Source organism: Leptolyngbya sp. FACHB-321 (genome assembly GCF_014695975.1).
Taxonomy (GTDB): Bacteria; Cyanobacteriota; Cyanobacteriia; order Leptolyngbyales; family Leptolyngbyaceae; genus Stenomitos.
Map to the genome: position 1 here is coordinate 56,923 of NZ_JACJPI010000083.1, position 115,343 is coordinate 172,265.

89 protein-coding genes and 3 pseudogenes (1 of these 92 running past the window's edge) are annotated in these 115,343 nt (G+C 49.8%); 35 read left to right on the forward strand and 57 right to left on the reverse strand.

The features are described 5' to 3' along the window. The 8 genes from H6F76_RS25735 to H6F76_RS25770 all read right to left on the reverse strand — a co-directional run. On the reverse strand, positions 1 to 116 hold the beginning of the coding sequence (locus tag H6F76_RS25735) for a GUN4 domain-containing protein (protein WP_190512588.1). The gene continues 1,342 nt to the left of window position 1, outside the view; only the first 116 of its 1,458 coding nucleotides appear in the window; the start codon lies at positions 114 to 116; its stop codon lies beyond the left edge, outside the window. 405 nt (positions 117 to 521) lie between these two features. After that, positions 522 to 2,015: an ATP-binding cassette domain-containing protein gene (locus H6F76_RS25740; protein ID WP_190512589.1), complete on the reverse strand. Its 1,494-nt coding sequence runs from the start codon at positions 2,013 to 2,015 to the stop codon at positions 522 to 524. 77 nt (positions 2,016 to 2,092) lie between these two features. Continuing rightward, positions 2,093 to 3,265 carry a BMP family ABC transporter substrate-binding protein gene (locus H6F76_RS25745; RefSeq protein ID WP_347276132.1) on the reverse strand — a complete coding sequence of 391 codons (1,173 nt, stop codon included), beginning with the start codon at positions 3,263 to 3,265 and terminating at the stop codon, positions 2,093 to 2,095. Between the two features lie 208 nt (positions 3,266 to 3,473). Next, positions 3,474 to 3,614, reverse strand: a complete 141-nt coding sequence (locus H6F76_RS25750) for a hypothetical protein (RefSeq protein WP_190512590.1) — start codon at positions 3,612 to 3,614, stop codon at positions 3,474 to 3,476. 5 nt (positions 3,615 to 3,619) lie between these two features. Further along, the gene (locus tag H6F76_RS25755; protein ID WP_190512592.1) at positions 3,620 to 4,066 is read right to left on the reverse strand and encodes a DUF3037 domain-containing protein; all 447 of its coding nucleotides are present in this window, start codon (positions 4,064 to 4,066) and stop codon (positions 3,620 to 3,622) included. Then, positions 4,044 to 4,817: a HipA family kinase gene (locus tag H6F76_RS25760; protein WP_190512947.1), complete on the reverse strand. Its 774-nt coding sequence runs from the start codon at positions 4,815 to 4,817 to the stop codon at positions 4,044 to 4,046. Before H6F76_RS25760 ends, H6F76_RS25755 begins: the two co-directional genes overlap by 23 nt. Before the next feature lie 331 nt (positions 4,818 to 5,148). Continuing rightward, positions 5,149 to 5,922, reverse strand: a complete 774-nt coding sequence (locus H6F76_RS25765) for an ABC transporter permease (RefSeq protein ID WP_190512594.1) — start codon at positions 5,920 to 5,922, stop codon at positions 5,149 to 5,151. Continuing rightward, positions 5,915 to 6,874 (reverse strand): ABC transporter ATP-binding protein, encoded by a 960-nt coding sequence (locus H6F76_RS25770; RefSeq protein WP_190512596.1) that lies wholly within the window; start codon positions 6,872 to 6,874, stop codon positions 5,915 to 5,917. Before H6F76_RS25770 ends, H6F76_RS25765 begins: the two co-directional genes overlap by 8 nt. A 152-nt stretch (positions 6,875 to 7,026) precedes the next feature. Between H6F76_RS25770 and H6F76_RS25775 the strand changes: the two genes are divergently transcribed. After that, complete coding sequence (locus H6F76_RS25775; RefSeq protein WP_190512949.1) at positions 7,027 to 7,515, forward strand: ABA4-like family protein; 489 nt, start codon at positions 7,027 to 7,029, stop codon at positions 7,513 to 7,515. Between the two features lie 287 nt (positions 7,516 to 7,802). Next, on the forward strand, positions 7,803 to 10,112 hold the full coding sequence (locus H6F76_RS25780; protein WP_190512598.1) for an MASE1 domain-containing protein: 2,310 nt from the start codon (positions 7,803 to 7,805) through the stop codon (positions 10,110 to 10,112). Positions 10,113 to 10,157: 45 nt separating this feature from the next. On the opposite strand, the gene H6F76_RS25785 is transcribed toward H6F76_RS25780, so the two are convergent. The 6 genes from H6F76_RS25785 to hetZ form a co-directional block, all read right to left on the reverse strand. Further along, a complete protein-coding gene (locus H6F76_RS25785) occupies positions 10,158 to 10,739 on the reverse strand; it encodes a zinc ribbon domain-containing protein (RefSeq protein WP_190512600.1) in 582 nt (193 codons plus the stop codon). 107 nt (positions 10,740 to 10,846) lie between these two features. Next, positions 10,847 to 11,533 (reverse strand): pentapeptide repeat-containing protein, encoded by a 687-nt coding sequence (locus tag H6F76_RS25790; RefSeq protein ID WP_190512602.1) that lies wholly within the window; start codon positions 11,531 to 11,533, stop codon positions 10,847 to 10,849. 348 nt (positions 11,534 to 11,881) lie between these two features. Continuing rightward, on the reverse strand, positions 11,882 to 12,106 hold the full coding sequence (locus tag H6F76_RS25795) for a hypothetical protein (protein ID WP_190453287.1): 225 nt from the start codon (positions 12,104 to 12,106) through the stop codon (positions 11,882 to 11,884). 727 nt (positions 12,107 to 12,833) lie between these two features. Next, entirely contained in the window at positions 12,834 to 15,155 is a 2,322-nt protein-coding gene (locus tag H6F76_RS25800; RefSeq protein ID WP_190512604.1) for a transglutaminaseTgpA domain-containing protein, read from the reverse strand. A gap of 261 nt (positions 15,156 to 15,416) precedes the next feature. Continuing rightward, positions 15,417 to 16,484, reverse strand: coding sequence for a hypothetical protein (locus H6F76_RS25805; protein WP_190512605.1), 1,068 nt, complete (start codon positions 16,482 to 16,484; stop codon positions 15,417 to 15,419). An 11-nt stretch (positions 16,485 to 16,495) separates the two neighbouring features. Continuing rightward, positions 16,496 to 17,659 (reverse strand): heterocyst differentiation protein HetZ, encoded by a 1,164-nt coding sequence (gene hetZ / locus H6F76_RS25810; RefSeq protein ID WP_190512608.1) that lies wholly within the window; start codon positions 17,657 to 17,659, stop codon positions 16,496 to 16,498. 137 nt (positions 17,660 to 17,796) lie between these two features. On the opposite strand from hetZ, the gene H6F76_RS25815 reads away from it, so the two are divergent. After that, complete coding sequence (locus H6F76_RS25815; RefSeq protein WP_190512610.1) at positions 17,797 to 18,276, forward strand: hypothetical protein; 480 nt, start codon at positions 17,797 to 17,799, stop codon at positions 18,274 to 18,276. 346 nt (positions 18,277 to 18,622) lie between these two features. Here the strand turns inward: H6F76_RS25815 and H6F76_RS25820 are convergent, their stop codons facing one another. Then, positions 18,623 to 20,476 (reverse strand): DUF3352 domain-containing protein, encoded by a 1,854-nt coding sequence (locus tag H6F76_RS25820; RefSeq protein ID WP_190512612.1) that lies wholly within the window; start codon positions 20,474 to 20,476, stop codon positions 18,623 to 18,625. Positions 20,477 to 20,930: 454 nt separating this feature from the next. On the opposite strand from H6F76_RS25820, the gene H6F76_RS25825 reads away from it, so the two are divergent. After that, positions 20,931 to 25,166: a DEAD/DEAH box helicase gene (locus tag H6F76_RS25825; protein WP_190512614.1), complete on the forward strand. Its 4,236-nt coding sequence runs from the start codon at positions 20,931 to 20,933 to the stop codon at positions 25,164 to 25,166. Positions 25,167 to 25,461: 295 nt separating this feature from the next. Here H6F76_RS25825 and H6F76_RS25830 read toward each other — a convergent pair whose 3' ends face one another. Together H6F76_RS25830 and H6F76_RS25835 are read right to left on the reverse strand one after the other, a co-directional pair. Then, positions 25,462 to 26,001 carry a hypothetical protein gene (locus tag H6F76_RS25830; RefSeq protein WP_190512616.1) on the reverse strand — a complete coding sequence of 180 codons (540 nt, stop codon included), beginning with the start codon at positions 25,999 to 26,001 and terminating at the stop codon, positions 25,462 to 25,464. Between the two features lie 239 nt (positions 26,002 to 26,240). Next, on the reverse strand, positions 26,241 to 26,657 hold the full coding sequence (locus tag H6F76_RS25835) for an NUDIX hydrolase (protein WP_199322477.1): 417 nt from the start codon (positions 26,655 to 26,657) through the stop codon (positions 26,241 to 26,243). 251 nt (positions 26,658 to 26,908) lie between these two features. Here H6F76_RS25835 and H6F76_RS25840 point away from each other — a divergent pair, with 251 nt between their 5' ends. The 6 genes from H6F76_RS25840 to H6F76_RS25865 all read left to right on the forward strand — a co-directional run bounded on the left by H6F76_RS25840 (position 26,909) and on the right by H6F76_RS25865 (position 33,827). Then, on the forward strand, positions 26,909 to 27,646 hold the full coding sequence (locus tag H6F76_RS25840; RefSeq protein WP_199322479.1) for a carbonic anhydrase: 738 nt from the start codon (positions 26,909 to 26,911) through the stop codon (positions 27,644 to 27,646). A 335-nt stretch (positions 27,647 to 27,981) separates the two neighbouring features. Next, positions 27,982 to 29,484, forward strand: coding sequence for a nicotinate phosphoribosyltransferase (locus tag H6F76_RS25845; protein WP_190512620.1), 1,503 nt, complete (start codon positions 27,982 to 27,984; stop codon positions 29,482 to 29,484). A gap of 130 nt (positions 29,485 to 29,614) precedes the next feature. Further along, the gene (locus tag H6F76_RS25850) at positions 29,615 to 30,226 is read left to right on the forward strand and encodes a nicotinate-nucleotide adenylyltransferase (RefSeq protein WP_190512622.1); all 612 of its coding nucleotides are present in this window, start codon (positions 29,615 to 29,617) and stop codon (positions 30,224 to 30,226) included. Next, positions 30,175 to 30,933 (forward strand): NUDIX domain-containing protein, encoded by a 759-nt coding sequence (locus H6F76_RS25855; RefSeq protein WP_190453260.1) that lies wholly within the window; start codon positions 30,175 to 30,177, stop codon positions 30,931 to 30,933. The genes H6F76_RS25850 and H6F76_RS25855 overlap by 52 nt, the downstream gene beginning before the upstream one ends. A gap of 241 nt (positions 30,934 to 31,174) precedes the next feature. Further along, complete coding sequence (locus H6F76_RS25860) at positions 31,175 to 31,969, forward strand: NYN domain-containing protein (RefSeq protein ID WP_190512624.1); 795 nt, start codon at positions 31,175 to 31,177, stop codon at positions 31,967 to 31,969. A gap of 46 nt (positions 31,970 to 32,015) precedes the next feature. Then, positions 32,016 to 33,827: an NAD+ synthase gene (locus H6F76_RS25865; protein WP_190512626.1), complete on the forward strand. Its 1,812-nt coding sequence runs from the start codon at positions 32,016 to 32,018 to the stop codon at positions 33,825 to 33,827. 20 nt (positions 33,828 to 33,847) lie between these two features. Here the strand turns inward: H6F76_RS25865 and H6F76_RS25870 are convergent, their stop codons facing one another. Then, positions 33,848 to 34,444: a hypothetical protein gene (locus tag H6F76_RS25870; RefSeq protein WP_190512628.1), complete on the reverse strand. Its 597-nt coding sequence runs from the start codon at positions 34,442 to 34,444 to the stop codon at positions 33,848 to 33,850. Between the two features lie 400 nt (positions 34,445 to 34,844). Here H6F76_RS25870 and H6F76_RS25875 point away from each other — a divergent pair, with 400 nt between their 5' ends. After that, positions 34,845 to 35,702, forward strand: a complete 858-nt coding sequence (locus H6F76_RS25875; protein ID WP_190512629.1) for a neutral zinc metallopeptidase — start codon at positions 34,845 to 34,847, stop codon at positions 35,700 to 35,702. Positions 35,703 to 35,748: 46 nt separating this feature from the next. Here the strand turns inward: H6F76_RS25875 and crtW are convergent, their stop codons facing one another. From crtW to H6F76_RS25900, 5 genes and pseudogenes are all read right to left on the reverse strand, one after another. Next, entirely contained in the window at positions 35,749 to 36,519 is a 771-nt protein-coding gene (gene crtW / locus H6F76_RS25880; RefSeq protein ID WP_190512631.1) for a beta-carotene ketolase CrtW, read from the reverse strand. A gap of 335 nt (positions 36,520 to 36,854) precedes the next feature. Continuing rightward, the gene (locus H6F76_RS25885; protein ID WP_190512633.1) at positions 36,855 to 37,637 is read right to left on the reverse strand and encodes a LapA family protein; all 783 of its coding nucleotides are present in this window, start codon (positions 37,635 to 37,637) and stop codon (positions 36,855 to 36,857) included. A 78-nt stretch (positions 37,638 to 37,715) separates the two neighbouring features. Then, positions 37,716 to 37,901, reverse strand: a pseudogene (locus H6F76_RS31625) (BrnT family toxin); the annotation flags it as partial. Between the two features lie 56 nt (positions 37,902 to 37,957). Further along, the gene (gene ureC / locus H6F76_RS25895) at positions 37,958 to 39,688 is read right to left on the reverse strand and encodes an urease subunit alpha (protein WP_190512634.1); all 1,731 of its coding nucleotides are present in this window, start codon (positions 39,686 to 39,688) and stop codon (positions 37,958 to 37,960) included. A gap of 202 nt (positions 39,689 to 39,890) precedes the next feature. Beyond that, positions 39,891 to 40,316 carry an ATP-binding protein gene (locus H6F76_RS25900; protein WP_190512635.1) on the reverse strand — a complete coding sequence of 142 codons (426 nt, stop codon included), beginning with the start codon at positions 40,314 to 40,316 and terminating at the stop codon, positions 39,891 to 39,893. Positions 40,317 to 40,721: 405 nt separating this feature from the next. Here H6F76_RS25900 and H6F76_RS25905 point away from each other — a divergent pair, with 405 nt between their 5' ends. Continuing rightward, positions 40,722 to 42,428 carry a PAS domain-containing protein gene (locus H6F76_RS25905; RefSeq protein WP_190512636.1) on the forward strand — a complete coding sequence of 569 codons (1,707 nt, stop codon included), beginning with the start codon at positions 40,722 to 40,724 and terminating at the stop codon, positions 42,426 to 42,428. Here H6F76_RS25905 and H6F76_RS25910 read toward each other — a convergent pair. Together H6F76_RS25910 and H6F76_RS25915 are read right to left on the reverse strand one after the other, a co-directional pair. Beyond that, the gene (locus H6F76_RS25910; RefSeq protein ID WP_190453236.1) at positions 42,425 to 42,850 is read right to left on the reverse strand and encodes a heme-binding protein; all 426 of its coding nucleotides are present in this window, start codon (positions 42,848 to 42,850) and stop codon (positions 42,425 to 42,427) included. The genes H6F76_RS25905 and H6F76_RS25910 overlap by 4 nt on opposite strands. Positions 42,851 to 42,961: 111 nt before the next feature. Next, on the reverse strand, positions 42,962 to 44,137 hold the full coding sequence (locus H6F76_RS25915) for a BMP family ABC transporter substrate-binding protein (RefSeq protein ID WP_190512637.1): 1,176 nt from the start codon (positions 44,135 to 44,137) through the stop codon (positions 42,962 to 42,964). 178 nt (positions 44,138 to 44,315) lie between these two features. Here H6F76_RS25915 and H6F76_RS25920 point away from each other — a divergent pair, with 178 nt between their 5' ends. The 3 genes from H6F76_RS25920 to H6F76_RS25930 all read left to right on the forward strand — a co-directional run bounded on the left by H6F76_RS25920 (position 44,316) and on the right by H6F76_RS25930 (position 47,891). Beyond that, a complete protein-coding gene (locus H6F76_RS25920; RefSeq protein WP_190512638.1) occupies positions 44,316 to 45,440 on the forward strand; it encodes a THUMP domain-containing protein in 1,125 nt (374 codons plus the stop codon). 142 nt (positions 45,441 to 45,582) lie between these two features. Further along, positions 45,583 to 47,193 carry an NAD(P)/FAD-dependent oxidoreductase gene (locus H6F76_RS25925; protein ID WP_190512639.1) on the forward strand — a complete coding sequence of 537 codons (1,611 nt, stop codon included), beginning with the start codon at positions 45,583 to 45,585 and terminating at the stop codon, positions 47,191 to 47,193. Between the two features lie 113 nt (positions 47,194 to 47,306). Continuing rightward, complete coding sequence (locus H6F76_RS25930) at positions 47,307 to 47,891, forward strand: hypothetical protein (protein ID WP_190512640.1); 585 nt, start codon at positions 47,307 to 47,309, stop codon at positions 47,889 to 47,891. A gap of 92 nt (positions 47,892 to 47,983) precedes the next feature. On the opposite strand, the gene H6F76_RS25935 is transcribed toward H6F76_RS25930, so the two are convergent. The 3 genes and pseudogenes from H6F76_RS25935 to H6F76_RS25945 form a co-directional block, all read right to left on the reverse strand. Then, positions 47,984 to 48,904 (reverse strand): lysylphosphatidylglycerol synthase domain-containing protein, encoded by a 921-nt coding sequence (locus tag H6F76_RS25935; RefSeq protein ID WP_190512642.1) that lies wholly within the window; start codon positions 48,902 to 48,904, stop codon positions 47,984 to 47,986. Between the two features lie 73 nt (positions 48,905 to 48,977). Continuing rightward, positions 48,978 to 49,574: pseudogene (recR, locus tag H6F76_RS25940) on the reverse strand (recombination mediator RecR); the annotation flags it as partial. A gap of 236 nt (positions 49,575 to 49,810) precedes the next feature. Further along, entirely contained in the window at positions 49,811 to 50,161 is a 351-nt protein-coding gene (locus H6F76_RS25945; RefSeq protein WP_190453214.1) for a histidine triad nucleotide-binding protein, read from the reverse strand. Between the two features lie 800 nt (positions 50,162 to 50,961). Here H6F76_RS25945 and H6F76_RS25950 point away from each other — a divergent pair. Then, complete coding sequence (locus H6F76_RS25950) at positions 50,962 to 52,581, forward strand: B12-binding domain-containing radical SAM protein (RefSeq protein ID WP_190512644.1); 1,620 nt, start codon at positions 50,962 to 50,964, stop codon at positions 52,579 to 52,581. Here H6F76_RS25950 and H6F76_RS31630 read toward each other — a convergent pair. Continuing rightward, on the reverse strand, positions 52,568 to 52,660 hold the full coding sequence (locus tag H6F76_RS31630) for a cytochrome b6-f complex subunit 6 (RefSeq protein WP_190453209.1): 93 nt from the start codon (positions 52,658 to 52,660) through the stop codon (positions 52,568 to 52,570). The genes H6F76_RS25950 and H6F76_RS31630 overlap by 14 nt on opposite strands. Positions 52,661 to 52,985: 325 nt before the next feature. Between H6F76_RS31630 and aroB the strand changes: the two genes are divergently transcribed. After that, the gene (gene aroB, locus H6F76_RS25960; RefSeq protein ID WP_190512646.1) at positions 52,986 to 54,101 is read left to right on the forward strand and encodes a 3-dehydroquinate synthase; all 1,116 of its coding nucleotides are present in this window, start codon (positions 52,986 to 52,988) and stop codon (positions 54,099 to 54,101) included. A gap of 89 nt (positions 54,102 to 54,190) precedes the next feature. Here the strand turns inward: aroB and era are convergent, their stop codons facing one another. Further along, the gene (gene era, locus H6F76_RS25965) at positions 54,191 to 55,300 is read right to left on the reverse strand and encodes a GTPase Era (protein WP_190512648.1); all 1,110 of its coding nucleotides are present in this window, start codon (positions 55,298 to 55,300) and stop codon (positions 54,191 to 54,193) included. A gap of 116 nt (positions 55,301 to 55,416) precedes the next feature. On the opposite strand from era, the gene surE reads away from it, so the two are divergent. Both surE and H6F76_RS29895 read left to right on the forward strand, forming a co-directional pair. Then, positions 55,417 to 56,103, forward strand: a complete 687-nt coding sequence (surE, locus tag H6F76_RS25970; RefSeq protein ID WP_190512650.1) for a 5'/3'-nucleotidase SurE — start codon at positions 55,417 to 55,419, stop codon at positions 56,101 to 56,103. A gap of 293 nt (positions 56,104 to 56,396) precedes the next feature. Next, positions 56,397 to 56,678, forward strand: coding sequence for a hypothetical protein (locus tag H6F76_RS29895; protein ID WP_199322481.1), 282 nt, complete (start codon positions 56,397 to 56,399; stop codon positions 56,676 to 56,678). Between the two features lie 86 nt (positions 56,679 to 56,764). Here H6F76_RS29895 and H6F76_RS25980 read toward each other — a convergent pair whose 3' ends face one another. The 3 genes from H6F76_RS25980 to H6F76_RS25990 form a co-directional block, all read right to left on the reverse strand. Continuing rightward, positions 56,765 to 58,531, reverse strand: a complete 1,767-nt coding sequence (locus tag H6F76_RS25980; RefSeq protein ID WP_190512652.1) for a ribonuclease J — start codon at positions 58,529 to 58,531, stop codon at positions 56,765 to 56,767. Between the two features lie 265 nt (positions 58,532 to 58,796). Continuing rightward, positions 58,797 to 59,681, reverse strand: a complete 885-nt coding sequence (dapA, locus tag H6F76_RS25985) for a 4-hydroxy-tetrahydrodipicolinate synthase (protein WP_190512653.1) — start codon at positions 59,679 to 59,681, stop codon at positions 58,797 to 58,799. A 103-nt stretch (positions 59,682 to 59,784) separates the two neighbouring features. Next, on the reverse strand, positions 59,785 to 60,825 hold the full coding sequence (locus H6F76_RS25990; RefSeq protein WP_190512662.1) for an aspartate-semialdehyde dehydrogenase: 1,041 nt from the start codon (positions 60,823 to 60,825) through the stop codon (positions 59,785 to 59,787). A 541-nt stretch (positions 60,826 to 61,366) separates the two neighbouring features. Between H6F76_RS25990 and tig the strand changes: the two genes are divergently transcribed. From tig to H6F76_RS26010, 4 genes are all read left to right on the forward strand, one after another. Then, positions 61,367 to 62,992, forward strand: coding sequence for a trigger factor (gene tig, locus H6F76_RS25995; RefSeq protein ID WP_190512664.1), 1,626 nt, complete (start codon positions 61,367 to 61,369; stop codon positions 62,990 to 62,992). Positions 62,993 to 63,205: 213 nt separating this feature from the next. Then, positions 63,206 to 63,898 carry an ATP-dependent Clp endopeptidase proteolytic subunit ClpP gene (gene clpP, locus H6F76_RS26000; RefSeq protein WP_190453188.1) on the forward strand — a complete coding sequence of 231 codons (693 nt, stop codon included), beginning with the start codon at positions 63,206 to 63,208 and terminating at the stop codon, positions 63,896 to 63,898. 9 nt (positions 63,899 to 63,907) lie between these two features. Beyond that, positions 63,908 to 65,257 carry an ATP-dependent protease ATP-binding subunit ClpX gene (clpX, locus tag H6F76_RS26005; RefSeq protein ID WP_190453186.1) on the forward strand — a complete coding sequence of 450 codons (1,350 nt, stop codon included), beginning with the start codon at positions 63,908 to 63,910 and terminating at the stop codon, positions 65,255 to 65,257. Between the two features lie 100 nt (positions 65,258 to 65,357). Continuing rightward, positions 65,358 to 66,266, forward strand: coding sequence for an alpha/beta hydrolase (locus H6F76_RS26010; protein WP_190512666.1), 909 nt, complete (start codon positions 65,358 to 65,360; stop codon positions 66,264 to 66,266). 62 nt (positions 66,267 to 66,328) lie between these two features. Here the strand turns inward: H6F76_RS26010 and pheA are convergent, their stop codons facing one another. Further along, positions 66,329 to 67,174, reverse strand: coding sequence for a prephenate dehydratase (gene pheA / locus H6F76_RS26015; RefSeq protein ID WP_190512668.1), 846 nt, complete (start codon positions 67,172 to 67,174; stop codon positions 66,329 to 66,331). Between the two features lie 606 nt (positions 67,175 to 67,780). Between pheA and H6F76_RS26020 the strand changes: the two genes are divergently transcribed. Next, positions 67,781 to 68,368, forward strand: coding sequence for a DUF1997 domain-containing protein (locus H6F76_RS26020; protein WP_190512670.1), 588 nt, complete (start codon positions 67,781 to 67,783; stop codon positions 68,366 to 68,368). 34 nt (positions 68,369 to 68,402) lie between these two features. Here the strand turns inward: H6F76_RS26020 and H6F76_RS26025 are convergent, their stop codons facing one another. The 13 genes from H6F76_RS26025 to H6F76_RS26085 all read right to left on the reverse strand — a co-directional run bounded on the left by H6F76_RS26025 (position 68,403) and on the right by H6F76_RS26085 (position 85,076). Next, positions 68,403 to 69,035, reverse strand: a complete 633-nt coding sequence (locus H6F76_RS26025; RefSeq protein WP_190512672.1) for a ribonuclease HII — start codon at positions 69,033 to 69,035, stop codon at positions 68,403 to 68,405. A gap of 140 nt (positions 69,036 to 69,175) precedes the next feature. After that, the gene (locus tag H6F76_RS26030) at positions 69,176 to 71,494 is read right to left on the reverse strand and encodes an Rne/Rng family ribonuclease (protein ID WP_190512675.1); all 2,319 of its coding nucleotides are present in this window, start codon (positions 71,492 to 71,494) and stop codon (positions 69,176 to 69,178) included. A 681-nt stretch (positions 71,495 to 72,175) separates the two neighbouring features. After that, positions 72,176 to 74,908, reverse strand: a complete 2,733-nt coding sequence (locus H6F76_RS26035) for a TIGR03936 family radical SAM-associated protein (protein WP_190512677.1) — start codon at positions 74,906 to 74,908, stop codon at positions 72,176 to 72,178. Between the two features lie 174 nt (positions 74,909 to 75,082). After that, positions 75,083 to 75,418, reverse strand: coding sequence for an STAS domain-containing protein (locus tag H6F76_RS26040; protein ID WP_190512679.1), 336 nt, complete (start codon positions 75,416 to 75,418; stop codon positions 75,083 to 75,085). A 293-nt stretch (positions 75,419 to 75,711) separates the two neighbouring features. Continuing rightward, complete coding sequence (locus tag H6F76_RS26045) at positions 75,712 to 76,365, reverse strand: LON peptidase substrate-binding domain-containing protein (protein WP_190512681.1); 654 nt, start codon at positions 76,363 to 76,365, stop codon at positions 75,712 to 75,714. Between the two features lie 193 nt (positions 76,366 to 76,558). Next, positions 76,559 to 76,876, reverse strand: a complete 318-nt coding sequence (rpsJ, locus tag H6F76_RS26050) for a 30S ribosomal protein S10 (protein ID WP_190453158.1) — start codon at positions 76,874 to 76,876, stop codon at positions 76,559 to 76,561. Between the two features lie 179 nt (positions 76,877 to 77,055). Further along, positions 77,056 to 78,285 carry an elongation factor Tu gene (tuf, locus tag H6F76_RS26055; protein ID WP_190453155.1) on the reverse strand — a complete coding sequence of 410 codons (1,230 nt, stop codon included), beginning with the start codon at positions 78,283 to 78,285 and terminating at the stop codon, positions 77,056 to 77,058. Positions 78,286 to 78,308: 23 nt separating this feature from the next. Next, entirely contained in the window at positions 78,309 to 80,384 is a 2,076-nt protein-coding gene (gene fusA, locus H6F76_RS26060; RefSeq protein WP_190512683.1) for an elongation factor G, read from the reverse strand. 106 nt (positions 80,385 to 80,490) lie between these two features. Continuing rightward, complete coding sequence (rpsG, locus tag H6F76_RS26065; protein WP_190453148.1) at positions 80,491 to 80,961, reverse strand: 30S ribosomal protein S7; 471 nt, start codon at positions 80,959 to 80,961, stop codon at positions 80,491 to 80,493. Between the two features lie 234 nt (positions 80,962 to 81,195). Beyond that, positions 81,196 to 81,570: a 30S ribosomal protein S12 gene (gene rpsL, locus H6F76_RS26070; protein WP_190453146.1), complete on the reverse strand. Its 375-nt coding sequence runs from the start codon at positions 81,568 to 81,570 to the stop codon at positions 81,196 to 81,198. A gap of 166 nt (positions 81,571 to 81,736) precedes the next feature. After that, complete coding sequence (locus tag H6F76_RS26075) at positions 81,737 to 82,063, reverse strand: iron-sulfur cluster assembly accessory protein (RefSeq protein WP_190512685.1); 327 nt, start codon at positions 82,061 to 82,063, stop codon at positions 81,737 to 81,739. Between the two features lie 244 nt (positions 82,064 to 82,307). After that, positions 82,308 to 82,724: a phosphomannose isomerase type II C-terminal cupin domain gene (locus H6F76_RS26080; protein ID WP_190512687.1), complete on the reverse strand. Its 417-nt coding sequence runs from the start codon at positions 82,722 to 82,724 to the stop codon at positions 82,308 to 82,310. 438 nt (positions 82,725 to 83,162) lie between these two features. Next, positions 83,163 to 85,076 (reverse strand): phosphodiester glycosidase family protein, encoded by a 1,914-nt coding sequence (locus H6F76_RS26085; RefSeq protein ID WP_199322485.1) that lies wholly within the window; start codon positions 85,074 to 85,076, stop codon positions 83,163 to 83,165. Between the two features lie 784 nt (positions 85,077 to 85,860). Here H6F76_RS26085 and H6F76_RS26090 point away from each other — a divergent pair. Then, entirely contained in the window at positions 85,861 to 90,519 is a 4,659-nt protein-coding gene (locus tag H6F76_RS26090; RefSeq protein WP_190512690.1) for a glutamate synthase-related protein, read from the forward strand. Positions 90,520 to 91,107: 588 nt separating this feature from the next. Here the strand turns inward: H6F76_RS26090 and H6F76_RS26095 are convergent. Continuing rightward, positions 91,108 to 92,874 (reverse strand): annotated as a pseudogene (locus H6F76_RS26095) (bifunctional pantoate--beta-alanine ligase/(d)CMP kinase); the annotation flags it as partial. 173 nt (positions 92,875 to 93,047) lie between these two features. Here H6F76_RS26095 and H6F76_RS26100 point away from each other — a divergent pair. Together H6F76_RS26100 and H6F76_RS26105 are read left to right on the forward strand one after the other, a co-directional pair. Then, entirely contained in the window at positions 93,048 to 93,800 is a 753-nt protein-coding gene (locus H6F76_RS26100) for a ferritin-like domain-containing protein (protein WP_190512693.1), read from the forward strand. 130 nt (positions 93,801 to 93,930) lie between these two features. Further along, positions 93,931 to 94,821 (forward strand): alpha/beta fold hydrolase, encoded by an 891-nt coding sequence (locus H6F76_RS26105; RefSeq protein WP_190512695.1) that lies wholly within the window; start codon positions 93,931 to 93,933, stop codon positions 94,819 to 94,821. An 85-nt stretch (positions 94,822 to 94,906) separates the two neighbouring features. Here the strand turns inward: H6F76_RS26105 and H6F76_RS26110 are convergent, their stop codons facing one another. Next, on the reverse strand, positions 94,907 to 95,743 hold the full coding sequence (locus tag H6F76_RS26110) for a carbohydrate ABC transporter permease (RefSeq protein WP_190453129.1): 837 nt from the start codon (positions 95,741 to 95,743) through the stop codon (positions 94,907 to 94,909). Between the two features lie 309 nt (positions 95,744 to 96,052). Here H6F76_RS26110 and H6F76_RS26115 point away from each other — a divergent pair, with 309 nt between their 5' ends. Both H6F76_RS26115 and H6F76_RS26120 read left to right on the forward strand, forming a co-directional pair. Next, complete coding sequence (locus H6F76_RS26115) at positions 96,053 to 96,748, forward strand: aldehyde oxygenase (deformylating) (RefSeq protein WP_190453126.1); 696 nt, start codon at positions 96,053 to 96,055, stop codon at positions 96,746 to 96,748. A gap of 320 nt (positions 96,749 to 97,068) precedes the next feature. Beyond that, positions 97,069 to 98,088: a long-chain acyl-[acyl-carrier-protein] reductase gene (locus tag H6F76_RS26120; protein ID WP_190453123.1), complete on the forward strand. Its 1,020-nt coding sequence runs from the start codon at positions 97,069 to 97,071 to the stop codon at positions 98,086 to 98,088. 179 nt (positions 98,089 to 98,267) lie between these two features. Here H6F76_RS26120 and H6F76_RS26125 read toward each other — a convergent pair whose 3' ends face one another. The 3 genes from H6F76_RS26125 to psbB all read right to left on the reverse strand — a co-directional run bounded on the left by H6F76_RS26125 (position 98,268) and on the right by psbB (position 100,874). Continuing rightward, positions 98,268 to 98,870 (reverse strand): GNAT family N-acetyltransferase, encoded by a 603-nt coding sequence (locus H6F76_RS26125; protein ID WP_242036857.1) that lies wholly within the window; start codon positions 98,868 to 98,870, stop codon positions 98,268 to 98,270. 241 nt (positions 98,871 to 99,111) lie between these two features. After that, a complete protein-coding gene (locus H6F76_RS26130) occupies positions 99,112 to 99,207 on the reverse strand; it encodes a photosystem II reaction center protein T (RefSeq protein ID WP_190453120.1) in 96 nt (31 codons plus the stop codon). A gap of 134 nt (positions 99,208 to 99,341) precedes the next feature. After that, positions 99,342 to 100,874 carry a photosystem II chlorophyll-binding protein CP47 gene (psbB, locus tag H6F76_RS26135; RefSeq protein WP_190453115.1) on the reverse strand — a complete coding sequence of 511 codons (1,533 nt, stop codon included), beginning with the start codon at positions 100,872 to 100,874 and terminating at the stop codon, positions 99,342 to 99,344. 528 nt (positions 100,875 to 101,402) lie between these two features. Here psbB and H6F76_RS26140 point away from each other — a divergent pair. Both H6F76_RS26140 and psbM read left to right on the forward strand, forming a co-directional pair. Further along, a complete protein-coding gene (locus H6F76_RS26140) occupies positions 101,403 to 101,708 on the forward strand; it encodes a 2Fe-2S iron-sulfur cluster-binding protein (protein ID WP_190512697.1) in 306 nt (101 codons plus the stop codon). 227 nt (positions 101,709 to 101,935) lie between these two features. Beyond that, positions 101,936 to 102,052: a photosystem II reaction center protein PsbM gene (psbM, locus tag H6F76_RS26145; RefSeq protein ID WP_190453109.1), complete on the forward strand. Its 117-nt coding sequence runs from the start codon at positions 101,936 to 101,938 to the stop codon at positions 102,050 to 102,052. Positions 102,053 to 102,271: 219 nt separating this feature from the next. On the opposite strand, the gene H6F76_RS26150 is transcribed toward psbM, so the two are convergent. Continuing rightward, positions 102,272 to 102,637, reverse strand: a complete 366-nt coding sequence (locus H6F76_RS26150; protein WP_190512699.1) for a hypothetical protein — start codon at positions 102,635 to 102,637, stop codon at positions 102,272 to 102,274. Between the two features lie 431 nt (positions 102,638 to 103,068). Between H6F76_RS26150 and H6F76_RS26155 the strand changes: the two genes are divergently transcribed. Next, positions 103,069 to 103,899, forward strand: coding sequence for a photosystem II manganese-stabilizing polypeptide (locus H6F76_RS26155; protein WP_190453103.1), 831 nt, complete (start codon positions 103,069 to 103,071; stop codon positions 103,897 to 103,899). Positions 103,900 to 104,508: 609 nt separating this feature from the next. Further along, complete coding sequence (locus tag H6F76_RS26160; protein ID WP_190512701.1) at positions 104,509 to 105,285, forward strand: RNA polymerase sigma factor SigF; 777 nt, start codon at positions 104,509 to 104,511, stop codon at positions 105,283 to 105,285. A gap of 108 nt (positions 105,286 to 105,393) precedes the next feature. Here H6F76_RS26160 and H6F76_RS26165 read toward each other — a convergent pair whose 3' ends face one another. After that, entirely contained in the window at positions 105,394 to 106,614 is a 1,221-nt protein-coding gene (locus H6F76_RS26165) for an acetate kinase (RefSeq protein ID WP_190512703.1), read from the reverse strand. Positions 106,615 to 106,660: 46 nt separating this feature from the next. Next, positions 106,661 to 109,936 (reverse strand): PAS domain S-box protein, encoded by a 3,276-nt coding sequence (locus tag H6F76_RS26170; protein WP_190512705.1) that lies wholly within the window; start codon positions 109,934 to 109,936, stop codon positions 106,661 to 106,663. Between the two features lie 535 nt (positions 109,937 to 110,471). Between H6F76_RS26170 and H6F76_RS26175 the strand changes: the two genes are divergently transcribed. Continuing rightward, positions 110,472 to 111,698: an S-layer homology domain-containing protein gene (locus H6F76_RS26175; RefSeq protein ID WP_190512707.1), complete on the forward strand. Its 1,227-nt coding sequence runs from the start codon at positions 110,472 to 110,474 to the stop codon at positions 111,696 to 111,698. 238 nt (positions 111,699 to 111,936) lie between these two features. Here H6F76_RS26175 and H6F76_RS26180 read toward each other — a convergent pair whose 3' ends face one another. After that, on the reverse strand, positions 111,937 to 113,535 hold the full coding sequence (locus H6F76_RS26180; RefSeq protein ID WP_206754418.1) for a sensor histidine kinase: 1,599 nt from the start codon (positions 113,533 to 113,535) through the stop codon (positions 111,937 to 111,939). Between the two features lie 580 nt (positions 113,536 to 114,115). Between H6F76_RS26180 and H6F76_RS26185 the strand changes: the two genes are divergently transcribed. Then, complete coding sequence (locus H6F76_RS26185) at positions 114,116 to 114,433, forward strand: DUF3155 domain-containing protein (RefSeq protein WP_190453085.1); 318 nt, start codon at positions 114,116 to 114,118, stop codon at positions 114,431 to 114,433. A 185-nt stretch (positions 114,434 to 114,618) separates the two neighbouring features. Here the strand turns inward: H6F76_RS26185 and H6F76_RS26190 are convergent, their stop codons facing one another. Then, on the reverse strand, positions 114,619 to 115,161 hold the full coding sequence (locus H6F76_RS26190; RefSeq protein ID WP_190512710.1) for a cofactor assembly of complex C subunit B: 543 nt from the start codon (positions 115,159 to 115,161) through the stop codon (positions 114,619 to 114,621). Positions 115,162 to 115,343 lie beyond the last annotated feature (182 nt).

Consider the following 115,343-nt stretch of genomic DNA (forward strand, 5'->3'; position numbering starts at 1 on the left):
TCTTTATGGTCTTCCGAGTCCCAGCTATAGCTGATAAAAACTTTTATCACTTCCTCAGACACATGCTTCTCCGGCAAGACTTGAGTAGGGCTGAATCGATTATAGTTTCCCTTCATTCAGTTAAAAGGTCGATGGTCTCTCTTAAGCAAATGCATCGACCTATTGAGAGAGCAAGCAGTTCTTGCTTCTGCAAACGCTGTCCTAACTTCCACTCAAGCTATGGTTCCCCACGCTCAAGTTATCGTTACGTTCACTCAAGCTGTGGTTACCTACGCTCAAACGTTGGTTACTTCCAGACAAGCTATGGTTACTTTCACTCAAGCGTAAGTAAGTAATGATGAAGCTGTGGTTACTTACGCTTCATGCATGGTTACTAACGTTGAAGCAACGGTAAAGTTCGGTGGGGCGATCGCTATGTCCGCGATGGTGAAGCAAATACCCACTGTGGACTTTGCTCATCCGTTCGTTCGATATCCTCGCCCAAAGGTGAACAGGCAGAAAATGGCTTGTAAAGAGTCAAATTAGGTGCTGACGGATAGTTTCTGAGACTGAGCGCCCATCTTCCCGCCGATCATTTGCCCTAACCGATCGACCGTCAGCTCTGCGACATCGATCGGTTCTGAGACGGCATCACCGCTGAAGACGATCACGCGATCGCTGTACTGCATGATTTCATCCAGGTCAGAAGAGGTGAAGATGATGGCAGTGCCGCCTTCACATCGAGCAATGAGTTGCTGCCAGACCCAGAGCACCGACTCAATATCCAACCCGCGAGTGGGATGTTCCATCAGCAATAGGTTAAGCGGTACAGGTAGGAGGGCAAGTTGAGTACGCTGCTGGTTGCCGCCAGAAAGCCGTTCGACGTGCGTTTGGGGTTTGCCACGAATGTTGAACAGGGCGATCGCGTGCAGCGCTTTTTCTAACGTCTCTTTCCAGTCAACAAAGAAACCGTTGGGGGGGGTGCGAAGGGCGACGTGTTCGTGAATGGATAGCCCTCGAATGAGTCCATCTCGCAGGCGATCGGCAGGTGAATAGCCAATGCCAGCCGTGAGATACTCGCGGTAAAGTTTGGTGGTCATATCCACATCATTGACCCGAATGGTGCCAGATGAGGCTTTAAGCAACCCCGCGCAGAGCAGCAGCAGCAGTTGTTGACCGCCGCCTTCCAGCCCTGCTAGCCCAATGACTTCGCCTTGATGCACGGTGAGATCGGGAATTTTAACGCTGAGGCGATCGGTGCTTAGACTAATTGTTTTTAATTCCAGGGCGATTGCGTCTTGCCGCGTCTTTGGTTTTACAGGTGGTGCCAGTTCGCGCCCAAACATCAGTTCTACTAGGGCTTCGTCAGGGCAGGGAATTTCCAAATTGCCAACGACCTGCCCGTGACGCATGACGGTCACGCGATCGCACAGTGCATTCACATCCTCCAGCTTGTGCGACACAAAAATAATCGACTTTCCCTGTGCCGCCAGTTGTTCTGCCGCTGCAAAGAGTTCGTCTTTCTGCGATGCCGAAATGCCGGTGGTTGGTTCATCTAGAATCAGTGTCTTTACACCCAGCGATAACAGACGCAGAATTTCAAGCTGTTGCCGTTCGCCAACAGTAAGGTTGCTGACCTTTTCGTTAGCGTTGAGAGCAAAGTTAAACTGTGCCGCCAGTCGTTGAAAGTCCCGAAAGGCTTGCCGTCGGTTGGTAAAGAGACTGCCCGACTTGCCGACCAAAAAGTTGTCCAGTACCGACAATGGCGGAAAATCGAGTGGGTCTTGGTGCAACATCCCTATGCCAACGGCGATCGCGTCGGCAGGCGTTTTCACCTCTACAGGCTTACCATCAAGGAGCAGAGTGCCGCGATCGCGGGTAATAAAGCCACTCAGCACCTTCACCAACGTACTTTTGCCCGCTCCGTTTTCGCCCAGCAGTCCATGAATGCTGCCCGCCTCTACAGTCAGCGAAACGTCATCGTTCGCCTGAACTGTGCCAAACCGCTTGCAGATGTTTTGTAGCTCAACTTTCATAGCAGAAGCGACGAAGGGAATGGAAAAGGCTAAAGGGTAAAAGCTTTTAGCCTTCATACTTTAGCCTTTATACCTTTCTACTTACTCGACCCCTCCATGCCTGCTAGCAGTTGCGGCATATACCAAATCTGTTGCTCAGTAGCCGTTTCACCTGCCTTGAGATACGCTGAGCCATCCTGTAAGTTCAACGGACCTTTATAGGGATTGACGCTGCCATCGCCCAACCCTTTGATAAATGTATCGATCGTCGCCTTTTGCTCTCCCAGTGCATTACCAGGTAAGAAGCCAATCATCGAGTCAGGGCTGTTAATGTCTTTCCAGTCGGGTCCCAGCCAGACAAATTCACTGGTAAGCTTACCGTCCTTAGCTTTCTTGACGGCGTCGGTGTAGGGCAGACCCCAGTTGTAGTAGGGTACGCCAAGACACACATCAGGAGCAAGGTTGCAGCCTGTCTTTAAGTCATAGTGAACATACTTCACTTTTTTACCTGCCGCCGCCGCTTTTTTCGTTTCGGTAGCGGCTTCAGGCGTGTCGATACCCGACATCACCACATCATAACCGCCGTTAAAGTAGTCATTGACCACCTTTGTTGGGTCAAGCGTCACGCCAGGAATATTGAACCAGAAGCCAATCCAGGTCACTTTAAACTTCAGATCGGCTGGCTTCTTTTTGAGATAGTTTTCCCAGCAATATTTGGCACCCAGATAGGCAGCCGAGGCATAGCGACGGGTTTCATCGTTAATCAAGGGACCCAGATAGCCAATTTTGCCTGTTTGAGTGCCTAAGGCGGCAGCGCAACCAGCCATCATCTTGCCGTATTCCATACGCCCCATGATGTTGCTGAGATTGGGCTGATTTTTGAAGTTTTTGCCGTCTTTCCATGCATAGTCGCCGGAGGCATGGACTACGGTGATGTTTGGATGTTTCTTTGCCGTTGCCAGGGCATCGTCTTTGAAGTCGTCGGAGTTGAAGATCACGAGCTTGGCACCTTTGCCAATCAGTTCGTCGGCAACTTGTGCGCCCTTCACGTTGGGGCGATCGGCAGGGTTGACCTTATCTACATAGTCAAATTTGACCCCTGGCACCTTTTGCACGACTTCCTGCATCCCCTCATACTGTGCCTGATTCCACCCACCGTCATCTTTAGGACCAACAATGACCATGCCAACGGTATAGTCGTTACCGCTTGCTTGGGCTGAGGGAGAAGCAGTCGGTGTAGGGGTAGGGCTACTGCATGCACCGACGAGCATTCCAAGTGCAGCTACGTACCCAAAACGGTGTGAGAGAGCAAAGGAGCGATCGACAAAAGACATAGCGTTGCCTTTAACAGGTTGATTCATAGACTTTATGGACTTTAACTGATCAGGGGACATTGGTTAGCGCTCTCTATCGCATGATTTTTGATTCGCAAGGACTTGCCAAAAACACGAGCTATGTGGAAGCAAACCACTAAAGGTTCTAGGTGACGGTTTTGGGATGATGGCTGCTAGACACTGCCCTTCGTGACACTGGCATGTCTGCGTTAGCGATCGCGCGGCTCTGCTTTCCAATTAAGGCGATCGCTCCGCTTGAGAATGTATCATCCGAAACATTTCCCACTGATGTTACTTCGGCTGTTCGTATCCTCCTGTTGGCTCTGTTGTCATTGCCGAATGGGTTGTGCGCAATGGACGTACCATTGTGTTTAGCAAATGTTCGATGATGGCAGGTAAGTGGTCACAACGTCCTGTGTGTACCCGCGATGTTTGGATCATGGTGCTTCGGGGTGCTACGAGCCAGTGGAAGCGCTCTCGTTGCGGCAGTTGACCAATTGAGCCAGCTTGCTTACCGCCTGCACAAACAATTGGAATGGCGGCTAGATAATCTCGAATTGTCGTTAGATCCAGCGTGGCGTCGATCGCCAACAGTCTTTGCTCATCCAGCTCGATGCGAGCCTCAAGGAAGCGACTGCTAGCGCATGAAACGATGACACCAACGTTGACAAACTCTTCGCGCTCTACCTTTGGCACCACGCGAATGATGGCGTAATCATACGTTAAGCGATCGTGCATGGAGCGCCTCCTCTAGAAAAACACGCGGTAGCTCCAATCGTCTCAGCAAATACTCACTGTAGGCATCGCGATGTTGGCGGCTATCGCTAAAAGGTGAGTCTACTAACCAGGCATCAGGAATTAGTTGCACGATTTGATGAATGCGTTCTGGCGTGAGCCGTTCGGTTAAGGCTGCATCAACCGTTTGTAGGCTACTGGCAAAGCGGAGCAGCACATGGTCTTGAATCGCAGGGAAGCGGTCACGACTGCGATCGCGGTAACGGTTCCAGGTGTGGTGAAAGTAGAGCGCTGCACCGTGATCGATCAGCCAGAGTCGCCGATGCCAGACTAGCAGATTGGCATTGCGCGGCGTGCGATCGATATTAGTTACATACGCATCAAACCAGACGATCGCCGACGCAAGATCAGCTTCAGCGTTTCCTGCTATTGGGTCAAACGTAATGGAGCCAGGTAAATAATCAAGTGCAATGTTCAGACCAGCACTCGCTCGAATCAGGTCTTGGATCTCTGGGTCAGGTTCCGTCCGGGCAAGGTCAGCATCCAGTTCAACAAAGACGATTTCCGGCACTGGCAACCCTACGGCACGGGCAATTTCTCCTGCTATCAATTCGGCAATGAGTGCCTTGGCTCCCTGACCAGCGCCACGAAATTTAAGTACATACATGCCATCATCATCAGCTTCCACAATGGCAGGCAGTGAGCCACCCTCGCGCAACGGGGTGACATATCTTGTCGCAATGACGGTACGCAGACTCATTTTCGTTCCACAATGTTGGCTCGACAGAATCACCTTACGAGATCCAAGCAGAAATTGACTATTGGATACGGTTTTGTCAGAGTCTTTCCTAGCCGCTCACCTTTTTATTAAACCTGCTCCTACAAGTATTCTGTTTGCAAGTAGAAGGGCTAAATGAAGCACCATCACCATCCAAAAACCGAGTTTCGACTGCGCTCAACCCGCCTATACAAGACTAAGAGTATGGAGACTTCGGCGTGAGCGCTCAGTCGAATGCAAAATCGAAATGCAGCTGATCTCGAAATGCAGCTTATCAATCATTACGTCCAGCTACTTAGACGTTTTCTTAGTAGTCGCTGAGGTTGCCGTGGCGCTTTGTGTAGCGTTCTGCCCAACGAAAAAGGACGAGACCGATCGCAAAGTAAACTCCACCATTCACCAGGGCTATGCTGAGTTGGTGTAGATCCAACGCTTGCTGTCGCGCCATGACGTTTCGCAACAGCCCTGCACCAGGGCTCATGGGCAACAAATCACCGAGCAGACGCAGGTTCCCTGTCCATTCCTCAGTTGGTACACTGAGCAAAAACAGGAGCGCAAACTGAAAAATCCCCAACACCTGCTGAATACGTTTGACCATCAACGCCAGGGAGCCGATCGCAAACGACAGTCCGTAGGCTCCTAGTAGCACCGTCAGCAGGGGTAGCCAAAGGGTCAGCGGAAAGGCTAGCCAGCGCCCAGTTAACGCCATGATAATCACCAAAATGGCAGCGATTAGACCCGCTTGCAGCAGCAGATCCGCCACTGCCCGCGCCAAAAACACCTGTGAGGCGCTGAAGGGCGAAATAAAGAGTTGCTCTAACGTGCCGGTTTGAGCTTCTCGCTGTAGGGTGCCAGAAATGTTTGCCATGATAAACAGCACCAGCGTCCAAAGCACGTAGCCAACAATAATGGCATCCAGCCGATCGCCAAACGCTAGCCCCGGACCAGCAATGTAGCTGACGCTAAGGAAAAGCCCATAAAAGACGGCAGTTGAAATCACAATGCCGCCGACCGCTTCAAAGAGATAGCGCCGAAACTGAATACCAGCCCGCGTTAACTCTGCTAAAAGAAGTTCAAACATGGGCACCTCCAGGTACATTCATTGGTGTTAGGGTCGCTTGGGCTGGCGGCGCTTGAGTTAGCTTCAGAAAAATATCGGTGAGCGTGGCGCGTTCGGTTTCGAGCCGAATGATCGGTAAGGGGTTCAAAACCTCTAGCACAGGATAAAGTAACGCAGGGTCGGGAATATGAATCACCGTGCCTTCCACGATCGCGCCCAGAGCCATCAACTTAGCGCTGCGATCGTCAGGCAGTTCAGACAACTCCACCCGGTAGACCGCTCTGGAAAACTGCTGGATCAGCGCCTTCGTCGGCTGCTCGGTCACAATTTCGCCATTGTTGATAATCGCGACGCGATCGGACAATTCCTCGGCAATGTCAAGTTGGTGTGTCGTTAGAAGAATCGCTCGACCTTCGCTGGCAATCTCGCGCACCAGACGCTTCACCGTTTGGGTTGCCTCTACATCCAACCCCAGGGTCGGTTCATCTAACAGCAGCAGCGGTGGCTCATGAATCAATGCTACGGCAATCGCCACCTTTTGCTGCATCCCCCGCGAGAGCTTTTGTACCCGCGTCGTACTCTTATGGCTCAACTCAAACCGTTCGAGCAATGCTCGTGATCGCTGCCGTGCGACCCGTCGTGATAAACCCCTTAAAACCCCGAAATACTCCAGATTTTCTGCTGGAGTCAACCGCCAGTAGAGATTGCGGCTACCCTCCAAAACTGCTCCCACCGATCGTAGTGCTTGTGGTTGGCGATGGGGGTCGCGTCCGGCAATGCTCACGGTTCCCTCATCCGGCAGCACAAGTCCGGCGATCATTTTGATGGTTGTCGTTTTGCCTGCACCATTCGGACCCAAGAACGCTAGCACTTGCTTTGCCTCAATCTCAAGTGATACATCCTTGACAGCACGGGTCGTTTTGCCTTGAGCGCGATAGGCTTTATGCAAATGGTGGACTTGAAGCAGAGACATGACCGTACCAGAAAAACTATCTGTTACGAAGCGTAACAAATAAGCGAGCCTGACGGTTTCCCTTGCAGTTTCGACACGACCTTTCACTCAAGATTAGACTGACCATAACTACCGCTTAGTACGACTGCCATTTACTTTTGACATACTCTCTTATGACGATCGCCCAACTTTTTGACGGTGCCAATCTTTTTGTCTTGCCCTTTTGGGCTTTGATGATTGTGCTTCCTAACTGGAACATCACTAAACGAGTGATGACATCCTACTTGCCCTTTGTTGCTTTAGCGTTACTCTACCTTTATTTCATTTTCGGTACGCTGAATACTGAAACGGCGCAGGCACTTTCCAACCCAAAACTAGCAGACATTGCTCGGTTTTTTAGCGATGAAAGAGCTGCTGCAACAGGCTGGGCACATTTTCTAGTGATGGATTTATTCGTTGGTCGCTGGATCTATTGGGAAGGGCAGCGGACAAATGTCTGGACAGCTCACTCCCTGGTACTCTGCTTGTTCGCGGGTCCGGTCGGTCTGTTGTCGCATATCGTGACAGTTTTGTTAGCACAGAAAGTATCGTCTGTGATCGCCACCCCTGCAAGCCCTGTAGCAAAAGTGACAGTCAATACAACATCAGACGTAGAACAGTAGAGTAACAGTCCCTTAATCCTGATGGCTGCCGCTGCTTACTTTGCTCATCCAGATGGGGGAAGCCATCCCTCCGCTTAACACGCCACCCTAGTATGTATGGTGGGTTATCCGTCACATCTACGTAGGCGGCTTACTGCTGATCTAAAGAGTCGTTTGAGGGCTTTAAACGCTCAAGCAATTCTTGGTGGAACACTAGAGGCTATCCAGAAGGGAAAAGAGATGCTAGTACTGAAACCATTAGCCAGTCTGCTGTCGCGATCGCGCCCTTGTTTGGGGAGCGTAAGACCGTGCCATTAGGAGCATACCTGCTCAGGACTGGAGCGATTGCACTAGCCTATTTTGTGGTGGGTAGGTTAACGTTTTTCGTAGCAAATTTGGGCTTAGAAGCCTCACCGATCTGGTTTCCTGCGGGCATTGCTCTGGGCGTTTTGCTACTAAGCAGCACTGATGTCTGGGTTGGTATTAGCCTGGGAAGTTTTTTGCTAGCCGTATCGGTAGGAGCGACAGGGGCAGCCGCTTTAGTCGCTGCTGTTGGCACGACGTTAAGCGCGATCGTTGGCAAAGCGTTACTGCGTCAGGTCGGCTGGTCTTCGTCTCTCAACAGCCTGCGGGGTGCCCTCAAATTTCTCGCGTTGGCAGTTGTAGCATCCCCTATACCCAATGCCACTATTCGTACTCTCTATGCATGCATCGCTGGTCTAAGTCCCTGGCAGCAATTTAGCAGTCAGTGGTGGGCGATCGCGCTGGGAGACAGCATTGGCATTTTGGTCATGGCTCCGCTGCTGCTGGTTTGGTTGAGCAAACCCCTGCCCAACAATGTTCCATTCGGGTCAAATGCGTCGGTATGGTGGCAGCAATTGCAGCACCAATGGCGTCGATGGCGAACCCTTGAAGCCTTGCTGTGGGTAACGCTGCTCTTAAGCGTGAGCTGGTTTGTTTTTTGTGCTTCTATGCACGCAGGTAAAGCGCGGTATCCGTTAGAGATCTTACCGCTTGCTCCCATTGTCTGGGCAGCGTTGCGGTTTGGGCAACGGGGTACCGTAGTAAGTGGTTTTATTGTTTCTAGTCTTGCCTTTTGGGGCTTAACGCAACATCGAGGACCTTTCTTGATGGATGCAAATGGCAACACACAGCAGGCGACCCTCCTACTCCAGACTTTTGTGGGTGTCACGATGGGCATTGTGCTGATGTTGGCGGCAGCCGTAGCGGAACGGCAGCAGGCGGAAGCTCAACTGCGGTTTGCAGCAGATCGTGAGCGGTTATTGGCGGAGACAGCACAGCGCATTCGGCGATCGCTGGAGCTAGACGAGATTCTCAACACGACTGTTTCTGAAGTTCGTCATCTGCTACAAGCTGATCAGGTTTTCATCATACGGCTCGATCCCTGTGGGCAGGGCTTATCTGGACACAACTTGACGGTCGCCGAGTCAGTAAGCCCCGGTTGGACCTCAGTGCAAGACTGGGTGTCAGATCAGCGGGTGGCTCAGGAAATCGAGGCACTTTTTAAGCAAAAAACCTCAGAGAATCCCTGCCATGTAAAGCCTGTGAAGGCGATCGATGATACCGCTCAAGCAGACAAGCCCCCACTAATTGCTGAGTACTATCGCTACTGTCAAGTCAAAGCAAGCATTGGTGTACCCATCATGGTGCATCACAAAATGTTTGGCATTCTGCTGGTCAATCAATGCTCTGGACCGCGCCACTGGTTGCCGCTAGAAACCAATTTGCTAGAACAACTTGCGACACAGGTGGAAATTGCGATCCAGCAAGGTCAGCTTTATCAGCACCTTCAAACGCTTACAGTGAGCTTGGAAGGACAGGTGCAAGCCCGTACCGCCGAGTTGCAGCAGCGCATGCAGGAACTGCAAAGTCTCAATCAGGTGAAAGATTTGCTCCTACATGCCGTTGCCCATGACCTACGGACTCCCGTACAGGGAATGTTAATGGTGCTAAACAGTTTAAGAAGCCGTCATAAAGACTGTGAAGCGGTACCCGTGCCCTGTGGCAAATTCGATCGCATGGTGCAGAGCTGCGACCATCAGCTCAATCTACTGAATTCTCTTTTAGAAGGTCATACAGATGACACACCTGCAACCGTACTTCATTGCCAGCCCGTGCATCTGCATCAAGTTGTAGACATTGCTCTGTCAAATCTGAAACCACTTTTGGCAGAAAACCATGTTACTCTCTGCGCTCAGGTACCTTGCGATCTGCCGCCCATCAAAGCAGACTTACAGCAACTGCGGCAAGTGTTTGAGAGTTTATTGCTTAATGCGGTTAAACACAATGCACCCGGTTTGACTATCACACTCAACGCCACGATCGACACCACAACGGCTGCGCCCCGCATGATCCACTGCGCGATCGCAGACAATGGACGGGGGATGGATCAGAACCAATGCGATCGGCTGTTTCAACTCTATGTGCGGGGCATCGACAACCAGCATTTGACAGGCATTGGGCTAGGTTTACATCGCTGTCGGCAAGTGATTACAGCGCATGGTGGGCAGGTTGGTGTTGCTAGCCATCCTGGCAAAGGCTCCCAGTTTTGGTTTACGTTGCCCTTAGCCGATGGAAATATAAACGCTTATAGTTAAAGCAGCGAACGCATAACGGCAGAAGTTTTGCAGCGTTACTTAAGCTTAGTCAAGTCGATGTCCACAATGCGCGCAAAAGCGATCGCTGGGTTTAAGTGTGCTACCGCATTGACTACAAAAATTGCGTTGCACAGCCGACGTGGATGGTTGTTCTCCTCCTGTTTGAGGTGATGGCTTACTCGATGCCTCGATCGGGTTCATCTCCATCCGCATGTTTCCCATCTGCATCATCATCGTCGTTTGATCCATCTGCATATCACCCATTTTCATCGGTGGTAAAGGCTGCATGGGTGCCATCGAAGGCTTTGGAGACATGGCAGCAGGCATTGAATCAACGTGTACTGGCAGGGGTTGAGCATCACCCCAGGATGGCGCTTCTGTTGACGTACTAACTTGGTTGCCCTGTATGTAGATAAACTGTTCGCCCTGAGCTGTAAGCAATTTAACTACAAGACCGATCGCGACTCGCCAGATTTCGGGTGGTGCAGTCCAGCGTCCTGTTTGAACATGGTTGCTCGACTGCTGCTGCTGTCCTGGGCTGCTATTAGTGAGGGTCACACGAGTCTGTTCATCAACGTTTTCGAGGTAAACCGACTGTCCTGTCGCCCATTCGCATCGATACCCCATTTGAACTGCCTCGTAGTGCATTGAATCTATTGTGCCAGGAAGCAGCAATGCTAGAGCCGTTGAGGCTAAGACCAGTAATCTTTAGTCAGTTAATCAGAGTCAGCTAATTAGTGATCAACGATCGCACCACGCTGTTGCAAATCTGCTATCACCTCTTTAGTCAACCCCTGATTGTCACCAAGCAACGCCTTTTCAAAGGTCGCACCCGCCAAATTTGCATCAGTCAAGTCTGCTCCTCGCAGATCGGCATAGCTCAAGTTTGTGCCATAGAGATTAGCGCTTCTAAAGTTAGCCGTTGTCAGACTCGAACGGCGTAAATCGACATGATTGAGCGATGCCAAGTACAGAATGGCACCATCTAGCTTGCAGCCAACCAATACAGCGCGACGTAAATCAGCGTGGCTTAAGTTGGCTTTAGTCAAGTTCGCACCTGTAAGGTTTGCACTCAAAAGCGTGGCATTGACCAGGCTAACGCCCATCATGTCAGCGCTGACTAAACTGGCACTATCTAAAGTAGCGTTGATGAGCTTTGCACCAATCAGATTGGCATTAATTAAATTAGCTTCCGCCAAATTGGCATTTACTAGATTGGCTTGCGAGAGATCGGTCGCTATAAAATTTGCCCCTTTCAGTTGAGCAGAGCGCAGATCTAGACCACTCAAGTTTGCAGTAGAAAAATCTTTAGAAGGATTAAGTCCAGCTATTTTCGCAAGTTCAAAGAAGTCGTCAGTCTCTGCCTCTACAATGCGCTGAATCAGTTCTCGAAGACGATTCAGAGATCTTTCACTAACCATTTTGCCAACTGCCCGACGAGTATAGGGCGGCGATCGAGGAACACAGACTGCTAAGACTACAGTGCCATCTTAGCCAGTTTCGCAATACCCTCAATCGATGCTCTTAGTTGCGGCTGCTAAACTCTACTCCAGCAGTACTCAAGCTGAAACATTAACACGTAAAAACAACCCCATAGCGCTATTGTAGATGAGGTTGCTAATAAATAAATTGTTGTCGGATAAAATATTACTCAACGAAGCTTAATTTAGTAAGCCTTAAAAGTACCAATCCAACTGAAATCAGAAGCGGAAGACGGTTGGAGGAAGACATGACACAACTTGGCAGATGAGAACCAATAGTATCAAAACCTAAGCCACATCACGCTCGGGCGCTGTAGCCCACATGGTAATAAGACGTTCAATCACAGCTTGCTTACTGGCACTAATACCTTTGGGCATCAAGCTTTCTGTTAGCGCCTCAATGTCAGAAGACTGAGCCAAAACACGGCTTTGCGTTGGCTGTATCGTACTACGGTCTGAAGCGGTTGGTAGACGATCCAGGCTAACGGGTTGGCGATGTTCTGGTCGAAGCATAATGATAATGAGGTTTAAGTTTCAAGTGGAGAGCCACTAGCTCTCTCAGGACAAGTAATGACAGGTATCAATGTAAAACTTAGGATTTTTCTTCCCTTCGATCTGCGGATGACTTAAAGCAAGCTTTGACCATCATCCCTTAATAAATCTTACTGCTTTAGCAGTAGCAGTCAAGCAACGTAGCTAGAAGTAAGCTTTCTCATCCTAAAGTTACTTCTAGAGCGGGACGTTAAAAACGTGAATTGTATTAGTGTACAGAGTCATTACCTATAGTGTGCCCGTCTCCATCCGACAATAACATCCCCGACAAGTGATTGGCTGGCATACACAGAATCTTCATGCAGTAAGTTACCTGTGCTCCTTCTGACAATGAGGCTTTTGTGACTATTGAAAGGCTTTTGTAACTATTGAACAGCCGCGCCATGCCTCTCCAACCCATTCTAAGCATCATGCTGCACTGTATGAAGCCTAGAAAGTATCGTTGCTGCTATAGCGCTTAGAGTCAGGTAAGGGCATCTCTGACTTTCTTCCCCTCCTACTTGTATCAGTTTGTCTATCGTATAACGTCATTCCCTAAGCTATCGCAATAGATCCTAGCTACAAAAATAGTCGACTTGTCTGCAAACAGCTAACCAGGACACTGCTGAATCATGACTGCTATTGGCTTACTGTCCATATCCGGCTACGTAAGCTTTACCTTAAGTGCGGACTGTAGCTCTAAATAGCCTTACGTTTCAGTTGAACGGTTGAGCAGGTGCTTTAAAGTGACACGGCGCTGGGTCGTTGATGGACGTTTCAAGTCGCGCAATCGTTGCTTTAGCTGAGTAAGGTTGGGGACTTGACCCCCATAGCGCCAGCGAACATACGCTTGAGAAATATCGTCGATCGCCCTTGACTGAGCTAGCGGTTGAACTGTCTGTGCCTGCTGCGCGTATTCCAGCGGAGTTTGAGCCGGACGTTTACGAAAGCCTTGAAGTGCCTGCCAATGCAACATTTGCTGATACAGACTTTCCATCGGCGGTAGTTTTGCCAGCCAGCGACGGTAGCGCCAACTACGCCAACCACGCCATAGAAGCCAACCTATAAAGCCGAGCGCGATCGCCAGCAGTAAGCCTGCAAAGAGCCCAACCCAGCCTTGCGAAAGCAGCCCCATTAACCGTGTAAGAGCAATCGCAATCCAACCAGCCAGTGTGCCAAAAATCCGACTGAGCCAACTGGTAACGGGTGACGGTAGCCAACCTGCTACCCAGCGCCAAAACGATCGCAGGGCATTAAAGGTTTGGCTCTCCTCAATCGACGGTGGAATTAACTCATGACCAGGAATCGGGTCAAAGCCAAACCAGCCATATTTAGGAAAAAAGACCTCTGTAATGGCGTAAGCATCAGTATTACGAACGACGTACAAACCTGTAAAGGGATTAAATTCTCCCGGTCCAAAACCCGCTACAAGCCTTGCTGGTATATCAATTGAGCGCAGCATGACCGTCAGTGCTGTCGAAAAATAGTCTGGATAGCCCCCTTGATATTTAAACAGAAAGGCTTCTACCAGGTCTTCATCTGGCTCCAGAAATGGCAACTCAGGCTGAATCGTGTAGCGCTGCTTTACAACCTGAGCTAGAAAGAGCGCTTTTTCGTAAGCAGACGTAATTGGCTTCGGCGAGGTTGCGAGCAATTCTTGTGTGCGCTTTCGTACCCGCGCCAAAATTTTGGGCGGCACATCCAAATAGTCAGCCACAATACTGGCTGGATAGTTCGGTGACGCTTCTCTAAGGCGGGTGCGATCGCGATACGGTACTTCCGAAACAACCGTATAAGTTAGCCCTTCACGCAGTTCCAGCGGCGATCGCAAGTTGCCATTAAGGTCGATCGCGACTTGCCGTGTCGGAAAATAAAGCTCCTTTGGCTGGGCTAGGGATGGCAGTAGATTCGGCAAATCTGAGACAGCCGTATAGGTCTGAACAATTTCTTTCGTTTTATTTAGTGTGATCGGTCGCGGCAAAAAGAACTGATACGACCATTCAGGGCGCGTAATTGTGACTGTCTTATCATTCTGAGAAATCTCCCAACCCTGCCCAAGATAGCGATCAAACGCCAGCACTCGCCAAAAGCCTTCTGCCTGAGATCGTATCCGCAGTACGACTCTAGGCTTCAGCGCTCCTCGCAAGTTCTGGTTGATACGGCTACTAAAACCATAGTAAAAATTCTCATTCAGTTTGCCCGGTCCACTCCCTTGACCCTGATCTGGAGTGCCACCGCCGCCTTTGCCATCACCTGGGCGCACATAGCCAGGGTTGATAATACGGCTGTTGTCTTGAAAATCTTGCTGAATCTGTGGGCTGACAGGAAACGATCGCAGTTGGTAGCCCGGAAAACGCGGCAAACAAGCAAAAACAATTAGCCCGATGACCAAAATCACCGACATAAAGCCGAGCCATCGTTTGGGAGACAGCCCTGCCCGTTGTAGTGGTGACTGATAAAACTGGTTCGATAAACCCAACCGGGAACGGTAATCCAGTACCAGTACGGGCAGCGCGATCGCCAAAAACAACAGCAGCAGCAGCCCAAACGTCATCGTCTGGCTCAGCGTACAGGCAACGCTAATCAGGATTAACCCGATCACCATTGAGTAGCCTAGATCTTTACGACGTGGAAGGTCAAAGCTGTGCAACACCTGAAGCTGCACCAGTAGCTCCGCTAAAACTAACCGAGTGTCATTTAGTTCAGCTCGTAATCCTACAAAAAAGGCTGCCATTGCCAGCAGCATTCCGATCGCAATGCAGAACTTTACCGCTATGTTGCGCTTGTGCCGCTGTCGCCAGCTCCAGAATGCTCCTGTAATGCTTAAGGGGATTGCCCAGACACTCATGCTAGTCGATGCCGCTACGTCTGTTGCGGCGATCCCAGCTAGCACCATCACCTGCACTAGTATCCGTAGTAAGAGCGACTCTTCAACTTCCGGTGGTAGGGTCTGCAAGCGCTGTTTAAAGCGAGCTGCGATCGTTCCTACCTTTGCACCCTCAGAAACACCAGCCCCAGAATGACTAAACATCAGCAGGTAAAAAGATCATGCGGTTTGCTGGCTGCAATGACGACAACGTTAAACTCGCTTCCCTGATCCAAAACTGTTATGCCAGAGCGATGCCTGAGCAACAGAAATCACTCTCTGAACTTCCTCTCTGCCATCAGTGAGACTGTCCAATCTACTTTTAACGTTCAACGTCCGATCGTCATGCAACCAGATCCATCATACCCACGACTTGAAAAGGCTAACTGATGCACTAAAGTTGTCACCCTGACGTTCATCCACAGTTTAGTCAGTAATGCGAACGGCAAAAACTAACGGCTTTTGTTCAGGCAAGCAAACTTCCAACACGCCAGACTGATGGGGGGCAAGGTCAAATAGCTCCACACTTAGGACACCAGCCGTAGCACGTTGAGCGCTTGCTTCTAAATGCTCACTCCGCAGTGTAAGCGTTCCACCACAGGGCAAGGTGCCTTGAATGCGTAGTTTTGCAGCCGTTGCATCCAAGCCGTAATCTACTTGTAAGCTTAAAGCCCCTAATTCAGTAAGCCACTGGCGCTCTAAGGTTGGCTGTCTAAGAGAAACCGTCAGCGTTAGCGCTGCAATGATTTCGCGTGCCGCTAAAAGCGATAACACCATTTGCTGGGCTGGAACTGCTGACTCGTAGTTAGTTGGGTAGTTGGCACCCGAGGGCGGCGGCATAGCACCTGAACGAGCAGGTGATGTCATCACCATCCCTGCAAGCTGATTCAGTGATTGAGACTGACCAGGAAACAAGTCCTCGACAGATTTTACAAGCTTTGCACCCTCTAAAAGAGAGGATTGAACGACGTTTTGACAGCGCTCTAGCAATTGCCCCAAAAGTCGATCGGGTAAAGCAACAGGTAAATTCAGTACTTTTAATTGATGGAGCCAAACTTGAGCTGGAATGCTCTGGTTTACGGCTGCGGGAGGCGCAGCAAGTACAGCCGAGTCTACGAACCCAACGGTACTTTCGGTTTCGTAATCGTGAACTTCTGTTTCCCAGGGGAACAGGGGGAGGTTTTGTTGAATCTCGCTTTGTAACCGATGTTTCAACAGGGTATGAAAACGGTCTTGCACAGCAGGTGTCTCTCCAAGTTTTAGTAAGTTTTTCCGTTGAGAGGAAGCATCGAATTTAAATTGGCTGGAATCTACAGAGGGTGCATCCTGTGAAATGAGTAAATCCGGCGCACTCACTACTGAAGCGCCGCTTTGCCCATCGCTCCCATCAATAACTGGATTAACCACTTCAGATGACTCTGAGGTGGTAAAAAGAACCAGATCTTGAAGTAGCTCGAGCAGATTCCTCTGGAGAGCGTCCGAGTCATCATTCATGGCATATGTTCCTATTCATCGGAAGACGCACTTTGTCCGGACACTAAATAATTACGCATTTCCCAGGCTTGCTCAAGTAGCTTAAACCACTGCTTGCGAACTTGTGTTATCGTGCAGCCGATCGACTGAGCGATCGCCGCATCAGTTAGCTGCTTTCGCTTCAGTTGCAGCAACTCTGTCTGCTGAGGATCAAGCTGTGCCTGAAACGTCTGCCACTGATGCAACGTTAAACCGAGATTGCGCTCTAAGTCTACCTCCAACCATTGATGCACCAGTTCCCAGCGGTGCGAGAGCGCAAAGCGAATGAGGTGATACTTAAAACGTTGCTGTAAGTAATCCCGTTGACGGGGTGTCAGCCCTAAGATTACCTCAATTTCATTGGCAGGCAAATCTTGCAGACGGAGCGCAAAGTAATCAGCGCAATCGGTTTGCTTCCGCTCTTCCAGGTACGCCATTAACTCAGCTACAACAGCCTGACGCAAGCTATCCTCCGTCGGCTCTGGCTCCTGAGCCACCATTTGCTCTCGCACTTGCTGCATGGAAGCAGCTGTCCATTGACTGTCGCCTTCACTAGAGCCACCATCAGCCGCACGTTCGATATCAACTAGTGTTTCGAGCGGCTGTTGTTGTGAAAAAGTTTGGGCACGCAGAATAATAAGCTGTTGATTACGCCGTCCCGGTAGAGGAATGCGACGCTTACCATAGCGTTCAGTAAAAGCCATGTATTCTGCTAGTTGTAGCAGTGTCCGTGGCTGGTAGGTTACTGGTAGCTGAGTCTCACGTCGAAAAGCATTCAGCGCTTCCATGTAGAAGCTTTGAAGAAAGTCTTCGATCAGCGTCAAACGTGCTTGATAGCTTGATTGGGTCTGGGGGGGAGTAATGTAACGATACACGATCGCACTGAGCGTGCTGTGCAGTTCTACCCGTCCTCGCTTCGAGCCTAGCTTGTAATAATGCAAGCATTGCTGAAGGCGGTGTCGTGCCAGTGCTGTTGCCCAAGTATCAATCTCGCCAGACGCTTGAATACGCTTACTCTCAACACAAATGCGAGCGACTTCTTTTGCCAGTCGATCGGATACATCCAAGCAATTTTGCTCAGACGCATTAGTTGACAGCTTTAACTCATCAAGCAGTAATTGAAAAATTGCCTCCACGCTTCGGCAGATATCCCCCACGGTACTTACATACTCAACGATAACTGGAATTAATTGAACTAATTGTGACCACAATACGATGGCAACGTCTAGATCAAAGCAGGGAAGCTTTACAACTTACTCATTTCACTCATTTAATTAGGAGTTTACTCTTCAAAATGAATATTGACAAACAAATTCAGGAACTCATCAACGACGCTCCTCAAGACGGTAATACGCCTGCCTTGGTTACAGCTATTGCCCCTGTGCTGAAATCTTTAGCGTCACAACTGCGTCATGAACAGTACTACATTGTGCAGACGTTAGATCAAGACTGGGCGATCACAACTTTACAAAACCAGTCACAAGTAGAACTGGAGAAAAACGTCATTTACGCCTTCTCTAGCTTGAAGGATGTCTCAAACAGCCCTTATCCAATGCACGATCCGCAGATGATAGCGCTACCCATACCCGTCACACATATTCTTTTTCAGATGCTAGCCATGGAGATTATCCATAGCATCATTTTCTTTGATACACCTGGCAACACTGTTACAGGGACTGAAATCCAGCGCGAACACGTGAGTGAACTCATTGCGTCTTACCTGGCGCAAACTCAGGGTGTGCCTGACTCAGAATTACCACCTAATATTGCTTAAGCCCGTACCGCTTGATTTAGTCTTGCCTCAGGCTTTAAGTAGGACTCTGCGCTTCTAAGGTTGAACTTCTAGATCTTTCTTCTCTTTCTTCTAAAGTTGAACTTTTAGGATGTGTCAGCCATCCTTTGATTGAGCACTTTTTGCAAAACTTAAGCCATGCCGAGCGCTTGCCATAACAGGTGACAAGCGCTCGAAGCATTTTCTAGGGGCAATTTTTCTGGTGGCTACCGTTATCGATAACAAAAAGGATGAGGGATGAGGAGAAGCCCTTGCTCCAAGGAGGTTTCAAGGTTTAGGTCTGCCCTAACGTTCTTTTCGACTGCTGTAGCTTAATTGATGACACGTCCTAGCGCTGTTCTAGCTGAATCAGTGCGCCGCCACGCTGTACACCTGCTTGCTCGCCGTAGCTGCTAAGGGTGAGCGATCGTAGATGACTGAAAAGTGGTTTGCCTGCTAGCTCAAGTACTTTCAGCACTGGAAAGCGCTGCTCTAAAAAGATCTGGCTAGCTGCCCAGTCGAAATACAGGTAGCCGTTGTTGGGCTGTAAGAGGGATGCCGTTGCTTGCTGGAACAATCGATCGGTCAACAGTGGACGCTCGGCAGCTTTGAGGGCTGTGTGCATTGCTGCCACTGAGGTTGCAAACAGTTCATAGTTGCCCAAAGAGGCATGAACGCCTTGCACGTCTGCCTGTAAGTTGAGCGGTTGTGACACGCGGTTTGTAGCAGCAGTAAGGCGCGTCCAGGCTGAAACGGTTCGATCGCCAATGGTGAGCGGACCCACATTCAAGCCTTGCTGTTTGGCGAGGTCGTCAAGATGGGCAATCGCCTGCTGACCTGCCTCAGTTTGTGGACGTTGAGCTGCAAACAGCCAGTCAGGTTGCTTTCCAGGCGCGCTGATTGGGTCAGGAGGCACCATTGCTAGTGCATATTCGCCCTTCGCCCAGCTAAACACATCGGCAGGAATGTCAAGCTGCCAGCGGGTTTGCAAGGCTTGCAGTGGTTGTTCAAGTATTTGAGCTGCTGTTTTATAGGGTGCTAGCCCGTTTGTGAGCTGCGTCCACAGACGATCAAGGTCTGCCCCTGAAGCGGCGATCGCGCTGCTGCTGGGCATATACTGCAAGGCTCCCACAGGTTGAGCTAGCAAGGGTAAGTCTGTTGTCTTCGTCTCAGCGTCGTTATCGGCTGTCTGCCTGTCTAATGCCAGCAGGGCAGTTTCAGCAAGCAGACCGTATTGATTGGGTGCAAACCCAACGACGAGTGTTTGATTAAGTGTTAGTGGCTTCTCTAGTATTTCTGTCGTATTCGTTGCCACTTTTGGCTGTACTGCCTGGGCGGTCAGCTTCTTTCCTAGTAGTTGAGTGAGCTTTGGAACATCAATGAATGTTAGTGCCACCCGTGGTTGGATGAGCGCCGCGATCGCCTGTGTGAAAACGGTTGATCGCTCAAGGCTAAGGTCAGGCGCTTGCACATTGTTAATTGCCTCACGCAGCACTTTAGGATGATTGGCAAAGAGGATGAAGCGATCGCCTACAGCCGCACTGGCAAGCGTTGGCATAGGTGCGGCTGTAGGCGGTGCGGATGGCTCTTCTAGTTGCAGACGATACTTGGATGGTTGCGGTTTGCGTGCTGTAGCGACGCTTTCGGGTTCTGCTGCTGAGGCTTTGGCAGCAATGATCTTCACGCCCTTGTATTGCTCAAAGACTAGATCGCTACCTGCGATCGCCCGCTTTTGCCAAAACAACTCCAAAAACTCGCGCGATCGCTGTGGTTCTTGAGTCGCGATCGCCATTAAGTAGCCCGGCTGTTGCCCATTTGCCGTATCACGATCAATATCCAGTGTGGTCACGGCAAGCGTAATTTCTTGCCCTAGCCAGGGTTGTACGTCTCGCTCGTAGTCCAGACCCGTCGTTGCCAGCAAACTTTGCTTCAACTGGGCTAGCTCCTGCCGTACCTTTCGTCGTTCTGCGGGTCGGGTCGATACCAGTTGAAAGGCTTCTAGCTGATCGGGGTTCAACAGTAGTGATGCCATGACTGGCGCTTGCTTCGGCACAAAAATTGCGGCACCGGGAACGCTTCCCTGCTCATTACTTAGCAGGCGGCTGGGATTGCGACCCACCAACCAGTAGAAACCACCAGCGCTGGACAACAGCAGCACCAGCACCACGACTGCCAAAACGGTGAGGAACGAACGAAACTTCATGGGCATCAGATAGCGCTAGGAGGCAACGCAAAAACAGTCCAGCCTCATTATCCTGTAGCGCGTGCATCTTAGCGGCGATCGCGTCAGGGCGCTTCTGATTTCTGGTTCTGTTAAAGAAGTGAAGGGTGAAGAAGTGGCTGCGATCGCACTTCTAAAGTGTCTACTCTACACTTGGAGAGAAAGCGCGTCGTCTACACAAAAACGGTGACATCTTAATAGATCTCCGGCTTCTTTGATTCAATCCTAGCTGGTTGCCTCTAATACAAAAGTCGGGGATCTTGCCGAGACTTCGCAGTTTACCCCCTCAGTTTGCTGGGATTAGGTGAGCCAAACAGCAGAATTTGGCGCAATGTGAGAGAATTTATGACCATTGAAAAATGATTGGTCTGATCTCGATCGCCACTTTGTTTGTCTCAACGGCTGATGAAAACGATCGCGCTATCTTCAAAGCATCATGACTCAGGCAGCTCCTCACCCCGAACAAGTTCGCAGTCACCTTGTTCAGATATATCGCAAGTTACCGTTGCTAGAGCAAGTGATGGTGCAACTGTCTTCAGTGATTTATGAGCCAACGAGTCGCGCTTTGTTTCTCAACTGTTGGAATTACCTTAGTGAGAACGATCGCGGCGGTAAACACTTCACAGCGGTAACAATTAAGCCATATATCGATCGCTTGATTGAGTTAGGAGTGTTAACTCAAGCTGGTGGTGCGAGTCCTCAATGTAATCCGTTGCTGGCAGAAATTGCGACTCGTGATGCGGTCAAGGCTAATCGCTTTGAACGTCTTGTTGAGGCAGTGCAAAAGGGCTTTCCTGTTCCCCGGCGCTGGAAAGATGGACCAGTTTCATTTGGGAACGATCGCCAATTGATTCGCGAAATTCGGGTTGGCGTTTACCGCAAAGATCTCAAATTCATTAATAAGCAGTTAGAGGACTATTACAGATACAGCTATCAGAAAGAAAAGCTTTCTCTGGATGATATCTATCAGCAAATCTGCAATAACCCCTTTGATCCGGCATGGTTTCGGACGCTGCCGTCGGAACTATATGAAGGGGCACTCATCAGCATCCTCAACTATTCCATTCTGGAGCTAACAGCGGCGGATGCGGCGGTGGCGTTATTAAAGGACGATATCACCAATGCTGACAAACAGAGCGCCAAACATGGTGTCAAGCAGAGTGCCGTTTTGCAACGGGTTGTGCTTACAGAGCAATGGTTGTTGCGGGGTCGCTTGCCAGAAGCACAGCAACTGCTTGAGCGGGTGCCAGAAGACTATCAGCATCAGTTTGCGTCGCTGCGGGGTCATCTCGCCTTTTTGCAAGGGGACGATGCGGCTGCGATCGCCCAGTACTCCACCGCGTTGAAAGCGCTGAAGCAAGGCACGGGAAAACGCAAGGTCTACTTCCAGTCCATGAGTGGCTTGTTTTTTATCCTGGCGTTGCTCAAAGATGGGTCTGCCGATCGCCTCGAAGAAGCCGCAGAGTACACCAGCATTGCACGACAGACAAAGCACTGGCTCAGCCCCACTTATGCAGTGCTAGAGAATGTGATCAAAGTTCAGCAGGGCGATCTGGGCAAAAAAGCATGGGTGAGCCAGATGTCGATCGCCACCCACAAAGCTGGCAACAGCCTGCAAACCTTAATCGCTTGCCTGTGCCTCTACTGGGTTGATTTGGATCAGGCGAAAAAGTATCTGCCGAAGCTCTTAGAACCCTTTTACGACGATGCCGCCGCCGCTGGCTATCTCTGGATAGCAAAAACCGTTGGCGACCTGCTCGTTAAACTTAAGCCGCGTAGCCCTTACGGCGAACAAGCCGCCGCCTTGCTACCCGACAGTAAGCTGCGATCGCTGGCAGACCTCATCCAACCGCAAGAAGCGTGGGAGCTGAGCTTGAATGCGCTGTCCCACTTGCGGAAAGATCAGCCCCAGACAGTTGCGAAAGCGGACACAACCCAACGTCTTGCCTGGTTTATCACTTTCTATCCCAAAACTAGCTGTGTGCTGCAACCGCGTGAGCAAACCCTGAATGCCAAAGGTGACTGGAGCAAGGGCAGACCGATCGCCCTCAAGCGACTGAAAAGTAACGCCGAGGAATTTGGCTATCTCACCCCACAAGACCTGAAGCTTTGTGCCCAAATCAAAACCTATGCTTACGGCTGGGGCAACAAAACGGACTACACCTTTACTGACAAAGCGATCGCGCTCCTGGTCGGGCATCCGCTCGTTTTTTGGGAAGACGCACCTACTACGCGGGTCGAGGTGGTAAAAGGCGAACCCGAACTGCTGGTGAAGAAAATTAAAGACGATCGACTCGCGCTGCAATTTTCGCCCGCACTCCAGGACAACAAAGAGATTCTAACGGTCAAAGAAAGCCCCACCCGGCTCAAAATCATTGACATTACGCCAGAGCATCGCCGCATTGCCGAAATTTTGGGCACTCAAAACCGTTTGGAAGTGCCTGCTGCCGCTAAGGAACGGGTGCTAGCTGCCATTCACGCGGTGTCCAGCATTGTCACGGTGCATTCCGACATTGGCGGCGGCGTGAGCACCGAAGAGGTGCCTGCTGATCCCAAACCGCACGTTCACCTGTTGCCTGCTAGCGGCGGGTTGAAAGTAGCGGTGCTGGCGCGTCCGTTTGCTCAGGGTAGTCCTTATTATCGTCCTGGTGCGGGTGGCGAAACGGTAATCGCAGAGATCGAGGGCAAGCGCTTGCAGACAACGCGCAACCTGAAGGAAGAAAAGACGCTGGCAGATGCCGCGATCGCAGCCTGCCCCACCTTCTTGCACCAAGAAAAGAAGGATAACGAATGGCTCATCGACGACCCAGAAGCCTGCCTGGAGCTATTGCTGGAACTGCAAGCGCTGGGCGACAGCATTGTTATCGAGCATCCTGAAGGTGAAAAATTCCGTGTGTCGCACCAGTCTGGCTTAAAGGATTTCAAGCTCAACATCAAGCGCCAGAACGATTGGTTCGCGACCGAAGGTGAGTTGAGGGTCAACGATCAACTCGTGCTGGATATGCAGCAGCTCATGCAACTGCTAGAAAAAAGCCCCAGTCGCTTTATTCCTCTGGGTGACGGACAATTTCTAGCGCTGACGCAAGAATTTCGCAAACGGTTAGATGAGTTACGGAACTTTTCAGAGCGATCGGGCAAAGGTGTGAAACTCCATCCCCTTGCAGCCGTTGCTGTCGAAGACTGGATGGAAGAAGTGGGAGATCTCAAAGCAGACAAACATTGGAAGGCGCACATTCAGCGCCTCAAGGAGATCCAAAACTTTGAACCCCAACTGCCATCAACCCTGCAAGCCGATCTGCGCGATTATCAGATGGAGGGCTTTCGCTGGCTGGCACGCCTGGCACATTGGGGCGTTGGAGCCTGTCTTGCGGATGATATGGGCTTGGGTAAAACGCTGCAAGGTTTGGCAGTGATCCTCACCCGTGCGCCCGAAGGTCCCACGCTGATTGTGGCTCCCACCTCCGTTTGCATGAACTGGCTGAGTGAGGCACAGCGCTTTGCACCCACGTTGAACGCTATGCAGTTTGGTGGGGGCGATCGCCAAAAAACACTCGCTCAGCTACAACCGTTCGATTTGGTGGTTTGTAGCTACGGGTTATTGCAGCAAGAAGATGTAGCAGAGATGCTGGCAAAGGTGCAATGGCAAACGATCGTCCTGGATGAAGCACAATCCATTAAAAACTTTGCTACGAAACGCTCGCAAGCCGCCATGAATCTGCAGGGCGGGTTTAAACTGCTGACGACAGGTACGCCGATCGAAAACCATCTAGGCGAACTGTGGAACCTCTTTCGCTTCATCAATCCTGGCTTACTAGGTTCTTTAGATACGTTTAATGAACGCTTTGCGACACCGATCGAACGCTATGGGGATAAAGACGCTCGTAACCGCTTAAAAAAACTAATCCAGCCCTTTTTGCTGCGTCGTACAAAGAATCAAGTCCTGCAAGAGTTGCCCTCTCGTACAGAAATTCTCTTACAAGTTGATTTGAGTCGAGAAGAAACAGCTTTCTATGAAGCCTTGCGGCGAGAAGCGATCGCCAAGCTCTCTGACAGTGACGCCACAGCAGGTGCCAAACATCTGCAAGTGCTAGCAGAAATCATGCGCTTGCGGCGTGCCTGCTGCAATCCGCGTCTTGTCAAACCAGAAATTGTGCTGCCGAGTTCTAAGCTGCAACTGTTTGGCGAAGTGCTGACCGAACTATTAGAAAACAAGCATAAAGCGCTAGTCTTTAGTCAATTTGTGGCGCACTTGCACTTGATTCGAGAGTATTTAGATGAACAGAAAATCACCTACCAATATTTAGATGGCAGTACCCCCGCTGCCGATCGCAAAAAGCGCGTCAATGCCTTTCAAGCAGGCGAAGGTGATGTCTTTTTAATTAGCCTTAAAGCTGGTGGTACGGGCTTGAACCTTACCGCAGCGGATTATGTGATCCATATGGACCCATGGTGGAACCCAGCAGTAGAAAATCAGGCTAGCGATCGCGCCCATCGCATCGGGCAACAGCGCCCTGTCACCATCTATCGGCTAGTGGCGAAAAATACGATCGAAGAAAAGATTGTCGATTTACACCAGCAAAAACGTGATCTAGCTGATAGCTTGCTCGAAGGCGCAGAAATGAGCAGCAAGGTATCGACTGACGATCTACTGCGCTTAATTTCTGAACATTAGGCAGCGACAACGCAACAACTCGTCATGCTAGGTAGCTAGGCGTAATGATTGATAAGACGCATTTCGACTCCATGCTCGACGTTTAGGCTAAGCTTAACGTCGAAGCCTGAGCGCCCTTCAGCTCAAGCGCTCAGGTCGAAAGTTTATGCCGAAGTCCTAATGCTCTCAGCCCTGTGTATCTGCGGGTTGACCCAGTCTAAACCCAGTCTCTAAGTAGGCTTGTTTTACCTGCTGCCACATCCATACAGTCTCTAAGCAATTTGATTGAAGTAACGCTCCCACTGCTGTTAGGGGGCTAAAGCTCAAAACGTCGCCCATCTAGGAGCGAGAACCGCTCATCTTCCCACAGGCACTCTAATTCCCAAAACTGTCCTAGCTTTGATTCTGGTAAAAATCCTGACACTTTAATCAAAAAAGGTTTTGCAGTGGAGTTGGGTTGATTACGGTGAATCCGCAATAACTGCTGTGCGCCATTCGTTGAAACTAATTGACCATCAATGTTAAAAACACCCAATTCCGTTGCCGGTGCAGAGGCTTCAAAGCTCTTTAGCCAAAAGGTTGTGCCACTGCGAGTCGATTTGGGATACAAGCCAAAAAAGCCTGTGAGCGGGAGTTCCTGCGTGTTTAACCAGCGCTGCAACCGATCGTTACAGCCGCTCAACGTCAACAGCTTGTCATCAACACGTAAGGAGTAACCCTCCTTGCCTGCGGACAATTCGCCTGCTAAGAAACCAAAGGCTTGATACTCAAAGCCCAAAGGTGGAGGCAAGACAGGTGTTTGAGGGGCACGCTGCGCGGGGGCTGGGCTGCGTTTGGGTATAGATGGTTTTGGCACGGGTCAGTATTCAAAAAATAAGGGTTCTAGCTACGGTAAGAGGCTCAGGCGCTTAACAGCCACCGCAACCTCTAATTTAGGTCACGTGCAGGCGCGATCGCCCTGACCCTGCACGAAATCTACCTCCAGACCGAAAAGTGAGAGGCGTTTCCCATCATAGCAGAGGGATTGGCTCTGCCAGTGAAGGGCGGTACACCTTGCCCCGCTCGTTAACACGGGTCAAGTTAATGCTGGTCAAGTTAATGCTGGTCGAGCAGCGCTGGCTGTGCCTCAAGCCTGATCAAAAGGTGTTTGAGCGTTTTACTTTTGACACGCTTCGCTGCTTCTGACAGACTCAACCATTGCCGCTTTCGTTGCTTGGCTTCTGACCAATCTTCAAGCACGGTTTCAACGCGCATTAGAAAAAGCTCCATCTCGCACGGGTAGCCCCACTTGCGATCGATATAGGTTTCGATCGCAGGTGTCACTACATGACCACTCACGCCTGCTTCTTCTAACGCTTCTTTGGCGGCTGAGTCAGCCGCACTCAAACCCAGCGCAATCCAACCTTTTGGCACAATCCAACGTTTACGCCGAGTGGAAGTAACGAGCAGCACTTCTGCCTTTCCCGCTGTCATCCGGTAAGGCAACACGCCTGACTGCCGCAGTATGAGCATGCGTTTCCTCATTCTTATCCACAGCCGCCAATTCAAAGTCGAAACCTGTTGGCGTCGATCGTATCAGGCTGTCACGGCATTTGTGTCACAGCATTGACGATCGCTGATCCGTATACTGGAGCTTCAGCGTTTCCTTCGAGATGTACATTGTCACTCTGGCTTCAGGGGATACCCTCGCTCTAACGATTCAGCACATAGCCAGCTAATGACGGTTTAACTTTGTTTGATTGCCGCGTCCCTACAAAAGCACTATGAAACAGGAGAGACAGGACTTTAGAGAACGCTTCATCGATCGTCGCGACTTCTTAAAACAAAGCGCCAGTAGTACTGCAAGTCTGCTAGTAGCCGCTAGCACGTTTTTCTGGCGTAGCAAACAGGCGCAAGCGGCTGAGTTAGCCCCTACAACGGCTCAACCCCTTAAGCCCGAGGCAGCGCTCCAAAAGCTGATGGCAGGAAATCAGCGGTTCAGGCAGCACCACCCCCAGTATCCCGATCAATCGGCGGCTCGTTTGCAGGCAGTGTCTCAAGCCCAGCATCCGTTTGCCACTATTTTGAGCTGCGCCGATTCGCGGGTGCCAGTTGAGCTGATTTTTGACCAGGGCGTTGGCGATATTTTTGATGTCCGTATTGCGGGCAATATTGCTACGCCTGAAGTGATTGGCAGTATTGAATATGCGATCGTTCTGCTCGACACGCCTGTTTTGATGGTGCTGGGTCACGAGCGCTGTGGTGCAGTTACGGCTGCGGTCAACAGTGAAGTGCTGCCGGGTGCGATTGGTAGCCTTGTGAAAGCTATTTTGCCCGCGATCGAACCTCACAAGGCCGCGACAGCTGATCTAATTGATACGGCAGTCCTGGCAAATGTGCGCTATCAAATCGCACAACTCAAGCGATCGCCTCTGTTGGCAGAACGGCTGCAAGCAGGCACCTTAAAAATTGTGGGCGGTCGCTATGACCTTGATGCTGGTAGCGTTACGCTCCTGACCTGAGGCAAAGCTAGGATACGCTCTCATGAGCAGTAGGCAGAAGAAGCAGTTCATCCCTGCATAAGCGATTGTTGATGCAGATTTGCCTAGGAATAGACATCGCTGCATTGCTACTGCGACATAGAGAATAGAGCCGAAAGCCGCCTGTTTTAATGAGAATTACTATAAAAGAAACAATTTTAATGGTGGGCAAACAGCTTTATCCTTGTTTTTTGGTCTTATTGCAGGCGTTAAAACAAAAAAATTAGATAAACGATGCAATTTGCTCTTTCTAGTTTTGGTTTTTCTAACTATAATTAGAAAACCCACTGCAACGAGTCGATCGCCCAGGTACGCCAATGACTACAAAGCAAGCAACTGACGGTGACGGTCGTTTTGAGCCGAGTCGATCGCCGCTCAAACAAGCCACTTCGATCGCGCCTCAGACAACTGCAAGCGTAGCGGCATCGCTCCCTTCCCTTTTAACAGATGAGTCGCTTACTGTTTTGCCGCAGGACTCTAGCCTGCTAACCGACCTTTACCAGCTCACAATGTCCGCCTGCTATGTGGGTGAAGGGTTGGATCAGCGACGTGCCAGCTTTGAACTCTTCGCTCGTCGGCTGCCCGCAGGCTTTGGGTATTTGGTCGCGATGGGGTTGGCACAAGCACTTGATTATTTAGAACGCTTTGCGTTTAATGACGCGCAGATTGAGGCATTACAGGCAAGTGGCATTTTTACCCATGCGCCTAATCGCTTCTGGTCGTTGCTGGCAGATAGCCGCTTTAGCGGTGATGTGTGGGCAGTCCCCGAAGGCACGATCGTTTTTGCTAATGAACCGCTGCTGCGCGTGGAAGCACCCCTCTGGCAAGCACAACTCGTCGAAACGTACCTGCTCAACACGCTCAACTATCAATCTTTAATTGCAACCCGTGCTGCCCGTTTGCGCGATGTCGCAGGACCGCACGCAACGCTGTATGAATTTGGTACGCGACGCGCCTTCAGCCCTCAGGCATCACTCTGGGCAGCGCGTGCAGCCCTGGCAGCAGGCCTGGATGCAACCTCTAATGTGCTGGCAGCACTGAAGCTGGGACGCAAACCCGTCGGCACAATGGCGCATTCTCTGGTGATGGCATTAGCAGCAACTGAAGGCACGGAGGCAGAGGCATTCACCGCTTTTCATCGCTACTTTCCCGGTGCGCCGCTGTTGATTGATACGTTTGATACGATCACCGCCGCCAAACACCTCGCTGCCAAATTGCAACAGCACGAAATCGAGCTGGCAGGCATTCGCATTGACTCTGGTGATTTAGCAGCTCTATCTCAACAAGTGCGCCAACTCCTGCCAAGTGTCCCCATCTTTGCCAGCGGCGATTTGGATGAATACAAGATTACTCAACTTCAAGCGGCAGGAGCCTGCGTTGATGGCTACGGGCTGGGCACTCAATTGGTAACAGGGGCACCTGTAAATGGTGTTTATAAACTGGTAGAAATTGATGGCATCCCTGTGATGAAAGAGGCTACAGGCAAAGTGAGTTATCCGGGACGCAAGCAGATTTTTCGGAGCTATGAGCAGGGGCAGGCTGTGGGCGATCGCCTCGGGCTGATGGTAGAACAGCGGTCAGCAGAACCTTCACCCGATACTTTCACTGGAGAACAACCGCTCATGCAGCTAGTGATGAAACAAGGACAGCGCCTGCACTCGGCTGAAACGCTAGAGACGATCGCTCAACGCACGACCCATTCGGTTGCCAGCCTCTCCGCCACAGTACGCCAGATTGACGAGCCAGTTTCTCTCCCAGTCGAACCGTCCACGGCACTACTCGACCTCATCGCTCAAACCCAACGCCAACGGCATCCCTAGAGCCTCAAATCAACCTTTGCGCCCTTTTCCCCAGACACTTTTACTTCCATCAGCCATTCTCTTCACCCCTTTACCTCCTTCCCCTTTCCCCTCGCCCCCCTTTCACCCCTCTACCCCTCCCTCACTCCCCATGCTCAACATTGCTCTTTTTGGCACCAGCGCTGATCCACCGACCGCCGGACATCAAGCAATCTTAGTTTGGTTATCGCAGCACTTCGATCGCGTTGCCGTGTGGGCCGCCGACAATCCTTTTAAGTCGCATGAAACGTCGCTGCTCCATCGGACGGCAATGCTGCAACTGTTGCTGGACGACATTAACCCGCCTCGCCACAACCTGCTCCTTTACCCAGAACTCAGTAAACCGCGTACTATCCATACGCTTGAAATTGCCGAAACGCTTTGGACAGATGCCAGCTTCACTTTAGTCGTTGGGTCTGATTTGATTTACCAACTGCCTAACTGGTATCAAATTGAAGCGCTGCTAGAGCGGGTTAATCTACTGATTATTCCGAGACCGGGCTTCATACCAAATGAAATGGCTCTGGCAGAATTGAGGCAAAGAGGCGCACGTCTGACGATCGCGGATTTGACGGGTCCCGATATATCCTCCACCGCGTATCGTGAGCATGGAGACACTGATGCCCTGACACCTCCCATCGAAGCTTACATCCACCGGGAGCAACTATACCCATGCCAGAACGCCTCCAACGAAAAACAGCCCATTCACCAACACATTCATTGAGCGATCGTGCCCTTGCAGACTTCAAAGTTGGCGTTGACAACGTCATTTTTTCCGTCGATACGGCACAAAATCGTTTGCTGGTGCTGCTGGTCATGCGGCAAGAAGAACCTTTTTTGGGACAGTGGAGTTTTCCTGGCACGCTAGTACGACATGGTGAATCGCTCGAAGACGCTGCTTACCGCATCCTTGCCGAAAAAATTCGTGCCCGTAACCTTTATCTGGAGCAGCTTTATACGTTTGGCGGTCCCGATCGCGACCCACGCGAGTCTGCACATAGCTACGGCGTCCGTTATCTCTCTGTCAGCTACTTTGCCCTCGTCCGTTTTGCTGAAGCCGAACTGATTGCTGATGGTGTAAGCGGCATTGCCTGGTATCCGCTCGATCAAGTGCCTCAACTCGCCTTCGACCACAATAAAGTGCTGGAGTACGGTCATCGACGTTTGAGGAACAAGCTGGAATATAGCCCAGTCGCCTTTGAAGTGCTGCCAGAACTGTTTACACTCAGCGATTTATATCAACTCTATACAACAGTTTTGGGCGAAAACTTTTCGGATTATTCCAACTTTCGATCGCGCCTTCTCAAGATGGGTTTTCTCTCTGATACAGGTGTAAAAGCCTCCCGAGGTGCCGGCAGACCTGCAAGCCTCTATCGTTTTGATGCCGAAGCCTTTGCACCCCTAAAGGATAAGCCTTTAGTGTTTATTTAGTTGCTAGTTGTTAGACAAATTGCAGAAATAGCAGGATTTTTGAATGCTCCATCGACGCAAGAAAAAACTTTGCTTCAAAAGCGAATGAGATTCAGAGGTTTTCGTTTGGATTCATTTAGGTTCGATTGCGATCACAAAGATGAGCTTGATTAACTTAATGTTGAAGTTTTTGATACTCTCCGATAAGCAAGTTTAGGATTCTTTTGATTGATTATAGGCACAATGTTCCTTTAAATTCGTTATGAGTAGAGAAGTGCAATTTAAGTCCGATCGCTTGGCTGTACTGATCGATGCAGACAATGCGAATGCTGACCTGATTGAATTGCTTTTGAAAGAGATTACTAAATATGGCACGTCTCACGTCAAACGTATTTATGGTGACTGGACTAGTTCTCAGCTCGGCAAATGGAAGGATAAGCTCAATAAATTTGCCATTCAGCCCATCCAGCAATTTCGCTATACCGTTGGTAAAAATGCAACTGACAGCGCCTTAATCATTGACGCAATGGATTTGCTTTACACCCGCAACTTTGACGGCTTTTGCATTGTTTCAAGCGATAGTGACTTTACTAGACTTGCCAGTCGTATTCGTGAATCAGGGCTAGTTGTGTATGGATTCGGCGAGAAGAAGACACCCGAAGCTTTTATCAGTGCCTGTGACAAATTTATTTATTCTGAGATTTTGGCGCGGTTAGAAGATAATAACTTGATTGAATTTGTGAGCGATAAGGTACAAGAAAAAACTAGTAATGTGCCTAATGCAGCTCCAGACCCCACAGTAGTAGCTAGGCAAAAGCTAAAAAACAATAAGAAGCTGATGAACCTTCTTAAAGACGCTTATGAAGCAGTTGATGAAGAAGATGGTTGGGCAAACTTAGGACCATTTGGTGCACAGCTTACGAAATTATCACCATCATTTGATCCAAGAAATCACGGCTATAAAAAATTGAGCGATTTGATTCGAGCTACAGATCGTTTCGAGATTAAGAAAATGCCTAAAGGTATGCACATTAAGGCAAAACTTAAATCAACTTGAAGCACTGCGTTCCAAGTCTATTCATTACTAAAAACTTGAATCACTTATGAAAATTGCGATCGCACAACTCAATCCGACCATCGGCGATCTAGCTGGCAACGCTCAAAAAATTCTTGCTGCCGCACAGCAAGCAGCCGATCAGGGCGCACGGTTGCTGCTTACTCCAGAGCTTTCGCTATGTGGCTATCCACCCCGCGATTTGCTTATGCACCCTGGTTTTGTCGCATCAATGGCAAAAACTTTAGAGCAGATAGCTCACGATCTACCGCGATCGCTGATTGCCCTGGTCGGCACCGTGGAGCTTAACCCAAACTCCCTCTTGCATGGCGGCAAACCCCTGTTTAACAGCATGGCGCTCCTTGAAGATGGCAAAATTCGCCACGTCTTTCACAAACGCTTGTTGCCGACCTACGATGTGTTTGATGAAGACCGTTATTTTGAGCCAGGGCAGCAGGCAAATCATTTTGTGCTGGCATTGCAGAAGGCAGAAGTAAGTCAAACTGCTTCTCCCCCTTTCCTCGCCCCCCTCTCTCCACCCCCCTCTCTCCACATCGGTGTCACTATTTGCGAAGACCTGTGGAACGACGAAGAATTTTGGGGCAAACGCAGCTATACGGTAAACCCGATCGCCGATTTAGCGCAGCAAGGCGTTGATCTCACCATCAACTTGTCTGCATCGCCTTACACAGTGGGTAAGCAGCGGCTACGCGAAGCGATGCTCAAGCACAGTGCAACTCGGTTTGCCCAACCCGTCATCTACGCCAATCAAGTAGGTGGTAATGATGACCTGATTTTTGATGGCTGTAGCGTTGCCTTTAACCGTCAGGGCGAACTGGTCTGCCGTGCCCGCGCCTTTGAAACTGATCTGGTGCTACTTGAGTTTCAGGATGGTGATTTGCAACCCAGTGTTGTTAACGCTGTGCCCGACAGTGACGATGCTGAGATCTGGGCAGCGCTGGTTTTGGGTGTACGAGACTACGCTCAGAAGTGCGGCTTTTCGCAAGTTGTGATTGGCTTAAGCGGTGGCATTGACTCGGCTCTGGTGGCAGCGATCGCCGTGGAAGCACTCGGTCGCGAGAATGTTTTAGGTGTCCTTATGCCCTCCACCTACAGTTCCGCTCATTCTGTTAAGGATGCACTGGCACTAGCTGAGAATTTGGGGATGCGTACCGAAACCTTGCCCATCGGCAACCTCATGCAGTCGTATGACCAGACCTTCATAGATCTCTTTGCAGGCACCGAATTTGGGCTGGCAGAAGAAAACATTCAGTCGCGGATTCGCGGCAATCTGCTGATGGCAATCTCCAATAAGTTTGGGCACCTGCTGCTTTCAACAGGCAATAAATCTGAAATGGCAGTTGGTTACTGCACGCTGTATGGCGATATGAATGGTGGGCTAGCCGCGATCGCCGATGTCCCCAAAACCCGCGTCTATTCCTTATGTCGATGGTTGAATAGCCATCAGCTATCAGCCATCAGCTATCAGCCATCAGCACTTAAAACTCAAAACTTAAAACTTAAAACTGAACTCATTCCCAACAACATTCTCACCAAGCCTCCTAGCGCCGAACTCAAGCCCGGACAGGTCGATCAAGATTCTCTACCCGACTACGATACGCTAGATGCAATTCTGTCACGGTTGATCCACAGCCATCAAACCCCTGACGAGATTGTGGCAGGCGGTTACGACCCTCAAATTGTGAACATGATTGTGAAGCTGGTGACACGGGCTGAGTTTAAGCGGCGACAGGCTCCTCCGGGTCTCAAAGTAACCGATCGTGCCTTTGGTACAGGCTGGCGGATGCCAATCGCGAATCGCTGGTTACCCAGTGCAGCCTCAGCGATGGAAAAGGAATAGGAGCGATCGACAGCACCACCTCACAATGGCTGAAAAACAGTCTTCCAGGCTTTGACAGTATCTTTGCCAATCTCCGTATCCTTCGTCCTGCCGTCATCCCAGATGAGACGAATCGCAATGTTGCCGGACGGTGCGCTGGCGAGGGCAGCCGCTAGCTCCGGCGAGACAGGTCCATCCTTGTAGGTATAAATTTTGCCCGCGATCGCAAGGCTGATCGAGTCCGGTACACTTTCAGTCAGGTAGTAGTTATAGACTGGCTCAATATCAGAGAACAGCCCCAAGCCCAGCCCAAAGCCTTTTCGATAGCGCCCAAAGCCAAAGCCAGAGTAACCAAAGCCGGTGTTGTAACCAATGAACCGTGATCCGATGCGATTGTAGGTTACGCCAATGCCATTCTTCGACCAACTGCTAACAAAGACAAACCCAGACTTATAGTTCCGGTCGTAAACAACTTTGCCATCAAAAGGATTCTCGACGACCTTTGACCACGCTACATTATCACCTGCATCGACTGAAGCTGGTGCGACTGCCAAAGCCGGAGCAGCAGTGCTAACGGCGAGGCTGAGTCCCAATCCTAGTAATTGCCACTTCACGATCGTATCTCCGTATCCGCTCACTATTAATGCTGTTGAGTTGGCAGATGTAGAACTGCTCAGATAGCTTGAACACTCTAAAGTTCAGCGCCTTATTAAGACTTGATGATCAGCTCATCTCTCTATTGTGAAGGATTTTCCTTGATCTCGACAGCACCCCTGTAACCGACAGAAAGGGCTAAGTTTTATAGCATTACTGCCCTGCTGTAACCCTGAAGAAGCAAAGGCTTGAAGTGATTTTGTTTACTGTGGTTTCAGCAGTATTTGAACCAGACGCAACATTCAAACAACGCTTATAAATCTGTATCTTTTGATTCTTGCCTTAGCGATCGCCTTTGCTGATTACTGTAAATATTAAAGCAAGGCAGCTTGGTGCTGAAAAGCTTGCATACCCTCTTAAAAACACACGAACGGGAAAGACATTATGAAATGGAGTGACCTGCGCCGCAGCAACAATGTGGAAGACAACCGGGGCGGGTCTGGGGGTGTGCCAAGAGGCGTAGGCGGTGTCGGTATTGGTGGGTTAATTATTGCTGTTGTGGGGGGACTAATCTTCGGCGTTAGTCCCCTTCAGATCTTAAGTTTGTTGCAAGGTGGTGATGTTGCTCCTACCCCGCCACAACAAGGGCAACCTATCCAGGATCGTGATTCGGATTTTGTAAGAGCAGTTTTAGGCGACACCGAAGATACCTGGAGTCGTGTTTTCAAGCAGCAGCTTCAGGCAACCTATCAACCGCCGAAGCTAGTGCTTTTCAGTAGTCGAGTTAATTCAGCCTGTGGGTTTGCCCAAGCTGCCGCTGGACCGTTCTATTGTCCCGCTGATGACAAAGTGTATTTGGATATGAGCTTCTTCAAGCAGGTGCAGGCGACAGCTGGTGCCGATGCTGATTTTGCTCGCGCCTATGCGATCGCCCATGAGGTCGGACATCATGTACAAAATGAACTTGGCATTGCCACTAAAGTAAGGCAACTACAAGCCCGCTCAAACAAGGCAACAGCCAATAACTTATCCGTCCGGCTGGAGTTACAGGCTGATTGCTTTGCTGGCGTTTGGGGGCATTTCACTGCCGAGCGTAACCTCATTAATGGACAAGATGTCAAAGCGGCAATGGACACAGCCAGTCAGATTGGGGATGACTATCTACAACAGCAGTCAGGCGGCTATGTCGTGCCAGAAAGCTTCACACATGGGTCGTCAGAGCAGCGCGTCGCGTGGTTTACCCGTGGCTTGAAGTCGGGCAGCGTTAGGCAGTGTGATACGTTCAGCGCTGGTCGCATTTAGCCTCTCTCGTTTGCCTGCAATCAAGAAGGTCTTAACCAATAAGGGCTTAATCAGCCCTGCGTGCGACGATCGCAGGCAATTGCCACCATGCGGCATGGGGGTATTCGTGATGCTCATGGTGATACCCAAAGTGGTAGCACGTTAAAAGCGACCACCATAAAGGACGATACGAGCTTTGAGTACGAAACACATTCTGATAGCCACCTGCCGGTTCACGGTGGGGCAGATAGGTGCCAAAGTAAAAAAGCTGTATTGAACTCAAGATGGAAGGCACAATCCAAAACTGCACTAAGTTTGCTTCTGGCACATGGAGCAGCAAATGCATGGCATGAAAGGACGCAATTAGCCCTAGAAAACGCCCCCAGCTCCAATAACGCTGTAAGAAGCAAACATACCAGGCGAATGGATTTTTATACTTGCCATTGTGAAAGTCAGGGTCTTGCTCGCTCGCTGGGTGATGATGGTGCTGCCAGTGAGTCTTAAACAGCTGACTGTAAGAAAACAAACCATACAGCAGCAGTGTCAAAGTGCCGACGAAACGATTGATTTTAGGATGCGGTGACACAACTCCATGCATAGCATCATGAGCAGTGACAAACAGCCCTGCATATAAAAAGGTCTGCCAAAGTACGGCAAACGGCGTCCAGAAAGAATGCTGTTGTGGCGACATCAGCAGTAGCGTTAGGCTCCCTGCCCAGATCGTCATAATGAAGCCAGCGACAAATAATCCTCGCTGGCTTGGTGCAATGGCTATGGGTAAGGCTGGTGATGCAACTGTTGAGAGTTGATGCTTCTTAAGCGGCAGAGCGTTGGGCATGAGGGCAGATTCTTGGTTTACAGATGCTAGCTTGGGTTACGAGGTTTGGCTGTGTGCTTATAGCTAGCGGCAGTCCGTCAGTCCTCATTAAATTAAAGTTTGTGCAATCAGACGGGGCTTGCCACCTCTGGCTTGCACAAACAATGTAACAGGATTTTAACAATTCTATGAGCTGAAAACCTGACCTGGAGGAGGAAATCGTCTGAGGACGATCGCACTCGATAGAAGTAAGCACGATCGCACTCGCATCTGCCCACCTATGGTCCCTGCAACGCTACTATCCTCAAGTTGAATTCGCTGTGGCGTTTGCAAAGGTTACTTTCAGTAATGTTTATTTAACGACGATCGCGTCGAGGGGTGCGATCGTCAAATTCATCTTCAAACCAGTCATCAGCACTGTCTGGATCAGAGGATTCTGTAGGGGCAGGGGTATCATCTAACGAGCGAAGCGGCGGCACAATGACACGATAGTCTGCATCCACTACTGGTTGACCAATCACTGGTTCGGTTTTGCCCACACCAGAATCCTTGGGGTCGCTATAGCTATAGGAGTATACAGAGCCGTTACGAGACGTAGTTTTTGGTTCTTGCTTAGCTTCGTAGTCATTGCGGGTTCTTGACGCAGGGCGAGCATCAACAGGCTCATCTCTAGAATCATCCAGATCCCAATCATCCTCAGGTTCTTCATCCCAATCATCGATGGGGTCTTTGTCTACAGGCGATCTCGTACTGGTTGCTTGACGAGGCTCCTCATAGCCCTCCCAGTTGTTCCAGTCAGCGTCATTATCAGTTGCTTGTGCGGTTGCTGTGCGTGCGTAGGAAGCTGGTTCCGATGATGGTGCAGTCGAACGTGCTTGAAAGCCAGTTTGACGCGGTGCTTGCCGCATCCGCGATCGTGCGGCACGAACAGCAAAATAGTTGGAGACGCTAAATAAACTGGTGATCAACAAATTGGTGATAATGCCAGCCCCGATCGCGCCTAAAACCCATATCGCCAGCGGCAAGGCAGGGGTTTGGATACCCAAAAACGTCAGTGGTAAGGGTGACCAGTTGAACTGAACCAGGAGAAACAAACCTCCAGCCAGCCCTAGCAGCAGAATCAGGCGAATTATAGCCATACTTTTAGCGATCAGCCGTTAGCGATCAGCCCGCTTTCTCTCAAGAACTTCCTATCAAGAACAGGATACCAGCCTATCTTAACGTGCGTCTCTTATACGAGGGCATCGGTATCTTGACGCGATCGCATTAGGTTCGTCCCCGATGATGATTTTCTGTTTCTCGTTGATCGAATGCCACTCATCATCAAAAATGGCAGCAAGTGGATCGTCGAATACGGCTTCTGCAGCAAAGGCTACTCCATGCTTTGCAAGATTAGCCTGAGCTTTGGTTTTATCCTACTCAAACGACATAGTTCGATGTAACACTGCTCTCGAGTGGACTAAAACAAGAAGTAGCGTTGTGCCATTGGTAGGACGGTAGCAGGTTCGCAGGTGAGCAGTTCTCCGTCGGCGTGGACTTCGTAGGTTTCGGGATCGACTTCCATTTTAGGTGTGGCATCGTTGAGCTTCAGGTCTTTTTTGGTAAGTGTGCGGGTGCCAGATGACGCAACTGCCTTTTTTTGCAAGCCAAGTTGGTCAGGAATGCCTTTTTTGAGGGCAGCTTTGGAGACGAAGGTGAGAGAGGTTGCTGCGATCGCGCCTCCAAAGCTAGCGAACATCGGGCGCATATGAACAGGCTGTGGGGTTGGAATGCTGGCATTGGCATCGCCCATTTGTGCCCAGCCAATCAAGCCACCTTTGATCACCACTTCAGGCTTCACGCCAAACATAGCGGGTCGCCAGAGGCACAGGTCTGCAAGTTTGCCGACTTCGACGGAACCGACATGAGCAGCGATGCCATGCGCGATCGCAGGATTGATCGTGTACTTGGCAATGTAGCGTTTGGCGCGGAAGTTGTCGTTGTGATTGTGTGCTTCAACGCTGCCTTCGGTGGTGGGAGCCAGCCACCCGCGATCGAACTTCATTTTGTGTGCGGTTTGCCAGGTGCGGATAATGACTTCGCCGATGCGTCCCATTGCCTGTGAGTCGGACGATATCATGCTGAACGCGCCCAGGTCATGCAGGATGTCTTCAGCAGCGATCGTCTCGCGGCGAATGCGGGACTCGGCAAAGGCAACATCTTCAGCGATCGCTGGATCAAGGTGATGGCAAACCATCAACATATCCAGGTGTTCATCAAGGGTGTTTTGCGTATAGGGACGGGTGGGGTTAGTGGAGGAGGGCAGCACATTCATCTCGCCGCAGATTTTGATGATGTCAGGTGCGTGTCCGCCGCCTGCGCCTTCGGTATGATAGGTGTGGATGACGCGATTTTTGAAGGCAGCGATCGTATCTTCGACAAAGCCTGCTTCATTCAGCGTGTCGGTGTGGATAGCAACCTGCACATCGTATTCATCCGCAACACTCAGGCAGGTATCGATCGCTGCGGGTGTTGTGCCCCAATCTTCGTGCAGCTTTAAGCCCATTGCGCCTGCTTCCACCTGTTCTACCAGTGCTTCTGGCTTGGCGCTATTGCCTTTACCCAAAAAGCCGATATTGATCGGAAACGCATCTGCTGCTTGTAGCATCCGGTGCATGTTCCAGGGTCCAGGTGTACAGGTCGTTGCGTTGGTGCCTGCTGCGGGACCCGTCCCACCACCGATGAGTGTTGTCACCCCTGAGGCGATTGCCACTTCAATCTGCTGTGGACAGATAAAGTGAATATGGCTATCAATCCCGCCTGCGGTGAGAATCATCCCCTCGCCTGCAATGACTTCTGTGCCGGGACCAATCACGATCGTCACATTGTCTTGAATGTAGGGATTGCCCGCTTTGCCGATCGCGTGAATTTTGCCGTGCTTGATCCCAACATCCGCTTTGACAATGCCCCACCAGTCGAGAATGAGCGCATTAGTAATCACCGTATCCACTGCGCCATCGGCATTTGTAATCAGCGACTGTCCCATGCCATCCCGAATTACCTTGCCGCCGCCAAATTTAACTTCATCGCCATAGGTCGTGTAATCCTGCTCAACTTCAATGATCAAATCAGTGTCAGCTAAACGGACGCGATCGCCAACGGTGGGACCAAACGTTTCCGCATAGGCGCGGCGATTCATACGATAGCTCATCGGGATGCCTCACAGAGTTTGACTAAGATTGAGAGTGGATGCACAGATCAACGCCTTTTGCTTTCGGCAACGCTCGATGCTGCCTGAGTTCCCCTTGTTGAACCGTCTGATTATGCAACACGTGATTCGATTACTGCAAATGCTCCCTCACTTTACCGATTTGAGGCAAAGGCAACGTCATGATACGCCTTGCTACACCCATCTAAGCCATTGCAGCATAGTGTTTGACGATTAGCAGGCAGTTACGATCGCCCGATCGCACATAGCTCAGATGGTCAGAAAATTGCTGCAAAAGCAATAGCCCACGTCCACCGATCGCATCAGGGCTGACTGTCTGCGGTAGTGCTGCCAGTCGTTGCGCTAGATCAAATGCAGCACCCTCATCCCAGATCCGAATTTCGATCGATCGGGCTTGAATTGTCACCACAATTTCAATAGGGGTCTTTGCTGGCTTACCCGTATGTGCATGGCGAATCGCATTGGTTAAGCCTTCAGCCAGAGCAGTCTGACACTGCATCCAAATTGTTTTTGGTATAGCAGGCTGATGCAGTTGATTAAACCAATCCAGCACTGGACTGAGTTCATCAAGCGTCGATCGCACCTGAAGTTGGCTTGTCTTGCTTCCCATCCACTGCTTACCGTTAACGGTTCACTGTTAACCCGTTCTTTAATCATCATCATTTATGCTTGCAGCAGTAGTCATACTGACTACTTTCAAGCTCATTGCCATCCCTTCGACTGCCAGGGGAACAATAGGATGATAGCTCTCAAACTATCAAGTGCTACGGCGACTGCCAGGCAGCTTTGGTGCTTGAGAGCCACTGAAGGGTGGGAACATTCTCTTCGGTTAAGCGCTCTACCCCTCCAATCTATCTTTGGCTTGCTGCGTCAAAACATTTGCATAACTCAAGACGATGCTCCGTTTGACTGCTCATGCAATGCTATAGAACGCTTTGAGGCCTCTTATACCATCTAATTGATCAAATATTCTGTCATGCCCCATTCAAGGACTACGCGTATTTCTGCCCCCACAATGTCAGCACTAGCACCAACCAATTTGCTTCAGTCCATCTTGGCGCATCTCCCACAATGCGTTTTCTGGAAAGACCGTGACTCGGTTTTTCAGGGGTGTAACCAGAGTTGGGCAACGCTGATTGGGTTAGCCGATCCGCAGATGATTCAAGGCAAAACAGAATACGATTTGCCCTGGAGCAAGGAGGATGCGGCAGCATATGAGGCACGCGATCGCGAAGCCATGCTTTCGGGCATACCGCAGTGCCATCGCCTTACTTCTCGCCTTAAAAATGATGGCGAACAGCTCTGGTTCGATGCTCAAAAAATACCGCTGTACGACGCAAATGGTCAAAACGTGGGTATCGTTTGCATTTTGACAATGATCACTGAAGCACAGCGTGCTCAAGAGTTGAATCAAAGCGCTGAACTGCTACAAATCGTCCTGGACAGTATTCCGCAGGCGCTCTTTTGGAAAGATATTAATTCAAATTATTTGGGCTGCAACCGTAATTGGGCAAAGGCAGCGGGTCTGCGTGCTCTGGGCGATGTCGTGGGGAAAAGCGATTACGACTTTTGTTGGACACCGGAAGAAGCCAAGCTCTACCAGGAACAAGATCAAGCCGTGATGGAAACGGATACTCCCGTGCTGCATTTAATCGAGCAGCGGTTGCAGGCAGATGGCAAACCAGCCTGGATTGATGTCAACAAGATTCCGATCCATGACTCCGAAGCGAATGTCATTGGTTTGTTAGGCACGATCGAAGATATTACGGAACGCAAAGCAGCAGAGCTTGCTCTACAGCAATCAGAAGCTCAGTTACGCCAGCAAACGCAGCAACTTGAACACACCTTGCAAACGCTGCAAAGAACGCAAATGCAGCTAGTGCAAACCGAGAAAATGTCGAGCCTAGGGCAAATGGTTGCGGGTATTGCTCACGAAATCAATAATCCCGTTAACTTTATCTATGGCAACCTCAACCACGCGACTAGCTATACGCAAGATCTCTTACATCTCATTGAGCTTTATCAGCGGCACTATCCTCAGCCTGTTGCTGCGATTCAAGGGGAAATTGCAGCGATCGATCTAGAGTTTTTGTTAGAAGATCTGCCTAAACTTTTAACCTCCATGAAGGTTGGTGCCGAGCGCATTCAAAAAATTGTGCTGGCACTTCGTAACTTCTCGCGCATGGATGAAGCCGATGTGAAAGCGGTCAATATCCATGATGGCATTGACAGTACCTTGATGATTTTACAAAGTCGGCTGAAAGCAAGATCCGATCATCCCGGCATTCAAATCATTAGGCAATACGGTGCGTTGCCGGACGTGGAGTGCTACGTGGGTCAACTCAACCAGGTCTTTATGAACATTTTGGCAAACGCGATCGATGCCTTGGAGACTGCGGATGAGGAACGATCGGCGGCTGATCTTCGAGAGAATCCTAGTACTATTACCATTTGCACGGAGCGATCAACCACAGGCGACTCGATCATCATTCGGATTATCGACAATGGCATTGGCATGTCAGAAGCGGTGCGAACCCGCCTCTTTGATCCCTTCTTCACCACAAAGCCAGTGGGCAGAGGCACAGGTTTGGGGCTGTCGATTAGCTATCAGATCATTGTCGATCGACACAATGGTCGCCTTACCTGTGAGTCAGAACCGGGCAAGGGTTGCGAATTCCGCATCGAAATTCCGCTCCTGCAACACTCGGCAGCAGTGGGCTAAGCGTGGTGTGCGATCGCGTTTTGTAACGCCTCGATGCCAGCTTGAGCTACCTCTATATCTTCCTCATCATTGCCTGAGCCGACGCCGATCGCGCCAACGATTTCTCCCTCAAGCTCGATAGGCAGTCCACCTGCGATCGTAGCAAAGCGGTTGTTAGTTGCCAGCGCAATACCAAACGCTAGCTCGGTGGGGAGTTGCCCGGTTGGCGCTTTGGCAGAGATAGCTGTAAATGCCTTCTGAATGGCAGAAAATTGGCTGTGCAGCTTGGCTCCATCCATCCGCTCAAACACCAACAGGTTGCCGCCTGTGTCTACTACCGCTACACATTGAGGTACACCCATCGCAGTGGCACGGTCGATCGCCCCTCGTAAAACAACCTTTGCCCCTTGTGCAGACAGTTCTGAAACTCGACGCACATACATACTTAACGCTCCTGTGTATCAATCGATCGACGGCAAAGCATGGTGGAGCGTAACTAACGCTGGCGATCGACGAACACGCTAGCGGTCAGACTTTTCTCCTCCAAGTTTTCGTTAGGGATTACCGCGCACTCCTTCTACCAGCCAATTCATACCTTGTAATTTGGGATCTTGGAGTGTGTAGGAAATGCCGCTTGGAATCACTACGTTGCCTTTGTTGTCTTTGAGTTCGCCTTTGAAAATCGCTAAACTCCCGTCTAAGAGTTTCGCTTTTGCTGCTTCAGCCGCTTTTTGTGCCTCACTGCTGACTGCCGCACCATAGGGAGACAGCCGACAGAAATCTTCCTTCAGCCCACCGGCAACGATCGGTGGAATCCCTCCATTCATCAACGTTTTGCCTGCGCGAATCAGTTCGGCATACTGGGCGTAAATCTTACCCCAGTTCCACTCTACTCCGGTCAAGTAGCCTTTTGGCGCTAAACTCGCCTGATTGATGTGGTAGCCAGACGAAAAGACTCCACGTTTTTCAGCAGTTGTAATGATGACCTTCAAGTTATCCACTCGTCCGGTAATCACGTCGGCGTTCTGGTCAATCAAGCTATTGGCTGCTTCTGCTTCTTTAACGGGTAACGACCAATCGCCTGTGAAGATAGCCTGTACGACGATCGACGGTTTGACGCTGCGTGCCCCTAAGGTAAAGCTGTTGACCTCCCGCAACACCACTGGAATGGGTTTCGGTACAACAAAGCCTAGCTTGCCTGTTTTCGACGCATAGGCAGCGATGATCCCTGCTAGATAAGCGGGTTCAGCCAGCTCACTAAAAAAGGAACCCACGTTCTTGGGATAACCGTCTTTGTAGGGCTGATTGGGGTGAAAAAGCTGCACCTCTGGAAACTCGCGGGCAATCTGCAAGCTATGAGGGTTGAAATAGCCGTAAGAGGTGGGAAACAGAACGGTTGCGCCATTGTCTTTAACCATGTTACGCATCGTTTCTGCTACCTCCTTTGTCTCTGGCACGCTTGCTTCTTCAACGGTCTGCACGCCGCTTAGTTGAGCAACAGTCGCTTTGCCTTCAGCATGAGACTGGTTGTAGCCGTAATCGTCTTTAGACCCGACATAGATAAAGCCGATCGTCAGCGGTTTTTCGGCTGTTGGCGTTGGAGATGCTGCCTGTTGAGGTGGTGCTGTACAGCCTGTCCAAAGGCGCGATGTGGCTCCAAAGGCACCCGCTGCCAAAAGACTGCGAATAATTGTCCGACGACTGAACCCACGCTGCGTTTGCTGAGACACAAAGACTCTCCCCACAGAACATTACAAAACCGTCTACATGGGTTTGCTGTGCTACTGATCGTCGCACTCCTTAGCCCAGACGATTCTATAACCTCTGGATACTTAAGCAACGAGAAACTTCGAGGAACGTTATGCTAGTGCATCTCTAGGTGCAGACAGTCTGCGTGAATTAGCCAGTATGAATCAGTACTTTGCAACAGTGGCACGGGGGCTAGAAACGCTGGCAGCTCAAGAATTAGAGCAACTAGGCGCTCATGCCGTCACACCAGGTTTCTGTGGGGCTGCGTTTGAGGGCGATCGCACGCTCCTCTATCGCGTTAATCTTTGGGCACGTTTGCCGTTTCGCATCCTGATGAAGCTGGGCGAGTTTCCTTGTAAGGATGCGGAAGATCTCTATCGTGGTATCCAGACAATCGATTGGTCGCTGTATCTCACGCCAGAGATGACGTTGGCGGTAAACGCGACGGGCAAAAGCGAGCAGCTTAACCATACCCACTTCACAGCGCTCCAGGTAAAAACGGCGATCGTTGAGCAGCAGCAAGAAACGGTGGGCGATCGCTCTGATGTGGAGTTGCAATCGCCGGATGTGCAGATCAGCGTCCATATCGATCGCGATATGTGTACCGTTAGCCTTGATAGTTCTGGCAAAAGCCTGCACCGTCGAGGGTATCGTCCGGCTGTGGGTGCTGCACCCTTAAAGGAATCGCTGGCAGCGGCGCTCATTCAGCTATCGGGTTGGCAGCCAGAGCAGATGTTTTACGATCCGCTGTGTGGCTCTGGCACGTTGCCGCTGGAAGCCAGCCTGAAAGCGCTCAATATTGCACCAGGGCTGTTTCGAGAGCATTTTGGGTTTGAAACATGGCTGGATGCTGACCTGCCGCTGTTAGAAAAACTGATCCAGGAAGCAGAAGATAGCCAGCGAGAAAGCCTTCCTGCACCCATCTGGGGTAGCGATCGCGATGAAGCGGTGATTGAGCAGGCGATCGTCAATGCAACCAACTGCGGTGTGCTGAAGCACGTTTATTTTGCGCCGATCGACCTTGCCGACGTTGCCGCCCCCGCAGACAGCGGCGTGTTGTTTTGCAATCCACCCTACGGCGAACGGTTAGGACGAGACAGCGATTTAGGTGCCTTTTACAAACAGCTAGGCAATGTATTGAAACATCGCTTCAAAGGCTGGACGGCGTTTGTGCTGAGTGGCAATAAAGAACTCTCGCAGTCGATCGGGCTGAAATCGTCTCAACGAACCGCCGTCTTGAACGGTACGTTGCCCTGCCAGTTGATGAAGTATGAACTGTATTGAAAAGGCAGGAGGCAGAAGGCAGAGAGCAGAAGGCAAAAGGCAAAAGGTAAAAGGCAAAATAGAAAGGTAGCCCTTCTAATAACAAATGCTGTAGGGACGTTCCATAGAATGCTCCTACAGGTAGGAATCTTAATTTCTGATTATGTTACGACTCACTGAAATCAAGCTGCCGCTGGATCATCCTGAAGAGGCGATCGAAGCAGCGATTCTCAAAAAGCTGCAAATTGCGCCAGAGGCATTAATTCGCTACACCATTTTCAAGCGTAGCCATGATGCTCGCAAGAAAGGAGAAATTGCGCTGGTTTATATTCTGGATGTCGAGACGACCCAGGAAAAGCAACTCCTCCAGCGGCTCAAGAAAGATCCCCATGTGATGCCTACGCCAGATATGAGCTATCGGCTAGTGGCTCACGCTCCGGCTAAGCTCACAAGCCGTCCTATTGTGATTGGGACTGGACCTTGCGGGATGTTTGCTGGGCTGATGCTGGCGCAAATGGGATTTCGTCCCATCTTGCTGGAACGTGGGAAAGCGGTGCGCGATCGCACTGTAGACACCTTTGCCTTTTGGAAAAAGAAAGATGGGCTGAACCCAGAATCTAACGCGCAGTTTGGCGAAGGCGGCGCGGGTACGTTTTCGGATGGCAAGCTCTACAGTCAGGTGAAAGATTCTAACCACTATGGGCGGAAGGTGCTGAACGAACTGGTTAATTCTGGAGCCTCACCGGAAATTCTCTACGTCAACAAACCGCATATCGGCACCTTCAAACTGGTTGGTATTGTGCAAAGTCTGCGTGCCCGCATTGAAGCGCTGGGCGGCGAAATTCGCTTTCAAAGTCGCGTTGAAGATCTGCATATTGAAAACGGGCAGGTGCAGGGCGTAACCCTTGCCAGCGGCGAATTCATTGCCAGCCATCATGTGGTGCTTGCAGTGGGTCACAGTGCCCGCGACACGTTTCAAATGTTGTTCGATCGCGGCGTTTATATCGAACCCAAACCCTTTTCCATCGGCTTTCGGGTAGAGCATCCGCAGACCTTGATCGATCAGTGTCGCTTTGGTGAGCAGGCGGGTCACAAGCTCTTAGGCGCTGCCGATTACAAGCTGGTGCATCACTGCCAGAATGGTCGATCGGTTTACAGCTTTTGTATGTGTCCTGGCGGTCTGGTGGTTGCTGCCGCCTCTGAACCAGGGCGAGTTGTCACCAACGGCATGAGTCAATACTCGCGCAACGAACGCAATGCCAACAGCGCGATCGTAGTGGGCATTACGCCCGATGACTATCCTGGTCATCCACTGGCTGGCATTGCTCTGCAACGTCGCCTAGAAGAACGTGCCTTTGAGCTGGGTGGCGGCACTTATGATGCACCGGGGCAGCTAGTCGGAGACTTTCTCGCTGATCGCCCCTCGCAGTCATTCGGCACTGTGCAACCGTCTTATGCGCCAGGAGTGCGTTTGGGTGATTTGAGTACAAGCTTGCCTGAGTATGCGATCGAAGCCATCCGCGAAGCATTGCCTGCCTTCAACAAACAGATCAAAGGCTTTGCCATGCCAGATGCCATGTTGACGGGGGTTGAAACGCGCACCTCATCGCCTATTCGCATTAAGCGCAAAGAGGATTACCAAAGCCTGAATACAAACGGTCTCTACCCTGCTGGCGAAGGCGCCGGTTATGCAGGCGGCATTCTCTCGGCTGGTATTGACGGCATTAAAGTAGCGGAAGCAGTGGCATTGAGTATGGTGCGATCGACGGGATAGAAAGGACATTAGTAACACGTAAAGATGACTAACCCTAGAAAAGCGGGTGTTTATCTAGCTAGCGTGGCGTTAAGTACATAGCTAGGCATATACGAAATTTGTAGGAAAATTTTATGGAGTCAGAAGAGCAAATCGTATTTAATCAAAGCCTCTACTTGGCACTTGGGCGGTTTGTTGTTTGCTTTTCTCATCTTCTTAACTCCCTTGAAGAAGCAACTGTCTGGTTGTTTGGTCTTGGTCCTGACGGAGAACGTACGATTCTGATCAAGGCTGCTCTTGCAGATAGAACTGCATCCCCAATCGCTTCAGCATTTTTCTCAGTCTTCTTTGAGCGCTGGGGAGAGCTGGTTACAGATCAAGATTCCAGAATAATTAGGTGCTTAAGAAAAGAAATAGAAGGTCTTATAAAAACAAGAAATAGAATTATGCATGATGCATGGATGAGTAAAACAATTGGGGGAAACCCTGGTCCGCACTCAATGAGTCTTGTGCGTGTTCGAGCCCACGGCAGTGGCGCTGAATATGACTCAGTGGACTATGGTCCAGAGGACGTAACAAATATTGCGAATGATGCAGGTCGGCTAGCAAGTGTTGTCAACGCCATAGCTTGGTACATGAAACCTGGGCAAAATGGACCAGAGGTAGCGGAAAGATTTGAAATTTGCGAAAATAAGGTTTACATAAAAGAAAATACATAAGATGCAGTGAGAAGCAAATGCATCAATCGAGTAATCCATGTCCAAGATTTTGCTCCACCTGGCTCATTGCTGATCGGACCGTAACATTAAACTCACAGGCGTTCATCTAGCCAGGACAAGCCTGCACCAGCGACTTCTGCCAGAATGCTGACCAGCCGGTAGAGCGCTACAACGCTGAGCAGTAGTCCCGGTGAGAACGTTTGACCCAGGAGCGCGATCGCTGTTGCCTCAAAAACGCCAATGCCTCCAGGTGCGCCTGGAACTACTAAACCGAGCAGCCACGACACACTAAACGCACTTACCAGAAGCGGCAGTTGACTCAGCAGCACCGGGCTGATTGCCAGAAAGGTGAACAAAAAGCCTGCGCTCCGCAGTAGCAAAAAGCCAACCTCTCCCAGCAAGGGCACCAGGGGATAGTCTTTCAGAGCGACAGACATTAATGACGGCGCTTTCGTCGCTTTTTGCTTCAGTTTGCCGAGATACCGCACTAAGGGATTGATGATGTGGGGATGCACAGACGCTAAAACGACCAGCAGGCTAAACCACTGAAGCATTAAAACGGGCAAGCCATACTGTGCCATGATCGGCTGGCTCCCCAGCAAGGCAAGCAATAGTGCAGCCGCTGCCATCAACAGCGGTTCTAGTAAGACGCTCACGGTAGCAGTTTCCAGGGTTGCGCCTGCCTTTGTTGCCGCAGTAATGCGACCGTAGTAGTGCCAAACATTTCCAGGCAGATACTTGGCGATCGTCGTTTTCAAATAGGCTTGCACTAGCCAAACTCCCTGCACCGGCTGGCGAAAATCTTGCAAAAGACGACTCCAGACACCGCCAGCACAGATATGGGCAAGTAGCGTCATACCAAGAGCGATCGCAAGACAGGCTAAACCCGTGCTTTCTAAACGGATGGCTAGAACCTTTTGCCAGTGCTGCTTGAGGACGGTGCCCAAAAAGAAAAGCGTTCCACCCAGAATTGCCCAGCGTAAGCATGGTTTTAAGCGAGCGATCGCGGTCATTGTTCAAGCAAGTTTCAGGTCAAAAATTAGAAGGGAGAAGAGGCTTATCAAAAGCTGGCTGCTGATCGCTTCTCTAATCCAACTCCCGTCTACCTTCTAGAGCCCTCGCTAGTGTTACCTCATCGGCATATTCCAGGTCGCCGCCCATTGGTAACCCAAAGGCGATGCGCGTGACTTTTGTAAAATGCTTCAACAAGTGTCCAACGTAAAGCGTAGTCGTTTCGCCCTCCACGCTGGGACTAATCGCCATGATCACTTCAGCAATATTTTGCTGCTTAACCCGCCGAATCAACGGTTGAATGTGCAGTTGTTCGGGACCAATGCCATCCATTGGCGAGATCAAGCCGCCTAAAACGTGATATTTACCGCGATACTCACGAGTTTTTTCTAGCGCGATGACATCCCTGGAGTCTGCAACCACACAGATTGTCTGGCTATCACGACTGGGTGTACGACAAATTTCGCAGACAGGTTCGGCTGAAAGGTGAAAGCAAACCGAACAATAGCCAACCTGCTGCTTGGCTTCTAGCAGCGCATTTGCCAACGCTTTCACTTCATCTTCCGATCGCCGGAGAATGTGCAGTGCCAATCGCTGTGCTGTTTTAGGACCAACACCCGGAAGGTGTTGCAGTTGCTCAATTAAGCGGGCAAGGGGGCGTGTATAAACCGTTGGTCTACCTCCGACTCTAAGTTCATTTTAGCGTGTGGGGAGAGTGAGAAGCGGTAAGGGAAGCAGAGGGGCAAGGGAGGCGGAGGCGGCAAGAGAAGTCGGGGGCGCAATGCACAAGCTGCAACATTTCCCTTGGTTCGACTTAGAAAGAGCAAACCTTGAAAGGCAAAACATTTCTATTGCTGCTGCCGTTCTCCCTCTTGCCTTTCCTTGCTCCCCTCGCCCCCTTCACTCTCCTACCCCGGTGGCCATCCCATTGATCGCCCACCCAAAATATGTAAGTGGAGGTGATCAACGGTTTGCCCACCGTCCGCACCCGTGTTGATGACAAGACGATAGCCATTAGTAAGACCAACCTGCTCGGCAACGCGCTTGGCGGTAAGGAGAAGGTGACCCATAAGAGCGTGGTCTGGTGCTTCGGCATCCGACAATTTGGCGATCGCCTGTTTGGGAATCACCAGAATATGCACTGGTGCTTGCGGGTTTACGTCCTTAAAAGCGAGTGCCAGGTTGTCTTCATAGACAATTTCGGCGGGAATCTCTTTACGGATAATTTTGCTAAAGATCGTTTCGGTTGGTTCGCTCATGCTGTCCCTTTGTGGTGCCAGATGGGTTGCTAGTTGAAATTCTAAGGGGTTGCTGCCCGTTGTTCACTATTAATCTCACCACTGTTACCGAGAAGATAGGACATTAATCTACTAGAGCAATGCGGCTCAATTGGACTACTCAGATTTCTAGGCGGGCGCGATCGTCTTCTCATGCGCTGTGATGATGTGGGGCGATCGCAATTCGGTTTAAAGGTGTACGGTTTCGAGGGTTAGAAGCCGGACTGTGAATGGGTGGCTAAACCTTACAACTGAGGTTCATGTATCAATCCGTTACAATTCCTCGTTTTCATTAAGAAACGTTGCAGGCGCTTGATCCCATTGTTAGCGTGAGCGTGTACTTCGGTACAGACCACCAATAGTGAACCTTAATCACTCAAAGGAGGACTTATGTTGACCTTAGCAGTAGTACTTTTCAGCGGTTGGCTTATTGCTGCCACGCTTGGTACCTGGACTCATTTTGCAGCCCAAAACCCTTCCCGCAATACCTGGTTTTGAGCTGCCGTGAGGCAATTGAAAGCATTAGCTTCTGTGACTGATTGTAATTAAGTGCATTGAGGCTTCCCAATCGCTATTTGGGAAGCCTTTTTTGATGTACTGGTGAGCTATGAGCGTTCAGCTATCAGTATTCAGCGTTCAGCCATCAGCGGTTAGCTTTTTACCTTCTGCCTTTTGCCTTCTGCCTCCTGACCGCTTCAACAAGCAACGTAAAGCTGAAAGTACGGGGTAAGCTTGAGTGACTTTGCATACGCTATCAGTTTTGGTTTGAGGCTTTTTATTTGATGAATGTTTTACTTCTTTACCCGCTGTTTCCAGAATCGTTTTGGTCGTTTGATAAAGCACTGGAGCTAATCGATCGCAAAGCGTCACTGCCCCCGCTCGGCATGATTACGGTTGCTGCTATCCTGCCACAGACGTGGGAGTTTCGGCTGGTTGACCGCAATGTGCGATCGGAAACCGAAGCTGACTGGGCTTGGGCGGATCTGGTGATTCTATCGGGAATGATTGTTCAAAAGCCTGATTTGCTCCACCTTATTCATGAAGCCAAGCGCCGGGGCAAGCGGGTAGCAGTGGGTGGTCCGTATGTCACATCTGTACCTGATGCTGCGCAGGAAGCGGGAGCCGACTTTTTGGTGTTGGATGAAGGAGAAATCACTCTGCCAATGCTGGTAGACGCACTAGAACGAGGCGAAACGTCAGGAATTTTGCGTGCGCCTGAGGGTGAAAAGCCTGATGTGTCAGGTACGCCCGTCCCACGCTTTGACCTGTTGGATCTCAGCGCTTACATTGAAATGTCGGTGCAGTTCTCGCGAGGTTGCCCCTTTCAGTGTGAGTTTTGCGACATTATCGTGCTGTATGGACGCAAGCCGCGCACAAAAACGCCTGCGCAACTGTTGGCAGAACTGCAAGCGCTGTACGATCTGGGCTGGCGACGATCGGTTTTCATGGTGGATGACAACTTCATCGGCAACAAGCGTAACGTGAAGCTGTTGCTGCGCGAACTGGGTCCCTGGATGGCGGCGCGCCAGTATCCCTTCCGGTTAAGTACCGAAGCATCGGTGGATTTGGCGCAGGATGAAGAATTGCTCGACTTGATGATTGCTGCAAACTTTACGGCTGTCTTTTTGGGTATTGAAACACCCGATACAGAGAGTCTGGCAATGACCCAGAAGTTTCAGAATACGCGCAATTCGCTGATCGAATCGGTGCAAACGATTAACCGCAAAGGTCTGTCAGTGATGGCAGGGTTTATCCTCGGTTTTGACGGCGAAAAAGTTGGAGCGGGCGATCGCATCATTGAGTTCGTCGAAGCCACTGCCATTCCCAAAGCAATGTTCGGCGTACTCCATGCGCTACCGAATACTGCCTTGTGGCATCGACTGGAAAAAGAAGGACGCTTGCTAGCATCCAGTAAAAATCTAAGTGGACAACAGATGGGGCTGATGAACTTTATTCCTACACGCCCGATCGAAGATTTGGCGAAGGAATACGTCGATTGCTTCTGGGAGCTTTACGAACCCAGTCGTTACCTCGCACGCGTCTATCGCCATTTTATGAACATGCAACCAGCACCGCACAAGCGCCCGTTTCAGATGTTGGAATGGGTTGAACTACGTGCTGTATTGACCATTTTTTGGCGGCAAGGCATTAAGCGCAGCACACGGGGTCAATTCTGGCGGCAGCTTTTCTCAATGCTCCAGCGCAACCCAGCAGTCTTTGTGCCTTATATGAGCAACTGCGGTTTGCTAGAGCATTTTCTCCACTACCGCCAGCTTGTGCGCCATGAAGTTGAAACACAGCTAGCTGCCTATCTGGCAGAGAAAGCGACTCATCAGACAGAGCCAGAAAAGGCAGTCACCGCGATCGCCAGCCAGGAGAAAGTGGTAGCTAGATCAACTTAGCGGCACGGAAGGTAAAGAACAGCCCGATCGCTAAAGTAAAGACACCACCCAAGAGAAGGGGGAAAAGCAAAAATTCCATGTGTATGCTCCGTAGGACTAGCAAAACTATACAAAACTATGGGGCACTTCAGGGCGATCGAAGCGAATAAACTAGAGCTGTAGTGCAAGAAGGCAGAGGGCAGAAGGCAAAAGGCAGAAGTACAAAATGGTTGCGAGAGAGGCTCTTTGCTACATCATCACTTGTTGCTTACTTTTGCCTTGATGCGCTAGGGGCAGTCAAAAGGACATTCAACCAATAAGTCTGCTGGGAAGCATGACATTCGCCCGGTTCCTGCTCATCTATGCCCCTGTTCAAGCTCTAACTCCTATCCCCTCACTCCTTACCTCACCTCTCCTCACTCACCATGCAAGCTCTCATTCCCGTTAACCTTCCGCAGCACTCATACGAGGTGGCGGTCGCCCCTGGTAGCTTGGATCAACTTGGCACCTGGATGCAAGGCACTGAAACTCGACCATTAAAGCTGGGTAAAAATGTGTTGCTCGTTTCCAATTCAGCGGTTTTTCAGCACTATGGCACACGCACGATCGACGCTCTAGAGCAGGCAGGCTTTACGGTGGCGACTTGCCTCTTACCAGACGGTGAGCAACACAAAACATTGGAAACATTGACCCAAATTTACGACGCAGCGCTGGCAAACCATCTGGAGCGATCGTCTACCTTTGTTGCCCTTGGAGGTGGCATCATTGGTGACATGACAGGCTTCGCGGCAGCAACCTGGCTACGTGGTGTAAACGTAGTGCAAGTACCCACCACCCTTTTGGCAATGGTGGATGCAGCGATCGGTGGCAAAACAGGGGTCAACCATCCTCATGGCAAAAACCTAATTGGTGCCTTTCACCAGCCGCGTTTGGTGCTGATTGATCCGCAAGTCTTACAAACCTTACCTGTTCGAGAATTTCGTGCCGCGATCGCAGAAGTCATTAAATATGGTGTGATTTGGGATGCCGATCTATTCTCTCAACTAGAAGCTGCGCCCCAGCTCGATCAGCTTGCTAACCTGAGTGCCGATCTCTTGCAAGCAATGCTGACCCATTCCTGTCAGGCAAAGGCACACATTGTCAGCAAAGATGAAAAAGAAGCCGGACTGCGGGCGATCTTAAACTATGGACACACGATCGGTCATGCAGTTGAAAGCCTCACAGGTTATCAGGTCGTTAATCATGGCGAAGCCGTCGCGATCGGCATGGTCGCTGCCGCAGAGATTGCCGTCGCGCTCCAACTTTGGCAAAAAGCCGATGCCCAGCGCCAACTCACGTTGCTGCAAAACGCCCACTTGCCGACTCGCTTACCGGCTGGCATTGACCTTGATGCCATTCTCACCTCTCTCCAAGCCGATAAGAAAGTAGAAGCAGGACAGGTACGCTTTGTGTTGCCCACTCAGATTGGAGCCGCGATCGTCACTGACCAAGTGCCCACTACCGTCATTCGACAGGTGCTTGAGCAGATGCAGGCTGTTTAGGTAGAGGCATTTAACAAGCTTGCCCGCTGCTGGCTTCTGCTGTCAGATGTGCTAACGATCGAAATGGGTTAAGCCGAAAACTTACCAGTTTATGGTTCGACCCGGTAGCCCAGTTCAGCAAGACGAGCGCTAGACTGTCGCCATTTCGGCTGTACTTTGACGAATAATTCTAGATAAACCTTGCCTGCGACCAATTTTTGGATTTGCTGACGTGATGCTGATCCGATCGCCTTCAGCATTTCTCCCCCCTTCCCAATGAGGATGCCTTTTTGGGACGATCGCTCAATGTAAATGGTGGCGAGGATGCGCGTAATGGTGGGTTCTTCTTCAACGCGATCGATCCCGATCGCCGTTGAGTGGGGCACTTCCTCCCGCGTCAGCAGCAGCACCTGCTCTCGAATCAACTCGCCCATAATGAAGCGCTCCGGTTGATCCGTGACCAAATCGGGCGGGTAATAGTAAGGACCCGGCTGCAAATGCTGAATGAGCTGTTGCTGTAGTGCTTCTAGTCCCTCGCCTGTTAGCGCTGAGAATTTGGCAATGTTCCACTGTTGGCTGGCGGCGAGTTCCTGATAGCTGCGATCGAATGAGTGAGGGCTGAGAGGCGTAGCTTGCTTCCGTATGGCGGTGGGATGAGGAGTCAAGCCTGTTTTGTCAGCGTTTTTGGTGTTTGATGCCTTACTTTCTACATCTGACTGTTGCTTGCCTGCATCCGCATCCCCTGTCCCTTCGCTCTCTTGCGCTTCTACTGCGTCCTGCCCTGGCTGCTGATCTGCCTTATTGATGCCCAAAATGATTGGTATTTGGCAATGTGTTAACAAATTAGCGATGAAGCGATCGCCGCCGCCTGCCTCAACCGAGCCGTCTACGACAAATAGCAAAACATCCACCGATTGAATTGCAACCTGGGCGTTCTTGACAAGGACTTTGCCCAACTGATGGTGCGGCTTGTGAATGCCAGGGGTATCAACAAAAATGAGTTGAGCGGTAGGTGTCGTTAGAATGCCACGTAAGCGGTTGCGAGTCGTTTGCGCTACAGGAGAGGTGATGGCAATTTTCTGCCCCACCAGATAGTTCATCAGCGTTGATTTACCGACATTTGGGCGACCAATAATGCCAACAAACCCCGATCGAAATCCAGGTGGTGAGGCAGGAATGAGTCCAAACCCTGCTTGATCATGGTCGTTAAGCTCACTCATTCAGTCTCTAACCTGTACCTTGTTACTAGAACCGCGATCGCCGCTCCGCCTGTTACTTTAGTTTACGCACTAACGCCTATCCAGCAGCGCCCAAAACTCAAACGTTTCCTACTCTCATGACTTTAATTTTGACCAATGACGACGGTGTAGACGCACCTGGAATCCAATCGCTGCTCCAAGCTGTTAGTCGGATTGATGACAAAACAATCATTGTGGCACCCCAATTGCCCCACTCAGGCTGTGGGCATCAGGTAACAACGACGACGCCTATTCACGTACAGCGGCGATCGACGGCTGAATATGCTGTTAACGGTACTCCGGCAGACTGTACCCGCCTCGCCCTTAACCATTTGGCTCCCGATACTCGCTGGGTACTCTCTGGCATCAATGCAGGCGGCAACTTGGGGGCAGATGTCTATATTTCCGGTACAGTGGCGGCTGTGCGCGAAGCAGCGCTGTATCGCATCCCTGGCATTGCCTTGTCGCACTATCGTCAGGGCAAACGAGCGATCGATTGGAACCTTGCTGCACACCTAACGACTCAGGTTTTACTGACCCTTTTTTCGCGTACTTGGGAACCTGGAACGTTTTGGAACGTCAACTTGCCACATCTAGAGGCGACGGCAGCGATGCCAGAAATGGTTTTTTGCCAGCCTTGTACGCAGCCTTTGCCCGGAAACTATCGTATTGAAGGTGATTACTTTCAGTATGCGGGAGAGTACGCTAAACGGCGGCGAGATGTGGGGAGTGATGTTGATGTCTGCTTCTCGGGTCGCATCGCCATTACTCAAATCACACTCTAAGCAGCTTCTTGCTGCTCTGTAGACAGTCTCTCCGCTGTCTGCATCAACAAGTGTCTCTACCTTGATAGCAGTAGGCTTTATGGGTTAAAAGCCTAGGTACATAACTTTATTCACTCCGTTGCGCCTCCGTCATCGACTTTCTAACATCTTTAACAGAACTTTATTTTTTAGATAGGCGAAGATAAATTCACTTTTTCTTAGAGAACATATTTTGCCCAGACATCAGTCGTTAAAAACGTTTTCTTTACATTGATTACCGATTTGATTGTATTAGCAAGGTTTCGAGTCCTACCATGATGCTGATTCGTGAAATTGTCCAACATGCTTTTACAACCGGATGCCTGACGGTTGAAGCAGAAGAGCAACTACGGCAACTTCTGCGGAAAAAGTATGATGTCAACGACTTTAAAGCGTTTATGCTGCTGCAACAGGCGGCAATGTCTGGCTCAGTTCGACAAGAATCACGCGAACGGGCATTATACGAGTGTGCGGTCTCCAAGCGCGCTGCATCTGATCGCGCTCTTTCAAGTTGTGTGTTGGCAGACCGCACGACCGCTACTAGTAGCAGGGTATAACGCAAAAAGCGAGGCGCTATCACTAACACCTCGGCTTAATTTGCTTTGACTAACGTGCTTTGACTACCGCTACCGCCGTCAGCGGCTTACGACGCAATGACAGCAGTACGTCGACCGCGAGGGGCTGCTTCTCGGACAGGTGGCTCATTCGGTGTTTGGAGTAGAAACACCAGTAACGGATTGCTTTGCAGATCTCGACGCATCATCCGTTGAATCTCGCGTTCAATCTGTGTTTGTAGACCAACCCAGTCAACTTCAAGCTGCCCATCAGTGCCAACGGGACGAGCAAATTCTTGCCAGCGATCGCGCAGTACACCATTAATCGCTGTTTCAACCGCTGTTTGCAGCTTCGGTCGCTCTAACGATGTCACCACACCGCTCAAATGTACCTGTGGTTTTGCAATCACTGTACCAGCCCAGTCGATCGCGGTAGCCACTGTAACAATACCGTCACCGGCAAGCTGCTGACGCTCGCGTAACACTTTATTGTTGACCACTCCAGAGCGCGATGTATCAACGAGTTCAATACCAGATGGCACTTTGCCTGCTACGCGCATTGTGGTTTCAGTTAGTTCCACCACATCACCGTTGTCAATAATCACCATATTCTCAGCCGGTACACCAACGCTCTGAGCCGTCTGAGAATGCTTGACCAGCATCCGGTGTTCCCCATGAACAGGCAAAAAGAACTTGGGTCGGGTTAAGCCCAGCATGAGCTTTTGGTCTTCCTGGCAACCGTGCCCAGACACGTGAATGCCATGTTCTTTACCATAGATAACCTTGGCACCCTTCATCATCAGCTTGTCGATCGTGTTAACGACTGCGATCGTGTTTCCAGGAATCGGGTTTGCCGAAAAGACGACTGTATCGCCTTCACGAATTTTGACCTGACGATGCTCACCGTTAGCAATGCGAGTCATCGCTGACATTGGTTCACCCTGTGAACCAGTGGTAAGGATCAAAACATGCTCATCTGATAGCTTTTGGAGCACATGCAGGGGTTGAAACAGGCTGTCTTCGCACTTGATATAACCCAAAGTACGAGCATGAGCGATAAGATTCAGCATCGATCGCCCAACCACTGACACCACGCGCCCGTTCTTTTTCGCCAGTTCTAGGATGATGTTGATGCGGTGAACGGACGATGCAAACGTCGTGACCAACAAACGTCCCTGCGCTTGGGAGAAGGCGCGATCGAGACCCGGAATGACCGCCCGTTCAGAGGGTGTGCTGCCTGCAACTTCCGAATTGGTCGAGTCACTGATCAGACATTGAACGCCTTTTTCGCCGTATTCTGCCAGTCGCTGAAAGTCAAAATACTCGCCATCAACGGGTGTGTGGTCAACTTTGAAGTCGCCTGTATGAATAACCACACCGACTGGGGTACGAATCGCGACGGTAAAGCTATCAGCCATCGAGTGGGTATTGCGAATGAATTCTACGAAAAACGATTTGCCTAAACGCACTACGTCGCGTGGACCAACCGTTCGCAGTTCTGTTCGTTTCGCAACACCTGCTTCATTCAGCTTGTCCTTCAGTAGCGACATGGCTAAACGAGGACCATAGATGACAGGAATGTCGAATTGCTTGAGATGAAATGCGATACCGCCAATATGGTCTTCGTGACCATGCGTGACAATCATGCCCTTAATTTTGTGGCGGTTCTCTCGCAGATAGGTCATATCTGGCAGAACAATGTTTACCCCGTGCATGCCGTCTGTCGGAAAGGCAAGACCAGCATCGAGCAAAATGATTTCATCATCGATCTCAAAGACACAGGTGTTCTTGCCGATCTCATGCAGTCCACCAAGGGGAATAATTTTCAGCGCAGGTGAAGCGTTCTTTTGGGTCATTGGCATCCTTAATTGAGGTGTAAAGAGTAAAAAATGAGCAGTTGAGGGCGGTTAAAACAATTGCAGCCAGCGACCCAAATCAATAACGGTGCTTAAGAATAAAAATTCTTGATAAACGCTTTAATAAAACCGTTCCGAAGAATTGAGTGGAGGCGTTGGTCTGCTCAAACTAGCGCCAGTCATTCAAACGTCTTTGGTAGTAAAAGTCGTTGGTGCAGGTAGTGAACTATTTAGTTGTCGAGAAACTTTATGGCGCTGCTAATGCCTAAATGAGAGCTAACTCTGCCATCACTGAGGCTAGCGTCTCGGTCAAATCAGTGGTGGAATCAACGAGCGGGAGACGGGTAGAACCCACTTGCCAACCTTGTAGCCTGAGCGCTGCTTTAACAGGAATCGGGTTAGCTGTGATAAACAAGGCTTTGAACAACGGGAGAAGCTCTAGGTGAATCCTAGTGGCGATCGCATGCTGACCCGTCTCAAAAGCCTGGATCATCTGCTGGAGCTGTAAACCAACTAGATGACTAGCAACGCTGACAACACCCTTACCACCGATTGCTAGCAGCGGTAGAGTGATTGAGTCATCTCCAGAGTAGAGTGCAAACTCGGGTGGTGTCAAACGCTGAATCTCACTTGCTTGATCAAGATTTCCAGTCGATTCCTTAATTGCCACAATATTTTCGATTTTGGCAAGACGACCCACTGTTTCAGCCTGCAAATTCTGACCAGTGCGCCCTGGCACGTTGTAAAGCATCAACGGCATATCTGGTGCAGCTTCCGCAATTGCCTTAAAGTGCTGATACAACCCCTCTTGGGGAGGCTTGTTGTAGTATGGCACAACCTGCAACGAACCATCTAGCCCTAGTTTAGCTGCTTTTTGGGTGGCTGCGATCGCTTCTCGCGTTGAGTTTGACCCTGTACCCGCAATTACCTTCGCGTTGCCTGCCACTGCTTGCCGTACCACTTGGAAGAGTTCGTATTCTTCATCCCAGGTCAGAGTCGGTGATTCGCCGGTCGTGCCACAGACGACTAGCGTATCGGTGCCGTGCTCTGCCAAGTAGGACGCAAGCTTGGCGGCGATCACAAAATCAACGCTGCCGTCCTCTTTAAACGGCGTGATCATTGCAGTTAAAACACGTCCAAAATTCACCACATTGTTTCAGTTGTTAGTTAATTGTTTGCCAGTCGGACTGATGTATTGACTGGTTAAACAGCCTGACTGGTAGATGCTGATCACTAGCTAACCGCTCATTGCTCTAATTGGCAAGAGCGATCGCTGGTCGGACTAAATTCTGCTGCACCAACAGCTCGGCAATCTGCACTGCATTCAGTGCTGCACCCTTACGAATCTGGTCGCCGCAGAGCCAAAGTTCCAAACCAGCAGCATGGGATAGATCTTGGCGGATGCGCCCGACGAGCACCTCATCTTTGCCACTGGCATCGATTGGCATGGGAAAGTAGTTTGCTTCCCAATCTTCCACCAGCTTAACGCCTGGAGCTTGACTTAGGATAGCCCGCGCTTGTGCCACATCAAACGGTTGGTCAAACTCCAGGTTAATTGCTTCAGAGTGCGCCCGCAATACGGGAACCCGCACACACGTTGCTGTTACCCGCAAATTAGGAGCACCAAAGATTTTACGCGTCTCGTTAACCATTTTCATTTCTTCTTCGCAATAGCCCTCCCCATTTAGTGGAGAGTTGTGCGGAAACAGATTGAACGCCAGTGGGTAGGGGAAAAGCTCTGCGACGGGTTCTTGTCCCTGCAAAATTGCCTGCGTCTGCGTTTTAACTTCCTCCATTGCTCGTGCCCCAGCGCCACTAGCAGACTGATAAGTCGCTGCGACAATACGCCGGATAGGTTGCACTTGATGTAACGGATAGATGGCAACTGCCATCAAAATCGTTGTGCAGTTGGGGTTTGCAATGATGCCCTGGTGCGCTGCGGCTGCCTGGGGGTTTACCTCTGGCACTACCAAGGGCACAGTCGGGTTCAGCCGAAAGGCACTGGAGTTGTCAATGACTACAGCACCAGCAGCGACCGCTTTAGCTGCCCATGCCTTTGACACCGATGCGCCAGCCGAAGCCAACACTAGATCAATCTGTTTGAAGCTATCGTCATTGACGGCTTCTAGAGGCAACTGCTCTCCTTTGAAAGTAAGCGTCCGTCCTGTCGATCGTGCTGATGCCAGTAGCTTCAGATCTGCCAGGGGAAAGTCTCGCTGCTCCAATAGCTCTAGTAGTTCGGTGCCGACTGCACCGGTTGCCCCTAAAATAGCAACCCGATAGGGATGAACCAACGTAGTCTCCTTTTCAATAAAAAGTGTGAGCTTTCAGCCGTCAGCTTTCAGCTTCATCATTTACATGCTAAGAAACTTACATGCCAAGGAACAATCAACTGCTCCATAACTTACGCTTAGGGCTAACTGCTGTCCGCTTACCTTTAATAAGCTTTTAAGCTCTACGCATCAATCACACGTTACTAATGCAAGCTGCGGTAGCTTCAGTTAGCACTTTTATTCAGCATACATTTCATCCAGCATACAACTGAGGGTCGCGTTCAAAGGCTGGCGCAATTTTTCGTAAACCTAAGTAAACTCTGTAGCGATCGCTGCCATCTTGCCTCACTCTATCGACCCAATGGTTAAGATTCTTCTAAACTAAGCGTTAACCCTCTGGCAGAATCAGTTACGATTACTTACTGCGGTGATGTTGAGAACAGCGATCGCCTGCTCTTGAATGTTTGATCTTTGTCTGACGTTGAGTGAGTGATTCTGCGACCCTCGAGCCATGCCTGACCGAATCCATCACTAATAGTAATTGTCTGTAGCGAATATACCGATGAAAGTTACTCAGGAAAAACTTCCCGCTAGCCAAATTGGCTTGGAAATTGAAATTACGCCGGAAATGTCTCAAAAGGCATACGAGCAAGTCATTCAAAAATTTACTCGTACTGCCAATATTCCTGGGTTTCGTAAAGGCAAGGTGCCACGACAGGTGCTGGTTCAGCGTTTTGGCTCCATGCAATTGAAAGCAACAGCGCTAGAAGAGTTAATTGATGAGACGCTGAAACAGGCGATCGAGCAAGAAAAAATTGACGCACTGGGCAACTTTCAACTGCGATCGTCCTTTGAGGAGTTGGTGAGCCAGTTTGCGCCTGGCTCAGCACTCACGTTTTCTGCTTCGGTTGATGTGCAGCCCGAGGTAACGCTCCAGCAATATACTGACTTTCAGCTTCAGGCAGAAGAAATCAAGCCCGATGCTGAACGAGTCGAGAAGGTACTCCAGCAATATCAAGAGCAAACCGCAACCTTGATCCCCGTCGAAGGACGTGCTGCCCAATTCGGCGACACTACTGTTATTGACTACAAGGGCGTGCTGGTCAGCGATGATCCTGATGCCGAGCCGGAGCCATTTCCAGGTGGCGAAGCGGAAGACTTTCAGGTAGAGCTGGCCGAAGGGAAGTTCATTGAAGGTTTCATTGATGGCATTGTAGGGATGAACCCAGGCGAGACAAAAGACCTTCCAATCCCGTTTCCAGCCGATTACACACAGGAAACGTTGGCTGGTCGAGACGCAATCTTTACGATTACTCTGAAAGAGATTAAAGAAAAAGAGCTACCTGCACTCGATGACGATTTTGCTCAAGAGGTCAGTGAGTTTAAAACACTGGCAGAGCTACGATCGTCACTTGAAGCGCGTTACGTCGAAGAAGCCGACGAGAAGACCAAGGCGAATAAAGAACAGGCAATTCTAGATGAACTGCTCAAGCACATTGAGGTTGAGCTACCAGAAACCTTGATTGAGCGAGAAATGACCTATCTCCTCAATCAGACAGCGATGCAACTCCAAAATCAGGGCATTGATGTCAAGCGGTTATTTAACCAGGACACAATTCCAATGCTGAAAGAGCGATCGCGCCCCGAAGCCATCGATCGCATCAAGCGCACTCTGGCATTGGGCGAAGTTGCTAAGCGGGAGTCTATTAAGGTTGAGCCGAATGAAGTTAAGGCAAAAGTGACTGAACTGATGGCAGAACTTGGCGATCGCGACATTGATCCCGATCGTTTGCAAGCCGTTGTCACCGAAGATTTGCTCAAAGAAAAAATTGTGGACTGGCTGCTTGAGCGGTCTACGGTAGAGCTTGTCCCTGAAGGCACACTAGCAAAACCAGAGGATAACGCAGAGGCAGACGACATAGAAGCTAATGAGGCAGAAGTAACTGAAACAGCAGCTAACAGCACCATTGATGTTACGCCAGTTGTTGATACTGAAGCTAGTAACACCACTGATGTCGTTGACGCAACCGAAACTGAACCAGTGGCTCTAGACGCAGCCTTGCCATCAACTCAAGCCGTAGGAGCTAGCGATGAGACGAGCGCAACCGACAATACTACTGATACCGAGAAACCCAAAAAAGCACGTAAGGCGGCGAAAGCAAAAGCAGAATCCTCTGACAGCGAGTAACATTTCGTCTATCCTATGTCAGTAAGATATGTGAGCAAGACGCTACGCCTCACAACACCGGGCTACAATAGCAGAGCTTTTCGCTCGATGCGCCCACAAGTCACAAGTTAGTTAAGGCATAATGTTTGGATATACGTATGCGATTCCCACAGCAAATCGCTGATGCTGATTCGTAAACCCGGTCTACAGTGACTTCAGGCGATAACACCTACTATGTTTGTATCCCGTTCCCCTAACTACTCTATTAACAGCTTGAATGCACTGGATGTCACGTCGCTGGGTCCCAGCAATGTGGTGCCTATGGTGGTCGAGCAATCCGGTCGCGGTGAACGTGCGTTTGACATCTACTCTCGTCTGCTGAGAGAGCGCATTGTCTTCCTGGGCACACCAATCGACGACAACGTTTCCGACTCGATCGTGGCTCAACTGCTGTTTTTGGACGCTGAAGACCCAGAAAAAGACATTCAGCTTTACATCAATTCCCCTGGCGGTTCAGTAACCGCAGGTATGGCAATTTATGACACCATGCAGCAAGTACGCTCTGATGTTGTTACTATTTGCTTTGGCTTGGCAGCAAGCATGGGGGCATTCTTACTAGCAGCAGGCGCTAAAGGTAAGCGGATGTCTTTGCCAAACTCGCGCATCATGATCCATCAGCCCCTTGGTGGTGCTCAGGGGCAAGCCGTTGATATCGAAATCCAGGCAAAAGAAATTCTTTACCACAAGCGCAAGTTGAGCGAACTGCTGGCGCACCATACGGGACAACCGTTTGAACGGGTAGAAATGGATACCGAGCGCGACTTTTTCATGTCCGCTGCTGAAGCAAAAGATTATGGACTGGTTGACCAAGTCATTTCCAGACAAAATCTTCCTAAAGCTGGAGAAGCTGTTGCCGCCGTTAACTAAGAGGTAGATATGGCTAACAAGTATGACTCCCATCTCAAATGTTCCTTTTGCGGCAAGTCTCAGGAGCAGGTTCGTAAGCTCATAGCCGGACCGGGAGTTTACATTTGTGATGAATGCGTTGACCTCTGTAACGAAATTCTGGATGAAGAGTTGTTCGATTCCAGCGCCGCAGCACCGCAGCCAGTGCCACGGCGAGAACAATCACCCGAAAAACGCAAGGCGCGGTCTGCAAACCTTTCTCTTAACCAGATCCCGAAACCGAGAGAAATTAAAAAGTACCTTGATGAACACGTCATCGGGCAAGATGACGCTAAGAAGGTGTTGTCGGTTGCGGTCTACAACCACTACAAGCGTCTGAGCTTTATTCAATCAAAAGGTGGCAGCAGTAAGCCATCTACTGATGACCTCGTTGAATTGCAAAAATCAAACATTCTCTTAATTGGACCTACAGGCTGCGGCAAAACTCTCCTCGCTCAAACGCTAGCAGAAATTTTGGATGTACCGTTTGCTGTGGCTGATGCAACCACGCTGACTGAAGCGGGCTACGTGGGTGAAGATGTCGAGAACATTTTGCTGCGGTTGCTGCAAGTTGCCGATCTGGATGTTGAAGAAGCCCAGCGAGGCATTATTTACATTGACGAAATCGATAAGATTGCTCGCAAGAGTGAAAACCCATCGATTACGCGGGATGTCTCTGGCGAAGGTGTGCAGCAAGCACTGCTGAAGATGTTGGAGGGAACTGTTGCTAACGTACCGCCACAGGGTGGACGCAAGCATCCTTATCAGGACTGCATTCAAATTGATACAGGCAATATCCTCTTTATTTGTGGTGGTGCCTTTGTTGGTTTAGATAAAGCGGTAGAGCAACGCATTGGGAAGAAGTCGATGGGCTTTATCCAGCCTGGAGAAGCACAACCGAAAGATAAACGGACGGCAGATGTGTTACGTCACATGGAGCCGGATGATCTGGTTAAGTTCGGTATGATTCCAGAGTTTATCGGGCGAGTGCCTGTTATGGCTGTAGTAAACCCGCTGGATGAAGATGCGCTGACAGAGATTCTAACCGAGCCTCGCAATGCACTGGTGAAGCAGTATCAAAAGCTTCTGAAGATGGATAATGTAACGCTGGAGTTCCGGCAGGATGCAGTGCGTGCGATCGCTCAAGAAGCCTACCGTCGCAAAACAGGCGCTCGTGCCCTCCGTAGCATTGTTGAGGAGTTAATGCTAGACGTGATGTACGAATTGCCCTCTCGTAAAGACGTGACTCGCTGTAGCATTACGCGCGAGATGGTTGAGAAGCGATCAACAGCAGAACTAATCATCCATCCATCGTCGTTGCCTAAGCCTGAATCAGCTTAACAAAACCTGAATCTGCTTAAATAGTTGGGAGTGTTGAGTGATGAGTTTTGCATAAAGGTTGAACTTGAAACTCATCACTCAACGTTTACTATCTGTAAAAATGTCTTACGTCAGCGTTAACGGTTTTAATCACTATTACGAGTGGGTTACAGAGGCAGGCACTCAGAAGCCTACTGGTAAGCCTGTCTTCGTCTTTATACATGGTTGGGGTGGCTCTGCTCGCTACTGGGAAAGTACAGCAAGGGAATTTTCCGACCGCTTTGATTGTCTTCTCTACGATATGCGTGGATTTGGGCGATCGCGCTCTAATGTTAGCGAGTCGCCTTTGGCTGAACCACCGGAAACCGCTGCCGAACTCAGCTATGAGCTAGAAAGCTACGCGGACGATCTTGCTGGGCTTTTGGATGCGCTTGGCTTACAGCGCGTGTCCTTGAATGCTCATTCGATGGGCGCGTCTGTTGCGACTTTTTTCCTGAATCTCTATGCCGATCGCGTCGATCGCGCTGTTCTTACCTGTAGCGGCATTTTTGAGTATGACGAAAAAGCCTTTAATGCCTTCTACAAGTTTGGTGGGTACGTCGTTAAATTTCGTCCACGCTTGCTGTACGGACTCCCATTTATCGATCGACTGTTCATGCAGCGTTTTCTGCACCGTCCCCTGCCTACAGCTATTAGTCGATCGTTTCTGAACGATTTTTTGATGGCAGATTATGGTGCAGCCTTAGGCACTATTTTTACTTGCGTCAGCAAAAAGGCAACAGAGGTGATGCCGCAAGAATTTGCACGTCTGACTGTCCCGACGCTGCTGATTTCAGGCGAGCGTGACATCATCATCCCTGCTGAAATGGGTCGGCAAGCGGCTGCTTTAAGCGACAAAATTCAATACGTCGTAATACCAGATACGGCTCACTTTCCGATGCTAGAAGATCCGTCAAGCTATCTTCAGCTTGTTCGAGAGTTTTTGGGTGTTAGCACTGTTCAACCCTCTGTAGCCGGCAGCAGGGAGTAGAGAAAAGGCAAAAGGTAAAACAAACTTAACGCTCAAAACGTTTAGCCTTTAGCCTTCCTCCTTTAGCTTTTAGCAGTGGGCAAAATATCATAGCTACCGAAGACTTTTAGCGTTTCGGTGTCTTTGGCAAGTTCTGCCAGCGTTGCTTGTACGTCGGGCTTACGGGCATCGGCTTCCAGGTCAACAAAAAACAAGTAGTCGCCAAGCGATCGCTTCGTTGGACGTGACTCAATATGGCTGAGGTTAATGCCTCGGCTAGCAAAGACTTGTAACGGTTTAACGAGGGAACCCGGCAAATCGTGAACAGTAAATGCGAGTGACGTATGGCTACCACCAGGAGACGGTTGCTGGCTAAGTATCCAGAAGCGCGTGCAGTTATCAGGATGGTCGTTGATCGAGTCAGCGAGCACAGGCAGGTTATACAATTCAGCAGCGCGAGGGGAAGAAATCGCGGCGCTTGTAGCGTCTTCCCCCAACGATTGCAGCGCTTCAGTGGTCGAACTAGTGGGAATTAACTGGGCTGTGGGCAGAAACTTTTCGAGCCACCCTTGACATTGAGCTAGCGCCTGTGGATGAGAGTAAACCGTCTGGATTACGTCGAGCGCGGGAGCCTGAGACAACAGCGCGTGTGAAATTGGCAAGATCAACGCCCACTGAATTTGCAAGTTGCCAAACCGCCATAGCCCATCTAATGTGGCAGGAACGCTGCCCTCAGTCGAGTTTTCGATCGGCACAACTGCTACATCAGCATTACCTTCAGCAACGGCTCGTAGAGAGAGAGCAATGCTGGGGTAAGGGCAGAGCAGTGATTCTTGTCCTGTGCTTGCAGTGAGCCAGCTTGCATACTGAAGAGCAGCGGCTTCAGCATTGGTGCCAATAGGTCCTAAGTGGGCGATCGATACTGCCATAGCGTTTCTTCTCTAGTTCTGCCTGCCATTACTTAGCTTGCCATTAAAATTACCCTGTTCAGCCGCAAGACAGGTAGCTATAACGCATTAGATCAGTGGTGGCTAATCAGTTGCGCGATCGGGTTGGTAGGTAACCCAAGCAGCTTCACTTAGTTATATTTACTCATCAATTACTCTCTTAGCTTTAAGTAGCTGAACGTAATGATTGATAAGCTGACTTCCGACTTCGCTTTCGATCTGAGCGCCCTTCGGCTTGAGCGCTCAGATCGAAAGCTCAAGGCTCTCAGTCCTGTGGGTCAGCGGGTTGAGCGCAGTCGAAACCAGTTTCTAAGTAGTGCTTAATTTAGTCCTCCGACTGAATTTGTTTTCTCTACTGATGAAAATCAACTTGCTATCAAAACTCACCCTAGCAATGATTCTTCTCATGTTTCTCATCGAAAAGGGCGTTGTGGCTCAGAATTCTGCAAGAATAGTCTGTGAAAGGAAAGCGCGTGAATCTACTGAAGTAGATCTACTGAAAAAGGTGCAGTCACATTCCTTCATATCTACTTAAGATTAATAGTAACTACCTGATTTTTTCTACCACCTACTCGTGGCTTTTCAGCTATGTATACACGCTTTACTGCCTCTCAAGCTGTTGAAATGGCAGTTCAAGAGCAGCCTGTTCCGATTCAACACTATTTGCGGCAGCCTCAGCGCGTTGTGGCTGCTCTCGCTGCTTCAAGCCAAATTGAGCCGTTTGGTGACGAGCGTTTTCGCTTGAAGATGCGCCCGTTAAACTTCATGATGCTGACCATTCAGCCAATTGTAGATTTGCGCGTTTGGGCTGATTCAGACGGTACCGTGTACGTACAGTCAGTTGGTTGTGAGATTCGGGGTGTTGAGTACATTAACCAGCGCTTTAAGCTGAACCTGGTGGGCAAGCTACAGCCCCAGCAGGTGAACGGCAAAACTGTTTTGAAGGGTAGGGCAGATCTAGAAGTGCAGGTTGATGTGCCCCCACCGCTCGACTTTACGCCAAAACCGTTTTTAGAAGCAACCGGTAACGGGCTGCTTAAAAGCGTTTTGCTGACTGTAAAGCAGCGCCTCATACACCATCTTTTAGCAGATTACGGTGCGTGGGCAAGCTCAAACCTGGGTCAAATGTCAGCAGTGAAGCCGTCTGTTGCACCGACAAATAACCCGATCGCCTGACTTTTGCCTTACTCTCACTTCCCATCGTTACCTTTTAGATGCGGCATGGGCTGAATGATCGCCGATGCAGGCGTGAAACTCCATACGTTTGTAAGGCTAGGCGATGGGCAGGCGTGCCGTACCCTTTATTAGCTGCCAGATTGTAGCCAGGGTATTTGGCATCCAGACGCGTAATCAATTCGTCACGCCACACCTTGGCGAGAATGCTGGCAGCAGCGATCGCTAGTGATCGGCGATCGCCTTGCACAACGGTCTGTTGTGGTAACGCTAGTCCTGGAATGCGTTTATTACCATCAATTAAGCAAAGTGCTGGTGTTACTTTTAGCTTAAGTACAGCGCGCTTCATCGCTAGCAGCGACGCTTGTAGAATATTGAGGCGATCGATTTCCCAGACCGAAGCGTAGCTTACCTGATACGCCAAGGCATGAACGCGAATGATCTCTGCCAGTAGCAGCCGACGCTCTGGTGATAGAAGCTTGCTGTCAGTTACACCAGCTTTAGTCAATATGGGCGCTGCCTCTACAGACAAAATCACAGCCGCTGCTACTACAGGACCAAACAGGGCACCCCGCCCCACCTCGTCTACACCAGCCACCAGTGCTGGCAGCGCTATGCCATCCAAAACGGGCAGAGTTAACTGATGCGTTGGAGGTTGTTGTTGCTCCATAAAGGACACTCGAGGGCGATCAAAACTAGGCAAGAAACAACGCGTATGCGCCAAAAAATTTTGTCAGGTCAAGACTTTAAACTCAACCTGACTTAGCACCCGAAGTTTGGCATACGTGTCAGCTTTGATTTGGCTCATCACTAATCTGACGTTGTTGCCGAAGAACGGCGGCGGCGGCGACGGGTCACAGGTGCATCTTCAGCCTCGATCGACTCATCTAGCGGGGGTACTACTGCCTCCAGCTCTATGCTGTCAGTCTCGACACTGTCAAACTGAGGCTCCAGCACTGAAGCAACGTCTGCTACTTCTTTCGCTTCAAGCAAGTCTGTGTTCGCTTGCCTACCTGTCGGCACAGTCTCAATCACACGCTGTTTCGGCTTCGGTGCCGCTACTACTGGCTCTAATACTACCGACTCTAGTTGGGATGTTAGCGTCATTTGCTCAGGTTCTGCTTCTAGAGGAGCCTGCCCTGGCAAAACTACCGAAATGACGGCTGCTTTCGGATTTTTTACTTCCTGATTAGCTAGTATCAATGGCGAAATGCCCATCCAGGCATAGATATCCTGTTCTGCTGGAGTCATTTCTACGGTGACTACTTCCGGCGGCTCTTGTGGTGCCCTTGACGACTCCCGCCGCGATCGACCCCGACGCTCTTCCACATAGCTCAACTCTGGTGGTGCTTCTGGAACATAAGCAGCGTCTAGCGTTGGTTCCAATTCCTTGGCTGGAGTCAGCTCTCGATTAGTCAATAATTCGGGCACACCATCACGCCCACTCCGACCCCGACCACCCCGACCCCGAGCTGGACGTTCTGGACGCTCTGAGCGCCCGGTATCGGCGCGATCGACTCGGCTGGTAAACGGTAACTCTGGGGCAGCCGTTGGTTCACCATCGTTTGCTGCATCAAGCTTCAAAGTAGGAGCGCTTTGATAAGACGGGCCCACGCTGCGTCCTTCATCACCGGGACGACGACGACGGCGGCGGCGATTGTTACCACCTAGCTCTTGATAACTCGGATGATTCAGCCCAAGCTCTTGGACATCATCACTATCATCCATATCTTCGCTACGGTCTTCCCACGTTGGCTCTGGGGCGCTTACAACATTAGGAAGCACCAGATCACGCCCACGCCCGCGCCCAGTAATGTTGCGATCAACGGTTCGCGATTCTCTTAGCGCTACGGCTGCCGGACGCTCAACCATATCGCCCTCTGCAGTGTCATTCTCACCTGGCAAATGCACCAGATGACCTAACCCACCACAGGTGGGGCAGGCACGACCAAAGATTTCGTAAATATTCTTGCCCTGACGTTTGCGGGTTAACTCAACCAAGCCCAGTTCAGAAAGTTGAGCAATTTGCGGTCGCGACTTATCGGCTCGCAACGCTTTGTTGAAGTGTTCTAGCACCTGCAACTGATCGCGGCGCTGATCCATGTCAATGAAGTCAATGACAATCACCCCAGCAATGTTGCGGAGTCGAAGCTGGCGAGCAATTTCGGTGGCGGCTTCGCAGTTCGTCCAGAGCACTGTTTCACGCGCTGTTGCAGAGCGTGTAAATGAACCAGAGTTAACATCAACCACGGTTAACGCTTCCGTTCGCTCGATAATAATGTAGCCACCCGATGGCAAATCAACCCTGGGCTTCAGCGCTTCTCGGATCGCGGCATTGATGCGGAAGTATTCCATGATGGGGGCGCGATCGCGATGGTGATCAATCAACACCCCCCGCGGTAAATCACCACCACCCCAATTCGTCAACTGCTGCCGAACGCGCTTCAGCCCCGTGTGTGAATCCACCACAATCCGATTGACATCCGCACTGTAAACATCCCGCAGCACCCGCTGAATAAAGTCATCATCCCGATTCAGCAGTGCTGGTGCACGAGTGGTGTTTGCCTCTTGCAATACCATCTCCCACTGCTTTTGCAGCGTTTCCAAATCTTCAATAATGGCATCTTCAGGCATATTTTCCGCTTCAGTACGGACGACGATGCCCATGCCTGCGGGTTTAACCAAAATTGCCAACGCCCGTAACCGATTCCGTTCGTTTTCATTGCGAATACGACGGGAAAGGTTTACCCCCTTACCGTGAGGCATCAACACCAGATAACGCCCTGGAAGTGACACATTACCTGTCAACCGGGGTCCCTTATTACCGGTTGGCTCCTTCATGATCTGCACCAGCACTTTTTGCTGAGGAGCCAACAGTTCGGTAATCGAGCCAGCCATCCGGCGCAACTTCAACGGACCTAAATCGGTGACATGAATAAACCCGTTGCGTTCACTATCACCAATATTTACGAAGGCTGCATCAATGCCTGGTAAGACGTTCTCAACGATGCCAAGATAAACATCACTAACTTGATGGCTACCCGTTGCAACAATAAGTTCTTGAATCTGATCTTCTGAAAAAACGGCAGCAATGCGATGCTGCTCTGCGATAACAATTTGTTTGGACATTCAATTTCCTCAAAGGTTGGCGGCAGCAGGAGGATCTAAGTCGGTAATCCTCTAACTCGTGCAAAGGTACCGCTGCATAACGTACAAGCTCCGAAGCTATGCAACAGCTATAAAAAGATGCCAATCCTGAAATGAGGCGGTCTCTAACAGCCTCAGGACGGTTGACTATGGCAAAGACCACTGAATGAATAATCAATAAAACCAGCCAATTACCTTCTCTTGCGAAAAGGTATCGAACTCTGTGAAAGATGGACTAGAAGTCTGACAAAGTAGGCTGCCTTCAGCATCAAATGCTGATTTACTTAGCGGTACCCCTAAGAGTCTTCAACCCGCAACAGCCTCTGTTGAGTTGCATTATAGCGTGTACAGATTTCTCTGCGACTAAAGTTCAAGAATTGATAAGCTGCAGTAGCAGGAAGGAGGTAGAAGACGAAGGCTTAAAGCGGTATAGCAAAAGCATGTAGCTTGCTTCCGCTCGGCGGTAGGAAGAGGGATGAAGAGAAGCCCTTGTTCAAAGGATACTTCAAAATTTATGTCTATCCTAATGTTCTCTTCGACTGCTATAGGCTTTCTTTTCTGAGCCTTTGATCGTTTGTACCCTGGACGATTCACCAAAACGAAAAACAGCTTTCAGAAACGCCTCAATCCCTCCGTTCTTTGACTCTTTTCGATGAAACAAGTTCAAGTTGGCTGCAATTCTGAGTGTTCAGGTGTCGCTAAAAGCAGTCGCTCGCGGTGTATCTGCAACAGTTGTAGTTCTTGCTGTGAGACCTGCTCAAGCATATAAAGGACGTGATCAGGGCGAAGTAGCGTACCGTCGTTACGATGACTGCCAAGGTAACGCAGCACGATCGACGTATCACTGACTAACGCTTCAATTCTCAAGTCAAACAGGCGATCGCGCAGATTGATGTCCTGAGTTTTGCCTCCTTTGGTCGTGTGCTGAAACCAAAGAGCATCGCTGGCTTGAATTGTGTTTACCCATGCCTGCCATGCCGATAAAGTAAGCGACTGGATAGCAGCAGATGCGTCTGGTTGTACTATGCCAACTGTAATGAGATATTCTGCCTTCTCCAAAAGCTGAGTTGCTGCTGGTGAGCTGACCGGAACTGCTTCAACGTGGTAAATCGGGATTTCAGCCGGAAGCTGCGCCTCTAACTTTGACCGAAAGACCGCCAGATCCATTACTTCAGTCAGCTCAAAATCGACAATTTCGCCTGCACTGGTGACACCAAGCGGAAGGGCACTTGCAGGAATAATGCGTGGTCCAGGATGAAAGCCACCTGTGAAAGTGATTGGTAGGGCGGCTCGTCGTACCACGCGATCGAACAAGCGAACCAAATCAAGATGACTGACTAATGCCATTTCACCGTGCTTGCCTAACCATACCCGCACCCGTTGAGCGCGCTGCTGATTCGGTACAAAGTGACCTGCAAAGGATGGCAGAGCAGGTGGCGCTACCACTACGTTATGCCCAAAGTCAGTACTACAGACTCCGCAATGAGAGCAGCCGTCAAAAGAACAGTCTGGTACTGTTGCTGCTTGCAACGCTCGCTGTAAGTCTTCTTTAAGCCACTGCTTGTCAATCCCTGTATCGAGATGATCCCAGGGGAGCGGAGTCTCTAGCGAAGGATAAGGGCTGGAGGCTGAGGGTTGAATGCTGGCTTCAGTTGTGCCAAAGATATTCCACTCGCCGCTTTCAACCTGACGGTATTTCCAGTCCAACCCTGATTCGGCGATCGCTTGTGTCCAGGCAGCATACGCGCGATCGAGGCTTTCCCACCAGGCATCCATCCCTGCACCTAGTTCCCAGGCGCGCTGAATAACTGAGGAGAGTCGGCGATCGCCCCTACCAACAAAATCTTCCATTGCCGAAAGGCGAACATCTGTAAAATTAACCTTTAAACCCCGAATGTGGCGAAACTCTTCTCTCAAAAGCCGTTGCTTCCGTGCAAATTCTGCTGTTGCAACGGAATGCCACTGAAAAGGTGTGTGTGGCTTGGGTGTGAAATTAGAAATCGTGATGTTAAAGTGCAGCCGCTTTCTGCCTTTGGCATTGCATTCCTGCTGGAGCCAGCGTACTGTGTCAGCAATGCCCACTACATCTACATCTGTCTCACCTGGCAGACCAATCATGAAATAAAGCTTGACCTTATCCCAACCTTGCTCCCAGGCAGTTTTAACCCCGCGTAGGAGTTCCTCATTCGTTAAGCCTTTATTTACAATGTCTCGCAGTCGCTGTGTACCTGCTTCTGGAGCAAAGGTGAGTCCACCCTGACGGGTGCCACCGAGGATGTTGGCAATAGTTTCGTCAAAGCGGTCAACCCGTTGACTAGGCAACGACAGCGAAATGTTTTCGTCCTTCAAGCGATTCTTAATTTCCATGCCAACCGCAGGCAGCGCCAGATAATCTGAGCAACTTAGCGACAGTAGCGAAAATTCGTTATAGCCGGTCGCTCGCATTCCTTGCTCGATCGCCTCAACGACTGCGGCTGGTTCAACATCCCGCGCTGGGCGTGTCAGCATACCCGGCTGGCAAAAGCGGCAACCTCGTGTGCAGCCCCGCCGAATTTCTACTGTTAGGCGATCGTGTACGGTTTCGACATAGGGGACTAGACCAATTGAGTAAGCTGGCATGGGGTCAGCCACTCGCCGCAAAATGCGCGTTGGCACATCGGGGCGATTTGGCTGCACTGAACCATCAGGAGTCATGTCATAAAACTGCGGTACATAGACTCCTGGCACCTGAGCCAGGTCTAGCAATAGTGCCTCCCGACTTAACCCGGCAACCTTCCCTTCTTCTAGTACCAACCCAATTTCTGGTAGCAACTCCTCGCCATCCCCTAGGGCAATGAAATCAAAGAAGTCAGCATAGGGTTCTGGGTTAGAGGTCGCTGTTTGCCCACCGGCAAAAATAAGCGGATATGTAACGGGTGCCGCTTGCCTATTATGTACAGAGGTCGCATCAGGATTTTGCCATACCTGTTGTTCATCCGCCTTAACCTGCTGACGTGCTTTCCAAGTTAGGGGAATGCCAGCTAGAGCCAGCATCTCAAGGATATTTGTTGCGCCTAGTTCGTAGCTGAGGCTGAAGCCTAAAATGTCAAAGTCAGCCAGCGATCGCCGTGATTCAACTGCAAACAGCGGAGTTTGACTACTTCGCAGCTTGATTGCTAGATCAGAAGCAGGCAGGTAAGCACGATCACACAATTGGCGTGGTTGAGCATTGAGAATACTATACAAAATCATGTGCCCGAGATTTGAAGCACCGACCTCGTAAATTTCGGGATAGGTCAGAACCCAGCGGACGGTTACTGCATCCCAGGGTTTATGAATAGCGCCTAGCTCATTACCAAGATACCGAGCTGGCTTCAAAATGTCTGGGGTAAGCAATGCTTCAACAGCAACTGTCATAACGAGGTTCCCTTTTGCGTCCATTGCCTGAACACGTTTTTGGCATTGCTTAGTATACCAATGTTATTCAGACCAGATTTGTCGCTAACCCTCCTTTAACTGAGAAAGCCAGCAGGCGCGCTCAGATTTACTCACTCTTGCTGGCTAATTAGTGAATGTACGTTCAAGTGTTGCTTACGCAGTCGCTTCGCTAAAGGCGTAACGTCCCTCCAAAATTTCAAAGGCACGGTCGAGTTGAGTCAATTCAAAGATAATCCGGACGGAATGCGAGATAGCACAAAGACTAAAGCGCTTGTTCAAGCGTTGTGCCGTGCTCAGTGCGGTTACCAGTGTCATCAGACCAGCACTATCGATCGATTCAACCTGAGCCATGTCAATTAACAAACTTGAGTGATGCTCAGATTGAATCGCTGCATTCAGTTGTTGTTGAAAAACAGTTACATTACCGGCATTCAAAGAGCCTAAAGGTTGAAGAACCGCAGTTTGAGGACGAACAAGTACATTCTGCATATAAAAACCTTAACTGGGAGTAGGAACTAAGAGACTTTCAGCTCATGCCCCAACCATAACTGTGGGTTCTTAGTTCTGCCCAATGTTCATCGCTGGTTTCGCGGAAACTTTATGCACCACTCACAATTGTTTAAAGTTTTCACTAAGTAGATTCACCCAGAAGGTATACAAAACTACTGAACTCAGCTTACTTACTTCATTTGCAGCAAAATTGTTTTTGATACAACGATCTAGCGCCAATCTCACAATTAGCGCAGCAATCACATCAGACTTGGATGCAACAAGCGCTGAGTCTATTGTAGTGAATCATCCAACGTGTCTTTCAACACAGTGCGGGCAGCAAGATGGTTACGAGTAGAGGTAAGGATCTCTGCCTCACGTTTCAGTCTTGCAGCCGTGTCCTGCATTTCTAGCAACGCCTGCTGTTCCTCTGCTACCCCGTACAGATTGCTAGCAATCCAATAAGACAACTCGATCGGTAATGTCGGCATCGTTTCCGGCAACTCGATTTCTTGCCCAGTTAACTTTGCTGAAAGGCGAACAACATCTTGAAGTAATTGTGAGACATTGCTTGCTGAGAGCTTCAGGTCATGCTCAGGAGGATTGTCCTCAATCCATTCCACTAGCCCCACTCTATAAGGCTTTTCACGCACATATTCCAGCACTCTAAAACGCTGTTGCCCTAGCGCCAACACTTTCATCCGATCATCAGGCAACCGCTGAAATTCAATAATTTCAGCGCAGCAACCAATTGCCGCTGGTTTACCTTGAGCTTGATCCCACATAACGACACCGAAACGTCGATCGCCCTCAAGAATCGTGTTCATCATGATTCGATAGCGAAACTCAAAAATATGTAACGGAAGGGGTCGTCCTGGAAACAGAACCACTTCTGGCAGAGGAAAAAGAGGAAGCTCTCGAACCGCAATTGATGAAGAAGGTGCCATTATTTATCAAATGAAGAGACAGTACTTCTTTACATACTGTACCGTATCTGAAATAAGAAGGGCAGTAGAAGGGCAGTTCTCGCCAATTTGTAAAAGTGTAAAATATAGCTGGACTAAAATATAGATGCGTAAAAGCCCTTATATGTTTAGCGAACTTATTAAAGGGGTAGACTTTACCCACCCCATTTTGCGTCTAGAGCTTCACTTCAATATCGACACCAGCAGGCAAATCAAGCTTCATCAAAGCGTCAATTGTCTTTGAGGAAGGCTGGTAAATATCAATAATACGTTGGTGCGTGCGAGTTTCGAAGTGCTCACGCGAGTCCTTGTCCACATGCGGAGAGCGAAGGACACAATAAATCCGTCGTCTGGTCGGAAGGGGAATTGGTCCAACCGCAGTAGCGTTTGTACGATTTGCCGTATCGACAATCTTCTCACAGGATGTATCAAGAAGACGACGATCAAATGCCTTAAGTCGGATGCGAATCTTTTGTTGCTGAATAGTTGCCATCGGGATACTAATAAATTTTCAAGGTTCTAATTAACCGATAGCATTCAGCATTCAGCATTCAGCTATCGGTCTTGTTTGATGAAACGGATTAATTCCTAATCCTTTCAATCGTCCAGAAGTTAAAGCTATTAGGAACCAAGCTTGAATTTGATCACTAATAGCTAACTCCTGAATTTCAACTACTTAAGGATCTTCGCAACGACTCCGGCTCCAACCGTACGCCCACCTTCACGAATAGCGAAACGCATTCCTTGCTCAATGGCAATTGGGTTGATGAGTTCAACAGTCATTTTGATGCGATCGCCTGGCATCACCATTTCTGCCTCGCCACCTTCATCTGTTGTGAAGTCGCTGATCGTACCGGTTACATCTGTCGTCCGCACATAAAATTGAGGACGGTAACCAGGGAAGAATGGCGTGTGACGACCCCCTTCTTCCTTCTTCAGAATGTACACCTCAGACTCAAACTTGGTGTGAGGTGTAATCGATTTTGGCTTGGCGATAACCATACCACGCTCAATATCATCCTTTTGCAGACCCCGCAGCAAGACACCTGCATTGTCGCCAGCCATACCTTTTTCAAGGCTCTTCTTGAACATTTCGATACCCGTTACTGTCGTAGAACGAGTGTCACGGATACCAACTAGTTCAACAGTGTCGCCGACCTTCACTTCTCCCCGTTCGATCCGACCAGTCGCAACAGTTCCCCGACCTGTGATCGAGAAAACATCTTCAACTGCCATCAAGAACGGCTTATCGATATCACGTTCTGGAGTGGGGATATATGAATCCACACTGTCCATCAGCTCGTAAATCTTGTCAACCCACTCGTTTTCACCACGTTTCGTCTTAGGGCTAGCAGTCATTGCTTCGAGTGCTTGTAGTGCAGATCCGGCTACGATCGGAATATCGTCACCAGGGAAGTCGTAGGAACTTAGCAGTTCACGAACTTCCAATTCAACAAGCTCTAAAAGCTCATCGTCATCCACCATGTCTTTCTTATTTAGAAAAACAACTAGCCGTGGAACACCAACCTGTCTTGCCAAAAGAATGTGTTCACGCGTTTGAGGCATGGGACCATCAGCTGCTGACACAACAAGGATGCCACCATCCATTTGTGCTGCCCCAGTGATCATATTCTTCACATAGTCAGCGTGCCCTGGGCAATCAACGTGAGCATAGTGCCGCTCAGCCGTTTCATACTCAACGTGAGCCGTGTTGATCGTGATGCCCCGCGCTTTTTCTTCTGGTGCAGCATCGATTTCGTCGTACTTTTTAGCCGCAGCCTGACCCAATGCCGATAGAGTCATTGTGATTGCAGCGGTTAGTGTTGTTTTACCGTGGTCAACGTGACCAATGGTACCGATGTTGACGTGGGGTTTATTCCGTTCAAACTTTGCACGTGCCATGACTTAGTTATTCCTCTTCCTGATTATGCGTTCCCTTTACTCTTAGCGATGATTGTTTCAGCCACACTACGAGGAACCTCATCGTAATGGCTAAACTCCATCGTGAATATGCCTCGACCTTGGGTCATTGACCGTATATCTGTAGCATATCCAAACATCTCTGCCAATGGAACCTTTGTGGTTACTTTGGCAAGCCCCTGCTCGACTCCCTGAGCCTCGATTTGACCTCTACGGGAAATCAAGTTACCCATAACAGGACCCAGAAAGTCTTCAGGAACCTCAACTTCAACCTTCATCATAGGCTCTAGGAGAACAGGTGAAGCCTTCATTACAGCGCTCTTAATTGCCATTGAACCAGCAATCTTAAACGCCATTTCGGAAGAATCAACGTCGTGATAGGAACCATCTACTAACGTTGCTTTGAGGTCAATCACTGGATAGCCAGCAAGGATGCCTGACTCACAAGCTTCCTTCATGCCTTGCTCTGCTGGACCAATGTACTCCTTAGGCACTGCACCGCCAACAATCTTCGAGATGAACTCGAGACCGCTACCAGGTTCCGTAGGCTCCAATTCAATCACTACATGACCGTATTGACCTTTGCCACCGCTTTGACGAACAAACTTTCCTTCAGCCTTGACAGCTTTTCGGATCGTCTCTCTATAAGCGACCTGAGGCGCACCCACATTTGCCTCAACCTTAAACTCCCGCAGCATTCGGTCTACCAGGATTTCTAGGTGAAGTTCTCCCATCCCAGCAATCACTGTCTGGTTCGTTTCTGGGTCAACATTTACCCTAAAAGTGGGGTCTTCTTCAGAGAGCGACTGGAGTGCCTTTGATAGCTTCTCCATGTCTTGTTTTGTCTTTGGCTCTACCGCAACCGAAATAACTGGCTCTGGTACAAAGAGTGATTCTAAGATTACAGGCGCATCTTCATCACAGATTGTATCGCCTGTAAATGTGTCCTTAAGCCCTAAAACAGCGCCTAGATCACCCGCCCTCATTTCATCCACTTCAATGCGATCATCAGCCTTTAGAATGATCAGACGAGAAACTCTTTCCTTTTTGTCCTTAGTAGAGTTCAGAACGTAGCTACCCTTTTTTAGAACGCCAGAGTAGACCCGAATGAACGTTAACCGACCATAGGGATCAGCCATGATTTTGAAGGCTAACGCTGACATTGGCTCTGTGTCGTCTGCGTGCCGCTCAACTGGTCCACCGTCAGCCAAATGACCTTGAATCGGTGGCACGTCAATTGGAGCTGGCAGGTAGTCAATCACAGCATCCAACATTAACTGAATGCCTTTGTTCTTAAAGGCAGAGCCACAAAGCATTGGCACGATCGTGCCATCGATCGTACCCTTTCGCAACGCTGCTTTAATTTCAGTTTCTGTAAACTCTTCGCCATCCAAGTATTTAGCAGTCAGCGCATCATCAGTTTCTGCAACAGACTCAATCAACTTGAGGCGATATTCACTAGCCAAAGCCTGGACATCCTCAGGAATGTCTGTTTCTTCAATGTCAGTCCCTAAATCATTGTTGTAGATAAAGGCACGCATTCGTACTAAATCTACAATGCCTCTTAAGTTACTTTCACTGCCAATTGGTAGCTGAATCGGTACAGCATTCGCTCGCAGTCGCTCACGGATCTGCCCGTAAACCTTGTAAAAGTTTGCTCCAGTGCGGTCCATCTTATTAACAAAGACAAACCGAGGCACTTTGTAGCGATCAGCTTGCCGCCAGACCGTTTCAGACTGCGGTTGTACGCCGCCGACCGAACAAAAGACTGCAATGACACCGTCAAGAACTCGCATGGAGCGCTCAACCTCGATCGTGAAATCGACGTGCCCAGGCGTATCAATGATGTTAATTTGATGGTCTTTCCAATTTGTGCTGATCGCAGCAGCTGTAATAGTGATGCCCCGCTCACGCTCCTGAGCCATCCAGTCAGTGGTAGCTGTACCTTCGTGAACTTCGCCAATTTTATGAACCACTCCCGAGTAGAACAAGATGCGCTCGGTGGTTGTGGTTTTGCCAGCATCAATATGGGCTGCGATCCCAATGTTTCGGACCCGTTCAATTGGGATGGTACGTGACACAACTGCCTCCTTTGCCTCTTCCGCAGCTATGACCGTGCTGCTACTTCCATAACTAATTTTAGACGTTCTGTACGGAACTCAGGGGAGTAGTTTCCACACCAATGCCCTAATAACGGTAGTGTGCAAATGCCTTGTTTGCCTCTGCCATCCGATGAGTCTCTTCACGCTTGCGAATCGCGCTACCTGTTTCGTTAGCAGCGTCCATCAACTCGTTTGCAAGCTTACCTGCCATCGTACGACCGGGTCGCTGACGTGAATATTGGATTAACCAGCGAAGTGCCAGTGCTGTACCACGTTCGGAACGAACCTCCATAGGCACCTGATAAGTAGCACCACCAACGCGGCGTGCTTTAACTTCAACTAGAGGAGTTGCATTTTTAACCGCTCGTTCAAATACCTCGATCGGGTCAGCGCCAGTACGCTGTGCGATCGCCTCAAACGCGTCATAGATGATGTGCGATGCCACGGACTTTTTCCCGTGATGCATAATACGTCGAACCATCATGCTAACCAAGCGAGAATTGTGAACTGGATCTGGTGGAACAGGACGTTTCTGTATAGCAGTACGACGAGACATAATGAGCCTTGAAAAAAGTAGAACGTGTTAGAGCCAGAATAGATTTCGCTGCCGCTAGAAGCAAGGGCAAGCGATAAAAAGAATGATTAGCTGCCAGACTGCAACAGCATTAACCTCAGTTTCACAGCGGCAGGCAATTGCGCCAAGCCACAAAAACATTACATTAACCAGGCTACCAAAAACTAAGTGCTACCAAAAAATACTGAGGTTTGATAGCCTTCGCCGAATAAAAGCCTATTTTTTCGGGCGCTTAGCACCATATTTAGAACGAGCTTGCTTACGGTCTTTGACTCCTGCAGTGTCTAGCGTGCCACGAATAATGTGGTAGCGCACGCCTGGAAGGTCTTTTACCCGACCACCCCGAATCATGACAACAGAGTGTTCCTGTAAGTTGTGACCGATCCCCGGAATATAAGCTGTAACTTCGTATCCAGAAGTCAGACGCACTCTGGCGACTTTACGAAGCGCTGAGTTGGGCTTTTTGGGTGTTGTTGTATAAACCCGCGTGCAGACACCACGACGCTGAGGGCAACTCTTTAAAGCAGGCGACTTGGTTTTCTTCTGCGTCTTTTGACGCTCAGTGCGTATGAGTTGCTGAATAGTGGGCATGGTACAAGACGTATGCGATTCTGTTGGACTAGACTTTTGCAAACTCTAATGGTACTAACAACACCGAGCTTATGTCAACAGAATCTTTTGAGCCGCTTGTTCTAGTCTGCTTGCCACTAAACAAAGAAGAACTAAGTAATTTAGAGCGCTGTTGGGTTACGACACCTTAATTAAGCGAAAAGGAGTTGCCGCAACCGCAGCTCTGGTTTGCATTTGGATTATGAAACCGGAAACCACCTCCCATCAAGTCTTCAGAGTAATCAATGGTAAGACCATTAACAACTGTAAGACTTTCGGGATCAACGATAACCTGAATGCCGCTACAATCGTACAACTGGTCATCTGGGTAAGTAACTGCATCAAAGGTCATCGTGTAAGCTAGTGCCAAACAGCAACTTGGCTGGACACTAAGACGAAACTTAAGATCTGGCTCATGACGTTTTGCCTTCAGCCTGGCAATTTCGCTGATGGCTGCATGACTGAGACGTATCATCGAAATTATTAAAAGTGACTACTCTACCAATACCTTACAGCAGCGCGAAGCAACAAAACGGTTATGGAAGGCGCTGTTAGATAAAGTAGTTTGCACAAATATTTAACTAACTCCCCTTTACCCTCAGCCTCCTAACAGAAGCAGTCTAAGGGTAAGGGGGTTTACGGACGTTCTACAAAATCGCACAATGCGTTGGTTCGTAGTATAAGGCTGTTGAACAAGTTAATTACTAGTGGTCGGCAGTTTATTGGGCACGAGCGTAATCGTCTTGAAAGCGAACAATATCATCCTCTCCTAAATATTCTCCATTCTGCACTTCGATCAAGACGAGTGGAATAACACCAGGGTTTTCCAGGCGATGGGGAGTACATTGTGGAACATAGGTTGATTGATTGCTGCTCAGGACGTGTTCTTGATCGCCACAAACAACTTTTGCTGTTCCTGACACTACAATCCAGTGCTCGCTCCGATGGTGGTGCATCTGAAGGCTTAAGCGATGACCGGACTTCACCTCAATGCGCTTAATTTTGTAGCCTCGTCCTTCTTCCAAAATTGTAAAAGAACCCCAGGGTCTTAACTCCGTAGCTGCAACTGTATTTTGGCTGCCATTCAGAGGCAATGTAAGAGAAGGGCTGTGATGGGTTTCTTGGGATTGAAGCATATTGGCTATCTCTTTCAAAAGTTTTCTACTAGGGACATGACTGGCTTCCGAATGGTGAAACCTTGATCCTATGTTGCTGAGTACCTGAGTAAGCGCTGTCGGCAGAACGAAATAGGTGTAGACAAGCTGATTATGCCGAGAATCAACCTAACAAATTCTTCGCGATGGTTCTATCTGTACAGGTTTAATTGACTAAATTCACACGTAATCTTCATGTAGTAGTGACGCGCTCCAAACTTAGCTTAGCGAAGAGGCTTTAACAAAAAGACTTAAGAGGAGACTCAACTATCCTGTTTGATGCGTGAGTCATAAGCTTGTATTAACTTACTCTCTGCAAAGCTAGCTAAAGCGCTAAAGCCTCACTAACTGCTGAAGCTTCAAGTGACTGAGTATTGTTCATGCTCGATCGCGTACTACAGTGAGGCTTAAACATCAGGCTTAACGACTGGGTTGCACAAAGACACCAATGCCATTGTGGACGCGGGCGGCAGTACGAGGCAGTCGATCGAGCAGTTGTCCACCCAGATACAGTGTGGTCGAGCTACCGCCGTCAAGGTTAAGCGCATTGACGGCACCTAACTGCTGCATGATTTGGGCAATGTTAGTCAGCGTGGCACCACTACCATCTAGATCGGTATGGACAGCGGCAATGAGCAACTTACCATCAGCAGTCTGCCCGATCGCGCTGCGACTTGCCTTCTCAATCACAAACGCATTGCTGAATTGTTCGGCTTTGGCATCCAGCACAATTTGACGGTTTTGGAGGAGGAGTGGTCCACCGCCGATGATTTGCTCATAACGGTTGAAGTCACCTGGTGTAATGGCAGTCTCCAACTGCAATGATGTGCCAACGGCTAGTGTGGCGGCAGCATTACGATTCGAGCGCACCGCTAACACATACCCAGTAGCAGGAATCGGAACAGTAGTGCTGCCAGCGGCACCAAGGGGTTGTTGGCTCACGACCTGGTTGTTTTGCACGGTCACGAGAATTTCGTTGTCTGTGAAAGGGCTGTAGCTGGTGCCCCAACCGCTGGTATAGCGAGCAATACCAGCTTGAACGTAGGCGCTATTAAGATGAGTGAGCGGTAACAGTTGTCCCTTTGAAGTCACAAGGGCTTCTTGGAGGGTGAGGCGAGCAATTTTGGTTTCACCCGTGGCGTTCCAGGCAATTGCGCCCCGTCCTAGAATGGGACCAGAGAGCCAGCGTCCATCTAGCCGAACAGCACCCAGCGGCAACTGATTATTGCGATTGAAAAACCCGCTATTGATTGCTGCTGCAACCTGAGCCTGTTGTGCGGTACGAAGCAGGGGAGCCGTGCCTGCTAGCGTGCCAGGGTTAGGCAGAATCGGCTTCAGGCTAATTCCGGGTTGACGGGGATCAACTTCCAGCCAGACTACTGGAAAGCGTGCGGCATCTACAGTAAGCGTTTGGGTACGCCAGCGAAGTCCTGGTGCCCAGAGGATATCGTGATCGACGATTGAATCAGGACGAATATCCACAATCAGGCGATTGGTATTAGGGAGGCTCCATACGCGAGGGCGTAAGGCACTAGAAAGACTCAGCCGAATCCGTGTCTGATTCGTTCCAGGTTCAATCTTGATGGCTTTAAGCCGATTGCCAATGCCAGGTTTGAAGCTTTGAAGGGTGGTGGCAGGGATCTGTGCATCCAGCGTTAAAACAACTTCCTGTTTCTGGTGGTCGACTTGCCAGGGTGCTGAACGATCGAGTTCAATGACAAGACGATCGCCCCAGGGCTGCTTCCCCTGCCGTATCGCTTTCACCGTGGCAGGTGGTGAGTTGATTTGCAAAACGGCACCATTGACCTGTAGCTGCCAACCCGATCGCTGTGCTAATTCAGTAATATCAAGATAGCGAAGTGCTCCAGTGAGTCGTGTTGGCAGCTTCAATGGTGCGGTAGTGGGGTCAGAAAACCACTGCACAGGTTGTCTCGTAGCATCGGCGGTGTCGAGCAGTTCGACTCCGATCGCTTGCGAGAGTCCTGCCTCAGTGATGCCAAGGCGTTGTCCGCCAGCAGACCATTGCGCCCAGGCAGCAGGCAACATACGACCGTTTAACAGAATCTGATTCCCCTGTTGGCTTTGTGCAGGCAAGGATGGGGCTTGGCTCACAAGATTGGGTTGACTCGGTAAGGATTGGTTCTGTGTCGGTTGGTTCTGTAAAGCTTGATTATGAGGGGTCGTAGCAACAGCACTTAGCTGTGGCACTAGACAGCTTAAGGTAAGCAATCCTGCGATGAAAAGGAGGCTTTGGGCATAACGCGATCGGTAGCATCGATCGCCTGCTGAACTGACTGATTGCTTGAACCGCTGATTGACATCACGTCTGATCACAATTTTCCTCTGGCAACAGGAGATATAAGGAAAGGCAAGTTAATTTTATGAACGTAGCAGAAACCGGGCAACGGTTTGAGCAGCTTATTGCTTTTTAGTGAATCACTCACCCAACCTAGCTGCCCCAACTGTCAGAGAATTATGACTAAGCTCATGGTGTCAATGTTGCCAGCCCAAACTAGGGGCTAATCGACTAACCTGCTTTTTACTTCTGTAGTTGTCAGCATAGTGTGTCGAAGCGTAACCGCAGCTACAGAAACAACTCCTACGTAAGCAACTTAAGGCAAGATTTTTTGAGCCTATAGCAACAGATTTAAAGGCGTTGCTATCGGTGAGGGATTGCAAGAGCAAGGTATTTTTTATAGAATGCTCGTCCTACGGAATGTGTACCCAACGCTTGATCGCGTAGTTGCCGTTATCTGGAAGGTCGCGATCGTAGTCAAGGTTGTAACAAATGCTGTTGGCGCTTGCAGCTAGCATGAAGTGTTGGAAAGGGACATAGCTGCTAACAGGCTAGTAGCCGGGTTGTAGTGCCGACTGAACGAAAGGCGATTGGCTAGCCTTCGTAAAGCACATATTCTATGTAGAATCGGATTGACGCTACTGATTGATATTTTCTTGTTGAGTTGGAGCGATCGCCCGTTCTGCTCAATTTTGAAGTTTTATCCTTAAGATCTTTTGACATTGCTCCTACAACTATCAAGTGCGAGATCAGCGATACGTACCAGATCAGCGCTGCTGAATACCACCACACCTTTTATCAACAAACGAACCGGGCCATCTCATGGATAGAACAACTGTGAATCACGATCAGAATCAGGGAACGGGTGTGTACGCTGGTCAGCCTTGGTTGGTAGAAGAGCGCGATGCCTGCGGTGTAGGGTTTATTGCCGATCAGCAGGGGCGTGTCAGTCACGCATTGATCGAAAAAGCGCTGGCAGCACTCACCTGCCTGGAGCATCGAGGGGGCTGTAGCGCTGATCAGGACTCTGGGGACGGTGCTGGTTTGATGACGGCTCTTCCTTGGGATTTGTTGCAGCAATGGCTCGCGGATGAAGGCATTCAAGCTGCTACACCTGCCCAGATTGGAGTGGGAATGGTCTTTTTGCCAGCGAAGGTAGAGGCAGCCGCGAGTGCCCGCCAGGTTATGGAGCGGATTGCCGTTGAAGAAGGCTTAACCGTTTTGGGGTGGCGAGTTGTGCCAACGCTGCCTGAGCTTTTGGGTAAGCAAGCGCGTGAGAACTTGCCTCAAATTGAGCAGGTTTTGGTGCAGTCTGAGCAGCAAGGTGAGGCACTGGAGCGGCAGCTTTATCTCACCCGTAAACGTGTTAATAATGCCATTCGGGCAGAAATAACTGTTTCTGCGCTGCAAACTACGTTTGATGACTTCTATTTCTGTTCGTTTTCAAGCCGCACAATCGTCTACAAAGGCATGGTGCGATCGGCAGTGTTGGGTGATTTTTACACTGATCTGAAGAACCCAGCGTACAAGAGTACTTTTGCGGTCTACCATCGTCGCTTCAGTACAAACACGCTACCGCGCTGGCCTCTCGCACAACCGATGCGGTTACTGGGTCACAATGGCGAAATCAATACGCTGCTGGGTAACGTTAACTGGATGGTAGCGCGGGATGCAGATCTGGCTCACTCCTGCTGGGGCGATCGGATTGCCGACCTGAAGCCTACCGTGAATCTTGACAACAGCGATTCTGCTAACCTAGACAACGTTTTTGAGCTCCTGGTGTGGTCGGGTCGCAGTCCGCAAGAGGCACTAATGATCATGGTGCCAGAGGCATATAAAAACCAGCCAGATCTAGTCAACTATCCTGAAATTACGGACTTCTACGAATACTACAGCGGTATTCAGGAACCCTGGGATGGTCCTGCGTTGCTGGTGTTTAGTGACGGTAAGGTCGTAGGTGCGACGCTCGATCGCAATGGCTTACGTCCTGCTCGCTACAGCATCACACGCGACGGCTATATTGTGGTTGCCTCTGAAGCAGGAGTCGTGGATCTGCCCGAGGCGGACATTATTGAGAAAGGTCGTCTAGGTCCGGGCCAGATGATCGCGGTCGATCTGGAGACGCACGAGATTCAAAAAAACTGGGAAATCAAGCAACGGGTTGCCAGCGCAAAGCCTTACGGTGAGTGGCTCAAGCAAAACCGCTACGACCTTAAGCATGAGCCATTTGCCGAGAATGTGCCTTACATTCCTACTGGAAACCTGCTGCGCTATCAGACTGCCTTTGGCTACACGGCAGAAGACGTAGAGATGATCATCCAGGAAATGGGCGCACAGGGCAAAGAGCCAACCTTCTGCATGGGTGACGATGTACCACTGGCAGTGCTATCTGCCAAACCACGCTTGCTGTACGACTACTTTAAGCAGCGCTTTGCTCAGGTAACGAATCCGCCGATCGACCCTCTGCGTGAAAAGCTGGTCATGTCGCTGGCAATTCAACTAGGCGAACGAGGCAATCTGCTTGAAGCGGGTGCGAAGTACGCCCATTTGCTCAAGCTAGAGTCCCCTGTCCTAAGTGATGCAGAGCTGGATCAGATTCGCCAATCTGGATTTGAAACTGCCGAGCTTTCGACGCTGTTTGAACTTTCGCAAGGACCCGATGGCCTACAGCGTGCGGTGACAGCACTTTGCCAGAAAGCCGCAGAAGCCGTTCGCACAGGTAAGAAAATCTTGATCTTGAGCGATCGCGCCGTTCAACCTGGTAGCCCCAGCCTGAGCGAGGATTACACCTATATTCCGCCACTACTGGCGATCGGGGCAGTACATCATCACCTGATTCGTCAGGGCTTGCGGATGAAAGCCTCGCTGATTGCGGATACTGCTCAGTGCTGGAGTACGCACCATTTTGCGTGCCTGATTGGCTATGGCGCGAGCGGCGTTTGTCCCTACTTGGCGCTAGAAACGGTTCGCCAGTGGTGGACTGACCCTAAAACCCAGAGCTTTATGGAACGGGGCAAGCTGAAGGCGATTACTCTGTCTGCGGCTCAAGGCAATTACCGCAAGGCGATCGAAGAGGGGCTACTCAAAATCCTGTCAAAGATGGGTATTTCGCTACTGTCGAGCTACCACGGTGCCCAAATTTTTGAGGCGATCGGCATTGGTGGTGACTTGTTGCATCTAGGCTTTGCGGGTACAGCTTCACGGTTGGGCGGCTTGAGCATAGCTGATCTGGCGCAGGAAGTGGTTTCGTTTCATCAGCGTGCGTTTCCAGAGCTGCATATTAAGAAGCTGGAAAACTATGGCTTCGTCAACTATCGTCCTGGCGGTGAATATCACATGAACAGCCCGGAAATGGCGAAGCATCTGCACAAAGCTGTGGCAGACAAGAGCTATGACCACTACACGCTGTACAAAAAATACCTGGACGATCGTCCTCTGACGGCGTTGCGCGATTTGCTAGATGTGAAAAGCGATCGCCCCTCCATTCCTTTAGACGAGGTGGAACCTGCCAGTGCGATCGTCCAGCGCTTCTGCACGGGCGGTATGTCGTTAGGAGCCTTGTCACGCGAGGCACACGAAACGCTGGCGATCGCTATGAACCGTATTGGCGGCAAATCTAACTCTGGTGAAGGGGGCGAAGATCCGACTCGGTTCCTGGCTCTCGACGATGTGGATGAGAAGGGGCTTTCGCCGCAGTTTCCTCACCTGAAAGGATTGCGGAATGGTGATACCGCTAATTCTGCTATTAAGCAGGTCGCTTCCGGTCGCTTTGGGGTGACGCCAGAGTATCTCATGAGCGCCAAACAGCTTGAAATCAAAATGGCGCAAGGCGCGAAGCCAGGAGAAGGGGGGCAGCTCCCTGGACCTAAGGTGAGTCCATATATTGCGATGTTGCGTCGATCGAAACCGGGTGTCACGTTGATTTCCCCACCTCCGCATCACGACATTTACTCGATTGAAGATCTGGCTCAGTTGATCTTTGACCTGCATCAAATTAATCCTGAAGCGCAGGTTTCAGTCAAGCTGGTCGCAGAAGTCGGCATCGGCACGATTGCGGCAGGCGTGGCAAAGGCAAATGCCGACATCATCCAGGTTTCGGGTCACGATGGCGGTACGGGTGCCTCGCCGTTAAGTTCCATCAAACATGCGGGTAGTCCGTGGGAACTGGGATTAACAGAGGTGCATCGGGTGTTAATGCAAAACCAACTGCGCGATCGCGTTGTGCTACGGGTTGATGGTGGCATCAAAACAGGCTGGGATGTGCTGATGGCAGCGCTGATGGGTGGTGAAGAGTTTGGCTTTGGCTCCATTGCGATGATTGCGGAAGGCTGCATTATGGCGCGGATCTGCCACACCAACGCCTGCCCGGTGGGGGTTGCCAGCCAGCGTGAAGATCTACGCAAGCGATTCCCTGGGATGCCGGAACAGGTGGTCAATTTCTTCCTCTTTATTGCCGAAGAAGCCCGATCGCTGCTAGCAAAGCTGGGTTATCGCTCCCTGCATGACATTATTGGTCGCGCTGACTTGCTGAAGGTGCGAGAGGGTGTAACAATCCCCAAAACCCACAGACTCAATCTCGATTGCCTGACGCAACTGCCTGATACTCGGGACGACCGCACCTGGCTAACTCACGAAACTGTCCACAGCAATGGTTCTGTTCTGGATGACCAACTGTTGAGTGAGCCAGACATTCAAGCTGCGATCGCCAACCAGACCAGCGTGACTAAAGACCTGGAAGTAGTGAATACGGATCGGACGATCGGCGCACGCATTGCAGGGGCGATCGCACGTCAATACGGCAACAGCGGTTTTGGCGGACATCTTACGCTCAACTTCAAAGGCAGCGTGGGTCAAAGCTTTGGAGCTTTCAACCTTCCTGGTATCACGCTCAATTTAGAAGGCGAAGCAAACGACTATGTGGGCAAAGGCTTGCATGGTGGCGACATAGTGATCGTGCCACCTGCGGCTGCAACCTATAACCCCTCCGACAACGTCATTATCGGCAATACCTGTCTATATGGTGCAACGGGCGGAACGCTTCTAGCGTATGGTCAGGCAGGTGAGCGCTTTGCTGTGCGTAACTCTAAGGCGCAGGCGGTCGTTGAAGGTGCTGGGGATCACTGCTGCGAATACATGACGGGCGGCGTAATTGTCGTACTGGGCAACACTGGGCGCAATGTGGGTGCAGGGATGACAGGCGGCTTGGCGTACTTCCTGGATGAAGACGGCAGCTTCCCCACCAAAGTCAATCCAGAAATTGTGAAAGTCCAGCGGGTGATCACGCCTGCCGGAGAGCAACAGTTGAGAGAGTTGATTGGGTTGTATGCCGATCGCACCGGCAGCCAAAAAGCTAAAACTATCTTGGCGAACTGGTCTGAGTACTTGCCTAAGTTCTGGCAGCTTGTGCCACCGTCTGAAAAAGACTCACCCGAAGCTAACCCCGAAGCTGCAACTGAAAAAGTGCTAACCCCCGTCCAGTAACACAGTCAATCATTTCTAGACTGAAAATCACCAGTAGAGTCGGTTATGCTTCGCAAGCTTACTCTACTGGTGATTATTGTATTTAACGTGAGTTCGGGATAAGGAATCGCTAGAAGCTCTGATTTTCTGCGGCTTGCCACCACGCTCTCGGTCAAGTTCTTGTCAATAAGTCTCACAGTTGCAAATACTTGCAGTAGCAGGTCTTATTGAGAAAGGGTGACTGGCTGGCTACTTAACTCAAGCTATTCATAGTAGGGGTTTTAGCCTTCGGCTTAACCCGAACTCACGTTATTTATGGAGAAGCTCATGGCTCTGACATAGAGCTTGAACAAGATTATGGATGCTGGATTGCAGAAGTAACTGACTCGTCAGGCGTTCTTGCTCATGGATCAAGCGGTGAAGACTCACTAATACGAGTCAAAGCTTTAGCGCTTCGGTTTTAGCTAACCGTCTTAAACATGGTGAAAGCGCAGCAGAGTTTAGTCATGTAGTGGCTCTGACCACTCGCCCCTCACTACGAACTACTGTTTTCAAAGGTGCGATCGATTCAAAAAGATCGATCGACCGCGCCTCATTCTGGGCTGGAATTTATGCGTTGATAATTGCTCGTTCCTGGTAAAGCTGCACAATGCGATCGACCACTTCGGCAATACTAAGATTGTCCGTTTGGATCTCGATCGCATCCTCTGCTTGACGTAGGGGAGCCAGCGCACGGGTGCTGTCTTTAAGATCGCGATCGTAAATTGCCTGCTCTAGTTCATCCAGGCTAATGATGTCCTTGCCCTGATTTTTCAAATCTTGCTGCCGTCGGCGCGCCCGTTCTTGCACTGAAGCCGTCAAGAAAAGCTTGAGTTCTGCGTCAGGAAAGACATACGTGCCAATATCGCGACCATCGATGACAATGCCGCCGTTTTTGCCATAGCGACGCTGTTGACGCACCAATTCGTTGCGGACAATTGGCTGCGCGGCGATCGCAGAGACCTTTGATGTAACCTCCAGGCTCCGAATCGCCTGCGTCACATCCTGACCATTAACCGAGACGTTGATGGCTCTAGATTGCTTCTCTATGGGCGTTAGCTGAGCATCAAGCTCAATCTCACACTGGCTAGCCAATTCTGCAATGCTGGGCTCATCGTCAATAGCAACCCCAGACTCTAACACCAGCCAGGTCAACGCACGATACATTGCCCCTGTGTCCAAATACAGCAGATCGAGCCTTTGGGCGACCTGGCGAGAAACAGTCGATTTGCCAGCACCAGCGGGACCATCGATCGCCACAATCGGCTTACGGCTTGACAAAAGCATATTGTCAATCAGGCGAGTCGAACCAAGGCGACCCGCGATTGCCAGTAAGCCACTTTCCTCAATCATCTCTAAAGGCTCCAACGTTGATGGATGAACTAATTCGATATACTCTGGCACGATCGCCGTTACAGGTTCCAGTATTGCTTGCACTGTCTTAAGCAATGCCTCGACAGATCGTTCGCCTGCCCGAAACGCTTGTTCAGCCTGACTCAGCCCACGGTAAAGCGCTGCCGCCTGTGCTTTCTGCTCTGGGGTCAAATACTGATTCCGCGAACTGTACGCTAGCCCACTCGGTTCACGCACAATGGGGCAGCCGACGATCGCCACGGGCAAATTCAAGTCCTCAACGAGCCGCCGAATAATTGTCAACTGTTGCGCGTCTTTCTGCCCAAAATACGCTCGCTGTGGTTGCACAATATTAAGCAGTTTCGTCACGATCGTTGCTACGCCTTGAAAGTGCCCTACCCGCGATCGACCACATAGAACAGACAGCATTGCTTCAGGCGGCACCACTTGAGTGGGTGAGGAGTAAGGAGTGAGGAGTAAGGGGGAAGCGTTTTGAGCGTTAAGTTGTGGGTGTTGTGTAGTCTTCGGTATTTCAGAAGCGCGAGACGTTCCCGAAGGGAATCTTTTGTGTTCTAGCTCCCGACTCTCAACTCCCGACTCCCGACTCCCGACTCCCATCTCCCCTGCACTTGGCGCAAAAATCACATCTACCCCAGCTTGCTCACACAATGCCTGATCTTGTTCCAGCGTCCGAGGATACTGCTGAAAATCTTCAGTCGGTCCGAACTGAAGTGGATTGACAAAAATACTTACTACAACCAGTTGATTCTCTTGCCGTGCCTTCTGGATCAAGCTCAAATGTCCTACATGAAGTGATCCCATTGTCGGTACTAACCCGATCGAAACACCTGCTGCGGAAATTGGTTCACCGATGACCGAGGGGTCGACATTTGTGCGATCGGAGGAGAGATGTTGACCGGAGCGATAGCGGTTGAGATAGCAACGCAAGCCAGCAACGGTTTTAAACAAACGCACCGTAACCCCCAAAAATGACTGATATTTGGTTGAGAAAGCAAACGCCTCACACCCCAAAGCTGACCACTGTTAAGCCTATCAACAAGACTGCTGCGGCTGCTACTCAAAATAGTAGTTAACGCCCCTGTCTCTTTTGATGAAGAACGTTAGGATGTCGTCTGTAAGCACGTTCTCACACAGTTATGAACTTTCTCACCCAAGTGTTACATCTGGTTGGTTCTGGTGCTGCCGCGTTTATCACTGCCCGTAATATGCGCGACCCGCTAACCCGTCCAAATACGCTGGCAAGCTTGCAACTAGCAGAATCCGGCTCTGTACCGTTTTTGGAAACCTTGCGCGATCGTGCGGCTACTGAAGGCGATCTTTGGCTGGCAGAGAAGCTAACCCGTCATGCTAACGATGAGCGTCGTCATGGTCAAATCTTTGCCCATGCCCTGAAGCAACTCAATAAGCAGGTGATTGACTTTAAGAATACGCCTAAACCAGTAGAAAAAGCTGGTGAGCCAAAGCGCAACCCGTTCTTTGATGCCTATTTTGAGGGCTATACCTCCACAGAGCTAAAACCAGAGGCGATCGACTGGATTGCCTTTCTGGCAAGCACATACATTCTAGAACTGGATGCCAGTAAAGACTTTGTGCGTATGGCAAATGTGCTGCCAGAGGATGAGCCTGTTAGCGCCAACCTCAAAAAGGGCATTTTGAGCGTTGCCAGTGACGAAACGGGACACGCTGCCTACCTGCGAGAAGGGCTTGAGCGACGTTTGACTGCGGCTGAAGTCGATGCTGTCATCGACTCTTGGCGTACGCGCAAAGTGAACGCTATGCTCGCGATGGTTGGCAATTTCATTCAAAAGAGCGGCAAATCCCCCTCCCTTGTTCAGGATGGGGTGCCAACCGAGATGTCAGAAGCCCCAGAAGCAGCACTTGCAGCTTAAAGAAGCAGGCAAGAGACTATCGCTAGGGAGGTTACATATAACCTCCCTACAGACAAAAGCTAGCTTCTGAAAGCCTTTAGCGATAGGCATCACGCTAAAATGTTGAAGGTGATTCTGATTTCCCTAAATAATGCAAGCTCCTCCACTTTCGCCACCAAAGCCTGGTCAATATTGGCAGTGGCAACAGCAGCCGATTTACTATGTCAAAGCTGGCACCCGTCAGGCAGAACGTCCGCCCCTGCTGCTGATTCATGGTTTCGGTGCGTCTACAGACCACTGGCGCAAGTCGATCGCAGGTTTGAGTGAAGACTTTGAAGTCTGGGCGATCGATCTTTTGGGCTTTGGGCGATCAGCAAAGCCCGATCGATCTTACAGTGGCAATCTATGGCGCGATCAGCTCCACGACTTTATTACGCAAGTGATTGGTCAACCCGTTGTCCTTGTAGGCAACTCTTTGGGCGGCTATGCTGCTCTTTGCGTCGCTGCTCAACGTCCTGAATCCGCAGCCGGGTTAGTGCTCATCAACAGCGCTGGACCGTTCACAGACATTCAGGGCACGACTAAACCTGACCCTATACGCGAGGTTATGGGTAAAGTTGCCCAAACGTTGTTTCGTCAGGATTGGGCAAGTTTTCTCTTGTTCCAGTATGTGCGCCAAAAAACACTGATCCGCAAGACGTTAGAGAACGTTTACTTAGATCAAACGGCTGTAACAGACCAGCTCGTCGAGGAAATCTATCAGCCCTCCTGTGATCCGGGTGCGCCCAAGGTGTTTGCCTCGGTCTTCCGCACGCCTCAAGGTGAAAAGGTTGATGTGTTACTGGGTCAGCTTACTTGTCCCTTGCTGATGTTATGGGGTGAAGCTGATCCTTGGATCAACGCTAGAGAGCGGGGCGAAAAGTTTCGCCAGTATCATCCGCAATTGACTGAGTACTATTTACGTGCGGGTCACTGTCCCCATGATGAGATACCTGATCAAGTGAATGAACTGCTGCGATCGTGGGTCAACACTAGCCTCTAAACAGTTGTACCTAAGCCTCTAAACAGTTGTACCTATACAGTTATGCCTCTAAGAACATTACACGTAACGTCCTTAGAGGCATTTTTCAATTCTTGATGCCCGTGGTCGCAATGCCTCGAATGAACTGGCGCTGACCCAGCAAAAAAAGCAGTACGATCGGCAACGTAGCAATTACAACTGCTGCCATAAGCAACGACCAATCATTAGTAAATTGCTCTTGAAACTCTGCCAGAGCTAGTTGCACCGTTTTTAGCTCTGGACGTGTGGTAAACACTAACGGTTTAAACAGATCATTCCACTCGCCAATAAAGGTAAAAAGAAAAAGTGTGGTCAAAGCCGGTCGGGCAAGCGGCAGCATAATGCGCCACAAGATTTGCAGCCGACTTGCACCATCAAGCGCTGCTGCTTCCTCTAGCTCGATCGGAATGGTCTGAAAATACTGTCTTAGTAAAAAAATGCCGAAGCCGTTGGCGATCGTTGGCAAAACCAGCGCACCGTAAGTATTGATCAAATGCCCCCACTTTAAGACTAGAAAAATGGGGATCACCAACATCTGAAACGGAATTACCAATGTTGCCAGCATGATGAGTAAAAGCGCCTGCCTGCCGCGAAACTGCAAGCGTGCCAGCGCATAGCCTGCCAACGCAGAAGTGACAATTTGCCCACCTGTAACTACTAGTCCTACAACAGTAGAATTTACAAACGCCAGCAGAAAGCTCCCTTGAAGCCATGCCTGACGATACGATTGCCAAGACCAACCAGAGACTTTGCCAGCCGTTGCAGGCGGCAAAAAAGAAGTCGCTGCCACAATGCCTAACGGCAACAACACAAGCCCAGCACCTAATACCAGCAAAAGGAAGCTGATCAAGGCAAATATGCTGGAACCATTTGCTGGTATTGAACGGACGGTTTCTGGTGGCATAACGTGAGAGAAGAACGCACTGGCACTATGTAGGCACACCATTCGATCAGCGTAATCTACGGATTCTCAGCTCTAAATGTGCTCTTTTTTACTGAATCTAATGTAAATAGACGCTGATAACGACTCTGAATTGCGATTTCCCCACATGGGAACTGAATCTTCCGTTAATTAGTCAATTCCCTTACAGGAAAGAGCTAAAGTGAGATAGGCACGAATTTTACACTTTCGTTGCATTGCGCCAAATTTCTTACCATAATCGTCCCAACGCCGAATCAGTATCGGCTGCATTCCTAAGGAGACAATAGACTTATGCCGCAGCTTGAGGCAAGTGCAGCAATCGATTTTTACAGTGAAGTCTACAAAGATGCCTACAGCCGCATTAACGCGATTGTGATTGAGGGTGAACAGGAGGCAAACGAAAACTACATTAGGCTGGCTGAATTAATCCCTGATCAGAGCGAACAGTTATTCAGTCTAGCGAAAATGGAGAATCGCCACAAGAAAGGCTTTGAAGCATGTGGACGCAACCTCAAGGTCACACCTGATCTAGACTTTGCTCGCCAGTTCTTCTCCAAACTACACGAAAATTTTCAGGCTGCTGCTGCCCAGGGCAACATTGTGACCTGCTTACTGATTCAATCATTGATCATTGAGTGCTTTGCGATCGCCGCCTACAACATCTACATTCCAGTAGCCGACGATTTTGCCCGCAAAATTACTGAAGGTGTGGTTAAAGACGAATACAGCCACCTCAATTTTGGCGAAGAATGGCTAAAAGCCAACTTTGAAACCGCTAAAGCAGAACTGGAAACGGCAAACCGCCAAAATCTTCCTCTAGTTTGGCAAATGCTTAATCAAGTGGAAAAGGATGCTCATGTACTGGGCATGGAAAAAGAATCGCTTGTAGAAGACTTTATGATTCAGTACGGTGAAGCACTGGAAAATATTGGCTTTACCACTCGCGAAATCATGCGGATGTCTGCTCTTGGTCTTTCTGCTGCCTAACGTTGTAGCCAGTGTGGGCTGAACACTTTGATCCTACTCATGTATCTATAAAGTGTTTTTGCTGCAATCCATCTGCTACTTAATAGCAATGGCAGCCAGCCCTCAATGATATTGCTTGCTCTAAGCAGCAGTAATTTACGGGAGTTAGTGGCGATCGCTACTAACTCCTCTCAGCATAAGTGATTGATTCCATTACTCTTTCAAATCGGTACTGGCTTATCTGCTAATAGATGAGTCATTCTAGGCAGTATCTTCTAACACGCGTTAAAAGATGCTCATCAAGCTACTTCCATCAAATTCTTAAGTTTGCAGAGTCGTTCATGTTTGGTTTAATTGGTCATCTCACAAGCCTAGAGCACGCTCAATCAGTTGCCGAAGAATTAGGGTACCCCGAATACGCTAACCAAGGTCTTGATTTTTGGTGCAGTGCCCCGCCCCAGATCGTCGATACTATCAAGGTTACAAGCATTACGGGTCAGACTATTGAAGGTCGATACGTCGAATCTTGCTTTCTACCAGAGATGTTAGCTGCTCGTCGTATCAAGGCTGCTACTCGCAAGATTATTAATGCAATGGCGCATGCCCAGAAGCATGGGATCAACATCACTGCACTGGGTGGATTTTCCTCCATCATCTTTGAAAACTTTAACTTACAGCAGGTTCGGCAAGTGCGGAATGTGATGCTGGAGTTTGAGCGCTTCACAACCGGAAATACCCACACTGCATATATTATCTGCCGCCAGGTTGAGCAGGCATCAAAGGCATTGGGTATTAATCTTTCTACTGCTACTGTTGCTGTGTGTGGCGCAACCGGAGACATTGGTAGTGCGGTCTGTCGCTGGCTTAACACTCGCACAGATGTGGCTGAACTCTTACTGATTGCTCGTAACCAGGAACGCCTCCAAGCGTTACAGGACGAACTGGGTCGCGGCAAGATTATGGGTTTGCAAGAAGCCTTGCCTCAAGCAGATATTGTTGTCTGGGTCGCCAGTATGCCGAAAGGTGTGGAGATTGACCCGGCGACCTTAAAACAGCCTTGTTTGCTGATTGATGGTGGCTATCCAAAAAATTTAGCAACCAAAGTTCAGGGGCCAGGTCTTTGTGTCTTGAATGGAGGCATTGTCGAGCATTCTCTGGATATTGATTGGCGCATTATGAACATCGTCAATATGGATGTTCCCGCTCGCCAGCTTTTTGCTTGTTTCGCCGAGTCCATGCTGCTTGAATTTGAGAAATGGCACACTAACTTCTCCTGGGGGCGCAACCATATCACGGTTGAAAAAATGGAGCAGATCGGGCAGGTCTCTGTGAAACACGGGTTCAGGCCGTTACTTGTCTAGCACGATCGTACCTTCCACCATTGAACCGTATCGCTTATAGACATGCCAAGCCTGGTCAAAAATGAGTTAACACGGCTCGTTTTTCCAGGCTATTGTCTGTTGTTTTAGTTTTAATGGTGCTACTTAACTAAGGTTGAGAAAAGAGCAAGCGTGAGTGTTGCAAAACGTTCGATCGTTGGTCACTGCAAGATAGCATCCGCCGTTTGAGAAAAAGGTGCCGCCAAACGCTTTTGTAAAAGTAATCTTCGCGGCTGCTGAAAAAGCCAACCGCGCCAAAAAGGATCAGCTTGCATCACCCGATAGCCTGCCTTCTCGTACAATCGCCTTGCCTGATGGTTGTCTTCTAGCACATGCAGGTAGAGGTCTTGAAAGCCGCCCTCTAGAGCGATCGACTCACATGCCCCTAAGAGCTTTTGTGCCACACCTCGCCTGCGCACGTCCGAGTATACAGCCAAATTTGAAACATACGGGTAAGGCAGACTGCGGAACTGAAAGGGGCTAGTTGAACGAAAGGTAATTTCCACCGTTCCTACCAGATCGCGTCTCGCAGTCGCCTCACCCGTAGATGGCAAGATCACAGCCACAAGACACACATAATCTGATGCCGAAGACGAGCGTAAACGATAGCGCAGATCTTCGTACACGCCTACTCGCAAAAGCGGAAGAAACCAGCGCATGAAGCCAACATTCGGATAAAAGCTATCTGAAAGAAGCTCAACGAGAGCGGCCAAATCCTTCAGTTGGGCAGCGCGGATCGAGAGGCTCAGCGGGTTAGAAGACAATCCGTACGTTGGTGGCTGACTACAGTTCAAAAGCAAATATAGAACGAAAAACTTAGCGATCACTACTTTACAGCTAAAAGAACAGTCACTTCTTTGTTCTAAACGCTAGAAACTAGGAGTAGTCCGTACTTTTTCTGAATCTTGAGCTAAAAATAACTGAATTATCAAACTAATATAGGCACCACTTACATAGCTATTGCAACTAAAGTCATTGCAATAGCTACGCAAGGAAGATTTCAAACTATTTGCCAATGCGGGGGGGTTCACGAAAGGCGATCGCAAAAAAGAGCACGCCTAACGCCAACGTAATGATCAAAATGTAAGCAACGCTTTCCATACCAAAAAATCCCAACCTTTTTGCAAAACCAGTCTATCGACCTAACTATAAAAGGGGCTAACAGTCTCTACATGACGATCGATAATGGTCAATCTTCAGCAGATTCAGTTGTAGCCCCTTAATTCTACGAACGCCTAAACGGCTTCTTTGCGGCGAGTACTCTTATCACCGAGCTTCTGATAGAAGCCCCACTCTACTTGCTCTTCGGAGAGGTCTGGATCAACACCTGCAAACACATCCCGGAAGATGGTACGAGTGCCATGCCAGATATGACCAAAGAAGAATAGCAGCGCGAATACTGCATGACCAAAGGTAAACCAACCACGAGGGCTAGTACGGAATACACCATCAGAATTCAGCGTCTCACGATCGAACTCAAATGGTTCACCCAGTTGGCTCGCACGTGCATAGCGCTTAACAGTAGCAGGATCTTTAAACGTTTGACCGTTCAATACCCCTCCGTAGAAGCTTGCTGTCACACCGTTTTGTTCAAAGCTGTACTTAGACTCTGCTTTGCGGAACGGAATATCAGCACGCACAATGCCATCTTTATCAGTCAGGACAACTGGAAAGTTCTCAAAGAAGTTAGGCAGGCGGCGCACTGATAGCTCTCGCCCTTCGCTGTCTTTAAAGACTGGATGACCCAACCAAGCCTGAGCAATGCCATCACCTTTGTTCATTTGACCCGTGCGGAACAAACCACCCTTCGCAGGGCTATTGCCAACATAGTCGTAGAAAGCAAGTTTCTCAGGAATCGCTGCATAGGCATCTACTAAGCTGCTTCCATCAGCAACACTTGTCTGCACGCGACGATCGATTTCTTGCTTAAAGAAACCGCTATCCCACTGATAGCGCGTTGGACCAAACAATTCGATCGGTGTTGTTGCGCTACCAAACCACATTGTGCCAGCAACGACGAACGCTGCAAAAAACACTGCTGCAATACTGCTAGAAAGCACTGTTTCAATGTTCCCCATCCGCAGCGCTTTGTACAAACGCTCTGGGGGACGAACACTCAGGTGAAAAAGACCAGCAATGATGCCAACAATGCCTGCGGCGATGTGATGCGCCACAACCCCGCCTGGGTTGAAAGGATTAAACCCAGCTGGGCCCCATTCAGGCGCTACAGGTTGAACGCTACCAGTTAGGCCGTAGGGATCAGATACCCACATACCAGGACCAAACAGTCCTGTCAGATGGAAGGCACCAAAGCCAAAGCAGAGCAAACCAGACAAAAACAAATGAATGCCAAACATCTTTGGCAAATCAAGTGCTGGCTCACCAGTACGAGGATCTCTAAAAAGCTCCAGATCCCAGTAAACCCAGTGCCAGCAGGCTGCTAGAAACAACAGACCAGACAGGACAATGTGAGCAGCCGCAACACCCTCAAACGACCAAAAGCCAGGATTAACTCCTGTCTCGCCAGTGATGCTCCAGCCACTCCAAGAGCCTGTGACACCCAACCGTGCCATAAACGGCATAACAAACATCCCTTGACGCCAGATCGGATTGAGAACTGGGTCACTCGGATCGAAGATCGCAAGCTCATAGAGAGCCATGGAACCTGCCCACCCTGCCACAAGTGCAGTGTGCATCAGGTGCGTTGCGATTAGCCGACCTGGATCATTGATAAGAACAGTATGTACTCGGTACCAGGGTAGTCCCATTGACTACGCTCCTCCTTGTGAATAGCTCTAGTTCGACGTATTCCTAAACATTTTTTAAAGCGCCAGACATTTAGTATCTCTACCAAGTCTGAGGCTCATTCAACCTCACGCTTCTCAATCTGGCTCTTAATTCGGCAGTCTGACAAGAGCTAGATTGCAGCCCACCAGAGATGTTTGTGAAAATGAAGACGTACAAAGAAGTGTAACCAGTGTGAGAACCGATTGCAAGCAAAAGAGAGTTATGCCAAAGTTTTGAGCAAGCCAGGCATAGTCTTGTAAACTTACGTAACAGCAAGGCGTTGAAGCTATCAAATGTTACCAAAGTTTTAGGGACGTAGATGAGGTTTAAGGAACGGTGTTAACGTCCCCAAACTTTTGGCTCTAGCGTACACAGCGTACGGTCTCTATCTTCTTAATAATGTTCTGCTTCTAGCTGAATGCAGGCACCAAGCCCAATTGGTATCTTCTGCTCACAACCATATCTCCCTGTAATCACCACAGCTACTTTTTGTAAACGGAATCTAAGGCATGACAACCATTAAGTTTTTGAAAGAAGATCGTGAAGTCGTTGTGGCAGATGGTGCAAACCTTAGACTAAAGGCGATCGAGAACCGCATTGACATTTATACCTTTGTGGGAAAAATGACCAACTGTGGTGGCTACGGTCAATGTGGCACGTGCCTTGTCGAAGTTGTTGAAGGCATGGAGCATCTTTCGCCCCTCACCGACACGGAAAAGAACAAACTGAAGAAGAAACCTCCTACCTACCGGCTAGCGTGTCAGGCTCTGGTGAATGGTGACGTAACTATTAAAACTAAGCCTTCTACAAAATGAAGGCTTTTGAACTTGGAGTGTGATCGCCCTGAATCCAAACGCCTTTCTGCCTCAGAAACCGTAGTGTGCGCTTCTTACAGAATGACTACTTAAACAGACAGAATGACTACTTAAGTAGAGCGTTTCTACCAGATCAACGTGTAGTTCGTTCACAACCCTATTTTCAGTCAGGAAGATCGCACAGTGGTATCCTGTTAGTGTCGATGCAGCGCTAGTCGGGTAATTTTATGCAAGTCAATGAGTTAGGGTTTATTGCAAGCATCCTATTCGTGCTGGTTCCAGCAGTTTTTCTACTCATCCTCTACATTCAGACGGCAAGCAGAGAAACCAATAAAGACTCTTAAGAGTGCCATCTGGCAGTCTTTGAATTCATTCGCAAAGTGCTAGGAGCGACAGTTCCTGGCACTTTGTGTTTTGATTGCTGTTGCGACTGGTGTTACGAATGCAGCGTCGGTTGAGATTAGTTTGATCGTTTGTGCAATCGACTGAGCCTACTGCCTTCTGTTTATCTTTGGGTGTGGTTGCACTGGCATCACAAGCAACTGTTGCATGAACACGGGTGCTTAAAGGAGCGTTTCATCAGCGCCTGCAAGAGGAATAAAGCTGGCAAAACTTGATGCTGGGTCTTTAACCGCTGTGTCCTGAAAATTGCTGAGTAATGACTGTAATTTCATGCGGTGGATATAGGGCCAGCCACCAGACGCTTCAATATCCTTTAGTAAGCTGTAGAGTGCCTGACGATTATCAGGTAGAGAATCCTGAAATAGGCTATCACGGATCTCTTGATGCAAGCCTTCTAGCAGCCTCAGTAAAGACAACAGGGCTAAATTATCACCTTGACGGTCACGGGCTACCTGCCGAATAGTCTCAGCAATGGACTGGAGACTAGCTTCAAGATGCTGTGCCTTGACACAATCGCGATCGCTCATCAAAGTAAAATCCCTAAACACTACCTAATCATCTAGCTAGTATCTGACATTAGTCCGTCAAGTGCATCACCTGCCATCCTGCCCTTTAATGCTAGTAGCTGCAACTGCTGGTATTAAGTGCAACTGTCAGCGCTAACTTTATTGTGTAGATCAAGTAAAAGCTACATTGCCGTGTAAAATTCAGAATGAAGTCTTAGTTCGATCGTGTCTAGGAATTAAGCCTTCAGTAAGGCAGAGATATACTTCATCCTGTCTCACTGAAGACTTGGGGCATGCTCCCAGAGATTTAGGTACTGGGTTCTAGTAGAGTCTTCTTGCCTGTTGTCACAGTTGTCGCTAAGGCAAGGCTCCCGTCTTAATGGGTGAAGCTCGTTAAGATTCAGCTTTTGGTTTCATTGTCAAAAAATATTTACGTTGATATTGAGGTTTTCATGAAGTACCGCGCTTTAACCGTTGCACTTCTGGCATTATGCGTCAGTCTAATGACTGTTTTTTCTACACCCCCCGCTTTTGCTAGAGAAGCCCTAACGTACGATCAAATTCGAGGCACGGGCTTGGCTAACAGTTGTCCAGTGCTAGAAGCAACATCTCGTGGTTCAATACCGATCGAAGCTGATAAGTCCTACACACTTACCTCTCTTTGTTTGCAGCCAACGAGCTTTCTCATCAAAGAGGAATCTACAAACAAACGGCAAAAAGCAGAATTTGTTTCCGCTAAACTAATGACCCGCTACACATCTACTATTGAGTCGGTTGAAGGCAAACTAAACCTAAACCCTGATGGTAGTCTTACGTTCGTTGAACAAGATGGTATTGACTTTCAAGCCATTACTGTGCAGCTTCCTGGTGGTGAGCGCGTTCCGTTTTTGTTTACCATTAAGAGCTTAGTCGCCACTACTCAGCCTGGGTTAGGTAGTATCAGTACGGCTACTGACTTCGAAGGCTCGTTTAAGGTACCCTCTTACCGCACGGCAAACTTCCTTGACCCAAAAGGTCGTGGTTTGACTGCTGGTTATGGCAATGCGGTCGGTCTTCCTGCTCAGGGAGATGCTGAAGAATTAGCAAAGGAAAACACAAAGCAGTTTCAGCTTGATAAAGGTCGAATTTCGCTCCAGGTTGCCAAGATTGACAATGTAACAGGCGAAATTGCCGGCACTTTTGAGAGTGAACAGCCATCCGAGACAGACATGGGTTCTAAAAAACCCAGCGACGTCAGGATCAGTGGTCTTTTCTATGCTCGTGTTGAACCAGCGGCGGTCTAAGCTTTGAAAGCTTGTTCCTGAGTCTTAGATGAAGCGGGTTTTCACTTCATGTTGCTAATTGATCTACTTTTTAGGGGGCATAGAGCCCCTTTTTTTGAGCTTTTACATTACACTTTTTTACTTGAAATTCTGCTTAACGGTAAATAAGGGATCTGTATCTATAACCAAAAAAAACAATGAAAAGTGCTGCTGCTTTGCCTTTCCGTAGAATCAACGTTGTCGTCGTATAATTTCAGGAAGTCGATTCTTTGCCGAAACTCCAACTTGTAACAATATTGCAACCGCTAGTGAACAACCAGTGATGAGCCGCTTTGACTTTATTATCAGATCCGTAAAAATGCCGTTGCTGTGAATCTGTGTGAACGAATAGTGTTAATCAACAGCAGTAGAACGTCAGCACACCAACTTGGTTTCTCAGAAAAAACTCTGAAGGCTCTGGTCGCTGGAGTGCAGTTCAACTGAAGTCATTGAGTTCTTTAGTCGAATGGTTAGTTGTTTGCAAGACCCATTCCTAGAGTGATTTTTCCGCCCAGTGTGCCCTGCTGAACATTAACTAAGACGGCGTTTGATTCTTCCTGATATCACTTGCTCTACCGACTGAAATTCGTCATGCTAACGACAGTAAACTGTGAATTGAAAAGCGAGAGTTTACAACTTTTGCGGGTCTATCAACAATCGCCCTGTCCTCAGGTGCGAAATCAACTGGTTGAACTTAACATTGGTTTAGTTAGAAAGGAAGCGCATCACTGGATTCACCAGTGTACTGAGGGTTACGAGGATTTGCTACAGGTTGGCTCGATCGGCTTGATTCGGGCAATCGAACGTTTCGACATCTCAAAAGGGCACGCTTTTAGTTCCTTTGCCATTCCCTATATACGGGGTGAGATTCAACACTATCTGCGCGATAAAAGTCCTTCTGTTCGCATTCCCCGACGTTGGCAAGCGCTTGAACGGCAAGCAGCCCTAGCAGTACGTGATTTGCAGGTCAAGCTGAAGCGTCAACCCATCGACTCGGAAATTGCAGTAGCGATCGATATCACATTGGCTGAGTGGCAAGAGATTAAACTGGCTTGCCGTAACCGTGCCATTCTTAGTCTAGATGCACCCGTCCGGGATGAAGACGAAGGAGCATCGTCACTAGGGGAATTAGTACCGGATACACAATATCGCAGCTTCCAACTAGCGCAAGAAGACCAGTTGCGCCTACAGCAGTCGTTAGTGCAACTAGAAAACCGAACACGTGAAATCCTAGAGTTCGTCTTTCTCCACGACTTGACCCAAAAAGAAACTGCCGAGCGTCTTGGTATTAGTGCTGTTACGGTTTCTCGTCGGGTTAAAAAGGGACTAGAGTCGCTCCAAAAACTGATGGTCGGGTCAGAAGACTAACGTCATTGTTTGATCAACATACTTTTGTCTTCAGCTGGCGTTTAGAACGCAACCTTTCATAACAGAACATAACTCGGTTCAACAGCGTATCGCTGCGCTTTTACTGGTTCATGCGTTCTTGCTATGTAAATGCCAACATTCTTGAGCAATCGCCCAATCTTCTTGAGTGTGGATGACAAGGACACGGACTGTTGAGCCAGACATCGCAATGTCTTGGTCAACGGGTGTCTGCTGATTCTTTTCTAGATCTAGCTTGAGCCCTAGAAAGCTGAAAGCTTCGCAGGCAGCAGCCCTCACTGCTGACGAGTTTTCGCCAACCCCAGCAGTGAAAACCAGTGCATCTAGTCCGCCTAGGCTGGCTAGCATGGCTCCAATGTAAGAGCGCAGCCGATGAATGTACATAGCGAACGAAAGTTTGGCCCGCTCGTTGCCTGTGGCGATTGCAGCTTGGATTTGGCGCAGATCGCTTGATATACCGGAAATGCCCTTCAAGCCTGAGTCTTGATTAAGCATCTGGTTAAGCTGATCTGCCGTGCAGCCCTCTTGACGTAGTAAGTAGATTAAGATGCCAGGGTCAATGGCACCTGATCGGCTGCCCATCATCAGACCGTCCAACGGTGTGAAACCCATAGTCGTATCGATGCTGTGCCCTTCACGAACGGCTGCTAGCGAACAGCCATTACCTAGGTGGCAGATAATCAACTTTAGGGCGGCAGGATCAGTCTGTAGAATCTGTGCGGTACGGTGCGTGCAGTATTGATGGCTGATGCCATGAAAGCCGTAGCGCCGCACGTCTTTAGTAAGCCATTCGTAGGGAATGGGGTAGGTAGCCGCTTCTAAAGGCATATAGGCATGGAAGGCAGTGTCGAAAACAGCAATTTGTGGTGTTGAGGGCAAGATACGTTCAACAGCTTCAATACCTTCTAGGTTGGCAGGGTTATGGGCAGGAGCAAGCACGGCTAGTCGAGCGATCGCTGCCTTCACTTCATTAGTTACGTAAGTGCTAGCGAGATACTCCCGTCCACCATGAACGACCCGATGTCCAACGGCATCAATTTCGGCAAGTGTTTCGATCACTTTTGTTTTGCCCTGCCAGAGCGTAGCGAGCAGATGGGCAGTGATGGCAGGGCGATCGTCTGCTGGCAGCCCTTCCTCACGTACTGCTCCATGAGCTGTTTTGACTTTAATTTCAGCAACATTCTGCTGATGCGTCCAATCGACGTGAGCATCCCAAAGCGGTGGCTGTGGCTCAGAGAGTTTGTCCTCTGTTAGATCATAGAGACAGCTTTTTTGGCTGCTTGATCCAGCATTTAGCACGAGTATTTTCATGAAAGGCTCAAGTAAATAACAAGGTTAGAAGTCTTAGCCATGCTGCTTAAGCTGCTAGCGGTAGGGTAAACCAAAAGGTTGCACCCTGCCCAGGCGCACTAATTGCGCCAATCTGCCCACCATGAGCTGTAATGATTTGCCGACAAAGATAAAGACCTAAGCCGATACCAGTTGAACGACGGGCGCGTGTGCCACGAGTGTAACGGTCGAAGAGGGAATCACATTCGTCTGGGGTCATACCAACTCCATTGTCTTGCACACTACAGCGGATCATGTCACTGGCGATCGTTGCCTCTAGCGTTAAATGTAGTCCGGGTGGATTATGCTTCAACGCATTGGTAAGGAGATTCTCAAACACGCGCCGCAGCATAGTGGAATCAGCAGTAACCAAAGGGAAGGCAGCGGAAATTTGATTGTTCAGCGTTGCCTGGTTCTCAAGCAACAGCGGCTCTAGATCATCGACGATTGCGCGTACTAGATTGCTTAAGTTGAGCTGTTCGCAGTGCAGATTAATGCCCCAAGTTTCGCTGGAGTGTGCTTCTAGTAAGGAGTTGATCATACTAAGCTGACGATCGCTGCTTTGCACCATCCGCTCCAAAATCGAGCGTTTAAGCACAACCGTATCGCCTGGTTTCTGCTGTAGGTTTTTGAGTACCATCATCGTGCCCATGATGGGTGTCCGCAGATCATGAGAAACAGCATTCAAAAAGTCGTCTTTGGTTTGACTAAGTTCCTGAAGTGCCAGCATGTTTTGTTGGAGTTGAGCTGTACGTTCCTGCACCTGTTGTTCCAGGCTGCTAGCAAGGGTTTGCACTTGATGGTACAGCTCTGCCTGCTGAATCGCGATCGCCACTTGCACTGCCAATTGCTCTAAAAGCTGAGTCTCGAAAGCTGTCCAGTGACGGGGGCGGTCACACTGATTGGCAACCAGTACACCAAAGAACTCCTCGCCGAGGATAATGGGCACTCCCAGGCTGGCTTGAATGTGGCAGCGCTTGTAATAATCTGCCAATAGGGGTGATACGGTTGCGGTTGCAGTATCGTCGATCGCTTGCACTTGCCCTTGAGCAAACAGCGCTCGAATTTCGCGCAGGTAGATGTCATCGGCAATCCAGGTAAGAATTGACCCCCATTCGGCTGCGGCAGATTCTGCAACAACTTTGCCATGCCATGCTGCATCAATTTGACCGATGAAGACGCGATCGACGGTCAGAAATTGACGAACTTCGGCTACGGTGGTCGTAAGAATTTGATCGAGATTGAGCGATCGCCGAATGCGGAGAGCGATTAACCCTAGCAGACGATCGCGGTCAGCATTTGCCTGTAGCTGGGCGATCGCGCGTTTGCGCTGCGTAATGTCGCGCACAATTGCCAGTACCTCATCTTTACCACTCACAACCAAGCGGGCTTCGTAGTCACGCAATTCGCCTTGGTTACGTAGTTGATACTCAAAAATCTGGATTTCGCCCGTTGTTAGCGTGCGTGTAATGTATGCCATCCGCTGCTCCGCCGTTTCTGGAGGTAGCACTTCGTAGATGGTTTTGCCGATCATGTCACTGGCTGGAGTGACAAAGTCATTCTCTTGCTCGGCTTTGCAGTCTAGATACATACCGTCCCGACGGATGCGGAACATCATGTCGGGGATTGCATTTAAAAACGCCAGGTTGCGTGCTTCACTGACTTGGAGGGCTTCTTCCGTGCGTTTGCGATCAGTGATATCGAATGAAACCGTGAGCAGGCAGGAAACGCCTTTAAGGCGAATGATTTCTGCAGAGAGGAGTGCTACGCCAATTTCACCCGATTTGCGACGGAATTTTATTTCTAAGTTACGAACTGAGCCACACTCTTGAAGCATTTGCAGCATGGTGGCACGTGCTCCTAAATCGACCCAAATGTTTAAGGCGGGGATTGTAAGCCCAATGATCTCTTCCCGCTGGTAGCCTGTAATCTGTAAGAAGCTGTCGTTAACGTCGATGACGCGCGATAGGGGAGCGGCTTGTAAGGTTGTGAGGGTCATTGCAGTGGGGCTACGCTGAAAGACGATCGAAAATTTTTCCTCGGATTCGCGTAGTGCTTGTTCCGATCGCTTCCGTTCGGTGATGTCTAGAATGTAGCCTTCGTAATGGGTTACGTCTCCCGCTTCGTTGTAAATCAAGCTACAAAAGTCATAGACCCAGCGAACGTCTCCATCCGCCTGTACGATTCGGTAATCTTGTTCAATAGCGGTTGCTTTGGCAGCGACGCTTGCCGCCACTTCAGTCTCAACTCGAGTCGCATCATCCGGGTAGATAATATCGCCATAAAGGAGTTTGCCAGACGTGAATGTCTCTGGCTCGTAGCCAAACTGATGCACATTGGCAGACACATACTCAACTGGGAAGCCCGTTTCTGCTCGCCAGCGAAAGACAACCACTGAACCTGACGCAAAGAGGCGACGTTCACGATCGCTGGCTTGCTCTGCCCGTCTACGCTCCGTTACATCCGTTAAAACTGACAGGGAGCGTAGGGTTGCCCCGTCTGAGTCTCGCTCAGCGATCGCAGACAGCAACACGTCCATGATTTCGCCGTTTTTCTTCACAAATTGATAGGGTACGTCAGTACACAGACCGGTGCTGAAGTAGGCTGGCAGTACAACTGTTTCAGCATAATGACGTGAGGCTGGAGTCATAAACTCTACGGCTTTGCGCCCCAATACCTCACTGCGTGTGTAGCCGAGTGACGAGAGCCAGTGCTCGCTGACGCTGATTAAACAATCGCGGCGATCGGTCGATTGGAGCATTGCGGGTGTGTTGTTGTAGAGCGAGCGATAGCGATGCTCCCGCTCGCGCAGTGCTGCTTCTGCACGTTTGCGATCAGTAACGTCACGCTCAATACCAAGTACTTCTCCTGCGCCACTCACAACCAAGCGCACTTCGTAATCCCGCTGTTCTCCAATCTGTGAACCGCGGTCGTGGGTAAGCTGATACTCCAGCGTTTGCAGTGTGCCAGAGTCAAGGGTACGGGCGATCGCGTCTAAACAGCGCTGGGCGATCGCGTCAGGGAGAAATTCGCGCAGATTGCTACCGACAACGGTTTCGCGGCTAAACCCGTACTCGGCATCCTCTGCTGTGCCCTTGAAGTCTAGGCTATCGCCTTGTCGATTGACCAAAAACACGCGATCGGGCAGTGCCTGCAAAATGGCTTTGTACCAAATATGAGGTGGCTCTGGTTCTGGTTCTGGAGACTTCAAATATTTCGCCAGAATGTTTTGAAGTCGCTCAAATGCCGCCTCATCCCGGCAGCAGTCCCGCATTGCCTGTAAGTCCACCGTGTCAAGAATCATCGCCAATTCCTGCAAGTAATGCTACGTTCTATCCCTATCGTTGAAGCACTTGGAGCCTGGAAGAGAAGGATGTGTGGGAGTTGTTCCTACTCACTAGTTCTCCTGCCCTAACCTAAATGACTGTTGCTATGTCGCTTCAGTTACATCTTCCTGGTAAAACAGGAAGTGCGATCGTTTTCAAAGGAAGAATTTAAGCCTCTTGAATCGTGCTGGGCTAATTTCAAGCGCTTGCTCGTTGCCTACGCTAACCATATGAGGAAAATAATCGTGCGTTTAGGCGCTGAACAGGTATCATCACGGCTACTTAGGGCAAAATGCTTTGCTGATTGTCTGTGACTTTAAAGGCAACTAATGGCATATCTATGCGTCTCTAAGTGTAGAAGAAGGGAAATAAATCCCGATCGTGATAGCCGCAATCACGGTCTTTTTGCTGAAAATCGGCATATTTCGCTGTCTTTTTCTTTCTGGAACCTTCAAACTCGCTGAAGGTCTATAAAACTAACGAATCGTCAATGTATCTTTGGAGAACTTTCTTATGTCTTATGTCAATGCGTGGAAATCTGGGACAGCCATTTTAGTTGCTCTCGGTATGACTACGGGCGCGGTTGCACCGATCGTGATCACTGCTCCTGCCTCTGCCCAAACCGCCTTTCCAGACGTGCCTTCGAGCTACTGGGCAAGCGGGTTTATTCAAGCACTCGTTAACCGCGGCGTTATTGCTGGGTTTCCTGATGGCTCGTTTCGTCCTGAAGAACCCGTAACTCGTGCTCAATTTGCCGCCATTGTTAGCAAAGCCTTTAACAGACAGCCTGTCCGCCAACCTGTGCAATTTACCGATATCCCGGCTGGCTTCTGGGCAACAAATGCTATTCAGGCAGCATATACAACTGGCTTTTTGGCAGGCTATCCCGGTAACGCCTTTAGACCAGACGAAAATATTCCCCGTGCTCAAGTGCTGGTGTCGCTGGCGAACGGGTTGAACTATGCTGCCACTGCTCCTGTCGATAGCGTTCTAGTAGCATATAGCGATGTAGCCAACATTCCTGAGTACGCTCGTCCCAGCATTGCTGCCGCTACTCAACGGCAGATCGTCGTCAACTACCCTGACGTCAAAACCCTAAACCCAAATCAAGCAGCCACACGTGCCGAAGTTGCAGCGTTTGTCTATCAAGCACTAGTGAGTGCTGGGCAAGTGTCAGCTATTAATTCGCCCTATATTGTTGGCGCAGTACCACAAGGTGTACGCATTCCGGCTGGAGCATCGATTCCTGTGCGCTATGAAAGAGCTGACAGGATTTTGCTGGCTCGAAATGAACCGAATCCTGTTCCTGTAACCCTTAAGGTGTCGCAGAATATTGTGGATGCTCAAGGCGCAGTGCTGATTCCGGTCAATAGCGCCGTGGTTGGGCAACTGCAAATAGCTCAGGGAGGCGCTCAATTCGTTGCTAGCCAGATTATCTTGCCAAATGGTACTGAGCTTCCTGTGAGTGCTAATTCTGAAGTTATCACCCGGACTGAGAGTGTAAGCAGAGGGACGAATGTTGGCAGATTGATTGGAGGTACTGTTGTAGGGGCAGGTGCTGCGGCTGGTATTTCTGCTGTCACGGGCGATCGCGTCATTAAGGCTGAGGAGGTGCTTCCTGGTGCCGCTGTTGGTGCACTGGCTGGCTTCTTTCTTGGTAGGGATAAGGTGGATCTGATTGCCATTAACCCCAATACGGATCTGAACTTGACGCTTGCGTCAGACCTTGTGATTCGTTAAGAGTAAGACTACGGGTTGAAGCTCCACGGATTGAAGCTCCATTGATTGAGGCGATTCTGTTGGGGTACAGCCATGCTGTGCCCCAACTTAATGTTGGCAGTTGTTAGGGTTGGCGGCTGGTTGAAACAGCTTAAACAAAGCTCTGTGTGCAGTCAGTTTTTGGGTTTTGTGAAAGGCTTCCGTCACATCCAGGGCTAAAATCCTTATTGCCAGAAGCAGCTTTCATCCTTCACTGCCCTCAAGGTGCTTGTTGTTCTGATAGCGTCAGCTTGGAGGCTTCAGCGATCGCCAACCGCACCATCACCGTTGTGCCTTGTCCATGGGCTGTCAGAGCTGCAACAATGTTCTGATCCACACTATTGACCTGGGCAGGGCTAAACACGTAAATTTCACCCTGCATTTGTGTGACTAAGGCACGCGCAATCGCTAAACCTAGACCACTTCCAGGTATCGCTGTTTGAGCCTGCACGCCCCGGTAGCGACGCTCAAAAATATGCGGCAGATCTTTGGGTGGAATGCCGGGTCCAGTATCCGAGATCGCAATTTCTACCGTTCGCTTTTTGCCTTTTCTCACACCTGCCTCTACTAAAACCAGCCCTCCAGCAGGCGTGTACTTCAGGGCATTGTCGATCGCGTTACTTAATACTTCTTGCAGTAGCTGCCTACTAGCAAACACAGACGGCAGATCGTTGGGAATGTCAGCCAGGAGAGTGAGCGATCGTTCTTGGGCGATTGCCCTAGCAGATGCCAGTAGTGGTTCGAGTGCCATTGCTAGCGGGCAAGGCTCCAGCACGAAGGCTGTTCTTGAAAGAAAGTCGGCGGCTGGTAAGAGTGGCAACGTTTGCGACTCCTGCTGCCGAGAGCCTGTTAGGTGTTGGTCTGTCGCTACATCTTGCTGTTGCTCCTGCAATCTCCCGCCAAAGGCAGGAGGTAATGTCAACGGCTGCGGTTTCAGCGCATCTGTCTCAGCAACTGCCCATTCAAGCTGCTGGGCTAAGTCGCGTAAGCGAGATGTTTCATGTACAAGGCTAGCGGCAACGTCTCGGTTCGCATCTTCTGGCAACAGTCGCTTAAGAATTAACTTGCCAAAAGTCTGGAGCGTAGTCAATGAGTTGCGGAACTGATGCAACAGATTATCTAACAGGTCGTGCTGCTGGGCTTGCAACCGCTGTCGCTGCTCGTGCTCAAGCCACTGGTCACGCTGATCGAGGACACGTGCGATCGCTAAAGTCTCAGCAATCTGGTGAATTTGTGCCTGCTCCGATTCTGTCCACAGGCGATCGTTGCGCTCTGTCACTAATAAACCCAGCACTGCCGTTTCATGCATAAGTGGCATGACAATACGGCGCTCAGGCACCAGCGCTGCGTGGTCTGACTGCGAATGTTCTGGCTGTGGCTGTTTGGGCTGTGGCTCAGTATCGCTGCTAGCACGTGGCGCACGATCGCTCTTAGTAAAAGGCTCTGTCCCTGCTACTTGTACTGACGCTTGATCCAGAGTCGCAGGGAGTGGTGCTGCTTGCGACAAATCAGAATACGGTTCTGCCAGTAGCCATAGAGGCGATTTAGCTGTGTCGATTGTAGACGGGAGTGATCGTACTCCCCCTTGCGTCTGCCAATCGACAGCCGTCTCTGGATAAGCAACTACAGGTATAAGCTGCGTTTCTGCACCCTCTACTAATTCCTGCGTTAGATACACTACGCTTAAAGATGCCCCTAACGCCTGTGTCAGGAGTATTACCTGCGCTCGACAAAGGGCGACGAATTCAGCACTAGTCAGCATCAGCATGAAGCGTTTTCTAAAAGCAAGCGGTAACGCAGCAAGTTTACTCTCAAGCATAACTCTGTTATCTAGGTCTCAAGCACTGCATTTAATAAGGAAGTTTTCTCTTAAAGACTTTTACTCGATTGATGCCGTAGTGCAAGCAAGCGTCTTGCTTACAACGTAGTCGCGATACCCGCCTTAAGTTCGTTAATCTCTTGTGTGGAGCTGAAGACTGAGCAAGCCCTTCACGACGCAATTCTACAATCCTGCTTGTTTAGCGGCTCTAGGTACACTGAAATCTAGACACTAAAATCTACAATCGCAATTTCTTCAGGTGAAACCTTGCTCCTTCTCTTCGCTACAATGCTGGATAATTTGCTGAAGCAGAAGATGCTTGCTTGAGATGCCTTGCTAAGTTGTACAAAAGGTTGCAGTTTAATGAAGTAGGGTTTACTTACGTGAAAAGACCTGTAGCGACGGCTTTTCACCGTTATTCAGTAACTACCGACTACCAAACATGAATGCATTTCTGAGAAGATTTAAATCTTTGTATCAATGGGTTAAAAGAAGTTGAAATTCTAGCCCCGAATCGCTATACTTGCGTCGTCTTTGTAACTATCACTACACTTGATCGACAACAAAGGGGGTAACGGGATTGGCAAGGAGACGTAAGCGGAAAAGCCGTAGACGGCAGGAGGGGCGGAGAATTCTGGAGAATGTGCCTCAATTTAGCATTGAATGCGGAGAGGACAAACCAGTAACAGCCGCTCGCAAATTTATTCACTCAGAAGGTATTGCGCCACCGGCTTTACTGCTTGTGAAACGTAATGAGCATACTACAGATCGGTACTTCTGGGCTGAAAAAGGGTTGTTTGGGGCGCAGTATGTTGAAGAAAACCATTTTCTGTTCCCCAGCCTAAAAGTGTCGGATGAAGAATCTGATGAGCTTCCGGTCGTCGCTCAGACTCGTTGAGTTTCAGGTGATAGTTCTGAGCGCGATCGGGCAGCTTCTGCTCGCTACATTCAAAACCTCCAATACTCAAGCGATTACATCAGAAGCCCCGGCTGAATGCATTCAGCCGGGGCTTAATCTATATGGTTTACTTGTACAAAGACAGTGGAAACGTTCGCTCCACCAGATTATCGAGCGTAGTCCGGCTACATCTCAGACTCAACGCGCTTCAACGACATACGCTTCTGAAGTTCTGCTAGTTCATCACGATGAGCTGTTACAGTAATCACGCTAGTTGTCTCTGCATTCAGGGCATCATTGCTTTCTACTTGCAGCAAAACCCTCTCAGGGCGTGCGGACTTGCGCCAATAAAAAACGCCAGCGAGTGGTGACAGCAGCGGTAACGCCAACAATCCAGTAGAGAACTCTGAGAAAAGATAAGACAGCATTAGCGAAAGGCAAAGTAAACCGATCGCTGCTAACAGCGTTAGAAAAATAGCTAGTACCACACTGGGTCGAACGAAGCCTTCAAACGTAACCTGAAGCCTTGCTGCGTCTGTTGCCACAATCTGGTAGGCACGCTGCGTAAAGTAAGCTTGTAATTGGTTTAAGAGCGATAGCTCTGACTGCTCTGAGGTCAGCCTCACTACCTCAATACGATCCTTTACCGAAGCCCTGATAAAGAACAGCAAGCCAATCAACATTAATAAAGCCAACACAAAGGTTGACGGCAGTACAGAGGCACTCATTGTTGCAAACTTGTTTAGAACAGTTCACCTAACAGTCTATGCCTAAGTTCTGCAACTAAGCCAATCGAGCAAATGCTCATGCACTTCTACCTCATTAGGACTCGACTGGCTTACAACAGTGAATGAACACAAACTGAAGCGTCAAAGAGGCGATCGCAACATCAACTGCGCTAGCAACCCTA

Excerpts from the sequence above, each read along its gene's own strand:
- H6F76_RS25740 (WP_190512589.1), bottom strand. The coding sequence starts at position 2,015 with ATGAAAGTTGAGCTACAAAACATCTGCAAGCGGTTTGGCACAGTTCAG.
- H6F76_RS25745 (WP_347276132.1), bottom strand. The coding sequence starts at position 3,265 with ATGCTCGTCGGTGCATGCAGTAGCCCTACCCCTACACCGACTGCTTCT.
- H6F76_RS25755 (WP_190512592.1), bottom strand. The coding sequence starts at position 4,066 with ATGCACGATCGCTTAACGTATGATTACGCCATCATTCGCGTGGTGCCA.
- H6F76_RS25765 (WP_190512594.1), bottom strand. The coding sequence starts at position 5,922 with ATGTTTGAACTTCTTTTAGCAGAGTTAACGCGGGCTGGTATTCAGTTT.
- H6F76_RS25770 (WP_190512596.1), bottom strand. The coding sequence starts at position 6,874 with ATGTCTCTGCTTCAAGTCCACCATTTGCATAAAGCCTATCGCGCTCAA.
- H6F76_RS25775 (WP_190512949.1), top strand. The coding sequence starts at position 7,027 with ATGACGATCGCCCAACTTTTTGACGGTGCCAATCTTTTTGTCTTGCCC.
- H6F76_RS25785 (WP_190512600.1), bottom strand. The coding sequence starts at position 10,739 with ATGGGGTATCGATGCGAATGGGCGACAGGACAGTCGGTTTACCTCGAA.
- H6F76_RS25790 (WP_190512602.1), bottom strand. The coding sequence starts at position 11,533 with ATGGTTAGTGAAAGATCTCTGAATCGTCTTCGAGAACTGATTCAGCGC.
- H6F76_RS25795 (WP_190453287.1), bottom strand. The coding sequence starts at position 12,106 with ATGCTTCGACCAGAACATCGCCAACCCGTTAGCCTGGATCGTCTACCA.
- H6F76_RS25800 (WP_190512604.1), bottom strand. The coding sequence starts at position 15,155 with ATGTTTAGTCATTCTGGGGCTGGTGTTTCTGAGGGTGCAAAGGTAGGA.
- H6F76_RS25805 (WP_190512605.1), bottom strand. The coding sequence starts at position 16,484 with ATGAATGATGACTCGGACGCTCTCCAGAGGAATCTGCTCGAGCTACTT.
- H6F76_RS25815 (WP_190512610.1), top strand. The coding sequence starts at position 17,797 with ATGAATATTGACAAACAAATTCAGGAACTCATCAACGACGCTCCTCAA.
- H6F76_RS25820 (WP_190512612.1), bottom strand. The coding sequence starts at position 20,476 with ATGAAGTTTCGTTCGTTCCTCACCGTTTTGGCAGTCGTGGTGCTGGTG.
- H6F76_RS25825 (WP_190512614.1), top strand. The coding sequence starts at position 20,931 with ATGACTCAGGCAGCTCCTCACCCCGAACAAGTTCGCAGTCACCTTGTT.
- H6F76_RS25835 (WP_199322477.1), bottom strand. The coding sequence starts at position 26,657 with ATGCTCATACTGCGGCAGTCAGGCGTGTTGCCTTACCGGATGACAGCG.
- H6F76_RS25840 (WP_199322479.1), top strand. The coding sequence starts at position 26,909 with ATGAAACAGGAGAGACAGGACTTTAGAGAACGCTTCATCGATCGTCGC.
- H6F76_RS25845 (WP_190512620.1), top strand. The coding sequence starts at position 27,982 with ATGACTACAAAGCAAGCAACTGACGGTGACGGTCGTTTTGAGCCGAGT.
- H6F76_RS25850 (WP_190512622.1), top strand. The coding sequence starts at position 29,615 with ATGCTCAACATTGCTCTTTTTGGCACCAGCGCTGATCCACCGACCGCC.
- H6F76_RS25855 (WP_190453260.1), top strand. The coding sequence starts at position 30,175 with ATGCCAGAACGCCTCCAACGAAAAACAGCCCATTCACCAACACATTCA.
- H6F76_RS25860 (WP_190512624.1), top strand. The coding sequence starts at position 31,175 with ATGAGTAGAGAAGTGCAATTTAAGTCCGATCGCTTGGCTGTACTGATC.
- H6F76_RS25865 (WP_190512626.1), top strand. The coding sequence starts at position 32,016 with ATGAAAATTGCGATCGCACAACTCAATCCGACCATCGGCGATCTAGCT.
- H6F76_RS25875 (WP_190512629.1), top strand. The coding sequence starts at position 34,845 with ATGAAATGGAGTGACCTGCGCCGCAGCAACAATGTGGAAGACAACCGG.
- crtW (WP_190512631.1), bottom strand. The coding sequence starts at position 36,519 with ATGCCCAACGCTCTGCCGCTTAAGAAGCATCAACTCTCAACAGTTGCA.
- H6F76_RS25885 (WP_190512633.1), bottom strand. The coding sequence starts at position 37,637 with ATGGCTATAATTCGCCTGATTCTGCTGCTAGGGCTGGCTGGAGGTTTG.
- ureC (WP_190512634.1), bottom strand. The coding sequence starts at position 39,688 with ATGAGCTATCGTATGAATCGCCGCGCCTATGCGGAAACGTTTGGTCCC.
- H6F76_RS25900 (WP_190512635.1), bottom strand. The coding sequence starts at position 40,316 with ATGGGAAGCAAGACAAGCCAACTTCAGGTGCGATCGACGCTTGATGAA.
- H6F76_RS25905 (WP_190512636.1), top strand. The coding sequence starts at position 40,722 with ATGTCAGCACTAGCACCAACCAATTTGCTTCAGTCCATCTTGGCGCAT.
- H6F76_RS25910 (WP_190453236.1), bottom strand. The coding sequence starts at position 42,850 with ATGTATGTGCGTCGAGTTTCAGAACTGTCTGCACAAGGGGCAAAGGTT.
- H6F76_RS25920 (WP_190512638.1), top strand. The coding sequence starts at position 44,316 with ATGAATCAGTACTTTGCAACAGTGGCACGGGGGCTAGAAACGCTGGCA.
- H6F76_RS25925 (WP_190512639.1), top strand. The coding sequence starts at position 45,583 with ATGTTACGACTCACTGAAATCAAGCTGCCGCTGGATCATCCTGAAGAG.
- H6F76_RS25930 (WP_190512640.1), top strand. The coding sequence starts at position 47,307 with ATGGAGTCAGAAGAGCAAATCGTATTTAATCAAAGCCTCTACTTGGCA.
- H6F76_RS25935 (WP_190512642.1), bottom strand. The coding sequence starts at position 48,904 with ATGACCGCGATCGCTCGCTTAAAACCATGCTTACGCTGGGCAATTCTG.
- H6F76_RS25945 (WP_190453214.1), bottom strand. The coding sequence starts at position 50,161 with ATGAGCGAACCAACCGAAACGATCTTTAGCAAAATTATCCGTAAAGAG.
- H6F76_RS25950 (WP_190512644.1), top strand. The coding sequence starts at position 50,962 with ATGAATGTTTTACTTCTTTACCCGCTGTTTCCAGAATCGTTTTGGTCG.
- H6F76_RS31630 (WP_190453209.1), bottom strand. The coding sequence starts at position 52,660 with ATGGAATTTTTGCTTTTCCCCCTTCTCTTGGGTGGTGTCTTTACTTTA.
- aroB (WP_190512646.1), top strand. The coding sequence starts at position 52,986 with ATGCAAGCTCTCATTCCCGTTAACCTTCCGCAGCACTCATACGAGGTG.
- era (WP_190512648.1), bottom strand. The coding sequence starts at position 55,300 with ATGAGTGAGCTTAACGACCATGATCAAGCAGGGTTTGGACTCATTCCT.
- surE (WP_190512650.1), top strand. The coding sequence starts at position 55,417 with ATGACTTTAATTTTGACCAATGACGACGGTGTAGACGCACCTGGAATC.
- H6F76_RS29895 (WP_199322481.1), top strand. The coding sequence starts at position 56,397 with ATGATGCTGATTCGTGAAATTGTCCAACATGCTTTTACAACCGGATGC.
- H6F76_RS25980 (WP_190512652.1), bottom strand. The coding sequence starts at position 58,531 with ATGACCCAAAAGAACGCTTCACCTGCGCTGAAAATTATTCCCCTTGGT.
- tig (WP_190512664.1), top strand. The coding sequence starts at position 61,367 with ATGAAAGTTACTCAGGAAAAACTTCCCGCTAGCCAAATTGGCTTGGAA.
- clpP (WP_190453188.1), top strand. The coding sequence starts at position 63,206 with ATGTTTGTATCCCGTTCCCCTAACTACTCTATTAACAGCTTGAATGCA.
- clpX (WP_190453186.1), top strand. The coding sequence starts at position 63,908 with ATGGCTAACAAGTATGACTCCCATCTCAAATGTTCCTTTTGCGGCAAG.
- H6F76_RS26010 (WP_190512666.1), top strand. The coding sequence starts at position 65,358 with ATGTCTTACGTCAGCGTTAACGGTTTTAATCACTATTACGAGTGGGTT.
- pheA (WP_190512668.1), bottom strand. The coding sequence starts at position 67,174 with ATGGCAGTATCGATCGCCCACTTAGGACCTATTGGCACCAATGCTGAA.
- H6F76_RS26020 (WP_190512670.1), top strand. The coding sequence starts at position 67,781 with ATGTATACACGCTTTACTGCCTCTCAAGCTGTTGAAATGGCAGTTCAA.
- H6F76_RS26025 (WP_190512672.1), bottom strand. The coding sequence starts at position 69,035 with ATGGAGCAACAACAACCTCCAACGCATCAGTTAACTCTGCCCGTTTTG.
- H6F76_RS26030 (WP_190512675.1), bottom strand. The coding sequence starts at position 71,494 with ATGTCCAAACAAATTGTTATCGCAGAGCAGCATCGCATTGCTGCCGTT.
- H6F76_RS26035 (WP_190512677.1), bottom strand. The coding sequence starts at position 74,908 with ATGACAGTTGCTGTTGAAGCATTGCTTACCCCAGACATTTTGAAGCCA.
- H6F76_RS26040 (WP_190512679.1), bottom strand. The coding sequence starts at position 75,418 with ATGCAGAATGTACTTGTTCGTCCTCAAACTGCGGTTCTTCAACCTTTA.
- H6F76_RS26045 (WP_190512681.1), bottom strand. The coding sequence starts at position 76,365 with ATGGCACCTTCTTCATCAATTGCGGTTCGAGAGCTTCCTCTTTTTCCT.
- rpsJ (WP_190453158.1), bottom strand. The coding sequence starts at position 76,876 with ATGGCAACTATTCAGCAACAAAAGATTCGCATCCGACTTAAGGCATTT.
- tuf (WP_190453155.1), bottom strand. The coding sequence starts at position 78,285 with ATGGCACGTGCAAAGTTTGAACGGAATAAACCCCACGTCAACATCGGT.
- rpsG (WP_190453148.1), bottom strand. The coding sequence starts at position 80,961 with ATGTCTCGTCGTACTGCTATACAGAAACGTCCTGTTCCACCAGATCCA.
- rpsL (WP_190453146.1), bottom strand. The coding sequence starts at position 81,570 with ATGCCCACTATTCAGCAACTCATACGCACTGAGCGTCAAAAGACGCAG.
- H6F76_RS26075 (WP_190512685.1), bottom strand. The coding sequence starts at position 82,063 with ATGATACGTCTCAGTCATGCAGCCATCAGCGAAATTGCCAGGCTGAAG.
- H6F76_RS26080 (WP_190512687.1), bottom strand. The coding sequence starts at position 82,724 with ATGCTTCAATCCCAAGAAACCCATCACAGCCCTTCTCTTACATTGCCT.
- H6F76_RS26090 (WP_190512690.1), top strand. The coding sequence starts at position 85,861 with ATGGATAGAACAACTGTGAATCACGATCAGAATCAGGGAACGGGTGTG.
- H6F76_RS26100 (WP_190512693.1), top strand. The coding sequence starts at position 93,048 with ATGAACTTTCTCACCCAAGTGTTACATCTGGTTGGTTCTGGTGCTGCC.
- H6F76_RS26105 (WP_190512695.1), top strand. The coding sequence starts at position 93,931 with ATGCAAGCTCCTCCACTTTCGCCACCAAAGCCTGGTCAATATTGGCAG.
- H6F76_RS26110 (WP_190453129.1), bottom strand. The coding sequence starts at position 95,743 with ATGCCACCAGAAACCGTCCGTTCAATACCAGCAAATGGTTCCAGCATA.
- H6F76_RS26115 (WP_190453126.1), top strand. The coding sequence starts at position 96,053 with ATGCCGCAGCTTGAGGCAAGTGCAGCAATCGATTTTTACAGTGAAGTC.
- H6F76_RS26120 (WP_190453123.1), top strand. The coding sequence starts at position 97,069 with ATGTTTGGTTTAATTGGTCATCTCACAAGCCTAGAGCACGCTCAATCA.
- H6F76_RS26130 (WP_190453120.1), bottom strand. The coding sequence starts at position 99,207 with ATGGAAAGCGTTGCTTACATTTTGATCATTACGTTGGCGTTAGGCGTG.
- psbB (WP_190453115.1), bottom strand. The coding sequence starts at position 100,874 with ATGGGACTACCCTGGTACCGAGTACATACTGTTCTTATCAATGATCCA.
- H6F76_RS26140 (WP_190512697.1), top strand. The coding sequence starts at position 101,403 with ATGACAACCATTAAGTTTTTGAAAGAAGATCGTGAAGTCGTTGTGGCA.
- psbM (WP_190453109.1), top strand. The coding sequence starts at position 101,936 with ATGCAAGTCAATGAGTTAGGGTTTATTGCAAGCATCCTATTCGTGCTG.
- H6F76_RS26150 (WP_190512699.1), bottom strand. The coding sequence starts at position 102,637 with ATGAGCGATCGCGATTGTGTCAAGGCACAGCATCTTGAAGCTAGTCTC.
- H6F76_RS26155 (WP_190453103.1), top strand. The coding sequence starts at position 103,069 with ATGAAGTACCGCGCTTTAACCGTTGCACTTCTGGCATTATGCGTCAGT.
- H6F76_RS26160 (WP_190512701.1), top strand. The coding sequence starts at position 104,509 with ATGCTAACGACAGTAAACTGTGAATTGAAAAGCGAGAGTTTACAACTT.
- H6F76_RS26165 (WP_190512703.1), bottom strand. The coding sequence starts at position 106,614 with ATGAAAATACTCGTGCTAAATGCTGGATCAAGCAGCCAAAAAAGCTGT.
- H6F76_RS26170 (WP_190512705.1), bottom strand. The coding sequence starts at position 109,936 with ATGATTCTTGACACGGTGGACTTACAGGCAATGCGGGACTGCTGCCGG.
- H6F76_RS26175 (WP_190512707.1), top strand. The coding sequence starts at position 110,472 with ATGTCTTATGTCAATGCGTGGAAATCTGGGACAGCCATTTTAGTTGCT.
- H6F76_RS26180 (WP_206754418.1), bottom strand. The coding sequence starts at position 113,535 with ATGCTTGAGAGTAAACTTGCTGCGTTACCGCTTGCTTTTAGAAAACGC.
- H6F76_RS26190 (WP_190512710.1), bottom strand. The coding sequence starts at position 115,161 with ATGAGTGCCTCTGTACTGCCGTCAACCTTTGTGTTGGCTTTATTAATG.